This window comes from Polaromonas sp., from assembly GCF_013817205.1.
Taxonomy (GTDB): domain Bacteria; phylum Pseudomonadota; class Gammaproteobacteria; order Burkholderiales; family Burkholderiaceae_C; genus Polaromonas.
Window position 1 is genome coordinate 1 of record NZ_JACDDD010000002.1, and the last position, 98,743, is coordinate 98,743.

A 98,743-nucleotide genomic window follows, 5' to 3' on the forward strand; every position below is an offset into this window, starting at 1 on the left:
GGCGCTGGTGTGGCGGCCGCTGCGGGCGCGCCAGCAGCAGCTTCCAGCACCAGCAGCACATCACCCACATTGATCTTGTCGGCCAACTTGACCTTGAGCTCCTTGACAACACCGGCCTGGCTGCACGGGATTTCCATCGAGGCCTTGTCAGACTCCACAGTCACCAGCGACTGCTCGGCCTTGACGGCGTCGCCGACTTTCACCAGCACCTCGATCACAACGACGTCCTTGAAGTCGCCGATGTCGGGCACGCGGATGTCGATGGAGCCGCCAGCAGCGGCTGGTTCTGCTATCGTTTTTGTAGCTACCTGCGCAGTAACGACGGGGGATGCAGCCTGTTTTTGTTCTGAATCCGTGGCTGGAGCCGCAGCAGGCGCCGCAGCAGGCGCCGCAGCAGCCTCGCCCGCCTCCAACACCAGCACGACCGTGCCTTGTTTGACCTTGTCGCCGAGCTTGACCTTGATCTCTTTCACAACGCCGGCCTGACTGGACGGGATCTCCATCGAGGCCTTGTCGGACTCGACGGTGAGCAGGCTCTGGTCGGCCTGGATGGTGTCGCCGGGTTTGACCAGCACTTCAATGACGGTGACCTCGTCGAAGTCGCCGATGTCTGGAATGGTGATGTCTGCCAATGCCATGTTCTTGTCTCCGTTCGCCGTGCTCAGGCGTAAAGCGGGTTGATCTTGTCGGTGTTGATGCCGTACTTTTTGAGAGCCTCGGAAACCTTGGCAGCCGGCACCGCGCCGTCGTCGGCGAGCGCCTTCAACGCAGCAACCACGATGTAGTGGCGGTTGATCTCGAAGTGCTCGCGCAGCTTGCTGCGGAAGTCGCTGCGACCGAAACCGTCGGTGCCCAGCACCCGGTAGGTCCGGCCCTTCGGAATGAAGGGGCGGATCTGCTCGGCGTAGGCCTTCATGTAGTCGGTGGAGGCGACCACGGGGCCGGCGCTGCCATCGAGCTGCTGCGCGACGAAAGGCACACGCGGGGTGTCTTCCGGATGCAGCAGATTCCAGCGGTCGGCGTCCTGGCCGTCGCGGGTCAGTTCGTTAAAGCTCGGGCAGCTCCAGACACCTGCAGCAATGCCCCAGTCCTTCTCAAGCAGCGCCTGGGCAGCAATGCTCTCGCGCAGGATGGTGCCGCTGCCCAGCAACTGGACGGTCGGCGCCTTGGCGTCCAGAGCCGGTGCCTGTTTGCACAGGTACATTCCCTTGATGATCTGCTCTTCTGTGCCGGGCTGCAGGCCAGGCATGGCGTAGTTCTCGTTGAGCAACGTGATGTAGAAATACACATTGTCCTGGCGCTCGACCATGCGTTTGAGGCCATGGTGCAGGATGACGCCGACTTCATGCGCAAAAGTCGGGTCGTAGGAAATGCAGTTCGGAATGGTGCTTGCCAGGATGTGGCTGTGGCCGTCCTCATGCTGCAGACCTTCGCCGTTGAGCGTGGTTCGGCCCGAGGTGCCGCCGAGCAAGAAGCCGCGCGCCTGCATGTCGCCGGCGGCCCAGGCCAGATCACCCACGCGCTGGAAGCCGAACATCGAGTAGTACACATAGAACGGGATCATGATCCGGTTGTTGGTGCTGTACGAGGTGGCCGCCGCAATCCAGCTGCTCATGCCGCCAGCCTCGTTGATGCCTTCCTGCAGGATCTGGCCCTTCTTGTCTTCCTTGTAATACATCACCTGGTCCTTATCGACCGGGGTGTATTGCTGACCATCGGGGTTGTAGATGCCGATCTGGCGGAACAGCCCTTCCATGCCGAAGGTCCGCGCCTCGTCCACCAGGATAGGCACGACGCGTGGGCCGAGCGCCTGGTCGCGCAGCAGCTGGGTGAGAAAACGCACATAGGCTTGGGTGGTCGAAATTTCGCGGCCCTCAGCGGTCGGCTCGATCACCGACTTGAAGGTCTCCAGCGACGGAACGGTGAAACTTTCATCGGCCTTGACGCGGCGGTGTGGCAAATAGCCGCCCAGGGCCTTGCGGCGCTCGTGCAGGTACTGCATCTCGGGCGTGTCGTCGGCCGGTTTATAAAACGGGATGTCGGCCAGCTGGCTGTCCGGAATCGGGATGTTGAACCGGTCGCGGAAGGCCTTGATGTCTTCGTCGGACAGCTTTTTGGTCTGGTGCACGTTGTTCTTGCCCTCGCCAATCTTGCCCATGCCAAAACCCTTGACGGTCTTGATCAGCAGCACGGTGGGCTGGCCCACGTGATTGACTGCCGCGTGAAAGGCCGCGTACACCTTCTGGGAATCGTGGCCGCCACGGCGCAGCTCGAAGATGTCCTCATCGCTCATCTTGGCGACCATCTCCAGCGTTTTCGGGTCCTTGCCGAAGAAATTCTTGCGCACATAAGCGCCGTCGTTGGCCTTCATGGCCTGGTAGTCACCATCGACCGTGTCCATCATGACCTTGCGCAGGGCGCCGTCCTTGTCGCGCGCCAGCAGAGGGTCCCAATTGCTGCCCCAAATCAGTTTTATGACGTTCCAGCCGGCGCCGCGGAAGTCGCCTTCGAGCTCCTGGATGATCTTGCCGTTGCCACGCACCGGCCCGTCCAGGCGCTGCAGGTTGCAGTTGATGACAAACACCAGGTTGTCCAGCCTTTCACGCGCGGCCAGGCCAATCGCGCCCATGGATTCGACCTCGTCCATCTCGCCGTCTCCGCAGAACACCCAGACCTTGCGGTTTTCGGTGTTGGCAATGCCGCGGGCGTGCAGGTATTTGAGGAAACGCGCCTGGTAGATCGCCATCAACGGGCCCAGGCCCATGGAAACGGTGGGGAACTGCCAGAACTCGGGCATCAGCTTGGGATGCGGGTAGCTCGACAGGCCCTTGCCGTCGACTTCCTGGCGGAAGTTGAGCAACTGCTCTTCGGTCAGGCGACCTTCGAGGTAGGCACGTGCATAAACGCCGGGCGATACATGGCCCTGGATGTACAGGCAGTCGCCGCCGTGGTTTTCGCTCTCGGCATGCCAAAAATGATTGAAGCCGGCGCCAAACAGACTGGCCAGCGAGGCGAAGGATCCGATGTGGCCACCCAGATCGCCGCCGTCAGCAGGGTGCAGGCGGTTGGCCTTGACGACCATCGCCATGGCATTCCAGCGCATGTAGGCGCGCAGCCGGCGTTCGATCTCGAGGTTGCCGGGAGAACGTTCTTCCTGGTCCACCTCGATGGTGTTGACATAACCGGTGTTGGCCGAAAACGGCATGTCGATGCTGCCCTGACGGGCGTGCTCGAGCAGTTGCTCCAGCAGGAAGTGGGCGCGCTCCGGGCCTTCACTTTCGATGACGGCGGTCAGGGCTTCGAGCCACTCCCGCGTTTCCTGGGAATCCTTGTCCAGCGCGTCATTCGCGGCTGCGTTCAAAGTGTCCACACGTGCCTGTTCCGGATTTGCAGCCATGGTTTTGTCTCCTGCTGTTGGCTGGGGTTGTCAGCCTGTGTTGAGTAGCATCTTCATCACGTTGTAACGCAATTTGGATTCAAGCCTCCAGTTTCCCACAATTAATCCAAAATTTCAAATAGCGCCTGCTGATTTCATATTGTGATATATCGATCCTCCGGGACCATTCGCTTCGGTATCGCTTCGATATCAACAGCATCGGGCCGACAACGCGTCATGACGGGCGGTACGGCAACGGAAACACGGTCGGCAGGGCGTAAACTTGATCGCCCACCATGACCCTGCCCACACCCGCCCCCCCAGTTCGCCCGTCTGGCACCGCGCCGCTGGCGCAATGGCGCCGCTGGTGGCGCAAACAATCGCCGACCCGACAGGACCGCTTCGTCACCCTCGGACCACTGCTGGCCGTGATGCTGTTTCTGGCGGCGGTGATCGCCGCCTTCGCCTACCTGCGCATTGAGGAAATTGATCGCGAGCAGCAAGCTGTGAAACGCGATGTGGAGTATGCCCAGCAGAGGCTGCGCCTGCGGCTGCTGGAGCGCCAGGAGCAACTGATGCGCCTGGGCCGCGACGTCTCCAACAAGGACGTGGACAGGGAGGAATTCACTGCCCAGGCCGAGTCGCTGGTCAACCAGTACCCCGAGCTGCTGGCCGTGACCTGGGTGGATGCACGCCGCAAGGTCCGGGCCGCCTATGTCTCCCCCAGTGCGAATCTGGCGCAGGCGCGAGTTTCCGGAGACCAGCTCAAATACGGTGAAACCGAAGGCACCTTCGGCCTGGCCCGCGATTTGCGCCAGCCAGTGTATTCACGCCCATTGAGCAACAAGGACGACGCCAGCTACAACGGGCCCACGCTGCAGTTGCATGTGCCGCTTGATGACCAGGGCAAGTTCGGCGGCGTGATCCTCGGGGAATACGCGGTGGACGGCCTGCTTCGCTTCGGTGTGCCGACCGAGGTGACCGCCAAATATGCCGTGGCCCTGCTTGACGACCAGGGCAAACTGCTGGCCGGCAATTTGCCACCACCGCGCAACACCGCCGCCAAGCTGCTGCCCTGGTCCGACGCGGCGCAGGAGTATGAAATCCCCGTGTCGCCGGTTGGCAACGGCTTGTTGCTCAAGGCCCAAGGTTATCGCGCCTCGCTCGGCGTCGTGGGAAGCGGCTTTTTCTGGCTGGTCAGCGCACTCAGTGGCCTGACCGTTTGGATGCTGCTGGGCACCTGGCGCCATACGCGGCGGCGCGTGCAGGCCCAGGAAGCGCTGATCTCCGAGACCAACTTCCGACGAGCCATGGAAAACTCCATGCTCACCGGCATGCGTGCCCTGGACCTGCAGGGCCGCATCACCTACGTGAACCCGGCCTTTTGCCAGATGACCGGCTGGAGCGAGGGCGAACTGGTTGGTCGCACCGCGCCTTTCCCCTATTGGCCGGAGCAAGACATGGAAACGCTTGCAGCCCGTCTCGATGACGAGTTGCACGGCCGCTCCACGCCGGGCGGTTTTGAGGTGCGCATCAAACGCAAAAGCGGCGCGATTTTTGATGCACGTATGTACGTCTCACCGCTGATAGACCCGCGCGGCCAGCAGACCGGCTGGATGACCTCAGTCACCGATATCACCGAGCCCAAGCGCGTGCGCGAGGAACTCTCCAACTCCTACGAACGCTTCACCACCGTGCTGGAAGGGCTGGACGCTGCGGTGTCTGTCGCGCCGCTGGGCAGCGAGGAGCTGCTGTTTGCCAACAAGCTGTACCGCGCCTGGTTCGGCGGCGATGTCGCAGGCCACATGAATTTGATCGCACAGGCCGGGGTGCCAGCGGTGCACCCTACCGACGACACGCTGGACGCCGTGGATGGCCTGGCGGGCTTTCCGACCGACACCCTGACTACGGCGCAGTCCGAAAATGCCGAGATTTTTGTACCCGAGCTCGGCAAGTGGCTGGAAGTGCGCTCGCGTTACCTCACCTGGGTCGACGGCCGGCTGGCCCAGATGGTGATTGCCAGCGACATCACGCCGCGCCGCCATGCCGAGGAGCAGGCCGCCCTGCAGGCCGAACGCGCCCAGTCCGCCAGCCGCCTGATCACCATGGGCGAGATGGCGTCCAGCGTGGCCCACGAACTGAACCAGCCGCTGACCGCCATCAACAACTATTGCAACGGCATGGTCTCGCGCATCAAGGGCCAGCAGATCAGCAATGAAGACCTGCTGGTCGCGCTGGAAAAAACCGCCAAGCAGGCGCACCGCGCCGGCCAGATCATCCAGCGCATCCGTTCCTTTGTGAAACGCAGCGAGCCGAACCGCAGCTCGGCCGACGTGGCCACCATGGTCAGCAATGCGATGGAACTTGCCGACATTGAGCTGCGCCGGCATAACGTGCGTCTGAGTCACTACATTGCGGCACGCCTGCCGCCGGTGATGGTGGACCCCATTTTGATCGAGCAGGTGCTGATCAACCTGATGAAAAACGGTGCAGAGTCGATCGCGCAGGCGAAGCGGCCGACAGCGCGCCGCAGCGTCGAGTTGCGCGTGGTTCCCAAAACCATTGACGAACAAAACGTGATCGAGTTTTCGGTGCTGGATTCGGGCAAGGGCATGTCACCCGAAGTCATCAGCCGGCTCTATGAAGCCTTCTACTCGACCAAGGCCGAAGGCATGGGCATTGGCCTCAAGCTATGCCGCAGTATCGTTGAGTCGCACCAGGGCAGGATGCAGGCGGAGAACCTCTACAATGGCGACGAAGTGGTGGGGTGCCGGTTCACCTTCTGGGTCCCCGTGACTCCCCTGCTTTCACCAGCCCTGGCTGCCACAGAAACGCCGTCCCCGCCGGCCGGCGTTCACTGACAAGCTGTTTGATACCGTCTACGCAAAAGGTTTGGCATGAGCTTGATTCCGAAAAAAGGCACCGTGTATGTCGTCGACGATGACGAAGGCGTTCGCGACTCGCTGCAGTGGCTGCTGGAGGGCAAGGACTACCGCGTACGTTGTTATGACTCCGCCGAAACCTTTCTGAGCCGCTACGACGCCCGTGAAGTCGCCTGCCTGATCGTGGATATCCGCATGGGCGGCATGACCGGCCTGGAACTGCAGGACCGCCTGGTCGAACGCAAGTCGCCACTGCCCATCGTGTTCATCACCGGTCACGGGGATGTGCCCATGGCAGTGGACACCATGAAAAAAGGCGCGATGGACTTCATTCAGAAGCCTTTCCAGGAAGAAGCCCTGGTCAGCCTGGTCGAACGCATGCTGGGCCAGGCCAAAGAGGCCTTCAGCGAACACCAGCAGTCGGCCAGCCGCGACGCCCTGCTGGCCAAGCTGACATCGCGCGAAGCCCAGGTGCTGGAACGCATCGTCGCCGGCCGGCTGAACAAGCAGATCGCCGACGACTTGGGCATCAGCATCAAGACGGTCGAAGCGCACCGCGCCAACATCATGGAAAAACTCAATGCCAACACGGTGGCCGACCTGCTGAAAATCGCCTTGGGCTCGAACGCGCCCAAAGCCTGAGCCCGCCCTCCTGCTGCTATCGTTTTTATAGCTGCTTGCGCCCGTAGGTCAAAGACCGGCGGGCGTTTTTACTTGAAAATCAACCACATGACCGCACAACTGATCGACGGCAATGCCTTGTCCAAACAACTGCGCGGCGATATCGCCAGACGGGCCGCCGCCCTGAGCGCGCGCGGCGCCACGCCGGGCCTCGCGGTGGTACTGGTTGGCGAAAACCCGGCCAGCCAGGTCTATGTGCGCAACAAGGTCAAGGCCTGCCAGGACAGCGGCCTGCACTCGGTGCTGGAGCAATACCCCGCCACCTTGAGCGAAGCCGACCTGCTGGCGCGGGTGGATGCCCTGAACCGCGACCCGGCCATCCACGGCATCCTGGTGCAGTTGCCGCTGCCTGCGCACATCGACGCGCAAAAGGTGATCGAAGCCATTTCGCCGGCGAAAGACGTGGATGGCTTCCACGTCGCCAGCGCCGGCGCGCTGATGGTTGGCCAGCCCGGCTTCTGGCCGTGTACGCCCTATGGCTGCATGAAGATGCTTGAAAGCATTGGCTACGAGCTCAAGGGCAAACACGCAGTGGTCATCGGCCGCAGCAACATCGTCGGCAAACCCATGGCCCTGATGCTGCTGCAGAAAAATGCGACGGTCACCATTTGCCACAGCGGCACGCAGAACCTCAAGGCCCTGACGCTTCAGGCCGATGTCGTGGTGGCTGCCGTCGGCAAGCGCAATGTACTGACCGCCGACATGGTCAAGCCCGGCGCGGTGGTCATCGACGTGGGCATGAACCGCAATGACGAAGGAAAGCTCTGCGGAGACGTGGATTTTGGGGGGGTGAAGGACGTCGCGGGATGGATCACGCCGGTGCCGGGCGGCGTCGGCCCCATGACGATCACCATGCTGCTGGTCAACACCCTGGAAGCTGCTGAAATGGCCCCCACGGTCGCTCGCTCCGCGTAGCTCCCGTGGCCTTGCAGGCCGTGGCTAGCGAGACGCTTCGCCTCTGTCGCCTGTCCAAGTCTGCTCAAGCAGACTCGGAGCCGCAGGCTCCAGCCCCTCGGGGGCCGCTGCGCCTGCGGGCTGGCTAAGCCAGACCCGCGGCCCCTGCTTGCAAAGAGTGCTGCGGTTCCTGGTTGCTCATTGTTTTCTCTGAACGAAGAGATTGCGTTTGGCGTCTCCGGGATACGCGAACGTCACAGCGCCATTTTTGACCTGTCCCATCACCAGCATATTGGCCGAGAGGGCATCCTTGTCCAGCTTGCTGAAGGGCTGGTCGTAGGTTGCAACAACCCCGTAGTAGGTACGGTTTTTGTTCTCCAGCGATGCCTTGATCGCTGGCCCGCTCAGGTTGCCGTCGCGAATACCCAGCAGGGCATAGACCAGGATATACGTGGCGTCATAGCCCTGCGCTGCGGCCATTGGCACCGGAATTTTCTTCACATTGAATTTTCGGGCGTAAGCTGTCAAAAACGAGGCCCGGCGTTCGTTGCTGGGTTCAGCAATAAACGTCTGCGCCATGAGTGCACCATCGGCTGCCTCCTTGCCACCTTCAACGAACGACGGGAACGACAAAGGCCACGCACCCACCTGCGGCACCTTCCAGCCCAACGCCTGACGCCCGCGCGCAATGACCGCGTTTTCAGGACCCACGGTGTAGCTGAACACAACATTAGCGCCTGCGGTTCGTGCAGCTTTCAATTCCACGGTCAGGTCCGTCACGCCCAGTTTGAAACGCGTGACATAAACGGGCAGCAATTTTTTGGCAGTCAGGGCGCTTTCGACATCCTTCAGGCCCGCTTCGCCGTAGCCCGTGGTGTCTGCGAAAATGGCAACTTTATCCCAGCCACGCTTGAGAATGTCATCGACCACAAACGGCGCTTGAATCGCATCCTTGGCCGATGTTCGGAAAATATAACTCTCAGCCGGTGGAAACTTGGCCGTCAGTGGGGAGCCGGTTGCGCAGGGAATGATCAGCGGCACCCGATTGCTTTGAAACACATCAAGCGATTTCGCCGCCACGCCCGTATTGCAAAAGCCGATGGTTGCCGAAACCTTCTCCGCTATGAGCTCTTGCGACATCTTCAGCCCGGTGTCGGGATCGGCCTTATCGTCCTTTTTTACCAGTTCGATCTTGCGACCCAGATACCCGCCTACGGCATTGATTTCATCGACTGCCTGCTGGACGCCGTTGAACATCGGAACACCGAAATCAGCCGACGCCCCAGTCAAGGGGCCGATGACCCCAATCTTCAAGGGATTGCCACCGGGCGCTGCGGCGCCTTGCGCCCAGACTGCCCCTGCAGTTGTAAGGACTGCAGCGGCTAAAAGAAATTTGAGGGGAACGGTCCCAGCGCGGGAAAGCCGCCCGAAATTTGCGCGAATCAACATCATGTGCTCCTAAATACCGCTAGCCTGAGGGCACAGACGATAAGAGAGGAGCGAGTTTTCCCGCAGCGGCCATGTAGCTGTCAGCAAGTCGTCAGACCGCTATTGGCACCTCACATACGGGGATCAGGAGGCGCGCGTATTACCTGACAGTCGCAACAAGACCATTCCGGCACACACCCACTGGAGCAGGTACATCGCGCTGCCAAGCCCGTGCCAGAAACGAAGGTCACCGCCGCTGGCGCGCGCAGTGACGATCTTCGACGCCACGCCGAACTCCACCAGCACCGCCAGCAGCAAGCCAGCCACTACATATTTCATAGCAGCTTGCGCAGACGGGGAAAGGGCTGGAGCCTCTTTTTTATTCAAGAGCAGCAGCAGGAGCATGGCGCAGGCCACGCTGAGCCAGGTCTGGGCGGTGAACAGTTTCGCTGCCATGGCACCGGCCGCAGCCGGACCGGGCAGGTGAATGAACAACATCGGCACCACGATGAAACCCAGACCGGTCAGGCTGCCCCACCAGAGGGCAGCCAGCAGGATGCTGATGTGTGACCGGGTGTTCAAGATCGGGGCCGGGGGTGCCCCGCCTCAGAATGAACGGCAGCGAGCTGCGCGTGAGCACTCATTGTTCAAGCAGAGGCGCATCAGATGTACATCACCGCGATGATTTCATAGCGGCGGATGCCGCCAGGCGCCTGCACCTCGGCGGTGTCACCCTCGTCCTTGCCGATCAGCGCGCGCGCAATCGGCGAGCTGATGTTGACCAGACCCAGCTTGATGTCGGCCTCGTCCTCGCCGACGATCTGGTAGGTCACCTTGTCGCCGGTGTCTTCGTCTTCGAGCTCGATGGTCGAGCCGAAGACCACCTTGCCGCCGGCGTCCACCTCGGTCGGGTCAATGATCTGCGCCGCCGACAGCTTGCCTTCGATCTCCTGGATCCGGCCTTCGACAAATCCCTGTTTGTCCTTGGCGGCGTCGTATTCCGCGTTCTCGCTGAGGTCGCCCTGGGCGCGCGCCTCCGAGATCAGGTTGATCACATGAGGGCGCTCTACCGTCTTGAGCTGGTGCAGTTCGGCCTTGAGCTTTTCTGCGCCTTTTTTGGTAATGGGAATGGTTGCCATGTTCAAGTCCTGCAAAAGCGAAACCGCCGGGCATCTGCCCGGCGGTATGTGGTCCCCGGATTATGCCCCGAAAGACCGGCCCCAGGCCATGGCAGCGCGCCTCAGTCTCTTCCCGCTTCAACGATCTTTTGAGCCAGCAAGGCAGGGTTGGTGAAACATATCTCGTGGCTGCCGGCACAGGCCACCAAGCGGAACAAGCCCAGCCGCTCGGACAGGCGTGGGTGCCAGGGCATGCTGTGCGGCATGGCCGCGTCCTGCTCCACATTGATGTAGCTTTTGCCGATTTCCATCGCAGCCAGTTCGCGAGTCAGGGAAATGGCTTCGGTGAATGTCCGGTACGGCTGGAGGTTCAGCCGGTCAAAACTGCTCTGCGCCAGCGCGGCGTCAGCGTCGTTGATGAAGGCCTCACGCCAGATCGGAAAGGGAAGCATGACCGCGTTGTCGCTTGCCGCAGCAATCTGATCGAAAAGCGATTTGTAATGCGGCGGCACCATGTCGTTGAGGCATTGGCCGTTCAGTGGCACAAAGGCATTCTGGTAGACCAGCCGGCGCAGGCGCCCGGGCACCACGTCAGCCGCCTTGGAGATCACCATGCCGCCGTAGCTGTGACCTACCAGACGGACATCGCTCAAGTCGTTTTGCTCGAGGTAGTCGATGAGCGATTGAGCCGCTTCCGTGAGACCCACAGTCGCGCGGTTGTCGACCGCCCGGTTGCCCGTCAACGTCGGGCACCAGACGCTGTGGCCCATCGCACGGATGTGCTCGGCCACCGGTTCGAACAACTCGCCGGTGTGCCAGGCACCATGAACCAGGACGTAGGTATCAGCCATGAAGGTCTCCTTGAATGTTGATCAGCGGCCCTGCAAAACTGCAGTGCACGAGACCAAGCTTAAGGGCCAGAAAGCGCTGGAATGGCCGGATCGCGCCAGCGCAATGGCTGCTGCGCGCCAGCTCAGGCTGGCGTGCGCCGGCGGCGCCATTGCGCTGGTGTACTTCCTGACAGGCGGCGGAACTCCCTGACGAAATGCGAGGCGTCCGAGTAGCCGCAACGGCGCCCGATCTCGGCAATCGTGAGGCCAGCCAGCCGTGGCTGCTCCATCAGGCGGCAGGCCTGCGTCATCCGTTGCCGGCGCAGGGTGCCGGCAAAGGTGAGGCCCTGGGCCGAAAAGCCACGGTGCAAAGTCCGCACCGACAGGCCCAGCTCCAAGGCCACCTCGATCGCGACCAGCCCTGGCTGGTCCAGTCTGCTGCGCAGTATGTGTACCGCCCGTCGAACAGTGTCTGCCGCGCCGCCGGATGCGTCAACTGGCACTGGCTCAAGCGCCGCAGCCAGCGTCGCGCCGAGCTGGTCCGCCAGAAGCGTTTGTGGATAGCCGAGCGCGAGTGCGGGGTCCTCGCCAAGCTGCAGGCACAGCGCTGACAGCGACTTGCCCCAGCCCCGGTCGCGTGCCACCGTTCTCGGAAGTTTGCTGCCGGGGTTGGCCAACCAGCGCCCAACCCAAGCGCGTGGCAGCTGCACCGACAGGCAAGCCACGGCTTCGGGGAAATGCAGCTCATAAGCATGCGACGAATCTACAAGCACGGCATCGCCCGGTCGCAAGTGGGCCACATGCCCGCCCTGCCGCACGTGCCAGGGACTGTGCAGCTGGGCAATCAGATAGAAGGGATGGCACTGCCCACGCGCAATGCCTGCGGGGGTGCGGAAGACATCCTGCGTACTGGCCTTGACCTGGTTCAGCGAGAGCTCGTCCAGGGCGACACTGCTCAGGGTTCCATCGAAAGCAAAATCCTCGCGTGAACTGCAGTCCATCTCGAGAAAGGCCTCGCAGATGGCGCCAACCCAATAGTCGAGCCGACGTCCCTGGTCCACCACATCGGTTGACCAGGTCCGAACGGTCGCAGCGGTGGGAGCGGCGGCGGAATACATCCGCGAAATTTACCGCGCCGCCCCATGCGTGACAAGCGAGCTTTCCTCAGCTTGGGCTCAGGCGACCAGCTGGGCGTGTAGTTCCTGGATCGAATGCACGGTCAGGTTGTCCAGGTACTTCATTCCCTCGACCGCCGCTTCGGCACCGGCAATCGTGGTGAAGGTGGTGACCCGGGCCAGCAGCGCCGAGGTGCGGATCTGCCGCGAATCGGCAATCGCATTGCGGCGCTCCTCGACCGTATTGATGACCAGCGCAATCTCGTTGTTCTTGATCATGTCCACCACATGCGGCCTGCCTTCGGTGACCTTGTTGACCACACCACACGTGATGCCGGCCGCCGTGATGGCTGCCGCCGTGCCCTTGGTGGCCACCAGATCAAACTTCATGGCGGCCAAGGCACGTGCCACGTCCACGGCGCGTTCCTTGTCGTTGTTCTTGACGGTCAGGAAGACCTTGCCCGAGGTCGGCAGCTTGGTGCCAGCGCCGAGCTGCGACTTCACAAAGGCCTCGCCAAAGGTCTTGCCAACCCCCATCACCTCGCCAGTGGACTTCATCTCGGGGCCAAGAATGGTGTCCACCCCGGGAAACTTGACGAAAGGAAAGACGGCTTCCTTGACGCTGAAGTACGGTGGCGTGACTTCCTTGCCTATGCCTTGCGCGGCCAGGGTCTGGCCGACCATGCAACGCGCCGCCACCTTGGCGAGCTGGATGCCGGTGGCCTTGCTCACGAAAGGGACGGTGCGCGATGCGCGCGGATTCACTTCCAGCACATAAATCACGTCCTTGCCATCCACACGCTGGATCGCAAATTGCACGTTCATCAGACCAACGACATTGAGGGCCTGGGCCATGGCGGCGGTCTGGCGCTTGATCTCGGTGATGGTTTCCGGAGCCAGCGAGTACGGCGGCAGCGAACAGGCTGAGTCGCCGCTGTGCACGCCGGCCTGTTCGATGTGTTCCATGACGCCGCCGATGAAGGTCACACCGTCCGGGTCGCGGATGCAGTCCACGTCACACTCGATGGCGTCGTTCAGGAAGCGGTCCAGCAGCACCGGCGAGTCATGGCTGACCTTGACGGCCTCGCGCATGTAACGCTCGAGGTCGCGTTGCTCATGGACGATTTCCATCGCGCGGCCACCCAAAACGTAGCTGGGGCGCACCACCAGCGGGTAGCCGAGGGCAGCGGCTTTTTCGAGTGCTTCGGGCTCGGTGCGGGCCGTAGCATTGGGCGGTTGGCGCAATTTCAGTTCATGCAACAGCTTCTGGAAACGCTCGCGGTCCTCCGCTGCGTCAATCATGTCAGGCGAGGTACCGATGATGGGCACGCCGTTTTTCTCCAGGTCCAGCGCCAGCTTCAAGGGGGTCTGACCGCCGTACTGCACGATTACACCCAGCGGCTTTTCCTTGTCGACGATTTCGAGCACATCTTCCAGCGTGAGTGGCTCGAAATACAGGCGATCAGAGGTGTCGTAGTCGGTGGACACGGTCTCGGGGTTGCAGTTGACCATGATGGTTTCGTAACCGTCCTCGCGCATGGCGAGTGCAGCATGTACGCAGCAGTAGTCAAACTCGATGCCCTGGCCAATGCGGTTCGGACCGCCACCCAGCACCATGATTTTTTTATTACCGGTCGGCGCGGCTTCACACTCACTGCCTTCGGCCTCGTAAGTCGAATACATGTAGGCGGTGTTGGTGGCGAACTCGGCCGCGCAGGTGTCCACACGCTTGTAAACCGGACGCACACCCAGCGCACGGCGCTTTTCGCGGATAGCGGTGTCGGTGGTCTTGAGCTGTTTGGCCAGGCGCCGGTCGGAAAATCCCTTTTGTTTGAGTGCGCGCAGCGTGGCGGCGTCCAGCTTGTCCAGTGACGTGGTTTCCAGCTCCAGCTCGATCTTGACGATCTGCTCGATCTGCACCAGGAACCATGGGTCGATTTTTGTGAGAGCAAACACCTCGTCCACGCTCATGCCTAGCGCGAAGGCATCGCCGACGTACCAGATGCGATCAGGGCCGGGCGCGCCGAGTTCCTTCTCCAGCACCTCGCGATCCTGGGTTTTTTCGTTCATGCCGTCCACGCCGACTTCCAGGCCGCGCAGGGCTTTCTGGAAGGACTCCTGGAAGGTGCGACCCATGGCCATGACTTCGCCGACAGACTTCATCTGGGTGGTCAGGCGCGAATCGGCTGCGGGGAATTTTTCAAACGCGAAACGCGGAATCTTGGTCACCACGTAGTCAATGCTGGGCTCGAAACTCGCAGGCGTCGCGCCGCCGGTGATCTCGTTGCGCAGTTCATCCAGCGTGTAGCCGACCGCCAGCTTGGCCGCGACCTTGGCAATCGGGAACCCCGTAGCCTTGGACGCCAGCGCCGAGGAGCGCGACACGCGTGGATTCATCTCGATCACGACCATACGGCCGTCAACCGGGTTGATCGAAAACTGCACATTGGAGCCGCCGGTATCGACGCCAATTTCGCGCAGCACAGCCAGCGAAGCATTGCGCAGAATCTGGTATTCCTTGTCGGTCAGGGTCTGGGCTGGTGCCACGGTGATCGAGTCGCCGGTGTGCACACCCATGGGGTCCAGGTTTTCAATCGAGCAGACGATGATGCAGTTGTCGGCCTTGTCACGGACCACTTCCATCTCGTACTCTTTCCAGCCCAGCAGCGACTCCTCGATCAGCAACTCGTTGGTTGGCGAAGCTTCAAGGCCGCGCTTGCAGATGACTTCAAACTCTTCCGAGTTGTAGGCAATGCCGCCACCGGTGCCACCCAGGGTGAAGCTGGGGCGGATGACGGTCGGGAAACCCAGCGTCTTCTGCACCGTCCAGGCTTCTTCCATGCTGTGGGCAATGCCCGAACGCGCCGAGCCCAGCCCGATCTTGGTCATTGCGTCCTTGAACTTCAGCCGGTCTTCGGCTTTGTCGATGGCTTCGGGCGTGGCGCCTATCAACTCGACCTTGTATTTGTCAAGCACACCGTGGTGCCACAGGTCCAGCGCGCAGTTCAGCGCGGTCTGCCCGCCCATGGTCGGCAGGATCGCGTCGGGCCGCTCCTTGGCGATGATCTTCTCAACCGTCTGCCAGGTGATAGGCTCGATGTAGGTGACGTCGGCCGTGGCCGGGTCGGTCATGATCGTCGCCGGATTGCTGTTGATCAGGATGACCTTGTAGCCTTCTTCGCGCAAGGCCTTGCAGGCCTGCACACCCGAATAGTCGAACTCGCAGGCCTGGCCGATGATGATGGGGCCAGCGCCAATGATGAGGACCGACTTGATGTCTGTGCGTTTTGGCATTATTTTTTTCCTCCATGCTGTTCCATGAGGGCGGTGAAACGGTCAAACAAATACGAGATGTCGTGCGGGCCGGGCGAGGCTTCCGGGTGGCCCTGGAAGCAGAAGGCCGGCTTGTCGGTACGGGCGAGACCCTGCAGCGTGCCGTCGAACAGGCTGATGTGGGTCGGACGCAGATTGGCTGGCAGGGTTTTTTCATCGACCGCGAAACCGTGGTTCTGGCTGGTGATGCTGACCCGCCCGTTGTCGAGGTCCTTCACTGGATGATTGGCGCCGTGGTGGCCGAACTTCATCTTGAAGGTCTTCGCGCCACTGGCTAGCGCCATGATCTGGTGGCCCAGACAGATGCCGAAGGTCGGGATGCCGGTCTCGATCAGTTCGCGCACGGCGGCAATGGCGTAGTCGCAGGGCTGTGGATCGCCTGGCCCGTTGGCAAGAAAGATGCCGTCAGGCTTGAGCTTGAGAATGTCGGCCGCCGGCGTCTGCGCCGGTACCACCGTGATGCGCGCGCCGCGTTCGGCCATCATGCGCAGTATGTTTTTCTTGACGCCGAAGTCAAAAGCCACCACGTGGAATTTCGGCGTGATCTGCACGCCGTAACCGGCGCCCAGTTTCCACTCGGTCTGCGTCCACTCGTAGGTCTGTTTGACCGACACCACTTTGGCCAGGTCCAGGCCGGCCATGCTGGGGGCCGCCTTGGCGGCAGCAATGGCCTTGTCTTTGTTGGCCTGGGAGACATCTTCACCGGCAGGCAGCGCCAGGATGCAGCCGTTTTGGGCGCCATGGCTGCGCAGGTGACGTGTCAGCTGGCGGGTGTCGATCCCGGCGATGGCAACGGTGTTTTCCTTGACCAGATACTCGGTCAGGGTCATGTCCATGCGGAAGTTGGAGGCCAGCAGCGGCAAGTCCTTGATGATCAGGCCAGCGGCGTGGACTTTTTCGGCTTCGACGTCTTCGGCATTGACACCGTAGTTGCCGATGTGGGGGTACGTCAGCGTGACGATCTGCTGGCAATAACTCGGGTCAGTCAGGATTTCCTGGTAGCCGGTCATCGCGGTGTTGAACACCACCTCACCGACAGTGGAGCCCGGGGCCCCGATGGAATTGCCGAGGAAGACCGTGCCGTCTGCGAGCGCCAGAATGGCGTGCGGGGTTCTTCCTGATTTTCCCTGTAGAGACAAAAGCACTGGGTTCTCCGGATGGGTTACGGTTCGCCCAAGCGTGCACAAGAAACGTCTCGGTAAGACTCTTGCGGGCTGCTTTTGTGAGGGGGTTGGCTTGGTATGCGCTGGGCGAAGCTGTGTTTTGAAAAGCCACTGATTATATAACGCCCCCACGTTCGTTCGCTTCGCGTAACTCTCTGCCCCCCAAGGGGGCCGCTGCGCCTGTGGGCCGGCGGAGCCGGACCCGCGGCCCCAACTGGTAAAGAAAATATCCCGAGCTAATCGAGCCTAGCGAGCAGCAATCGAGCTGGCGTAGAGGCAGATTGCAGCGGCAGCTGCCACATTGAGGGACTCCTCGCCGCCGGGCTGGGCGATGCGGACCTTGAGGGCAGCTCGCGCCATCAGGGCGTCGCCCACGCCCTGCCCTTCGTGACCCATGGCCCAGGCACAGGGCATGGGCAGGGCTTGCTGATTCAAAAAACTCCCGTGGTGGGAACTCGTGACCAGAACCGGTACCGTCAGCGCATCGAGTTCTTCGGGGGCCAGGCCTTCAATCAGCTGCAGCGCGAAATGCGCACCCATGCCGGCGCGCAGCACCTTGGGCGACCACAGCGCGGCCGTGCCCTTGAGCGCCAGCACCTGGCTGAAACCGAAGGCCGCTGCGCTGCGCAGCATGGAACCGACATTGCCAGCATCCTGCACCCGGTCCAGGATCAGCGAGGCGGCGCCCGGTGCCAGGGCGGCAGGCGCCGGCAGGTCCAGAATAAACCCCATGCGCGCGGGCGACTCAAGTCCGCTGATGTCGGCCATCAGCAGATCCGGGATCACTATGGTTTTGATAGCTGCCTGCGCCCATTCGGCGGGGGCTAGAGGCCAAAAAGACTCAGAAAAAACGGCCACTGCAGGCCTCAAGCCGCGATCCAGCGCCGCACGGCACAGGTGGTCACCTTCAAGCCAGATGCGTTGCTGCTTGCGGTAGGCCGTGTTGTCCTGCGACAGCCTGCGCAGGTCCTTGAGCAAGGTATTGTCGCGGGACGTGACAAGGACCGGCGCACCGGCGCTCAACGCAGCACCTCTGCCACCGGGCTGAAGGAGCGGCGGTGCTGCGGGCAGGCACCGTGCTCGCGCAGGGCTGCCAGATGTTCCGCCGTACCGTAACCCTTGTGGCCGGCAAAACCGTATTGCGGGTACTCCAGATGGAACTGCTCGCACCAGCGGTCGCGGTGCACCTTGGCAAGAATGGAGGCCGCGGAAATCGCCGGAATGCGCGCATCCCCTTTGACAATGGCTTCAGCAAGGATACTCAGCGTCGGCAGGCGGTTGCCGTCCACCAGCACCTTCACAGGCTTCAGGCGCAGGCCCTCGACGGCGCGCCGCATCGCCAGCAGGGTGGCCTGCAGGATGTTGAGACTGTCGATTTCTTCGACCGTGGCCATGGCAATTGAGCAGCACAGCGCCTTGGCGCGGATCTCGTCATAGAGCCTTTCTCGGCGCAATGCGGTCAGAACCTTGGAGTCGGCCAGGCCCTTGATCGGCTGCAGATCGTCCAGGATCACGGCGGCAGCCACCACCGGGCCGGCCAGCGGGCCCCGGCCGGCCTCGTCCACGCCAGCCCACAGGCCTGGCGTGTCCCAGGAAAGCATGGCCTGTTCAGCCTGCAAGAATGTTCTGGATCGCATCGGTGGCTATTTTCGCGGTATCGCGCTGCAATTCCTCGTGCAGCTTTGTGAATCGTTGTTCAAGTACGCGGACTTTTTCGGGCGCGAAGATTTTCGCATCCACCCAGTGCAAAACGGCATCTGCCAAGGCTTGCGGCGTGGCAGCGTCCTGCAGCAGTTCAGGCACCACAAAATCGCGGCACAGAATGTTGGGCAGGCCGACCCAGGGCTGGAGCTTCTTGCGCCGCATGATCTGCCAGGACAGCCAGTTCATGTTGTAGGCAATCACCATGGGTCGCTTGTACAGCGCCGCTTCCAGCGTGGCGGTGCCGCTGGCAATCAGCGTGACATCACAGGCGGCCAGCGCAGCGTGCGACTGACCGGAAACGATCTGCACATGCGCCAGCATGCCAGCGGCCTGTGCCGCCTGTTCAATCTGTGTGCGCAGTGCGGGAATCGCGGGCACTATGATTTTGATAGCTGGGTGCGCACGCCGGACAAGGGCTGCAGCCCTGAAAAAGCGCTCAGCCAGGTAAGCAATTTCGGAGTGGCGACTGCCCGGCAACAGTGCCAGCACCAGATCGTCCGCCTGCAGCCCAAGCTGCTGCCGCGCTGCGGCCTGGTCAGCTTGCATGGGTATCACGCCGGCCAGCGGATGCCCCACATACGTGGCAGCGATGCCGTGCTGGGCCAGCAGCGCCGGCTCGAAAGGGAATATGCAGAGCACGTGGTCCACGCTGCGGCGGATCTTGTCGACCCGATCAGCCCGCCAGGCCCACACGGCAGGACTGACAAAATGCACCGTTGGAATGCCCGCCGCCTTCAGGTCGGCCTCCAGATCGAGGTTGAAATCCGGTGCATCCACGCCGATGAACACGTCGGGCCGGTCAGCCAGCAGCTTCTGCCGGAGTTGAGTACGGATACCGACAATCTCCCGGTAATGCCGCAGGACTTCGACATAACCACGCACCGCCAGCTTTTCGCTGGGCCACCAGGCCCCGAATCCGCGCCGCGTCATCTGCGCGCCACCAATGCCGCCAGCACGCAGGTCCGGCCAGCGGGCCTGAAAACCATCGAGCAGCAGCCCGGCCAGGAGGTCGCCGGAAGTTTCGCCGGCTACCAGGGCCAAGAATGGGGTGGTGGTGGGTCCAACCACTCCACGGACCGGCAGAGAGCTGGGCGCTTGCGGCATGAGGGCCTAGCGCACGATGCCGCGTTGCGGCGAAGTGCCTTCCAGAAAGCCCAGCATCATCTGCACATCGGCCTCAGCTTCGGGATGCTGGGCCGTCAGCGAGGCGATGCGTGCCCTCGCCTGCTCCAGCGTCAAGTCTTCACGGTACAGTGCCTTGTGCATGCCCTTGACAGCCGCGATGCGGTCCGGGGAAAAACCACGGCGGCGCAGGCCTTCGAAGTTCATGGAACGGGCTGCGGCGGGCTGGCCCTGGCTCATCACAAAAGGCGGCAAGTCGGCAAACAGCAGCGAACACATGGCGGTCATGCTGTGCGCCCCGAGGCGCACAAACTGGTGCACCACGGTAAAGCCGCCCAGGATCACCCAGTCACCCACATGCACGTGGCCAGCCAGTTGGGCGTTGTTGGCGAAGACGGTATGGTTGCCCACATGGCAGTCATGCGCAAGGTGCACATAGGCCATGATCCAGTTGTCGTTGCCCACCCGTGTCACACCGCTGTCGCCGGGCGAGCCGATGTTGAAGGTGCAGAACTCGCGCACGGTGTTGCGGTCACCGATGACCAGCTCGCAAGGCTCACCCGCGTATTTTTTATCCTGGGGAATGGCGCCCAGCGAGTTGAACTGGAAGATGTGGTTATCCCGACCGATGGTGGTGTGCCCCTCGATCACACAATGCGCGCCGATGGTGGTGCCGGCGCCGACGCGGACATGCGGACCGATCACCGTATAGGGGCCGACGCTGACGCTGCTGTCGATCTGGGCCGCCGGATCAACCAGCGCGGTGGAATGAATAACCGTCATGAAAAAAAGAAATGTGTAACACCAGTAGCCGTGCGAGAAAGCGTCCCTTCAAGCCGGGGCCGCGGGACTGGCTCCGCCAGACCGCAGGCGCAGCGGCCCCCTCGGGGAGCAGCGCACTACGCGGAGCGAAAAGCGTGGGGGTCATGTGATCGTGCGCATGGTGCACATCAGTTCAGCCTCACAGGCCATGTTGTCGCCCACGCGGGCCACGCCCTTGAACTTGAACACCCCGGCCTTGAGCCGCTCCAGTGTCACCTCCATGACCAACTGGTCGCCCGGCTCCACCGGCCGTTTGAAACGTGCGCCGTCAATGCCGGCAAAATAATACACAGTCTTGTCGTCGGGGGTGATGCCCTGCATGTCAAACGCCAGCAAGGCTGCGGCCTGCGCCATGGCCTCAAGCATCAGCACGCCCGGCATCACTGGCCGGTGCGGAAAATGCCCGGTGAAAAACGGCTCGTTCATGGTGACGTTTTTCAGGGCCTTGATGCGCTTGCCTTTCTCGAGTTCGAGCACCCGATCCACCAGCAGAAAGGGGTAGCGGTGTGGCAACTGCTTGAGGATTTGGTGGATGTCCATCATGATTTTTCTTCTTTCCTTCGCGAGGCGGTGGCTGTGGTTTGCTCCAGCACCTTGAGGCGTTCACGCAAGCCATGAAGCTGTTTGAGCGTGGCAGCATTTTTTTCCCAACTCGCATTGTCGTCGATGGGAAACAGCCCCGTGTAATGCCCCGGCTTGCGGATGGAACGTGTGACCACCGACGCTGCCGAGACATGCACGTGATCGGCCAGGCTCAGATGCCCCAGCACGACCGCACCGCCGCCTATGGTGCAGTGGGCGCCTATGGTGGCACTGCCTGCCACGCCGACGCAGCCAGCCAGTGCGCTGTGCCGCCCAATATGCACGTTGTGGCCAATCTGGATCAGGTTGTCGAGCTTGACGCCGTCCTCGATCACGGTGTCTTGCAGCGCGCCGCGGTCTATGCAGGTGTTGGCGCCGATTTCGACGTCGTTGCCAATACGCACCGCACCGAGTTGCTCGATTTTGACCCAAGTGCCTTCATGCGGTGCAAAACCAAAACCGTCGGCGCCTATCACCGCGCCCGGATGCACAATGCAGCGCTTGCCGATCACGCAGCCGTCGGCCACGGTAACACGCGCGGCCAGCCGGGTTTGCGTCCCGACAATAACCTCACGACCGATCACGCCATGCTCGCCGACACGCACGCCCACCTCGAGGACAGCATGCGGCCCGATACAGGCAAACGCTCCCACCGAAACGCCTTTCGCCAGCCGCGCCAACGGATCAATGAATGCAGTGGGATGAATCCCGCCCATATCGGCGATTTGGTGAAACTTTTTCCAGAGATGCGTGATGCGGGCGAAGTAAAGGTAGGGATCGCCAACCACGATGCAGGCGCCGCGCAAAATCGCCGCCTGTTCGGCCTGGGGCCCCACGACCACACACGCGGCAAGCGACTGGCTCAGTTGTCCCTGGTATTTGATGTGACTGAGAAAGCTGAGTTCGGTGGGACCGGCTGTGTCGAGGGGCGCGAGCCGCTGGATCAGGACATCCGGGTCACCTACTAACCTGGCGTCAAACTCACCGGCCAGTGACGCGACGATGTCCCCGAGTCTGAGCGTCACGCCTGGCCTGTGATGAACACTTATTTGGCGGCGTTAAGCGCCCTGATGACCTTGTCGGTGATGTCATGCTTGGGATTGGCGTACACCGCCTCCTGCAGCACCAGGTCGAACTTTTCAGTCTCGGCAACCGTTTTGACCACCTTGTTGGCACGCTCGATGACCTGTTGCAGCTCTTCGTTCTTGCGTGCATTGAGGTCTTCCTGGAATTCCCGACGCTTGCGCTGGAAGTCCCTGTCCTGCTCGACCAGCTGCTTCTGGCGTGTGGCACGCTGGCTCTCGGAAAGCGTGGGCGCTTCGCGTTCAAACTTGTCGGCCACTGCCTTTAGCTGGGTGCCGAGGTCGCCGAGCTCTTTTTCACGCCGGCCGAACTCCTGCTCAAGCTTGGCCTGGGCCGCCTTGGCGCTGTTGGCCTCCCGGAAGATGCGGTCAATGTTGACAACGCCGATTTTGAACTCTTGCGCACCTGCAGCAAAAGCGGCAAATGCCAAGGCGGTGGCCAGAAGAAACTTGTATGTGGAATGTTTCATTAGAACGATGTACCAATCTGGAATTGCAATCTCTGGAGTTTATCCCCGGGCTTCTTCTTCACTGGATGGGCGAACGCCAAGCGCAAGGGCCCCAGTGGAGAAATCCAGCTGACGCCTATACCCGTCGAGGCCCGAAGTTCGCGAAGATTGTATTTTTCCTTTTCACCAAACACATTGCCTACGTCCACAAAACCGAACAAACGCAGCGTCCGGTCGTTGCCAGCACCGGGAAAGGGAGCCAGCAATTCAGCATTGAGCGTGATCTTTTTCGGACCACCAATAGAGTTGCCATCTGCATCGCGTGGGCCCAGGGATCCAGGTTCAAAGCCACGTACCGAACCCAGGCCGCCGGAGTAGGAGTTCTTGAACACCGGGAAAGGCTGTCCATTGAGTCCCTTGCCCCAACCCAACTCGGTGTTCATAGCAACCGTGAACTGCTTGTTCAGCGGAACGTACTGCTGGAACTGATAATTGCCGCGCAGGAACCTGGCGTCACCCAAAACGCCCCAGTCACCATAAACGCGCTGGAAACGTCCTGTTGTTGGAACCAGCGCACTGTCTCGTTCGTCGCGAGACCAGCCCAGAGTCAGCGGGAAGGTATTGCTTTTTGCACCAAAATCTTTGACGTATTGCCGGTAGACCCCCGGGAGATTGGTTCCGGAAATATTGATCTGCTCTACGCCGACACCGAAGTAAACCGTGTCGACCTCGCTGAATGGCACGCCGAAACGGATGCTTGCACCGGTTGTCTTGAGTGCATAGTTGGATCCGAAAATCCCGTTCTGACTGTCATAAGGCCGGGATGTACGCGTATACAAATCGATGGTGCGCGAAATGCCATCCGCGGTGAAGTAGGGGTCCACGGTGCTCACGACGAGCTGGCGATTGTATTTTCCGGTGTTGACTTCCAGACCGAGGTAATTGCCGGTACCAAAGGCATTTTCCTGCTTGAAGCCGAAGGAAAGCGAAACCTTGTCCGCACTGGAATAACCGGCGCCGAGCTGAAGGTTGCCTGTTGGTTTTTCAACCACCGCCAGATTCAAATCCACCTGATCAGGCGTGCCCGGCACTTCCTGGGAGTCGATGTTAACCTCGGTGAAGTAGCCGAGGCGGTCCACGCGATCACGTGACAAGCGAATTTTGTCGCCGTCATACCAGGACGCCTCGAACTGGCGAAACTCCCGGCGAACCACTTCATCGCGGGTGCGGTTGTTTCCACTGATGTTGATGCGCCGCACATAGGCACGGCGCGATGGGTCACCCTGCAGTACAAAAGCGACGCGGCTGTTGGCCCTGTCGATCTCCGGCTTGGCCTCGACCTTGGCAAAGGCAAATCCAAAGCTGCCGTAATACTCGGTGAAAGCCTTGACGGTTTGGGCCACCTGGTCGGCGTTGTAGGCAGCGCCGGGCTTGATGACAACCAGCGACTTGAACTCTTCCTCACGCTCAAGGAAATTGCCTTCCAGCTTCACACCAGACACGGTGAAGCGCTCGCCTTCGGTGATATTGAGCGTCACCGAAATATCCTGCTTGTTCGGCGAAATGGCCACCTGGGTGGAGTCAACCTTGAACTCGAGGTAACCCCGGGTCAGGTAATAAGAACGCAGGGTTTCGATGTCGGCATTGAGCTTGGCCCGTGAGTACTGGTCGGACTTGGTGTACCAGCTGAGCCAGCCACCGGTATTCAGGTCAAACAGGCCGCGCAGGGTGGATTCGCTAAAGGCCTTGTTGCCGACGATGCGGATTTCCTTGATCTTGGCGATATCGCCCTCGATAACGCTGAAGGTGACATTGACCCGGTTTCGCTCGATCGGGGTCACTGTGGTCAGCACTTCCGCGCCGTAGAGGCTGCGGTTGATGTACTGACGCTTGAGCTCCTGCTCGGCCCGGTCGGCCAGCGCCTTGTCGAAAGGCCGACCGTCGGCCAGCCCGATGTCGCGCAGCGCCTTTTTCAGAGCTTCCTTGTCAAATTCCTTGGCACCGACGAAGTCCACATCGGCCACGGTCGGCCGTTCTTCCACTATCACCACCAGTACGTCGCCGCTGACTTCCAGACGGACGTCCTTGAACAAGCCCAAGCCGAACAAGGTGCGAATTGCGCTGGAGCCCTTGTCGTCGCTATACGTATCACCAACGCGGAAAGGCAGCGACGCAAAAATGGTTCCAGGCTCCACCCGCTGCAGGCCTTCAACGCGAATGTCACGCACCGTGAAGGGGTCCACAGCCCAGGCGGCTTGCGCGATCAAAAAGCTGGCCACCATCGCCGAAACACTGCGAAGCTTGAATCGTTTGATTTGTTTTTGCATGAAAAGTACGGAATTAACCCAAAGCCCTAACCCAAAAGCCGGGTGATATCATTAAACAGGGCAACAGTCATCATGCCCAGCAGGATGGCAACGCCACCGCGCTGCAACCGGTCCATCCAGGCGTCAGACACGCTCTTGCCGGTTATAGCCTCCCAAAGATAATACATCAGGTGTCCACCGTCCAGAACCGGCAACGGCAGTAAATTGAGCACGCCAAGGCTGACGCTGATCAGGGCCAAAAACAACAGGTAAGCGCTCAGGCCGATGCTCGCCGACTTGCCGGCGTAGTCCGCAATCGTCAGCGGTCCACTGAGGTTTTTCAGGGACGCCTCGCCGATCAGCATCTTGCCCATCATCTTGAGCGTCAGCACCGATACCTCCCAAGTGCGCACTGCACCTTTCCACAATCCGTCCAGCGGCCCGTAACGCACCGTCAACATCGCAGGCGGGGTGCCCACATAGGCGTTGATGCGGCCGATGGACTGCCCGCCCTCCTCCCGGATCTCCGGCGTTACCTGCATTTGCAGGGTCTGCCCGCCCCGCAGGATCTGCCAGCTCTGCACGCCTTTGGCGCTGCGTATGGTTTCGCGCAGTTGCTGGCCGTCGACGATGCCCCGCTCGCCGATGCGCTGCACCACATCATCGGCGCGCAAGCCGGCTTTCTCCGCAGCACCGCCCGGCATGACCTCGCCGATCACTGCCCGCGTCCAGGGGCCCAGGATGCCGATTTTCCTGAACAACTGGGCATCGGCATCGGCGGCATTGAGCTGCCCCAGTGGCAACAGCACGCTGCGCGTCACCGAGACGCTGCCGCCGGCGGACTCGCCCACACCGTCGGTCACTTCCAGGCGTACGTCGCGCCCGCCCAGGGCCGCGCGGGTCAGGCGCCAGCGCAGGTCTTCAAAGGAACGCACTTCCTCCAGCGTTTCACCTTCGACGCCGGCCTGCTGGACACGTTCACCGCCGCGCAGGCCAGCACGTTCGGCAATCGAGCCGGCCACCGGACTGGCCAGCACCGGCTGAGGTTCCTGCATGCCGCTCCAGTTGACGATCGCATACAGCACGATGGCCAACAGCAGGTTAGCGGCCGGGCCGGCCGCCACAATCGCGGCGCGTGCACCCAGGGGCCGGTTGTTGAAAGCCAGATGGCGCTCAGCCGGATCGACCGGGCCTTCGCGCTCGTCCAGCATCTTGACGTATCCGCCCAGCGGCAGCATGCCAATGGAAAACTCGGTGGGCCGAGTCTTCAGCCGCCAGGTGTAGATCGGCTTGCCAAACCCCACCGAAAACTTCAGAACCTTGACACCGCAAGCTACCGCCACGCGGTAATGGCCGTACTCGTGGATGGCAATCAGGATGCCCAGCGCAACAATAAAGGCGACCAAGGTCAGCATGGCAATACTCCGCTCAGGTGGTCAGTTTGGCAGCTAGACCAGTCGCGACTGCGCGCGACTGCTCGTCCAGTGCCAACAGATCGCCGATGCCGCCAATGGCGGGCGCAGAAACTGCGTCCAGCGTTGCGCGGTTCACGGCGTGAATCTGGTCAAAGCGTATCCGTTTTTCAAGAAATGCGGCGACCGCCACTTCATTGGCTGCGTTGAGCACTGCCGTGGTGCCTGCAGGCGCCCCCAACACTTCCCAGGCCAGCGGCAGGCCCGGAAACAGGGTGTCGTCCGGCACCGAGAAAGTCATGGTGGCCAGCGCCCGGAAGTCGAGCGCCTGGGCGCCCGAGCTGATGCGGCCGGGCCAGGCCAGGCCATAGGCAATCGGCACCCGCATGTCGGGCGTGCCGAGCTGGGCCACGACCGAGGTGTCGCGGTACTGGACCATCGAATGAATGATGCTCTGCGGGTGGATCACCACCTCGATCTGCGTTGGCGCCAGCCCGAACAGATAACGCGCCTCGATCACTTCGAGCGCCTTGTTCATCATGGTGGCGGAATCCACCGAGATTTTGCGCCCCATGACCCAGTTCGGGTGCGCGCAGGCCTCTTCTGGCGTGACATCGCGCAGGCTGGCCGGCGCACGAGTGCGGAACGGGCCGCCCGAAGCGGTCAGGATGATCTTGTCAATGCACTCGGACCAAGCTGCCGGGTCTTCGGGCAGAGACTGGAAAATCGCGGAATGCTCACTGTCGATGGGCAGCAACTGGGCGCCGCCCTCGCGCACAGCCTGCATGAAGACCTCGCCACCAACCACCAAGGCCTCCTTGTTGGCCAGCAGCAGGCGTTTTCCGGCCCGGGCTGCCGCCATGCAGGCACCCAGACCCGCAGCGCCCACGATGGCCGCCATCACGCTGTCGACACGTTCGTCAGATGCTATGATTTCGAGCGCATCTTCCCCAAGCAAGACGCGGGTTGACAGCCCATTTGCCTTCAACTTTTCAGCCAGCTCATGGGCGTGCGGTGCGCTTGCCATCACGGCGTAACTGGGCCGGAAACGCTGACATTGCGCCAGCATCAATTCGATCTGGGTAGACGCACTGAGTGCGAATACCTCGAAACGGTCCGGGTGGCCAGCAATCACGTCCAGCGTATTGACGCCGACCGAGCCGGTCGAGCCCAGAACGGTAACGCGTTGTTTTTTCATACCGGATTGAGCGACGCCGGGCCGCCCCAAGGCGCGAAGGCCCCCTTGGGGGGCAGCGTGTTACACGAAGTGAAAAGCGTGGGGGTCATGCCGTCACAAGCATCAGGGCCAGCGGCAACACCGGCACCAAGGCATCAACGCGATCCAGAACACCACCATGGCCGGGCAACAGCCCGCTGGAATCCTTGGCGCCGGCACTGCGCTTGACCAACGATTCGACCAGGTCGCCGACCACGCTGAACGCAGCCAGGAAAATCATGGCCAGCAGGGTCAGCGGCAAGCCGTATTGAGCAGCGAGGCGCGCATAAAAACTGTTCCCGGTGCTGTCCAGCGACACCCAGGCAATACACAGCACCAGCACGCCGACCATGCCGCCCCAAACGCCCTCCCAGCTCTTGCCCGGGCTGATCGCCGGTGCCAGCTTGCCCTTGCTGAAACGCCCACCCAGCCCCTTGCCCGCAAAGTAGGCGCCGATATCGGCGACCCAGACCAGCAACAGCAGCGACAGCAGGAATTCAATGCCGATGAAACGTGCCTGCGCAACCGCCAGCCAGGCCAGCCAGAGTGCCAGAACGCCCACCACCAGGCGCACAACGCGCGGAATGCGCGGCCAGCCAGCCACGCCACCGCGCAGCAGCCAAGCGCCTGCCAGTACCCAAGCCGCCCCTGCCAGACGCCACAGCAGCGGCAAAAGCTGCTCCAGCATGCCGAGGTACCAGGACATCACACACAAGACCACACAGGCCAAGCCGGTCCCCAACGAGGCGACAGTCCCGTAACCGTTCAGGCGCGCCCACTCCCACGCGGCAGCGGAAATCAGCACCACGGCGAGCACTGCGAACGGAATCGCCGTGGTGTAAAAAAGTGCCGGCAGCAAGATGGCCAGCAGCACCAAGGCGGTAATCACGCGTTGTTTGAGCATCAGGCAGCTTTCACGGTAGAGGCTTGAGTGCCCGGCAGCAGCTGACCGGATGTCTTGCCGAAGCGGCGTTCCCGGTTCGCATAAAAGGCGATGGCTTCATCCAGCGCTGCCTCGTCGAAATCGGGCCAGAGCTTGTCGGAAAAATACAGTTCGGAATACGCCGCCTGCCAGAGCAGGAAATTGCTGATGCGCAGTTCGCCACCGGTACGTATCACCAGGTCCGGGTCCGGCACATGGGCCAGCGCCAGCGCCCGGTCCAGCGCCATCTCGGTGATCTCCTGGCCGCTGGCAGCGAGCTTGCGGGCTGCTTGGGCAATGTCCCAGCGTCCGCCGTAGTTAAAACACACGTTGAGAATCAGCTGCTTGTTCTCTGCCGTCGCCGCCTCGGCCTGCATCAGCCCTGCCCTGACCTTGTCGGAGAGCCGCTGGCGCTCGCCCACAAAATGCAGTTGCACACCATTGGCCTTGAGCGAAGGCACTTCGCGCGCCAGCGACAACCCCAGCAGTTCCATCAAGCCCGAAACCTCGTCGGCAGGTCGATTCCAGTTTTCGGATGAAAAGGCAAACACGGTCAGCACGGCAATGCCGCGCGCCATGCAGGCCTTGACGCAACGACTCAGTGCACCCACGCCCTGCTGGTGGCCGGCCACACGCGGCAGGAAACGTTTGGTCGCCCAACGGCCGTTGCCGTCCATGACGATGGCGACATGGTGGGGAATCGCGACGTTAACGCTTGTTTGGGCCATATCGGCAGTCAAAAATAGCGCGAAGTACGCGTGCTTGGGACGGGCTGGCTTGTCAAGCAGGGGCCGCGGGTCCGGCTTCGCCGGCCCGCAGGCGCAGCCGCCCCCCAGGGGGGCAGAGAGCTACGCGAAGCGAGCGAACGTGGGGGCAAAGTCAGACCGCCATGATGTCTTGTTCCTTGGCGGCGACCAGCTTGTCGACATCCGCAATGAAACGGTCGGTGGACTTTTGCACGTCGTCATGCGCGCGGCGCTCATCGTCTTCCGACGCCAGCTTTTCCTTGACCAGTTTCTTCACGCCGTCATTGGCATCACGGCGCAGGTTGCGGATTGCGACCTTGGCGTGTTCGCCCTCGCCGCGCACCACCTTGGTCAGTTCCTTGCGGCGCTCTTCGGTCATGGCCGGCATGGGCACGCGGATCAGGTCGCCCTGGGTAGCGGGATTCAGGCCGAGGTCGGAATCGCGAATGGCTTTTTCGATTTTGGCACCCATGCCTTTTTCCCATGGCGACACGCTGATGGTGCGTGCATCGAGCAACGAGACATTGGCCACCTGGCTGATTGGCACCATGGAACCGTAGTAGTCCACCTGCACGGTATCGAGCAGGCCGGGGTTGGCGCGGCCGGTGCGGATTTTGGTCAGCGCCTGCTTGAAGGACTCCAGCGACTGCTGCATTTTCTGTTCGGTGCTGCTCTTGATATCAACAATGCTCATGATGGAATCTCCGGATCGATCTTGTTTTTGCAAAAGTTGCGCGAGGCGCGCGGCGACCGCGACCGCTCAGACGTGAACCAGGGTGCCTTCATCTTCACCCAGCACCACACGCTTGAGCGCGCCGTGTTTGAAGATGCTGAAAATCTTGATCGGCAGCTTCTGGTCGCGGCACAGTGCAAAGGCCGTGGCATCCATCACTTCAAGGTTCTTGCCGATGGCTTCATCGAAAGTGATGTTGGTGTAACGCGTCGCTGACGGGTCCTTCTTCGGGTCGGCGGTGTAGACGCCGTCAACCTTGGTGGCCTTGAGCACGATCTCGGCGCCGATCTCCGCGCCGCGCAGGGCGGCGGCGGTGTCGGTCGTGAAAAACGGGTTGCCGGTGCCGGCCGCAAAAATCACCACCTTGCCCTCTTCGAGGTACTGCAGGGCCTTAGGACGCACATAGGGCTCGACCACGCGCTCGATACCAATGGCCGACATCACGCGCGGCGTGAGGCCGGCCTTATCCATGGTGTCGCCAAGCGCCAGCGCATTCATCACGGTGGCCAGCATGCCCATGTAGTCGGCGGTGGCGCGGTCCATGCCGACCGAGCCCCCCGCCACGCCGCGGAAAATATTGCCGCCGCCGATCACGACCGCGACCTCCACGCCCAGGCGTGTGACCTCGGCAATCTCTTCAACCATGCGCACAATCGTCGCGCGGTTGATGCCGAAGGCATCGTCCCCCATCAAGGCTTCACCTGAAAGTTTCAACAAGATTCGCTTGTAGGCTGGCATGAGGGAAGTTCCTGTCGTTTTTATGGGCGTAAGTTTAGCGGCCTTCAGGGTCAGTTCGGGCTGGTCAGCCCTTGGCGGCAGCCACCTGGGCGGCCACTTCAGCGGCGAAATCGTCCACTTTCTTCTCGATGCCTTCGCCGACCACGTACAAGGTGAAGGACTTCACGGTGGTGGCCTTTTCCTTGAGCATCTGCTCGACGGTCTGCTTGTCGTTCTTCACGAAGGTCTGGTTGTGCAGGCTGACTTCCTTCAGGTATTTCTGCACGCCGCCTTCGATACGCTTGGCAACAATTTCGGGCGACTGCACCGGCTTGCCGGCGGCCGTGGCCACGGCAGCGTCTTCGGCGGCCTTGGCGGCAGCCACGGAACGCTCACGCGCTACCAGTTCGGCCGGCACCTGGTCGCTGGACAGCGACACCGGCTTCATCGCAGCCACATGCATGGCCACATCCTTGGCGGCGGTTTCGTCGCCGTCAAACTCGACCACCACGCCAATGCGTGTGCCGTGCAGGTAAGACGCGAGCTTGCCACTTTCGAAACGCTGGAAACGGCGCACCGACATGTTCTCGCCGATCTTGCCGATCAGGCCCTTGCGCACGTCTTCAACCGTCGGGCCGAAACCGTCCAGGCTCAAAGGCATGGCGCCGATGGCGGCAACATCGGCGGGGTTGTTCTTGACGATGCCCTTGGCCACCGCGTCGGTGAAGGCCAGGAAGCTGTCGTTCTTGGTGACAAAGTCGGTTTCGCAGTTGATCTCGACCAGCGCGCCAATGCCGCCTTCGCTGTGGTAGGCGATCACGCCTTCAGCGGTGATGCGGGACGCGGCCTTGCCAGCCTTGTTGCCGAGCTTGACGCGCAGGATTTCTTCAGCTTTTTCGAAGTTGCCTTCGGCCTCGGTCAGTGCCTTCTTGCACTCCATCATCGGGGCGTCGGTTTTTGCGCGCAGTTCTGCGACCATGCTTGCTGTGATTGCCATCTTGGGTTCTCCGTGTGTCGTGTTGACTTCAAATAAATACGTGCCTTTGGACAAAGGCTGTGAAAAAGGGGCTACGCGAGCCCCTTTTTCGCGTCAGGCGCAGGGCCGCGGCTATCAGGCAGCGGCGTTTTCCACTTCGACGAATTCGTCGGTGCTTTCGGCGGACACCATCTTGACGACTTCATTGCCGGCGCTGGCGCGGCCTTCGATGATGGCGTCGGCAATGCCGCGTGCGTACAGGGCCACGGCCTTGGACGAGTCGTCGTTGCCGGGGATCACGTAATCGATGCCGATGGGTGAGTGGTTGGAGTCAACCACGCCGATCAGCGGGATGCCCAGCTTCTTGGCTTCGAGGATGGCGATCTTGTGGAAGCCCACGTCGATCACGAAAATCGCGTCAGGCAGGGCATTCATGTCCTGGATGCCGCCGATGTCTTTTTCCAGCTTTTCCATTTCGCGCTTGAAGGTCAGCTGCTCTTTTTTGCTCAGGGAATCGAGGCCGACTTCCTGCTGGGCCTTCATTTCCTTGAGACGCTTGATCGAGGTCTTGACCGTCTTGAAGTTGGTCAGCATGCCGCCCAGCCAGCGCTGGTCGACAAAAGGCACGCCGGCGCGTTTGGCTTCGGCGGAGACCAGCTCGCGGGCCTGGCGCTTGGTGCCGACCATCAGGATGGTGCCGCGGTTGGCGGACAGCTGCTTGGCGAACTTCATCGCTTCCTCGAACATCGGCAGCGATTTTTCGAGGTTGATGATGTGAATACGGTTGCGATGGCCGAAGATATACGGGGCCATCTTCGGGTTCCAGAAGCGGGTTTGGTGACCGAAATGGACGCCGGCTTCCAGCATTTCACGCATGCTTGTTGACATAGAGATACTCCAAAGGTTGTGTCTAAAATCAGCGCTTATCACCCGGAGAGCTCTTGTAATAGAGTCGTGCGGGCAACACCTTGAATGGCTGATTTGCGATTTGCTGCGCGACGGCGGGATTGCCTTTTGCACAGCCTGCTGAGTATAACATCCCTGCCATCTGTGCCCGGCGGCGTCAATCATCCACCGCTCTGCGCCACTGATCATTGCATCGCGTATCCTTCCCAAACACACTGTAAAAATGATAGCTGCCTGCATCCGTCCAGCAAGGGCCGGATGCCAATTTGACCCATAAACACATGCGTTTTCCCAAAATTGTCCTGATTCACCCCGGTTCATACCGGGCCAAGCCATGAAGGTCGCCGTCATAGGCGCCGGCATCATCGGCATCACCACCGCCTGGGAACTGGCCCGTGACGGCCACGAGGTCACGGTTTTCGAGCGCCGCGGCGCAGCCGCCGAAGAAGGCAGTTTTGCCAACGCTGGCGTGGTCGCACCCGGCTACGTGACGCCCTGGGCCAGCCCGGGCATGCCGCGCAAGGTGCTGGGGCATCTGTTCAGCCGCCATGCGCCTGTCACCCTGGGCCTGCCGCTGTCCGGCAGCGAGCTGGCCTGGATGTGGAAATGGTGGCGCGCCTGCCGGCTTGAAACCTACCTGTCCAACCGCGCCCGGCTGCAGCGCCTGGCGTTCTACAGCCGGGAACGGCTGCACCAGATCACGGCCGACCGGCAGCTCGAATACGACCGCAGTCCGGGCTATCTGGTGCTGCTGCGCGCCGAGGGCGATGCCCGCATGGTGGAGCTCGGCCTGCAGGTGTTGCGCGACGCCGGGGTGGCTTTCCGCCAGGTCGGTAGCGACGAAGCCCGCAAGATCGAGCCGGCGCTGAATCCGGACACGGCTTTTCTGGGCGCGATTCATCTGCCGGATGACGAGGTCGCCAACTGCCGGCAGTTCGCTCTGCTGCTCAAAACCGAAGCCCAGCGCCTCGGCGTGAATTTTGAGTTCAACAAGGCCGTAGCCCATATGGAACGGTCGCATCCAGCTACTTTTTTGATAGCAGGCGAAAGTGCGCCGCGCAGCTTCGACGCGGTGGTGCTGTGTGCCGGCCTGGCGTCGGCGAGGCTGCTCGGGCCGCTTGGCCTGAAGATTCCGCTGGCGGCGGTCTATGGCTATTCGATCAGCGCCTCAATTCGCGAGCCCCTCAACGCACCACGCAGCGCACTGATGGACGAACGCTACAAAGTCGCCATTTCGCGATTGGGCAACCGCGTGCGCGTGGCCGGCAGCGCCGAGCTTGGCGGCAACCCGGACAAAAAGCGGGCGGCCTCGGTGCAAACGCTGTACAAGGTGCTGCAGGACTGGTTTCCGGGCGCTGCACAAACCTCCAACACGGGCGCCAGCGTGCAAGAGTGGAAAGGCGCCCGTCCCATGCTGCCGGACGGCCCGCCCATCATCGGCGCCAGCGGCCTGCCCGGCCTGTGGCTCAACCTGGGCCACGGCTCCAGCGGCTGGGCCCTGAGTTGTGGCAGCGCGCGAGCTGTGGCCGACCTGGTAGCCGGCCACGCGCCAGCCATTGACATGGACGGGCTTGATGTGGGTCGGCTGACGCGCTGACAGCCGCACAATCAGGCCATGCACAAGCTCTCACACGCCCAGACGCTTCCCCTGCATGGTGTGGCGGCCACGCGCCGGCTGGAGCAGCAAGCGGCGGCGGCCCTGCCACCGCACACGCTGATGCAGCGCGCCGGGTTGGCGACGGCGCGCCTGGCGCGGGCACTGGCGCCGCATGCCCAGCAGATCTGGATCGCCTGCGGGCCGGGCAACAACGGCGGCGACGGCCTCGAAGCCGCCTGCCATCTGCACCAGTGGGGCAAAACAGTCACGGTGACCTGGCTGGGTGAAGCGGGCGAACGCGAGGGCAAGCTTCCCGCCGACGCGATGGCCGCGCTGCAGCGGGCCCGCTCCGCCGGTGTCCGCTTTGCCGACGCCCCGCCGCCCGGCGTCGACTTCGCCATCGACGCGCTGCTGGGCATAGGCGCCAGACCAGGAAGTGACGCCTCAGACGCCGGCGCCGCCCTGATCGCGCAATGGCTGCAATGGTTGCGCAACACCAGTCAGCCGGTGCTGGCACTGGACATTCCGAGCGGACTTGATGCCGATACGGGAACTGATTTTGCTCCTGAATCGATAGCTACTTGCGCCCGTCCAGCAAGGGCTGGAGCCCGTTTTTGTTTGAGTTTTTTGACCCTGAAGCCGGGTCTGTTCACCGCATCCGGAAGAGACCTCGCCGGGCAAGTCTGGTGGGACGACCTGGGCGTCACGGTTCCCGCAGAGAACACACCCGACGCCTGGCTGGCAGGGCAGGACTGCTGCAGTGCCGGCGGGCGCGCCGAGGTCCGCCACAGCAGCCACAAGGGCACGTTCGGCGACGTGGCCGTCATTGGCGGCGAGTCGAAGGGCAGCACCCACATGGCCGGCGCCGCGCTGCTGGCCGGCCGTGCGGCCCTGCATGCCGGTGCCGGGCGGGTGTTTGTTGCCTTGCTGGGCAGCCCGAGCCTGACCCTGGACCCGCGGCAGCCCGAACTGATGTTTCGCAACCCCGGGGCTCTGGACTTGGCCCACCAGACAATCGTTTGCGGTTGTGGCGGCGGCAATGCCGTCGCCGCAGTACTGCCAAAAATTTTGTCGAAGGCGCCAGCCCTGGTGCTCGACGCCGATGGGCTCAACGCCGTGGCCGGTGACACGTCCCTGCAAGCCCTGCTGCGCGCCCGGGCTGCGAGAGGCTGGCGCACCATTCTGAGTCCGCATCCGCTGGAGGCCGCGCGCCTGCTCGGCAGCTGCACGACCGACGTGCAGTCGAACCGCCCGGAAGCGGCAAAGCGGCTCGCCACGCAATTTCAGTGTGTGGTGGTACTCAAGGGTTCCGGCACGGTGATTGCCGCGCCAGCCGCCATTCCGGTGATCAACCCTACCGGCAATGCGCGCTTGGCCACGGCCGGCACCGGCGATGTGTTGGCAGGCATGTTGGGCGCGGCACTGGCCGCCGGGCTGCCGGCTTTTGAAGCTGCCTGCGGCGCGGTATTCCAGCATGGCCAGTTCGCGGACAACTGGCCGCCGGGGCAGGCACTGACCGCCTCGGAGTTAGCCCAGAACCATCAGGCCGATCTGCAGCAAGAGCAGCAGCACCAGCGCTGACAGGTCGACCCCGCCGATTTGCGGGATCACCCGGCGCAGCGGCGCCAGCAGGGGCTCGGTCAGGCGTCCCAGCAGGCCATATATCGGCGAGCCGGGCTGCACCCAGGAAGTGATCGCAAACGCCAGCACGGCGATAAAAGCCACCTGCAGGGCCACGCGCAGCAGCATCTTCAGCGCGCCCAGCAGCAAGGCCGGCAGCAACATGGGGCTGACAACCTGCATGGCGCCGGACAACATGCCGATCAGCAGCACACTGAGCAAAACATACAGCAGCGCCAGCACAAAGGCTGCCAGCACGCTGGCCCAGTCCACACGTGATTGCGCCACTGCGGTGGGCAGCACGCGGCGCAGGGGCTTGACGATCCAGTCGCTGACCGCCATCACGAAGATCCCCGGCTGAGCGCGCATGTTGATGCGCAGGTAGTTCATCCAGGCGCGCAGCAGGGCCGCACCGATCAGCACAAAAAACAGTGTTTCAAGCAGAAACGCCAGGATCCGGATCAGCATGCTGCTCAGCGCCTGGGTTTCTTGCTGCCGGATTTGCGGCTGGCGCTGCCGGCAGACTTCTTGACCGCCGCTTTCAGCGACTGGATCGGGGAGGCCGCCGTGCGGCTGCCTCCGGCGCTGCTGCCACGTCCACTGGCGCCTTGCCCGCTTCGCTTGTCGCCGCGTTTTTCCGCACGTTTGTCGCCACGCTCACCGGCGCCACGGGCCGATCCGCGCTCCTGCTCGGGCAGGTCGCCGGCGCGCCCGCCAGTCTTGTCCTTCATGGCCCGCGTCAGCAACTCCTCGCCCTCGCGAACCAGGCGGAAGTCGATCTTGCGGCCGTCCAGGTCCACGCGGCTGACCTGCACCCGCACCCGTGTGCCGATGGCATAACGGATGCCGGTGCGTTCGCCACGCAACTCCTGGCGCGCCTCGTCGAACTTGAAGTACTCGCCACCCAGTTCAGTGATGTGCACCAGGCCTTCGACATACATGGCGTCCAGTGTCACGAAGATGCCAAAGCCGGCAGCCGAGGTGACCACACCGCCGAACTCCTCGCCCAGGTGTTCGCGCATGTATTTGCACTTGAGCCAGGCTTCGACGTCGCGGCTGGCCTCGTCGGCGCGCCGCTCATTCGCGCTGCAATGCAGGCCGGCGGCCAGCCACGCCAGCTGGTCCACACTGAATTTTTTCGGCTTTTGCGTTGGGTCGCTGACACGCGATGCCAGCCGCTTGGACAACTTGGCCTCGGCCTCCCCCGGCGTCGGCAGGGTCGGCAACTGGTAAGTCGTCTGGTTCAGGATGGCCTTGATGACGCGGTGCACCAGCAGGTCGGGGTAGCGCCGGATCGGGCTGGTGAAGTGGGTGTAGGCCTCGTAGGCTAGGCCGAAGTGGCCGTTGTTCATCGGCGTGTAAATCGCCTGCTGCATGGAGCGCAGCAGCATGGAATGGATTTGCTGCGCATCGGCACGGTCCTTGGTCGCCACGGCAATTTGCTGGAATTCGCCGGGGCTCGGGTCGTCGCTGATGGTCATGCCCAGGCCGATGGCCTTGAGGTAGTTGCGCAGCATGTCTTTTTTCTCGGGTGTCGGCCCTTCGTGCACCCGGAACAGGCCCACATGTTTGCTCTGCGAGATGTAGTCGGCTGAACACACATTGGCCGCCAGCATGGATTCCTCGATCAGCCGGTGCGCAACGTTGCGTGTGCGCGGCACGATTTTTTCAATCCGGCCGGCGTCGTCGCAGACGATCTGGGTTTCGGTGGTTTCAAAATCCACCGCACCACGAACGCTGCGCTCCTTGAGCAATGCCTGGTAGACGTCGTGCAGGTCCAGTAGGTGCGGCACCAGGACCTTGCGCTGCGTCGCCTCGGGCCCGCGCGTGTTGCCGAGGATGGCAGCGACTTCGGTGTAGGTGAAACGCGCGTGGCTGAACATAACGGCCGGGTAAAACTGGTAGGCGTGAACCTCACCCTTGGCGTTGACCAGCATGTCGCAGACCATGCACAGGCGCTCGACATTCGGGTTGAGCGAACACAGGCCGTTGGACAGTTTTTCCGGCAGCATGGGAATCACGCGGCGAGGGAAATAAACACTGGTCGCACGGTCGTAGGCATCGACGTCGATCGCGCTGCCCGTCTCGACATAGTGACTGACATCAGCAATCGCGACCAGCAGGCGCCATCCTTTGCCGCGCCCCACCTTGGTCGGCTCGCAATAAACTGCGTCGTCGAAATCCCGGGCGTCTTCGCCGTCGATGGTCACCAGCGGAACGTCGGTCAGGTCCACGCGGCCTTTTTTATCCGCCGCCCGCACCCCATCGGGCAGGGCGCGCGCGAGGGCCAACGCTGCATCACTGAACTCATGCGGCACACCATATTTGCGCACGGCGATTTCAATCTCCATGCCGGGATCGTCGATCTCGCCGAGCACTTCCTTGACGCGCCCCACCGGCTGGCCGAACAGCGCTGGCGGCTCGGTCAGTTGCACCACCACAATCTGGCCGGTTTTGGCAGTACCCGTGGCCCCCTTGGGGATCAGCACATCCTGACCATAACGCTTGTCTTCCGGCGCCACCAGCCAGACACCGCTTTCCTGCAGCAGACGGCCAATGATGGGGTTGGATGAACGCTCGATGATTTCGGTGACCCGTCCTTCGGGACGGTTCTTGCGGTCGTGCCGCACGATGCGCGCCTTGACACGGTCCTTGTGCAACACGGCACGCATTTCATTGGGCGGCAGGTAGATATCGGCCTCGCCGTCGTCGCGTTGCACGAAGCCGTGGCCATCACGGTGGCCCGAAACAGTGCCTTCAAATTCGGCAAGCAGCCCGGCGCCCTGGCCGGTACTTTGGGTAGTTGTTTTGATAACTGATCTCTCTTCTTGAGATGGTTGATTGTCGAAATTCAGCAAAAAACGCGCCGGTGACCGGTCCGCATCTGCTTGTTGTGGGAGCAGCCAAAACAGCTGCAATGTGGACGAAAATTTTTGAAGTCCGCCCCGGAAAAACCATTCTGTAATGGTACACTGCTGGCTGTGCCCGGGTGGCGGAATTGGTAGACGCGCACGGTTCAGGTCCGTGTATCGCAAGATGTGGAGATTCGAGTTCTCTCCCGGGCACCAGATACAACAAAACCAGCAAAAACTGGAGCTAACAAGGCCGCTGCCAACCCAGCGGCCTTTTTGCTTTCAGGCGCCTTGCAAGCCACCGTTGCAGGCTTTCTCAGACCGGTAGAGCCACCAGGTCGTGGCCCTGGGTTCCAACAATCCGGGCCTTGGTGAATTCCCCGACTTTCAGCGTCTTGCTTATTTTTTCCGGTGGCAACAGCTTCACCACGCCATCGATCTCGGGCGCATCGGCATAACTGCGGCCCACGCCGCCTTTTTTGCCCATGCCAGGGGCCGAATCCACCAGTACCTGCATGGTGGCACCCACGCGCTGCTGCAGCTTCTGGCTGGAGACCGCCTCGGCCACCGCCATGAAGCGCGCCCTGCGCTCTTCACGCAGTTCCGTCGGCAGCATGCCGGGCAACTGGTTGGCGGTAGCGCCGTCCACCGGGCTGTAGGCAAAGCAGCCGGCACGGTCAATCTTCGCTTCGCGCATGAAGTCAAGCAGGTGCTCGAACTCGGCCTCGGTCTCGCCAGGAAAGCCGGCAATGAAAGTGCTGCGAATCACGATCTCTGGGCACATCTCGCGCCAACGCGCGATACGCTCCAAGTTTTTCTCGCCGCTGGCCGGACGCTTCATGCGTTTGAGCACGTCGGGATGGCTGTGCTGCAGCGGAACGTCGAGGTAAGGCAGCACCTTGCCGCTGGCCATCAGGGGAATGATCTCGTCAACGCTGGGGTACGGGTACACATAGTGCAAACGCACCCAGGCGCCGTAGGGCTCGGCGATCTCGCCTAGCGCCTGCACCAGTTCCAGCATGCGGGTCTTGACGGGCTTGCCGTCCCAGAAACCGGTGCGGTACTTGACGTCTACGCCGTAGGCCGAAGTGTCCTGGCTGATCACCAGCAATTCCCTGACGCCGCCTTCAAACAGTGCGCGCGCCTCACCCAGCACATCACCAATCGGGCGCGACACCAGGTCGCCGCGCATCGAAGGGATGATGCAGAAGGTGCAGCGGTGGTTGCAGCCTTCGCTGATCTTCAGGTAGGCATAGTGGCGAGGTGTCAGTTTGATGCCTGCAATGCCGAAGGAGTTAGGCACCAGGTCCACAAACGGGTCGTGCGGCTTGGGCAGATTCAAGTGCACAGCATCCATCACCTCCTGGGTGGCGTGTGGGCCGGTGACGGCGAGCACACTGGGGTGCATTTGTCGCACCAGATTGCCACCGCCATCGCCAGATTTGGCGCCCAGGCAACCGGTCACGATGACGCGGCCGTTTTCAGCCAACGCTTCGCCGATGGTGTCCAGGCTTTCCTTCACGGCATCGTCGATAAATCCGCAGGTGTTGACGATGACGAGGTCCGCACCCTCAAAGGTTTTGGAGGTCTGGTAACCCTCGGCGCTCAGTTGCGTGAGGATCAGTTCAGAATCGGTCAAGGCCTTGGGGCAACCGAGGCTGACAAAGCCGACGCGCGGGACCTTGTTCGGGGATGTGATGGGTGCGGGGGAAGGGACAGAACTCATGCTTGTATTGTCTCAGAGCGGGCTGTCAGGCGCCGGTCCCTCAGCAAAGCACCTTCAGGACGGTGTCAGCGCTTGAGCCCGAGCGCAGCCAGCATCTGCTCGCTCTGCTTTTGCATCTGCTCCTGCATTTGGGTGAACACGGTTTTGGACTGCTCGACGTAGCTGCCCATCATGCCCTGCATCATCGGCGACTGAGCGTTCATGAACTGCGCCCACAATTCAGGCGTGAGGCCTTTAGACTGCTCGCTCATCTTGACCTGCAAGTCCATGAAGGACTGGACGTTTTTTTCGAGATAGCTGCCCATGAAGCTCTGCATCGCATTGCCGTAAAAACGGATGATGTTGCCCAGCACCGCCTCGGTGAACATGGGGGCGCCACCGGTCTCTTCTTCGAGGATGATCTGCAGCATGATGCTGCGCGTCAGGTCTTCGCCAGTCTTGGCATCACGCACAACAAAGTCGGCGGTGGCCATCACGAGTTGCTTGACGTCGGCCAGCGTGATGTAGGTTGAGGTGTCGGTGTCGTAGAGCCGGCGATTCGGGTACTTCTTGATGATGCGCGTTTTGGCGGTCTTGCCCTTGCCTGCAGCGGCTTTGCCGGACAACGGGCCCGGGTTGGCGGCGTGGTTGTTTGGCGAACTGACGGGCTTGCTTTTTGGCACTGGGCGAACTCCTGCGATGGCTGCCTGTGCCGATGCGCAGGACGGACTTTCATTCTAGGAAGTATGTATACCAACAATCCCCTTGGTTTACCCTGTGTGCACTGCGGAGACCGCAGCGATCAGGAAACTCCGGGAATTTGGTAGGCGCGATTGGACTCGAACCAACGACCCCCACCATGTCAAGGTGGTGCTCTAACCAGCTGAGCTACGCGCCTAAGGACTGTTCGACCTCGCCATTGTAGCAGGAGAATATGGCCCCCACGCTCGTGCACTGCGTGTAACTCGCTGCCCCCCGAGGGGGCGCGTTTTCCTTGGGGCGGCCCTGCGGAAAACTTCTCGCATTCTTCTCACTGCAGCTGGTGACCACACCCGCATCAGCGCCTCCGTGCGGAACGCACACCGCCGACCTCCGCAACAATGGCCAGCACCTGATTGAGCCGCCCCGAGTCTGCCACCTCGACCGTGAAAGTCATCCAGGCGGTACCGCCGCGGTTGTCCTTGACCGAGGTGGTTTGTACGCCGATGACGTTCATTTTTTCCTTCGCGAACACTTCTGAAATGTCGCGCAGCAAGCCCTGGCGATCGGCCGCCTCAATGGCAACATCCACCGGGTAGACCGAACTGCCGCTGGTTTTGGGCTGACTCCATTCGACCTCAATCACGCGGTCAGGGCTGCCGCCAGCCATGTTGCGGAAGTTGCTACAGTCGCTACGGTGAATGCTCACGCCCTTGCCCTTGGTGACAAAGCCAAGAATGGCATCAGGCGGTGCCGGCTTGCAGCACTTGGCAAGCTGGGTGAGCAACGAGTCTATGCCCACCACCAGCACCCCGCCCTTGCCGCCGCCGGACTTGCTGGGTCTGGGTTTTTTCGCCAGCACGTAGTCATCCTGCGTGGGCGGTGGCTCGGGCGGCTTGAGCATGTTTTCAATGGTGCGCAACGACAACTCGTCCTTGCCCACCACTTCGAACAAATCCTCGGCGCTCTTGAAACCCAGCTGGGTCGCCACGTCCTCCAGCTTCATCGCGGTTTTGCCTTCGCGCTGCAGCAGCTTTTCCACCGCCTCGCGTCCACGAGCCACAGTTTGCGTCAAGGCCTGCGCGTTGAACCAGGCGCGCACCTTGGACCTGGCCCGGTGGCTCGCCAGAAAACCGAGCTCAGGGTTGAGCCAGTCGCGCGAGGGCCCACCCTCTTTGGTAGTGACAACCTCGACAGTCTGACCGTTCTGCAGCGGGGTATTCAAGGGCACCATGGCGCCGTCCAGCCTGGCGCCGCGGCACCGGTGACCGAGGCTGGTATGCACGCTGTACGCGAAGTCCAGCGCCGTCGCACCTTGCGGCAGCTCAATCACGGCCGCATCGGGCGTCAGCACATAAATGCGGTCCTCGAACAGGCCTTGCGTGGACTCACGCGCTTTCGCGGACGCCGGCCCGGACAGATCGCGCTCCCAGGCCAGCAGCTGGCGCAACACCGCGATTTTTGCGTCGTACTCGCTGCTGGCCGACACCCCGCTGTAGCCTTTGGCGCCGGCTTCCTTGTAGGCCCAGTGAGCGGCCACCCCATGCTCGGCATGGTCATGCATGGCCTGTGTGCGGATCTGAATCTCGACTGCCCGTTGCTGAGCGTCGCGCACCACCGTGTGCAGCGACTGGTAGCCGTTGGACTTGGGCTTGGCGATGTAGTCGTCGAATTCTCCCTCCACCGGCGTGAAGTTGGCATGCACAAAGCCGAGCGCCGCATAACAGCCCTTGACGTCCGCAGCGATCACACGCAACGCGCGGATGTCAAAGACCTGCGCGAAGTCCAGCGACTTGCCGCGCATTTTCTTGACGATGCTGTAAATGTGTTTGGGCCGGCCCTGCACGAGCGCAGCGATGCCGGCGCTGTTCAGCGCACGTTCGAGTTGCGCGCGCAGCGCCTCCATGAAACCCTCGCGCTCGGCGCGTTTTTCGTCGAGCAGGCGTGCGATCTGTTTGTAGGTGTCAGGTTCAAGAAAGCGGAAGGCCAGGTCCTCCATCTCCCACTTGATCTGCCAGATGCCAAGACGGTTGGCCAGTGGCGCAAACACATGCAGGGACTCGCGCGCCACGGCCAGCGGCGCCTGCTGCCGGATCGACGCAAAGTGACGCAAGGTCTGCAGGCGAGATGCCAGCCGCAGCATGACAACGCGCAAATCGCGCGAGAACGCCAACAACATCTTTCGCACATTTTCTGTCTGCGCCGCCGGGTCTTCCGTCAGCTGCGCCTTGGCATCGGCGACACGGGCCTGCCTTTGCACATTGACCAGCTTGGTGGTCTCAATGGCCAGCGTGGCGAAGTTGGCGCCGAAGGCCTTGGCAATGACCTCCTGCGGCTTGTTCAGGTGCGCACAGGCATGCACCAGGTAGGTGGCGGCCTGCATGGCTTCCGAGCCGCCTATGGCCTTGAGGATGGCCGCAACGCCATCGGCATGCGCGAGGATGTTTTCACCCGTATCCAGCAGTTCGCTCGCAATGAGGGGCTCGGCGAATGCGCGCGCCCGAACCAGGGCATGCGGCTGGTCCGACAGGCTGTCCGCCGTGGCCGTCACGATGGACGCATTGGCTGTTGCTTGAATGCGCACTGCAGGCGAGGCACCCTGCCCGCCCCCGGTATGTTTCATGACAAGACTTCAGACAAAAAGAAAATCACTGATGGTGCTGACCTGGTCTTCAGAGACCAGCGTCGGCGCGTGCCCCACGCCGTCGAATGCCACCACCCGCGCCCGAGGTCCCCGCTGGGTCATGGCCAGTGCCGTTTCCTCACTCAGCAGATCCGATTCGGCGCCGCGCAGGATCAGCACCTGTGCCCGGATCTGATCGTACAGCGCCCACAACTGGGCTTCGCCCTGGCGCGCCGATTCCTCGGTCGCAGCACGCACGGCAGCGGCAATCGCCGGGTCGTAATGCAGCATCACGCTACCGTCTTGCGCGCCAGGCACCGGCTTGACCATAGGGCGCGACAAGGCCAGCCACTGCTCGGGCGTGTGCGGGCCGAAACTTCTGGAAACTGCCCACATCGCATCGGCTGCCTGCTGCAGCGATGCAAAATGGCCCGCCTTGCCGAGGTAGGCCGCAATGCGCTGGATGGCGGCCCATTCGATGGCCGGACCCACGTCGTTGAGCACCAGCTTGCGGACAGGCGCAGGCAGAGGCAGGCCGGGTTGGCCCGCAATCGCCATGCCGATCAAGCCGCCCATGCTGGTGCCTACCCAGTCCAGCGTCGCGATCGGTGATTGCTGGTTCAGCTGTGCCAGCAAGGAGAGCATGTCGGCGGCGTACTGCGGGACCTGGTAGGCCATCGGGTCCTTGAGCCAGTCGCTCTGCCCGCGACCCGCCACGTCCGGACACACCACCCGCGCCTGATCCGCGATGTAGTCAGCCAGCACATCAAAATCCCTGCCTTGCCGCGACAGGCCATGCACGCATACCACCACATGCGGATTTGCTGTATCACCCCACTGCCAGTACGCCATGCGATGACCACCTGCAGCATCGACACAGGGTAGGTAGTTCAGCGTAGGTTCGGTCATTGCGAAGGAATCCGGGTTTGAGGCTTGATAATTGCTGAAGCCGCTTTTTCAGCGCTTCGATTGCATCGTAAATCATCCGGAGAAAACTTCATGCTCAAAGGTAAAACTGCCCTCGTGACCGGCTCGACCAGTGGCATCGGCCTGGGAATCGCCAAAGCGCTGGCGCAACAGGGTGCAAATATCGTGCTCAACGGTTTCGGCGACGCCGACGGACCGCAGGCAGAAATAGCCGCGCTGGGTGCGCGCGTGGCCTATCACAACGCCGACATGAGCAAACCGGCGGAAATCGAAGCCATGATGGCTTTTGCGGCGGAGCAGTTCGGTCAGGTGGACATCCTCGTCAACAACGCTGGCATCCAGCACGTGGCGAAGATAGAGAACTTTCCGGTCGAGCGCTGGGACGCGGTGATCGCGATCAACCTCAGCAGCGCCTTCCACGCCACACGCCTGGCCCTGCCCGCCATGCAGGCCGCCGACAGTGGCAGGGGCTGGGGCCGCATCATCAACGTCGCATCCGTCCACGGCCTGGTCGGCTCGGCTGAAAAATCCGCGTATGTCGCGGCGAAACACGGCATCGTCGGTCTGACCAAGGTCACCGCGCTCGAAAACGCCACCACGGGCGTGACCTGCAATGCCATTTGCCCGGGCTGGGTGCTGACCCCGCTGGTTCAGAAGCAGGTCGATGCCAGAGCGGCTGCCGGCAAGATTTCCAATGAGGACGCCACCCGCCAGTTGCTCGGCGAAAAGGAACCATCGATGCAATTCACAACACCCGAGGAGTTGGGCGCCCTGGCTGTGTTCTTTTGCTCCCCCGCCGGCAACAACATCCGTGGGGTGGCATGGAATATGGACGGCGGCTGGACCGCCCAGTAGCAAAACGGGAAGCGGAAAAGGAAAAACCCCAAGCCGATGCGGCTTGGGGTTTATTTTTTTTTGGTGGGCGGTGCAAGTTTCGAACTTGCGACCCCTGCAGTGTGAATGCAGTGCTCTACCCCTGAGCTAACCGCCCTGTTGGTCAGCCTCAGATTATAGCGGTTTTATCACGTGGTCTCGAGCACTCGCCAGACTGTTTTTCCCTTGCTGGCCTTGTCGATATCCGTGAGCAAGGCTTCGTGAGCGGACTTCTCCTGCTCATTGGCCAGCAGCAAGGGCAAATCGAATCCGCTGAGGTCAATTGCAGGGATGGCGTTGCCATCAGCAGCCGTGCTGCCAACGTCCATCACCAGTGCGTTCTGCCCGCGCGTGAGGTTGATGTACACATCGGCCAGCAGTTCGGCGTCGAGCAAGGCCCCATGCAGGGTCCGTCCGGAATTGTCGACCTCCAGACGGTCGCATAACGCATCAAGCGAGTTGCGCTTTCCTGGAAACAGCTCCTTGGCCATCATCAGGCTGTCAGTCACCTTGGCGATGCACTGCGTGACAGGTGGCCGCCCCATCAGTTCAAGCTCCTTGTTCAGGAAACCGATATCGAACGGCGCGTTGTGGATGATGACTTCTGCGCCCTCGAGGTAAGCCAGCAACTCGTCGGCGAGCGCCGCAAACTTCGGTTTGTCGCGCAGAAACTCATTGCTGATGCCATGGACCTTCAGTGCGTCTTCATGGCTGTCGCGCTCCGGGTTCAGGTAGAAATGCTTGTTGTTACCGGTGAGCTTGCGGCCGATCAACTCGACACAACCTATTTCAATGATGCGGTCGCCGTTTTCAGCGGACAGTCCGGTGGTTTCAGTGTCAAGAACGATTTGGCGCATGCGCGGATTATCGCCCCGTGCGACATGGTGCGCACTCCCGGACTACGGCGGGCATTTGCGGCCCGCCTCTTGCATTACATTAAAGACTAATTATTGATACCTAAACAATCTGGGCCTTGCCGTGGCCCACGACGTTTTCCAAAGCCTTTTCTTTGCAACCCATCGGGACATCATGACCTCTGCCCTTCGCATCCTCGCTTCCGTGCTGGCCCTGTGCGCCAGCCTGCCGGCCCAGGCCGACTCCAAACCGATCCTGATCGGCCAGACCTATGTACAAAGCGGTCCACTGGCATCGCTGGGCACTGAACCGCTGGTCGGCATACGGGCGATGCTCAAGGCCGTCAACGCGACCGGTGGCATCAACGGCCGCCCGGTGGAGCTCAAACAACTGGACGACGCCTACGACGCCGCGCGGGCAGCCGACAATGTCAAAAAACTGGAAGCCGAAGGTGCAGTGGCCATTCTGATGCCGATAGGCACAACCTCGTCGATGGGCGCCCTCAAGGCCGCCAACGAACTGAAGATCCCGCTGATCGCCCCCTACACGGGCGCAGGACCGGTCGTCAAATTCTCGGAATACGGCTTCCCGGTGCGCATCAGCTTCGACGAGGAGTATGGGCGCATCGTCAATCATCTCTTCACGGTGGGCATAACACGCATCGCCTTTGCGCACAACGACAATCCGGGCGCGCGCTCGGCCATGGAAAGCACGCGCAAATTCGTCGAGGAGCGCGGCAGCAAGATGGTGGGCAGCGCCGCCATCCAGAACGACGGCTCCGACGCGGAGGCCAAGGCGGTCGAGCTGGCCAAACTCAAACCAACCGCCGTCGTCCTGTCAGCAACCAACGCGGTCGCCGCGAAATTCATCAAGGCCTATCGGGCTTCGGGTGCGGAAGCGCGCTTCTACTCCTTCTCCTTCCTGAACGGGCAGCAGTTGCAGAAGGACATTGGCGCGGATGCCGTGGGCGTGGTGGTGTCGCAGGTGGTGCCCTATCCCTGGAACCCGGCCATGCCCATCCTGACGGAGTACCAGGCGGCCATGAAGAAGATGGGCGCCACCGAACTCAGTTATGGCAGTCTGGAAGGTTATGTCAGCACCAAGGTCCTGATCGAAGGCCTCAAGCGTGCCGGTGCCAACCCGACACCTGAATCCCTGAAGAAAGCGCTGGAGACTTTCAAGTCACTGGATCTGGGCGGGATTTTCGTACGCTACGGTCCGACCGACCACCAGGGCATGACTTTTTCCGAGCTGTCCATGCTGCGCAAGGACGGTGGCTACGTGCGCTGAGCGCCGACCACAGACCGGCACTGGCCAGGCTCAGTGCCTCAGTGCACTTCCTTGGCGTGATTGATCGAGTACTTGGGGATCTCGACAGTCACATCGCTCTGCGCCAGCAAGGCCTGACAACTCAGGCGCGAATTGGGTTCCAGCCCCCAGGCGCGATCCAGCAGGTCTTCTTCGGTTTCATCGAGCTCGTTGAGCGATGCAAAACCCTGGCGCACGATCACGTGACAGGTGGTGCAGGCCGCGCTCATGTCGCAGGCATGCTCGATGTTGATCTTGTTGTCGAGCAGCGCTTCACAGATCGAGGTGCCGGCAGGCGCCGAGACCTCGGCGCCGTTCGGGCAGTACTCGGGATGGGGCAGTATCTTGATGATGGGCATGGTTGTGCGGCTCTTCAGACCGTGGCGATGTTTTTGCCGGTCAGCGCCTGGCGGATGCCGCGGTTCATACGCTGCGCGGCGAAGTTTTCGGTGCCCGCAGCAAGCGCCTTGACTGCGGCTTCGATCTGCGCTGCGTCACCCTGCTGCCGCGTTTGGGCCAACTCGGTCATCAGGAGGGAGATGTCAGCTTTCTCCGCAGCTTCCAGCAAGTCTGCATCGGCAGCCAGCGCGCTTTGCGTCGCCAGCAACATACGGTCGGCGTCGACCTGCGCCTCAGCCAGCGCCCGAGCCTGCATGTCCTGCTGGGCCGTGGAAAAACTCTCCTGCAACATGCGGGCGATGTCGTCGTCGGACAGGCCATAAGATGGCTTCACATCGATACGGGCTTCCACGCCGCTGCCCTGCTCTTTCGCGTTGACACTGAGCAGGCCGTCGGCATCGACCGTGAAGGTCACGCGGATGCGCGCCGCGCCTGCCGCCATGGGCGGAATGCCGCGCAGCTCAAACCGCGCCAGGCTGCGGCAATCTGCCACCAGGTCGCGCTCGCCCTGTACCACATGCAATGCCAATGCGGTCTGGCCGTCCTGATAGGTGGTGAAGTCCTGCGCCATCGCCGTCGGAATGGTCTGGTTGCGCGGCACGATGCGTTCGACCAGGCCACCCATGGTTTCAATGCCCAGCGACAGCGGGATCACATCAAGCAGCAACAGTTCGGTGCCCGCGGCGTTGCCCGCAAGCTGGTTGGCGGAAACCGCAGCGCCCATCGCCACCACTTCATCGGGGTTCAGGTTGGTCAGCGGCTCACGGCCGAAAAAGCTGCCCACCGCGCGGCGTACCTGCGGCATGCGGGTCGAGCCACCCACCAACACCACGCCCTGGATATCGTCCTTGCCCAGTTGCGCGTCGCGCAAAGCCTTGCGCACCGCCGCCAGCGTACGTTGTGTCAAGGACGCGGTAGCCGCTTCGAAATCCGCCGCTTTGAGGTCAAACTGCACGTTAGCCCTTGTCAGACGTGCGGAGAATGCTACGGAATCTGTAGCAGAGAGGGCCTCCTTGCTGGCCCGCGCGGTCTGCAGCAAGGCCGCCTTGTCGCCTGGCGTCAGCGTGTCTGCTGCCACACCGGCCTTATCCAGCACCCACTGGACCAGCGCGCGGTCGTAGTCGTCGCCGCCCAAGGCCGAATCACCGCCGGTGGAGACAACTTCAAACACACCCTGGCTCAGGCGCAGGATGGAGATGTCGAAAGTGCCGCCGCCCAGATCGTAGATCGCGTAAATGCCTTCGCTGGCGTTGTCCAGCCCGTAGGCAATGGCTGCCGCTGTCGGTTCGTTGATCAGGCGCAGCACATGGATACCGGCCAGCTGCGCGGCATCCTTGGTCGCCTGGCGCTGCGCATCGTCAAAGTATGCCGGCACAGTGATCACCGCACCGAAGATGTCGTCGTCGAAGGTGTCCTCGGCCCGGTAGCGCAAGGTCGCCAGAATCTCGGCACTGACCTCGACCGGGCTTTTTTCTCCGGCCACGGTCAACACGGCGACCATGCCCGGCTTCTCAATCAGCTCGTAGGGAAGCTGCGCGCGGCTGGCGATGTCCGCCGTACCGCGCCCCATCAGCCGTTTGACCGAGCTGATGGTGTTTTTTGGATCCTCCACCTGCGCCGCCAGGGCCTGGTAACCGATCTGGCGAGTGGCAGCGCCAGAATCGTCCAGCCCGTAACGCACCACGCTGGGCAGGATCACACGGCCCTGTTCATCAGGCAGGCATTCGGCCACGCCGTTGCGCACGCTGGCCACCAGCGAATGGGTGGTGCCGAGGTCAATACCGATGGCGATGCGTCGCTGGTGCGGATCCGGCGTCTGACCGGGCTCGGAGATTTGCAGTAAGGCCATGAGTCTGGGGTCGCGTTTTATTTGTTATGAAGTCAATTGTCCCAGCGCGTCGATGCGCGCATCGACTTCACCGGTAAAACGCTCAATAAACATAAGGCCTCTCACCTGCCGGGCGGCCGCTGGAAAGTCTTTGGCGACGTCCAGCAGATGCTCTAATTTTGATAGCTGCTCGCGCTTGCTGGCCGTGGCCTCGGCAGCAATTTCATCGATATCGTCGATCCCTCCGGCGTCATCCAGCGCTTCGCGCCACTGCATCTGCTGCATCAGGAAGTCGGCCGGCATGGCGGTGTTGCTCTCCGCCTCGATGGGTGCGCCCTGCATTTCGCACAGGTACATGGCCCGCTTGAGCGGGCTTTTCAGGCGCTGATAGGCCTCATTGATGCGCACCGACCACTGCATGGCCAGCCGCTGCGCAGCAGCGCCCTGCGCCGCAAACTTGTCGGGATGCGCCTCGCGTTGCAGCTCTTTCCAGCGGGCATCAAGCACAGCACTGTCCTGCGCGAACTGCGCGGGCAGATCGAAAAGTTCGAAATCGTTGGATTGGAGGCTTGGCACGAGAAGCGGCTTTCGGGATGGGAAGCGTAGCGAGCGGGCGTCAGGCTAGGCGCACGGAGCGCAGCAACCGGAACGTACTTCATGTACGTGAGGATTGCGAGCACCGCGCAACGACGCATGGCGGCCACGCAGTAGCTTTACACACAAAAATCACACACGGAAGGACTCGCCGCACCCACAGCGATCGCGCTCATTCGGATTGATGAACTTGAAGCCCTCGTTCAGGCCCTCGCGCACAAAGTCGAGCTGGGTACCGTCGATATAAGCCATGCTTTTGGGATCGACCAACACCTTGACGCCGTTGTCCTCAAAGACCACGTCTTCAGGCGCGATTTCGTCCGCATATTCGATCTTGTAGGCCAGGCCGGAGCAGCCGGTGGTTCGCACGCCCAGGCGCACGCCCACGCCCTTGCCGCGTTTTGTCATGTAACGGGTGACGTGACGTGCTGCGGCGTCGGTGAGGGTAACGGACATGATTGCGGGTTATCGAAAGATCAGTGGGCGTGTTTGAGCTTGTAGTCGCTGACCGCAGCCTTGATCGCGTCTTCGGCCAGGATGGAGCAGTGAATTTTCACGGGCGGCAGGGCCAGTTCCTCGGCAATCGCGCTGTTCTTGATGCTCGCCGCTTCGTCGAGCGTCTTCCCCTTGACCCATTCTGTCACCAGCGAACTCGACGCAATCGCCGAACCGCAGCCATAGGTCTTGAAGCGCGCATCTTCAATCACACCCGTCAGCGGGTTGACCTTAATCTGCAGCTTCATCACGTCGCCGCAGGCCGGTGCGCCGACCATGCCGGTGCCTACCGTGTCGTCGCCCTTTTCGAACGAGCCGACGTTGCGGGGGTTTTCATAGTGGTCCACCACTTTTTCGCTGTATGCCATTTTGTTTACCTCTGAATCTGATGTGCGCCACTGCTGGCGCTTAGTGTGCGGCCCATTGGATGGTGGACAAGTCGATGCCGTCCTTGAACATTTCCCAAAGCGGCGACAGGTCCCGCAGCTTGGCCACGTTTTCCTTGATGGTCGCCACCGCGTAATCGATTTCTTCCTCGGTGCTCCAGCGGCCTATCGTCATGCGCAGGCTGCTGTGGGCCAATTCGTCACTACGGCCCAAGGCGCGCAACACATAACTGGGCTCCAGGCTGGCCGAGGTGCAGGCCGAACCGCTGGACACAGCCAGGCCCTTGATGCCCATGATCAGCGATTCACCCTCGACAAAATTGAAACTCATGTTGAGGTTGTGGGGCACACGCTTGTCGGCGTGGCCATTGAGGAACACCTCTTCCACATCCTTGAGCCCTGCAAGCATGCGTTCATGCAGGGCCAGGATGCGCTTATTTTCCTCATGCATTTCCGCTTTGGCAATACGGTAGGCCTCGCCCATGCCCACGATCTGGTGCGTGGGCAAGGTGCCCGACCGCATGCCGCGCTCATGACCGCCGCCGTGCATCTGGGCTTCCAGCCGCACACGCGGCTTGCGTCGCACATACAGCGCGCCTATGCCCTTGGGGCCGTAGGTCTTGTGCGAAGTCAGGCTCATTAAATCCACGGGCAAGGTGGCCAGGTCGATGTCAACCCGCCCGGTTGCCTGCGCGGCGTCCACGTGGAAAATCACGCGTTTTTCGCGGCACAAGGCGCCGATGGCCGCGATGGCCTGAATCACGCCGATTTCATTGTTGACGTACATCACGCTCACGAGAATCGTGTCGGGGCGAATCGCCGCCCTGAGCACCTCAAGGTCCAACAGGCCATCGGCCTGCACATCGAGATAAGTGACTTCAAACCCCTGGCGCTCCAGCTCGCGGCAGGTGTCGAGCACGGCCTTGTGTTCGGTCTTGACGGTGATGAGGTGTTTGCCCCGCGTCTTGTAAAACTGCGCGGCGCCCTTGATGGCCAGGTTGTTGGACTCGGTCGCGCCACTGGTCCAGACAATCTCGCGCGGATCGGCGCCTATCAGTTCGGCCACCTGTTCACGGGCTTTTTCGACAGCGGCTTCCGCCTCCCATCCCCAGGCGTGGCTGCGTGATGCCGGGTTGCCGAAATGCTCGCGCAACCAGGGAATCATGGCGTCCACAACCCGCGGATCGCAGGGATTCGTGGCGCTGTAATCCATGTAAATGGGGAAGTGAGGCGTTTCCATGTGGCTAGCTTGTTAACTCACGGCTGGCGTGCAGCATCAAAAAAAAAAGGTAGTCTGCCGCCGGTTTTTTCAACCGGCAACGACCGGCCGGATCAGGACTTGGAAAAAGCGTTGCCGAGCGCAAACACCGAATTCGGTGCATTCACGCGCATCGGCTTGGCCACCGGCGCAGTGAAAATGGCCTTTTTCACCATCGGGGTGTTTTCCACCACCACGCCTTTGGCCAGCTGGTCGTCCACCAGTTTCTGCAAACTGACCGAGTCGAGAAACTCCACCATGCGGCTGTTCAGCGAGGCCCATAGCTCGTGCGTCATGCAGCGACCGCCATCACCGAGGCAATTTTCTTTGCCGCCGCACTGGGTGGAATCAATCGGCTCGTCCACCGACACGATGATGTCTGCCACGGTAATTTCAGCGGCCTTGCGGCCCAGCGTGTAACCGCCGCCAGGGCCACGGGTGGATTCCACCAGTTCATGGCGGCGCAGCTTGCCGAACAACTGTTCCAGGTAAGACAGCGAAATCTGCTGACGCTGGCTGATCGCAGCCAGGGTAACGGGGCCGTTGTTCTGGCGCAGGGCGAGGTCAATCATTGCTGTGACCGCGAAGCGGCCTTTGGTCGTGAGGCGCATTTTCAAGCTCCTTTAAAAGTTGGCTTGACTGTCGTTTGGCTCTCCTTGCAAAGCTTGTGGCCCGCAAGGAACTCTTCTCCACCCACCCTCGCTGAACGGCCATTCCAGCGCAGGGCTTCTTGTTGTTGACTGTTTTAATCAAGTATACCACAGGCGACCGTCCTTCACAGTGCGCCCGGGCGCCTGTAACAGACCCGGAAGAGTGTGCGGAAACGTCCCCTGCCCCGCTTTTTTGGAGTCAAATCCCGCGCCGCAGTTCCCGAGAATCGTGAAAGGTTATTCAGGACCCGATCCGGTGGCCGGGAACGGCAGGATGTTGTCGGCGCCCGGTGCGCCGAAGGCCTGCGCCTTGAGCGCGTGCAACTGGTCGCGGACCCTGGCGGCTTTTTCGAACTCCAGGTTTTTGGCGTGTTCGACCATCTGTTTTTCCAGGCGCTTGATTTCGCGCGCGATGTCTTTTTCGCTCATGTCCTCGACCAGCGCCTTCTGCAGCTCCAGCTTTTCGGCGTCCTTGCCTGACTTCTCGCTGTAAACACCGTCGATCAGGTCCTTGATGCGCTTGACGATGCTCTTGGGCGTGATGCCATGCTCGAGGTTGAAGGCAATCTGCTTGTTGCGGCGCCGCTCGGTCTCGTCCATGGCTTTTTTCATGGAGTCGGTGATGCGGTCGGCGTACAGGATGGCCCGGCCGTTCAGGTTGCGGGCAGCCCGGCCTATGGTCTGGATCAGGCTGCGTTCGGCGCGCAAAAAACCCTCCTTGTCTGCATCGAGGATGGCTACCAGGCTGACCTCGGGAATGTCCAGGCCCTCGCGCAGCAGATTGATGCCGACCAGCACGTCAAAAGCCCCCAGGCGCAGATCGCGCAGGATTTCGACACGCTCGACTGTGTCCACATCGCTGTGCAGGTAACGCACCTTGACGCCGTTGTCGGTCAGGTAGTCGGTCAGCTGCTCGGCCATGCGTTTGGTCAGCGTGGTGATCAGCACACGTTCGTTCTTGTCGACACGGATGCGGATTTCCTGCAGCACGTCGTCGACCTGATGGGTGGCCGGCCGCACCTCAACCTCGGGATCGACCAGGCCGGTGGGCCGCACCACCTGCTCGACCACCTTGCCGGCATGCTGCTGTTCGTAGGCAGCAGGCGTGGCCGAGACAAAAATCGCCTGGCGCATCTTGGACTCGAACTCCTCGAACTTCAGCGGCCGGTTATCCAGCGCGCTCGGCAAGCGAAAGCCGTACTCGACCAGCGTAGTCTTGCGCGCGCGGTCGCCGTTGTACATGGCGTTGAGCTGGCCGATCATGACGTGGCTCTCGTCGAGAAACATCACCGCATCCTTGGGCAGGTAGTCGCACAAGGTCGATGGCGGCGAGCCCGGCGGCGCGCCGCTCAGGTGGCGCGTGTAGTTCTCGATGCCCTTGCAGTGGCCAATTTCGCTGAGCATTTCCAGGTCGAACCGTGTGCGCTGCTCGATGCGCTGGGCTTCCACCAGCTTGCCGTCTCCGACAAACTGTTTGACACGTTCGGCCAGCTCCAGCTTGATGGTCTCGACCGCGGCCATGACCTTGTCGCGCGGCGTCACGTAATGGCTTTTGGGGTAGACCACAAAACGCGGCACCTTCTGGCGGATGCGTCCGGTCAGCGGATCAAACAGCGAGAGCGTCTCGATCTCGTCGTCGAACAGCTCGATGCGGATCGCCAGTTCGGAGTGCTCGGCCGGAAACACGTCGATCACGTCGCCGCGCACACGGAAAGTGCCGCGCGCGAAGTCCTGGTCGTTGCGCGCGTACTGCATGCGGATCAGGCGCGAAATCACGTCACGCTGGTTCATCTTGTCGCCGCTGCGCGCGATGAAACGCATCTGGGTGTAGTCCTCCGGGGCGCCAATGCCGTAGATTGCGCTGACGGTTGCGACGATGATCGTGTCACGCCGCTCCAACACGCTTTTGGTCGCCGACAGCCGCATCTGCTCGATGTGTTCGTTGATCGCCGAGTCTTTTTCAATGAACAGGTCGCGCTGGGGCACATAGGCCTCGGGCTGGTAGTAGTCGTAATAACTGACGAAATACTCGACGGCGTTTTTCGGAAAAAACTCGCGGAACTCGCTATAGAGCTGGGCCGCCAGCGTCTTGTTGGGCGCAAACACAATCGCCGGCCGGCCCAGCCGGGCAATCACGTTCGCCATGGTGAAGGTCTTGCCGGAACCGGTCACGCCCAGCAGGGTCTGAAACACCTCGCCATCATGGATGCCCTCGACCAGTTGCTCAATCGCTACCGGCTGGTCGCCGGCCGGCGGGTACGGCATGAACAACTCGAACGGCGAGTCCGGAAAGCGTACAAATTCGCCCGTGACAGGGGCTTCGCCGGCTGCAGGCATGACTTCAATCAGTTCTGGCATAGGTATCTCAATCCTGGCCCGCTAAAATCCGGGGCAACCAAACAGAATACGACATTTGGAACATGGGCGCAGCCAAAAGGCCGCCGATGTCCCGACTGTCTGCGTAACACACGGTAAACCAGATGGCGTGCCGGACCGTTTGAAACACAAACCACCCTTCCAGAGGATTTTCATGTCGCTTTTCACCGCCGTCGAAATGGCCCCCCGTGACCCCATATTGGGCCTGAACGAGCAATTCAATGCCGATACCAACCCGAACAAGGTCAACCTCGGCGTGGGCGTGTATTACGACGACAAGGGCAAGCTGCCACTGCTGCAGTGTGTGCAGATCGCCGAAAAAGCCATGATGGAAGCGCCCAAGCCGCGCGGTTACCTGCCCATGGATGGCGTGGCCGCTTATGACGCCGCCGTCAAGGCGCTGGTCTTTGGCGCCGACAGCGAGCCGGTCAAAAGCGGCCGCGTCGCGACCGCCCAGGGCATTGGCGGCACCGGCGGCCTCAAAATTGGCGCGGATTTCCTGAAGAAACTCACACCCAATGCCAAGGTACTGATCAGCGACCCGAGCTGGGAGAACCACCGCGCCCTGTTCGCGCAGGCCGGCTTTACGGTTGAAAGTTACCCGTACTACGACGCTGCCAAACGCGGGGTGAACTTCGACGGCATGCTGGCCGCGCTGAACGCTGCAGCCGAAGGCACCATCGTTGTGTTGCACGCCTGCTGCCACAACCCGACCGGTTATGACATCACGGCCGTCCAGTGGGACCAGGTGATCGCTGCGGTCAAGACACGCAAGCTCACCGCCTTCCTCGACATGGCCTACCAGGGCTTCGGCCACGGCATCGCCGAAGACGGCGCCGTCATCGGCAAGTTTGTCGCCGCCGGCCTCAACTTTTTTGTCTCGACCTCGTTTTCCAAAAGCTTCAGCCTCTACGGCGAACGCGTCGGCGCCCTGTCGGTCGTCTGCGAGAGCAAGGAAGAAGCCGAACGCGTGCTGTCCCAGATGAAGGTCGTGATCCGTACCAACTACAGCAACCCGCAGATTCACGGCGCCACCGTGGTCGCCAACGTGCTCAACAACCCAGAACTGCGCGCTCTGTGGGAGAAGGAACTTGCGGAAATGCGCGTGCGCATCAAGGCCATGCGGCAAAAGCTGGTGGACGGTCTGAAAGCCGCCGGTGTGAAAGAAGACATGAGCTTCATCACGACGCAGATCGGCATGTTCAGCTACTCGGGCCTGACCAAAGACCAGATGGTGCGACTGCGCAATGAGTTTGGCGTGTACGGCACCGACACGGGACGCATGTGTGTCGCCGCGCTGAACAGCCAGAACATCGCCCACGTCTGCGCGTCCATCGCCAAAGTACTGTAAATCCATTCCTGATGGACGCTCTGGCGCAGCGATTTGTGCAGGACACCCTGCGCAACCACTGCAATGCCGTCCTGCTGGAGCGCCTGCCGGAACTTGGCTTACCCGATGCGTGGCTGGTCGGGGGCTGCCTGTTCCAGACAGTGTGGAACCTGCTGGAAGGCCAGCCGCCCGGCGCCCGCATCCGCGACTACGACATCTTTTACTTCGACGGCACAGACCTGTCGGAAGCCACCGAAACTGCGGTCAATCTGCGCGCACGGCAGGTCTTTGGCGGTCTTGGGGTGCAGCTCGAACTGAAGAACCAGGCCCGTGTGCACACCTGGTACCCGGCGTATTTCGGCCGGCCTTGCCCGCCTCTGGGCAACGCCTGCGAGGGCGTCAACCGCTTCCTGGTGGGCAGCACCAGCGTCGGTTTGCGCCAGTCCGGTGGCACTGTGCAAGTGCATGCGCCGCACGGACTGGAGGACCTGTACCGCGGCCTCCTGCGCGCCAACCCGCGGGTCGATCACGGCCCGCTTTACGGCAGCAAAGCGCGTGACTACCAGGCGCGCTGGCCCTGGCTTCAGCTTGCGGATTGAGTTCAAAAAAGCCTCCAGCCCTTCACTGGCGAGCGCAAGCAGCTCCTGAATTGATAGCGAACGCTGCTAAAATTTACGCCGCAAGCGCCGCCACCGCATCGTAGAAAAAGCGTTCTTCCACGATGTTCTCGCCTGCGCAGCGTTGGTGCGCTGGCTCGTCGATACACATGGTCTTGCCCGAATGGCGGGTGAACTCGAACACCCAGTGGATCACAACATATTTCGTGAACGCGCCGGGATTGTGTCACCGCCAAGTGCCTCGAAGGCGACACCGAGGCCCAAGCACTCCGTGCAAGATGGAACCCGCTTTGTACTGCACCCGGAGCCCCATGCCTATAGATTTCCCGCTTCCGTCGCCCGTCGTTTCTGCCTTTGGAGCGCGCAGCACCGCGTTGGACGTGGTGGCCGGATGCCCCTTGCACAAGCGCCATGCCATTGTGACCGGCGGCGCGTCAGGGCTGGGGCTGGAAACATCGAAAGCGCTTGCGTTTGCCGGGGCCCACGTCACGCTGGCAGTTCGCAACCTGACCCAGGGAGACACCGTGGCCAGGGGCTTGCGGGCAGCCTTTCCGCACGCGGCCATCAGCGTGGCACAGCTGGATCTCGCGGACATTGCCAGTGTGCGCAGCTTCGCTACCGGGTGGCTGGCAACAGGCGCCACACTGGACATCCTCATCAACAACGCCGCGATTATGGCTTGCCCGCTGACACGCACGGTGCAGGGCTGGGAGGCGCAATTTGCCACCAATCATTTGGGCCACTTTGCCCTGACAACCGCCCTGCTCCCGGCGCTGTTCCGGGCGGGAGCCGCCACCGGGGACGCGCGCGTGGTCTGCCTGAGTTCCGCCGGCCACAAGATCGCGGATGTCGATTTCGATGACATTCATTACGAGCGCCGCGACTACAACAAATGGAACGCGTATGGCCAGGCCAAAAGCGCCAATGCATTGATGGCATTGGGTTTGCACTTGAAATATGCTGCACGCCATGTCACCGCCAACGCCGTACACCCCGGCGGGATCATGACCGGCCTGCAGAAATACCTGCCCATGGAGGAAATGCGTGCAGCTGGCTGGCTCAAGGCGGACGGTACGCCACTGGACATCTTCAAAACACCGGCGCAAGGCGCCTCAACCAGTGTGTGGGCGGCAAGTGCGCCAGAACTCCGGGGCCGGGGCGGCCTCTACCTGGAAGACTGCCGACAAGGTTTACCGGCCGAGTCCAACAATCGGATTTCGGGGTACTTACCCCATATCGCCGACCCGGCCGCCGCGCTGCGCCTCTGGGAAGTGTCCGAAAGAATGCTCTCAGCCCCAGACAACTGAACGCATCGAGATAGAGCCCAGCTGGAAGTTGGTATTGAAAAAACGCGGCTGCTCGCCCGCATCCACCGCACCGGCCGCATACAGCAGCGGCAGATAGTGTTCGTGCGTGGGGTGGGCCATTTTGGCAAGCTGACCGAGCTTGAGGAAATTCTGCAAGGCATCCAGATTACCCTGCTGGATTTGCCCGCCGGTGGTCTGGTCAAACTCCAGCGCCCAGTCATACGCCTGGTTGCCGGCCGCGCCACGCTGGGCCTGACGCAGGTTGTGCACGATGTTGCCGCTGCCGACGATCAGCACACCACGTTCGCGCAGGGCCTTGAGCTGCCGGGCCAGTGCGTAGTGTTCTTCGGGCGCCCGGCTGTAGTCCATGCTGAGTTGCATGACCGGAATGCTGGCGTCCGGAAACATCGGTTTGAGCACCGACCAGGTGCCGTGGTCCAGCCCCCACTCGGTCTCGTCCAGTCCCAGCGGCGCCGAACCGCGCTGCCTGACCTGCTGGCTGATGGCGCGCGCGACTGCGGCATCGCCGGGCGCTGGGTACTGCTGGTCAAACAACTCCTGCGGAAAGCCGCCAAAGTCGTGAATCGTCTTGGGCTGGTCCATGGCTGTCAGCCACCAGCCTTCTGTCAGCCAGTGTGCAGAAATGCACAAAATCAGCTGTGGCGGCGGGTAATCGGCGCCGAAGCGCGCGCCCAGGGCCTGCCAGCTGCGCCGGTATTCGTTGTCAGTGATGGCGTTCATCGGGCTGCCATGGCCCACAAACATCACCGGCATGCGGTCGGATTTTTTCAGCGTGGCAAAGGAATCAGGCGCAACAGCGTGGTGGGTATCGGTCATAGGCAGTACGGTTGGGTTGCATTATTGGTTGTTTTACATCTGCCTGCCTGAAATCAGGGAAACAGGGTGGCAGCTCAGCAGCACGTGTCTTTTCTGGTCCCCGGCAAAAGGACCCCGCCCGCACGGTTCGAATTCGGCCGCTTTATTGGTATTTCCCCTCCAGCAAGTCATAAGCACACCTGTTATATTTGTTGCACTGCAGCATATCGTTGTACAAAGGTTCGTCCCATGCTTTATCAAGTCTATGAAACCCAGCGCTCCCTGATGGAGCCCTTTGTCGACTTCGCCCAGGCCGCCGCCAAGATTTACAGCAGCCCCAGCTCACCCTTCGGCCAGAACCCGATGGCCCAGCGCATTTCCGCCGGCTACAGCCTGATTTACCGGCTCGGCAAGGACTACGAAAAACCGCAATTCGGCATCACCACGGTCGATGTTGATGGCACCAACATCGCCATTCATGAGCGGGTCGAGCTCGACAAGCCTTTTTGCGAGTTGCGCCGCTTCAAGCGTTTCACCGACGATCCGGCCACCCTGACCCGACTCAAGGGCCAGCCCGCCGTGCTGATCGTGGCGCCGCTGTCCGGCCACTACGCCACCTTGTTGCGCGACACGGTCAAGACCATGCTGAAGGAACACAAGGTCTACATCACCGACTGGAAAAACGCGCGCACCGTGCCCCTGTCGGATGGCTCTTTCTCTCTCGACGACTATGTCAACTATGTGCAGGAGTTCATCGGCCACCTGCAGAGCGTTTACGGGAACTGCCACGTCATCAGCGTCTGCCAGCCGACAGTTCCGGTGCTGGCGGCGATCTCGCTGATGGCCAGCCGCGGTGAAACCACCCCGCTGTCCATGACCATGATGGGCGGCCCCATCGACGCGCGCAAGTCGCCGACGGCCGTCAACAACCTGGCCATGAACAAGAGTTATGAGTGGTTCGAGAACAATGTCATCTACAAGGTGCCAGGCAACTTCCCGGGCGCCGGGCGCCGCGTCTACCCCGGCTTTTTACAGCACACCGGTTTTGTCGCCATGAACCCCAGCAACCATGCGAAAAGTCATTTCGACTACTTCAAGGATCTGCTCAAGGGCGACGGTGCCAGCACCGAAGCCCACGTCAAGTTTTATGACGAGTACAACGCCGTACTCGACATGGACGCGGAGTATTACCTGGACACCATCAAGACCGTGTTCCAAGAGTTCAAGCTGGTCAACGGCACCTGGGACGTCAAGTCCGTCACTGGCAAGCTCGAACGCGTACGGCCTGAAGACATCACGACCACGGCTCACTTCACGGTTGAAGGCGAGCTCGACGACATCTCGGGCTCCGGCCAGACGGAAGCCGCCCACGGCCTGTGCCACAACGTGCCCAAGGCACGCCAGAAGCACTTCGAAGTCAAAGGTGCGGGCCACTATGGCATCTTCAGCGGCCGCCGCTGGCGCGACATCGTCTATCCGCAGGTCAAGGCCTTCATTCTTGAGAACAATGAGCCACTAGCCCTTGCCGGACGTGCAACACCAGCTCCTAAAAAGATAGCAAAACCGGCCACCCGCCGCAGCCCGGCGGCGACCCCACGCCCCGCCGCGAAAAAAACTGCCGTCAAGAAATAAGCGTCATGCGCTGAGCCTCGCGCCGTGGACTCGCTCGCCGATCGCATCAACGCCGCGCTGCCACAAACCCAGTGCACGCGCTGCGGCTACCCTGACTGCGCCGCCTACGCGCAGGCCCTCGCCGAAGGCGAGGCCGGGATCAACCAGTGCCCGCCGGGCGGCGCCGAAGGCATCCAGCGCCTGGCCGCCATCACCGGCCGGCCGGCGCTGCCACTGAATACCGACAATGGCACCGAAGGTCCGCGCCAGCTTGCCGTGATTGACGAAAACTGGTGCATCGGCTGCACCCTGTGCCTGGACGCCTGCCCGACCGACGCCATCATGGGCAGCAACAAACTCATGCACACCGTGGTCGAGCCTTATTGCACGGGCTGCGAGCTGTGCATTCCGGTCTGTCCCGTGGATTGCATCAGCCTCGAGAACGTGACTATCGTGCGTACCGGCTGGGCCGCCTGGTCAGAAGCAGACGCTACCCTGGCCCGCACGCGCTATGAATTTCATAGCTTAAGGCGCACGCGGGACAAGGGCGAACACCAGAAAATGCTTGAAGAAAAAGCCGAAGCTGCACTGGCCGACCTGCCTGGGCACTCACGGCACACCGACCCGGCCGTTTTGGACCAGAAACGCGCGGTCATTGAAGCAGCACTGGCGCGCTCACGCGCCCGACGCGGCGCCAGCTCCTGAGCCCTCAGCCGAGCACGTCGTTCACCGAGTCGCGGAACTCGGCCAGGCTGACGGCGTTGTCAATTTCGCGCGGCAAGGCGTCGCGAATCGAAAAAACCCCCAATATCTGCCCGGCCGAAGAAACAATCGGCAGATGCCGGAACCCGCGCTCCAGCAAAATCAGCACGGCATCCGACACCGCCGTCTCTGGCACCACGCAAAGCGGGTTGTGGGTCATCACATCGGAGACCGGCGTTTTTTGGGCATCCAGCGCCTTGGCCAGCACGCGAGTCATCAGGTCGCGCTCGGTCAGAATGCCCAGCATGACGCCTGCAGTGTCAATGATCAGCACGCTGCCGCAGTTCGCCTTGGTCATCACGCAAGCGGCCTGCCAGACGCTGGCTTGCGGCGGACAACTCACCACATGCCGGTGCGGCATGGATTGAAACACGGTACGTTCAGCCATGATGGCCTCCTAGCGCAGTGACGAATTGAGTTTATTCAGCACTTCGGCCCCCGGGCTCAGTTGATTGACTCCCAACTTGTTCAGCGGCGTGTCGCTGGTGTTGAGCGCCACATGCAGGTCTGTGGCCAGCGGATCAACGTAGAGCAGGCCCGTCACCACTTCGCCACGCGCCTGGTGGGCGTTCATGTAGCTCAGTGCAGCAAAGCGGTCCGTCGGGTCGTAGTCTTCCTGCAACTTCCGAAAACGCAGGCTGGAACCGTCGTGTTGCACCACCTCGATGACCTCCCCGGGGGCATAACTTGCCGTGATTTCGTCACGTGCGCTGATGAAATCAATACGGCTGACCGCCTCATTGTGCTCGCGCACATAGTCATAACTTTTGGTGCTGCCCGCATGGTTGTTGAAAGCCACGCAAGGGCTGACGACGTCGAGAAAGGCCGCACCGCCATGGCCAATGGCGCCTTTGATCAATGGCACCAGTTGCGCCTTGTCCCCCGAAAATCCGCGCGCCACGTAGGTGGCACCCAGTTGCAGCGCCAGCGCCACCAGGTCCACCGGGCTGTCGCTGTTAACCACGCCCTTCTTGCTTTTGGAGCCCTGGTCTGCGGTGGCCGAAAACTGGCCCTTGGTCAGGCCATACACACCATTGTTTTCAACGATGTAGACCATGTTGATGCCGCGCCGCATCGCATGGGCAAACTGACCCAGGCCGATGGACGCCGAATCCCCGTCGCCGGAAACCCCCAGGTACAGCAGATCGCGGTTGGCCAGGTTGGCGCCCGTCAACACCGAAGGCATGCGCCCGTGCACGGTGTTGAAGCCGTGCGACGCACCCAAAAAGTAGTCGGGCGTCTTGGAGCTGCAGCCGATGCCCGACAGCTTGGCAACCCGGTGCGGCTCAATATCCAGCTCCCAGCAGGCCTGGATGATGGCCGCAGAGATGGAGTCATGCCCGCAGCCAGCACACAGCGTGGAGATTTTTCCCTCGTAGTCGCGCCGCGTGTAGCCGACCTTGTTAACGGTAAGCGACGGATGGTGCAAGCGGGGTTTGGCCAGGTAAGTCATGCCACACGCTCCTTGCCTTGCTGGTCTTGTTGTTGGGGACTGCCCATCTGCGTTTTCACGTGCTCGGTAATGGCCTTGGTGATAAATCGCGCGGTGATGGGCGTGCCGTCGTAGTGCAGCACCCGCACCAGGCGCGCCGGATCAATGTCCAACTCATTGACCAGCAGGCAATGCATCTGCGCGTCGCGGTTCTGTTCCACCACAAACACCTTGTCATGCGCGGCAATGAACTGCGCGACCGAATCCGGGAACGGAAAGGCGCGCAGCCGCATGGCGTCCAGATCAATGCCGGCCTCGCCCAGCACATCCAGCGCCTCGTTCATCGCCGGGCTTGTAGAACCAAAGTAAATGACGCCCAACGGGGTCTTGCGCTTTGCATTGCGCAGCACCGGCTGCGGCACCAGCGTTGCCGCGGTTTCAAACTTTTTCAGCAGCCGCTGGACGTTGTAGATGTAGTCCGGCCCGCGCTCGGAGTACTGCGCATAGGCGTTGCGTGTGGTTCCGCGCGTGAAATAACTGCCTTTGCTTGCATGGGTGCCCGGCAGGGTCCGCCACGGAATGCCGTCGCCGTCCACGTCCTTGTAGCGACCAAAATCCTTGCCGGCTTCCAGTTCTTCGGCGCTCATCACCTTGCCCCGGTCGTAGCTGCGGCTGTCGTCCCAAGCAAAGGGCTCACACAGGCGCTGGTTCATCCCGATGTCCAGGTCGGTCATCAGGAACACCGGCGTCTGCAGCCGCTCCGCCAGGTCCAGCGCCGCGGCCGCATGTTCAAAACATTCGTGCGGGTCTTCGGGCAGCAGCATCACGTGTTTGGTATCACCGTGCGATGCATAGGCGCAGGAGATCAGGTCGGCCTGCTGGGTGCGCGTGGGCATGCCGGTGGACGGACCGCCACGTTGCACATTGATGATGGTGACCGGTATCTCGGCAAAGTAGGCCAGGCCCAGAAACTCTGTCATCAGCGACACGCCCGGGCCCGAGGTGGCGGTAAAGGCGCGCGCGCCGTTCCAGCCTGCGCCCACCACCATGCCGATGGAGGCGATCTCGTCTTCGGCCTGCACGATGGCGTAGTTGTTGCGGCCTGTTGCGCGATCCACCCGGAATTTGGCGCAGTAGGACTGGAAGGCCTCGGCCACCGACGAAGACGGCGTGATGGGGTACCAGGCCGCCACAGTGGCACCGCCGTAAACGCAGCCTAGCGCAGCAGCACTATTGCCGTCTACAAAAATCCTGTCACCCACCTGGTTGCTGCGCTTGACCCGGATGCCCAGCGGGCCCTGTAGATGCTCGCTGGCAAAGTCACGCCCCAAGTGCAGGGCCTGCACATTCGACGCCAGCAGTTTTTCCTTGCCCTTGTACTGCTCACCGAAGAGTTTTTCCAGCACCTCGGGTTCAATTTCCAGCAGCACCGACAGCGCGCCGACATACACAATGTTCTTGAAAAGCTGGCGCTGGCGCGGATCGCTATAGACGGCGTTGCAGATTTCCGTCAGAGGCATGCCGATGACATGAATGTCTTCGCGAAATTTTTCCGGGGGCATGGGCCGCGTGCTGTCGTAAAACAGGTAGCCGCCCGGCTCCAGTTCGGCGACATCGGCATCCCAGGTCTGCGGATTCATGGCCACCATCATGTCAATGCCACCACGCCGGCCCTGGTAGCCCTTGTCACTCACCCGCGCTTCGTACCAGGTTGGCAGGCCCTGGATGTTGCTGGGGAAAATATTCCGTGGACTGACAGGCACCCCCATGCGCAAAATGGCCTTGGCAAACAGTTCGTTGGCCGAAGCCGAGCCGGAACCATTGACGTTGGCAAACTTGATGACAAAGTCGTTGACGGCTTCGATTCTTTTCATGATGCCCGTGCCTCCACGCTGTTGGCGCTCCTGTCCCTGCACGACGGCCCGGCCTGCGTGGTGTTCAGCAAGAACTTCTGCATGTCCCAGGCGCCGGTCGGGCAACGCTCCGCACACAGCCCGCAATGCAGGCAAACGTCTTCGTCCTTGACCATGACACGGCCGGTCTTGAGCTCGCCCGACACATACAGGTCCTGCGTCAGGTTGAGAGCCGGCGCCTTCAGCCGCGTCCGCAAATCTTCCTCGTCGCCGTTGGGCACAAAGCTGATGCAGTCCATCGGGCAGATGTCCACGCAGGCGTCGCATTCGATGCAGGCCGGCGTCGCAAACACCGTCTGCACATCGCAATTCAGGCAGCGCCCTGCCTCCTTGAAGGCTGTTGCAGCGTCAAACCCCAGCTCCACCTCGACGCGAATGCTGGCCAGCGCAATCTCCGCCTTGGCCCAGGGCACCTTGAAGCGGGGATCGTTGGACGTATCGTTGTCGTAGCTCCACTCGTGTATGCCCATCTTGGTGGACATCAGGTTGGTCATCGGGTCAGGCCGGCGTGCGATATCTTCGCCGTTGAGCAGGCGGTCAATCGACACCGCCGCCTCGTGCCCGTGTGCCACCGCGGTGATGATGTTTTTTGGGCCAAAGGCAGAGTCGCCACCAAAAAAAACATTGGGCAAACTCGACTGGAAGGTTTCCTTCTCCAGCACCGGCAAACCCCACTCGTCAAAGGCAATGCCGCAGTCACGCTCTATCCAGGGAAAGGCGTTTTCCTGGCCCACCGCAATCAGCACGGCATCACATTCGACCAGCACATCGGGCTCGCCCGTCGGCACCAGGCTGCGCTTGCCCTGGCTGTCATACACCGCTTTGACCACCTCAAAAGTCATGCCGGTCAGCTTGCCCTGCTTGTGCTCAAACGACTTGGGCACATGGAAGTTGATGATGGGAATGCCCTCATGCTGGGCGTCTTCTTTTTCCCAGGGTGAGGCCTTCATCTCGTCGAAGCCGCTGCGCACGATCACCTTGACGTCGGTGCCCCCCAGGCGCCGCGCGGACCGGCAGCAGTCCATGGCCGTATTGCCTCCACCCAGCACAATCACGCGTTGGCCTATGCTGGTGATGTGACCGAAAGACACGGACGCCAGCCAGTCGATGCCGATGTGGATGTTTTCCTTGATGTCGCTGCGGCCCGGCAGCTTCAGGTCGCGCCCGCGCGGCGCACCGCAGCCGACAAACACCGCGTCATACCCCTGGGTCAACAGGCCCCTCATTGATTCAATCCGCTGGCCGCTGTTGAAAATAACACCCATATCGAGGATGTAGCCGGTTTCTTCGTCAATCACTGATTCGGGCAGGCGAAAGCGCGGGATCTGCGTGCGGATAAAACCGCCCGCCTTGGCCTCACCTTCGAACACCGTGACTTCGTAGCCCAGCGGCGCCAGGTCGCGCGCCACCGTCAACGACGCCGGGCCGGCACCGATACAGGCAATCCGTTTGCCGTTTTTGGGCGCGAGTTTGGGCATGCGCTGGCGGACGTCGTTCTTCATGTCGGCCGCCACGCGCTTCAATCGGCAGATGGCGACCGGTTCCGGCTGCTCGCCGTTGTTTTCCTCGACCCGGCTGCGGCGGCATGCCGGCTCGCAGGGGCGGTCGCAGGTGCGGCCCAGAATGCCCGGAAACACGTTCGACACCCAGTTGACCATGTAGGCGTCGCTGTAGCGGCCCTGGCCTATCAGGCGTATGTATTCGGGGACGGGGGTATGGGCGGGACAAGCCCATTGGCAATCGACGACCTTGTGAAAATAGGACGGATTGGCTACGTTGGTTGGCTGCAAAACGCTGGCTCCTTCGCCCCGCTGCAACACCACCGGGTCAGGAGGCCTGACCAGTTTACGCCCCGCCTGCCACGAAGCGCTCTCGGGTGAATCCCTCAGTCTGGGGCTCGCGGGTCCCTCAGTCCGTCAGGCAGGCGCACCCTGCAGCCTGGCAAAGGCCGTCACCACCTCGGGCGGCGCCTGCACCAGCTCAATCAGCACGCCTTCCCCGGCAATGGGAAACTCTTCGCTGGCTTTGGGGTGCAAAAAGCAGATGTCAAAACCTGCCGCCCCCTGACGGATTCCGCCGGGCGCAAAGCGCACGCCCTGTGCCGTCAACCACTCCACGGCTTTCGGCAAATCATCGATCCACAAGCCAACGTGGTTCAGCGGGGTGTTGTGCACGGCCGGTTTTTTGTCCGGGTCCAGCGGCTGCATCAGATCCACCTCGACCTTGAACGGGCCGCTGCCGATGGCGCAGATGTCTTCATCGACGTTTTCTCGCTCGCTGCGGAAGGTGCCGGTGACCTCCAGGCCCAGCATCTCCACCCACAGCTTTTGCAGGCGTGTCTTGTCAGGCCCGCCAATGGCGATTTGCTGGATACCCAGCACTTTAAAGGGACGCATCATTCTGTTTTTCCTCACGAACACACAGGCGTTCTTTTCAAGCCGGGGCCGCGGAACCGGCTTTGCCGGGCCGCAGGCGCAGCGGCCCTCGGGGGGCAGCGCAGTACACGCAGTGACAAGCGTGGGGGCCATATTTCTAGACAAACTCCACAATCGGCTGATCGACGCTGAGCGACTCACCCTTGCCGGCCAACACCTTGCCCACCACACCATCGGCGGTGGCGAACAGCACGTTTTCCATCTTCATGGCCTCGATCACTGCCACGCGTTCACCCGCCTGCACCTTCTGGCCCGGCTGGACTGCGACTTCGACCAGCAGGCCGGGCATGGGCGACAGCACAAAACGGCTCATGTCGGGCGGCGCCTTGTAGGGCATCAGCGCATGCAGTTGCGCTGCGCGCGGCGACAGCACCAGCGCATCCAGCCGCGTGCCATCGTGCGCAATGCGGATCGCCAGCGGGTTGCGGCCCACGCCGCGCTCGACCTGTGCGGCGAAAGGCTGCCCATTGACGGTGCCGCGGATCCGGGCGCCTCCCAAGTGCCAGTTGCTACATATTTCATAGCTGCTCGCGCCCGTGTCTATTCGGCTGGAGCCCGATTTGGCTTCAAAGTCGCGCACCACGACCGGATGCCGGACGTCGGCGCCGGCTGCGCCGAGGCCGATCACCACGAATTTTTCGCCAACAGTCACACCATGTCCGGGCAACTGGCCGCTGATGCCCGCCGCGCGCCCCAGCAGGCGCCGGTTCACATAAGCCGCGAGCGCCACCAGGAAGTCCGGGTCGGCGTGTGGAACGTCTTCGGCATGAAAGCCCTGCCTGTAGTTCTCGGCGATGAAGCCGGTGTTGAAGTCACCCGCCACAAATTTGGGGTGTGCCAACAAAGCAGCTTGGAAAGGGATGTTGCTGCTGATGCCACGAATCACAAAGGCGTTGAGCGCCTCGCGCATTTTTGCAATCGCCTCGGCGCGGTCCTTGCCGTGCACGATGAGCTTGGCAATCATCGAGTCGTAAAACATCGGAATCTCGCCGCCGTCCTGCACGCCGGTATCGACACGCACGCCGTACAACTGCGAGGAATCTGCGGCAAACATGGTTTCTTTCGGCGGCTGGAAGCGCACCAGCCGACCGGTGGACGGCAGAAAGCTGCGGAAAGGGTCTTCCGCATTGATGCGGCACTCAATGGCCCAGCCATTGCGCTGCACCTCCTTCTGCGCCAGCGGCAGCTTCTCGCCGGCCGCCACACGGATCATCAGCTCCACCAGGTCCAGGCCGGTGATGCATTCCGTCACCGGGTGCTCGACCTGCAGGCGCGTGTTCATCTCGAGGAAGTAAAAACTCTGGTCCTTGCCCACCACAAACTCCACGGTGCCGGCGCTTTCGTATTTGACAGCCTTGGCCAGCGCCACCGCCTGCTCGCCCATGGCCTGGCGCGTCGCATCGCTGATGAACGGTGACGGCGCCTCTTCAATCACCTTCTGGTGACGGCGCTGGATGGAGCACTCGCGCTCGTTGAGGTAAATCACATTGCCATGGCTGTCGCCAATCAGCTGGATCTCGATGTGGCGCGGCTCCTCGACAAACTTCTCGATAAAAACGCGGTCGTCACCAAAGCTGTTGCGCGCCTCGTTGCGGCAACTGGTGAAGCCCTCGAAAGCTTCCTTGTCGTTAAAAGCCACGCGCAAGCCCTTGCCACCACCGCCAGCGCTGGCCTTGATCATCACCGGGTAACCAATACCTTTGGCAATCTCCACTGCCTTCTCGGCCGTTTCAATCGCGTCGTTGACGCCAGGGATGCAGTTCACGCCCGTCGAACCCGCCAGCTTCTTGGATTCGATCTTGTCACCCATGGCAGCAATCGAATGATGCTTGGGGCCGATGAACACAATGCCCTCTTCCTCGACACGTTTGGCAAAGCCGGCGTTTTCGCTGAGGAAGCCATAACCCGGATGCACCGCCTGCGCGCCGGTTTGTTTGCAGGCGGCGATGATCTTGTCGGCCTGCAGATAACTTTCGCGGCTGGGCGCCGGGCCGATGTTGATGGCTTCGTCCGCCAGTTCGACATGGCGCGCGTCCTTGTCAGCGTCGGAATAAACCGCGACGGTTTTGATGCCCATCTTGCGGGCGGTGAGGATGACGCGGCAGGCGATTTCGCCGCGGTTGGCGATCAATATTTTTTTGAACATGAGATTCCCATCTGGTACGGTTCGTTGGACCTAGCCTTTGAGGCCCTGGGCAGCGCGTTGTTGAATTTGTTCGGTGCTCCGGTCGAGCAAACACATCGACCCCACGAGCAGGGCCGACTGCAGGATGAAATGCCGGTCTGGATCGGTAGCTTCGGCTGTCAGCACATGTGCCTGCACACCGATCATCCGCAACCTGTCGGCCAGTGCGGTCTGCACGGTCCAGGGAACGTTCCTGTCAGCTGGATCACCGAGTACAAACACGCGCAGCGCTGGATGCATGGCCTCTTTGCGCAGGTTGTCCATGGGTTCGTAAGAATCGCTGTAGCCGGTCGCATCGATGGTCCAGCCACGCAATTGCATCCGCATTTTCGGGGACGACACGGACGACGTCGGCACGGCGCAGACGATGTCTGAACGGTAACCCAGCAGCGAAGCCACCACATGTCCGCCTCCGCTCAAGCCGGCAAGCACGAGTTCGCCAAGGCCATGCCGCTTCTTGATTTCGTCGAGTGCCGCCGACATGAGCAGCGCCTCGGCCCTGCGCCGACGTTGCTTGTGTTCCCCCGAAGAGCCGTAGGTCCCCGGTCGGGCTACGAACACATACGGCACGCCCAGGCGTGCCGGGACAGCGTCAATCGTGGCCTGGATGCGTGCGGGCGTCTGGCCTTCGTATCCGCTGAACACCGTGTTGCCAACCAGCATGTCACCCGAGAAGAAGAACAGAGCCCGGTTGTTGGTCATGTTGTTCAACCCGGCATGCCAGTAGCGGATGCACTCTCCAGATTCGCCTTCGGGCTGCGCCCAGACAGCATTGGCCGTCCCGGCGCATTGGGCCCGTGTTGCAAGCGTACCGTGGACCACAGCCGCATTGGTGAACGGTGCGTCTGCAGCGGGAAAATCGATACGCCCGGACTGTGCTTGGGCGCCCCAACCCAGTGCCATTGTCAGGGCGAGCGCGTACACCAAACTTGCGCGCGTGATCACAGCGGTATATTCCCGTGCTTGCGCCACGGGTTCTCAAGCTTTTTGTCCTTGAGCATCACCAGCGAGCGGCAAATCCGCTTGCGGGTTTCGTGCGGCAGGATCACGTCGTCGATGAAACCGCGCGCGCCGGCGACAAAGGGGTTGGCAAAACGCGCCTTGTATTCGGCTTCTTTCGCAGCCAGTTTGGCCGGATCACCCTTGTCTTCGCGGAAGATAATCTCGACCGCGCCCTTGGCGCCCATGACGGCGATCTCGGCGTTGGGCCAGGCAAAGTTGACATCGCCGCGCAAATGTTTGGAGCTCATCACGTCGTATGCGCCGCCGTAAGCCTTGCGCGTGATGACGGTGATCTTGGGCACGGTGCATTCGGCGTAGGCATACAACAGCTTGGCGCCGTGTTTGATGATGCCGCCGTACTCCTGGCTGGTGCCGGGCATGAAACCGGGCACATCGACAAAGGTGATGACCGGGATGTTGAAGGCATCGCAAAAACGCACAAAACGTGCCGCCTTGATGCTGCTCTTGATGTCCAGGCAGCCGGCCAGCACCAGCGGCTGGTTCGCGACGATGCCCACGCTCTGGCCTTCCATGCGCGCAAAACCGATGATGATGTTTTTGGCGTACTCGGGCTGCAGTTCAAAAAAGTCGCCGTCATCCACCGTTTTGGTGATCAGCTCCTTCATGTCATAGGGCTTGTTCGGGTTTTCCGGCACAAGGGTGTCCAGGCTCAGGTCCATACGGCCGGCCGGGTCGGCGTTGGGGCCTGACATGCGGACGGGCGCTTTCTCGCGGTTGTTCAGCGGCAGGTAGTTGTAGAGGCGGCGCAACATCAAGAGCGCTTCGACATCGTTTTCGAAGGCCAGGTCGGCGACACCGCTTTTTGTTGTGTGGGTGGTGGCGCCGCCCAGCTCTTCAGCAGTGACTTCCTCGTGTGTCACGGTTTTCACCACCTCGGGGCCTGTCACGAACATGTACGAACTGTCCTTGACCATGAAGATGAAGTCGGTCATCGCCGGCGAATACACGGCGCCACCAGCACAGGGCCCCATCACCATGCTGATCTGCGGAACCACGCCGCTGGCCATCACATTGCGCTGGAACACGTCGGCATAACCGCCGAGCGAGGCCACACCCTCCTGGATGCGGGCACCGCCTGAATCATTGAGGCCGATGACGGGCGCGCCGACCTTCATGGCCTGGTCCATCACCTTGCAGATTTTTTCGGCATGCGCCTCGCTCAGGGCACCGCCGAAAACCGTAAAGTCCTGGCTGAACACAAACACCAGCCGGCCGTTGATCATGCCGTAGCCTGTGACCACGCCGTCACCGGGCGGCCGGTTATCCTGCATGCCAAAGTCGGTACAACGGTGTTCGACAAACATGTCCCATTCTTCGAAGGTGCCTTCGTCGAGCAGCAGCTCCAGCCGCTCGCGTGCCGTCAGTTTGCCCTTGCCGTGCTGCGCATCTATGCGTTTTTGTCCGCCACCCAAGCGTGCGGCAGCACGTTTCTTTTCCAGTTGTTCAAGAATGTCTTGCATAAAAGCTCCGGGATGGTCAGGAGGGTTGCCGGGGGTTCGTCGACCGGGCCCAGTCGTGAAGAAAAGCGGCAGCAGCTTGCGCGCTGATGATGTCGCGGCCCCAGGGCTTGCGGCGAGATGACAGATGCCGCATCCAGCTCAGGCGGCCCACGGCGGCCCGCAGCGCAGCGGTAACGGCCGGGGTTTCTTCGGCGATGGTGTCCTTCCACGCCGCCTGCGCAAATGCTCGCGCATCGGCAGGCAGCAGCCACACGGTGGACTGCAAATAAAGCAGCCAATCTCGTGCCTGCGCCTGCAGCAAGGGCATCGCCTGCGCGGGGTCGTCTTCAAAGTCAATAGCGGCCACGCCCTGCGGCGACAAAATGAAGTTGCGCGCGAAGGCCTGGCTCAGGTACTGCTTTTGGGCGTGCAGCACCAGTACCGCCTGCAGGCCCTGCTGCCAAAGCAACAAGGCCTTGGCGGGCTCATCCTCCATGGCCTGCGCCATGTTGGGCCCTGCCAGGAACTCCATGACAAAAAATTCCGGGTCCACATGCAGCACCTGCGGTGCCAGCAGGCCGGCAGCGCGCAACGCGGCAAGGCGCCCTACTTCGATCGCTTGGCCGTCAGCGCCACCGGGTGCCGGTGCCGGCTTCACAAGTGACAGGCCCGTCAGAGACGCCAGCAGACGCAATGCGCCAGCGCCGCCGGGCGCCCGTGCAGGCCGCTGCCCTTTCACCACCACAGTGCCACCGGCAAGCCGGATGACTTCGGTGCGGTGCTGGCGCCAGCCGGTCGATGTCCGTATGCGCTGCAAATCGTCGCCGTTCATGGCTTACCTGGGAAAAGAAGGCTGAGCATCTTGCGCGCGGCAGCAGATGGCACGGCACGGCCCGCGAGAACACTGTCAACAGCTTCAGGCAGATGGGCGCGCACGGCCGGGTGCCCGTGAAAGGCCTGCTTCAACCCCGCCTCGACGCGCTCCCACATCCATGCCAGGGCTTGCTGTCGGCGACGCGAATCGAGTTTGCCATTGGCGGCTTGCAGCTTGCGGAAATCGGTGATCGCGCTCCAGAAAGTGTCTATACCTTTGCTATGCAGTGCGCTGAGCTGGATGACCCGCGGGTGCCACAGGGTCTGATCATGTTTTGCATGCGTGGAATGCCCGTGGTGGCCGAACAAGTGCATGGCGCTGGAGATCTGCGCCTCTGCGCGGGTGGCGGCGTCGGCATCCAGATCGGCCTTGTTGATGACCACCAGGTCCGCGAGTTCCATCACGCCCTTCTTGATGGCCTGCAGGTCGTCGCCGGCGTTCGGCAACTGCATCAGCACAAACATGTCGGTCATGTTGGCCACTGCGGTTTCGCTCTGTCCTACACCCACGGTCTCGACAATGACGATGTCGTAACCTGCAGCTTCACAGACCAGCATGGCTTCCCGCGTTTTTTCGGCCACACCGCCCAAGGTGCCGCTGGCTGGGCTGGGGCGTATGTAGGCTTTTTCATGCACCGACAGCTTTTCCATACGTGTCTTGTCGCCGAGGATGGACCCCCCCGAAACACTGGAAGATGGGTCAATGGTCAGCACCGCCACCCGGTGGCCTTGCTCAATCAGGTGCAGACCCAGCACTTCAATAAAGGTTGATTTGCCGACGCCGGGCACGCCACTGATGCCAAGGCGGAAGGCCTTGCCGGTATGCGGCAACAAAGCGGTCAGCAACTCGTCGCCTTGCGCGCGGTGATCGGCGCGGGTCGATTCGAGCAGCGTGATGGCTTTGGCGATGGCGCGGCGCTGCCTCGCTGCATCGCCGTGAAGAATCACATCCGCCAGTTCATCCGGAATCACTTCAACGCAGCCTTGATCTGCTCCAGCACGTCCTTGGCGCTGGCCGGGATCGGTGTGCCCGGGCCGTAAATGCCTTTGACGCCTGCTTCGTAAAGCATCTCGTAGTCCTGCCGCGGAATCACGCCGCCGACAAACACGATGATGTCGTCTGCACCCTGCTTTTTAAGCTCGGCAATGATCGCGGGCACAAGGGTTTTGTGGCCGGCAGCCAGGGTGCTGACGCCCACCGCGTGCACGTCGCTTTCAATCGCCTGGCGCGCGCATTCTTCGGGGGTCTGGAACAGCGGGCCCATGTCCACGTCAAAACCCAGATCGGCAAACGCCGTGGCCACCACCTTGGCGCCGCGGTCGTGGCCGTCCTGGCCGAGTTTGGAAATCATCACGCGCGGGCGCCGCCCCTGGGCTTCAGCAAAGGCATTAATCTCGGTCTTGAGATTTTCCCAGCCTTCGGCCGAGTCATAAGCAGCAGCATACACACCAGTCACCTTTTGGGTATCGGCGCGGTGGCGCCCGTAAACTTTTTCCAGTGCATCACTCACCTCACCGACTGTAGCGCGCAGGCGAACGGCCTGGATGCTGAGGTCCAGCAGGTTGCCGTCGCCCTTTTCGGCGGCAGTCGTCAGCGCGTCCAGCGCCGCCTGTACCGCCGCGCTGTCACGGCTGGCACGGATAGCCTTGAGCCGCGTGATCTGGCCCTCTCGCACTGCCACGTTGTCGATGTCGCGGGTTTCAATCGCGTCTTCAGTCTTGAGTTTGTACTTGTTGACGCCGACAATCACGTCTTTGCCGCTGTCGATGCGCGCCTGCTTTTCAGCGGCCGCCGCCTCGATCCTGAGCTTGGCCCAGCCGCTATCCACGGCCTTGGTCATGCCGCCCATGGCGTCTACCTCAGCAATGATGGCCCAGGCCGCATCGGCCATGTCTTGCGTGAGCTTTTCCATCATGTAGCTGCCGGCCCAGGGGTCGATCACATGCGGGATATGCGTTTCTTCCTGGATGATGAGCTGGGTGTTGCGGGCAATGCGCGAGGAGAACTCGGTGGGCAGCGCAATCGCCTCGTCAAAGCTGTTTGTGTGTAGGCTTTGCGTTCCGCCAAAGACTGCCGCCATGGCCTCGATGGTGGTGCGCACGATGTTGTTGTAGGGGTCCTGCTCGGTCAGGCTCCAGCCGCTGGTCTGGCAGTGGGTGCGCAGCATCAGGCTCTTGGGGTTTTTCGCGTTGAATTCCTTCATGATGCGGCACCAGAGCAGGCGCGCGGCGCGCATCTTGGCCACTTCCAGATAAAAATTCATGCCGATGGCCCAGAAGAAGCTCAGGCGCCCGGCAAAGCCGTCCACGTCCAAGCCCTTGGCAACGGCCGTCTTCACATACTCCTTGCCGTCCGCCAGGGTAAAAGCCAGCTCCAGCGCCTGGTTCGCACCGGCTTCCTGCATGTGATAACCACTAATGGAAATCGAGTTGAACTTCGGCATGTGTTTTGCCGTGTACTCGATGATGTCGCCGATGATGCGTATGCTGGGCGCCGGGGGAAAGATGTAGGTGTTGCGCACCATGAACTCTTTGAGGATGTCGTTCTGGATCGTCCCGTTGAGTTGATCCTGCGCGACACCCTGCTCTTCAGCCGCCACCACATACCCGGCCAGCACCGGCAGCACCGCGCCGTTCATGGTCATCGAAACCGACACCTTGTCGAGTGGGATCTGGTCGAACAGGATTTTCATGTCCTCCACACTGTCGATGGCCACGCCGGCCTTGCCGACGTCGCCGGTCACGCGCGGGTGGTCGCTGTCGTAACCACGGTGCGTGGCGAGGTCAAAAGCCACCGAGACGCCCTGTCCGCCTGCGGCCAAAGCCTTGCGGTAAAACGCGTTCGACTCTTCTGCGGTTGAAAACCCAGCGTACTGTCGGATGGTCCAAGGGCGCACGGCGTACATCGTGGCCTGCGGGCCGCGAATGAAGGGCTCGAAACCCGGCAGGGTGTTGGCATGCGGCAGGTCCTTGACGTCGTCGGCCGTGTACAGCGGCTTGACCGTAATGCCGTCCGGTGTCTCCCAGTTGAGGGCGCCGAGGTCACCTCCCGGTGCGGACTTCGCCGCGGCCTTGCCCCAAGCCTCGATGTTGGCGGGGGCAAATTCAGGAGAGGACGGTGGTAAGGGGGTGCTCATGCGGGTACGGGATACCGTTTGGACAGGTTTTACAGGAGGGTAAGTTTACATTATTTATAATTATTGATACAAAATTTGGTTTCAGATAAAATCCGATCATCAAGCCATCCGGCTGCAATTGATACCTACACCAGACCATGGCTGCCGTTTCACTGACTCCCCGCGCCCTTTATGAAGAGGTGGCGGAGCTGCTTCGCCAACGCATATTCAGCCGAGAGCTGGAACCAGGCAGCTGGATTGATGAGCTCAAGCTCGCCGAAGAATACGGCATCAGCCGCACACCGCTGCGCGAAGCACTCAAGGTATTGGCTACCGAGGGACTGGTGACCATGAAGGTACGGCGCGGCGCCTATGTAACCGAAGTCAATGAAAAAGACCTCACGGATGTCTACCATTTGCTGAGCCTGCTGGAAAGCGACGCCGCCGCCATGGTGGCCACCCATGCAAGCGCGGCGCAGATCAAGCTGCTGCAGGACCTGCATCACCAGCTTGAAAAAGCCACGGCCAACCGGGAGCGATTTTTCAGGATCAATGAAGAGTTTCACATGCACTTGCTCGAAATTGCGGACAACCGCTGGGCTGTTCAAATGGTGGCGGATTTGCGCAAGGTCATGAAGCTCAATCGCCACAATTCCCTGCTTAAGATTGGCCGGCTGGAGGAGTCGCTGGCCGAGCACCGCGCGCTCATGGAGGCGCTGGCCTCACGCGATGCAGCACTTGCCCTGCAGCGCATGCGTGAACATTTTGTGAATGGGCTGGGGGCGGCGGCCTGATTCAGGCACCGAGGGGGCAAGCCACGCACCGCGCGTCGACTCACGCCAATCAGTGTTTCAATTGCCCAAAGCTGCGCGCACAGGACACGAGCATCGACGCCAGCGCGCCGGCCATTGGCGTCAGTGGTACTTCAATGCGATGCACAAGGGCGATGTCTTGGGGGCGCGCCCTTTCGCGCACCGGAATTTCCACCAGATGTTGACCGAGCAAACCGCGCTCCAGAGCGAGACGAGGCATCAAAGCCAGATCATCGGACCCATACATCAGCGCGCTCACCTGTGTAAAAGAGTCGCACACCACGGAGATGTTGGGCGGGTTCAGTCCGGTTTCGCTAAAAAACCGCACAACCGTACCGCCCGGCGCTCCTGGCGGACCCATCAAAATCCAGGACTGATTCTCCAGTTCCTTGATATGCCGGGTACCGGCGAGCGGGTGCCCGCGTCGTCCCACCACCGCCATGGCGGTTTTCATCAACACCTGTGATCTGACATCGCCTCCTGTGCCCACTTCCGGTAAGGAAAGAACGGCAAAATCCAGCTGACCCTGGCGCACTGCTGGCATCAAACGCTCAAACAGGCCATCGACCAAGCGCAGCTCAGCACGCGGGAAGCGCGCCAGAAAATCCGGTACCACCTGCGGCAAGAGCAGCGCGGACGGCGTTGGCGAAAAACCGACCCGGATGGGACCCTGCTGATCGTCGGCCAGCGCCCGCAGCTCGGCGCTGGCGCGATGGGCCTCGGCGGTGATCAAAAGCGCCCTCGCCCGCAGCAGTTCCCCGGCTCGAGTCAGTTGAACGCCACGCCCGCTGCGCAGCAGCAATGCATTGCCCAGCGAGGCTTCAAGACTCTTCAGACTATTGGTCAGTCCCGCCTGTGAAACATTTTGATGGCGCGCTGCAGCACGAAAGCTGCCGTGTTCAATCACCACCAAAAAATCGCGCAGTTGCTGGAGTGTCAAGCTTTAACTCTTGTTGGATTTGATATCGATATGTTATCAAGATAGAAATTAGGGCGCTATTGCTGTTCACTGTTAACACTTAAGCTTGTCGCAACTGACTCTTCAAAAGCTTGACCCATGCGCTTTTTTTCGTATCGCGACCGGCCGGTTCACCTTGGTCCCTACCCTCTGGAACGGCTCAAACGCGCCCGGCAGTCGGCTGATTTGTCCGCCATTCCTTCGCCGTCGTCGTTGTCTTTCGACGATCCCGACCGTCCCGAATCGCTGACGCATGCCATGGGACGCTTCATCGGCATGTTCGACGTCATTCGCGATGGCCCTGTTGCCAAGCTGCCAGGCGAAATACCGACAGATTTGGTCGCTCGCGCCAATCATTTCAAGGCAGCTGGTTACTATTTCGATGCCTCCATGGTGGGGGTTTGCGCCGTTCCGAAAGAGGCACTGCTGGACGATGCGGTACGCAATCCCATGGTCGGCAAACTGGCCGACGAGTTGGAGCGAAGCCAGCCCAAAAGCTTTGCGGCCGGCATCGACATGATCTTGGCCGACGTGCTGGATTCTGCCCGCAGCATCCACAAGCAAATCACCCATCACTCACACGCTATCGTGTTGCTGGTGGAGTACCCGCGCGATCCGCGCCAGGACGAGGCCGGTGCCGAGTGGATCACAGGCACACAAGCGCAGCGTGCCGCTACGCTTGCGGCACAGACTGCTGTTCTGCTCAGCACTTACCTTCGGCTCTTGGGCCATGAGGCCCGGTCACATACAGCCACATGCACTGACGTGCACCTCGGGAAAATGGCGGTGGCCGCTGGTTTGGCCGAAGTCATCACGCGCGATGGGTTGGTTGAACTGACCAATCCCTATGTCGGTACCCGCTATGGGCTGGCAGTCGTTACCACCACGCTGGCTCTGGCCTGCGACGACCCGCTGGCGCCGGGAGGTATGGCTGACAGGATGCGCTCGCACGGGCCCGCATGGTGGGTGGGCAAAGGGACGTTGAAAAGCGCGCTTAACAAGGACCCTTACCAGTCGCGTGATTTTCGAATGGGCCCCCAGCCATTTGAAAAACTGAAGCGTCGGGATACACCCACCACTTTCATTGACCATGAGCGGGTACCAAGATTTCCCAAGCGGGCCGATTTCTTCGCCCGCGTCCTTTTCGGGGACATGGGGAAAAATGTGCAGGACGCAGGCAAAAACGCTGCTTATGTCATGAAAAGCCCGATTGGCGCATGCGCACGGCGTGCGCTTGGCGCCCTGCTGCTGCTGCAGTTTGGAGAATCACGAGGCCCAGTCTCGGCCACAGTGAGCGATCCCCAGCGCAATGCAGACAATCTCAAGGCGGCTGCTTATTACCTCGGTTGCGACGCAGCGGGGCTGTGTGCAGTGCCAGAATGGGCTTGGTACTCCCACGACGCGGGTGGCGCGCCGCTGCCCGCCTACCATGCCAACGCGATCAACTTGCTGCTGGATCAGGGCCACGAAACCATGGACGGCTGCAGCGGCGACGACTGGATTTCAGTGGCCCAAAGCATGCGCGCTTACCTGCGCTTTTCCATGATTGGCGGCATTATTGCGGAGCAGGTAAGGCGACTCGGCTACTCTGCACGGGTTCACTCAGTTATCGACGGCGACGTGCTGCAGCCTCCCTTGCTGCTGCTTTCAGGCTTGGGGGAAGTCAGCCGTATCGGCGAAGTCATTCTCAACCCCTATCTTGGCCCGCGTCTGAAGTCCGGCACGGTAACGACTGACATGCCAATGTCCTACGACAAGCCGATTGACTTTGGCCTGCAGACTTTCTGCGAAAACTGCAACAAGTGCGCGCGCGAGTGTCCCTCAGGCGCGATCACAGCAGGGCCAAAGGTCATGTACAACGGCTACGAGATATGGAAGTCGGACGCCGAAAAATGTGCGCGTTACCGCATTACCAACCAGGGAGGTGGCATGTGTGGGCGCTGCATGAAAACCTGCCCATGGAATCTTGAAGGCCTGTTTGCGGACAGCAGTTTCCGCTGGCTGGCGATGAATGTGCCGCAAAGCGCCCGCATGCTTGCCGAGCTTGATGACCGACTTGATCATGGCACGATGAACCCGGTCAAAAAGTGGTGGTGGGACATTGAGCTCAACCAGAAAACCGGGCAGTACGTTCGCGCCGCGCTGACGAATGCACGCGGCTTGAATAAAAATCTCCGGCTTAAGCATGAAGACCAGACCCTTGCGGTGTACCCGGCTGACAAAATGCCGCCGCCGTACCCTGTCGTATTCCCCATCAACCGTGAAGAAGGCATTGCACGCTACAAATCCCTGCTCACGCCAGCACAGTATCGCGCCCGAATCAAGGCAGGCGATACCGAGAACCTTGTTCCGCAATTTCGCATGCCGGCCGGACCACCGCCGGTCTTCCCGGTCGTGCTAAAGCGACGCGAGGAAATGACGGCTGATATTGCCAGATACGACTTTGTTGCCGCCGACGGCTCGGCGCTGCCGCCTTTCGAGGCCGGGGCGCACATCGACGTGGTGATTGCGCCAGAGTACCTCAGGCAATACAGCCTTGCGGGCGACCCCGCTGATCGAAACAAATATGTGCTGGCGGTTCTGCGCGAGCCCGAAGGCCGCGGTGGTTCGATGCTGATGCACCGCGCCTTTCGCGAAGGTAAGCGGGTTTTTGTTTCGCCGCCCCGCAATCATTTTCCTCTGGTGCCGGGAGCGGGGCACAGTTTGTTGCTGGCCGGCGGAATCGGTGTCACGGCAATGATCACCATGGCCCATACGCTGGCACGAAACGGCCAATCGTTCGACTTTCATTACAGCGCAGCGAGCAGAAAAACTGCCGGGTTCATCCATGAAATCGAAGCGGCCGCTTGGGCAGACAGGGTTCATTTTCATTTTAAGGACGAAGGTCGCCGGGTGGACTTGCGCCACGTCATACCTGAGTTCAAGTCGGAAATGCATTTGTACACCTGCGGGTCTGCGCGTTACATGGACGGCGCATTTGAAGCGGCGCGGTTCAGGAATTGGCCCGAGGAGGCGCTGCACCGGGAGTTTTTCAGCGTTCCGGAGAAGCCCGAATACGTCAACCTTCCGTTTGCCATCAAACTGGCGAAAAGCGGCATCGTGCTCCACGTCCCTGCCGACCGACGCGCAACCGACGTCCTGGCGGACAATGGCATATTCATCGACACCAAATGCTCTGACGGGATATGCGGCGTCTGTGCGACGCCGTACGAAGCCGGCGATGTGGAGCATCGCGATTTTGTATTGAGCGCCAGGGAGCGAGAGAAACGCATTGTCATTTGCTGTTCAAGGGCTCGCAGCGCAGGCGGTGTCATTACGCTTGCGCTTTGACAATCCGAAATTACCCAGAAGGAGTCACCACCATGATTAACGCCAATCGCCGCCTGCTCTCAGCATTGCTGGGATCGCTTTCCCTGGCCGGCTTGCCAGTGCTGGCACAACCCACTTGGCCGGGCAAGCCGATTCGTCTGGTTATCCCGTTTCCGGGCGGCTTTACCGACAATCTGGGACGGCTGGTTGGCCAGAAAATGGGTGAGTCTCTTGGCCAACCCCTGGTGATCGAACAGCGTCCCGGCGGCAGCGGGCAGATCGCGGCCTCCGAGGTCTTGCGGTCCCCCGCCGACGGCTACACGCTGTTCATGATTCACATCGGCACGCATGCCATCAACCAGCACCTGCTGCCCAAGCTCAGCTATGACGCCACCAAGGACTTCATTCCTGTGACCGAGCTGGCGCGAGTTCCCAACCTGCTCGTCGCCACCCCGACTTTGCCGGTGCGCAGCGTGCAGGATCTGGTGGCTCTGGCCAAGGCAAAGCCGGGCAGCCTGTTCTACGCGTCACCGGGCAATGGCAGTTCCGGGCACTTGGCGGGAGAACTGTTTAAATCACTGGCAGGCGTGGACATCGTTCACGTACCGTACAAAGGCGCCAGCGAATCGCTTCAGGACCTTCTGACTGGGCGGGTTCACATCATGTTCGACTCGCTGGCGCAGGGTGGACCGCAGGCACGGGCCGCGAAGGTCCAGGGCCTGGCGGTGACAAGTACGCAACGGCATTCGTCATTTCCCGAGTTTCCCACCATGGCTGAATCCGGTTTCCCCGGCTGGAATACCGGACCATGGTTCGGCCTTGCAGTGAAGTCCGGCACACCGGACGAGATCGTACGGCGCCTCCAAATCGAAGCCGCCAGGGCCTTGGCAACACCGTCGGTTCGCGAACGCCTGGCCGCCCTTGGAGCAACGCCAGGTGGAAGCACGCCGGAAGAATTTGCTGGATTCATAAAAAATGAGTCCGAGCGCTGGGGCAAACTGGTTCGGGAGGTCCCCATCAAGCCGGAGTAAATGTGTCTGTTGGGCGCAGCGCGAGTTTTTCAACGACATGCCGGCCGCCGCCTGAATGCATTAACGCACTTCCATCGTTCCGGTTTCTCAGGGGGCTAACACAATACCGCGCGCCCTTTTAGATTGGTGAGTCAACTCGAACAGGGGGTTATGCCGGAGTCGCTGTCGTCCAGGTGGCAAGCAAAATCAACACCTTTGCCATCAAAGGATGACGGATGAGCGCTGCGAAGTCGATCTACGACGACAAACCCTGGCAAGCTGCCTACGGCCAGCACATTCAAGTCGAACTGCCCAGCGCCCGCTACCGGAATCTGGCTCACCTGGCCAGCGAGGCCTGCCGCCGTTTCGAGAAGCGCACCGCTTTCACCTGCGTGGTGGGAAATGGCATGAACGGCAGCCTCAGCTACGCCGAGGTCGACGAACTCTCTGACGCCTTCGCAGGCTACCTTCGCGGTGTCTGCGGTCTTGCGGCCGGCGACCGTGTGGCCGTGCAGTTGCCCAATTCCTTGTCGTATCCGGTGGTGGCCTTCGGGGTATTCAAGGCCGGTTGTGTCCTCGTCAACACCAACCCGCTGTACACGCCCAGCGAGATGATTCATCAGTTCAATGACGCCGGAGCCAGCGTGCTGGTGGTCGTTGACATGTTCTCGGACAAGCTGGCAGAAGTGGTGCCCAAAACCGGCATCAAACGTGTCGTTCTGGCCGGCGTGTCCGAGATGTTTCCCGCCATCCCCAACATGGTTGTGCGTGGTGTACAGAAGGTGTGGAGCAAGACCCTGCCGCCCGTACCCCGGCTGGCAGTTCCCGTTGAACGCCTGGCCGACACCCTGCAGGCGGGCCGCAAGACCCTGCCCGCAGACGGCGTGAGAGTCTGGTGGGAGCACATTCCCGCAGCCAGTGTGGCTGCTTTGCAGTACACCGGCGGCACGACCGGCGTGAGCAAAGGCGCCATGCTCAGCCACGCCAACCTGCTCGCCAATGTGGACCAGGTGCTGGCCATGGGTCGTTCGCACATGAGCGCCGGGGACGGCAGCCAGGAATGTGTGCTGACCGCCCTCCCGCTGTACCATATCTTCGCATTCACCGCGAACCTGCTGACGTTCTTTGACATCGGTGCTCGCAACATCCTGGTGCCCACCCCCCGGCCGGTGCAAAACCTGCAGCGAGCCATCGAAAACTACCCCATCACCTGGATCACCGGGGTAAACACCCTGTTCAATGGCCTCATGAACGAGGAATGGTTCAGCGCGTTTCCGCCGAAACACCTGAAGGCCGCCATTGCCGGCGGTACGGCCCTGCACGGTGCGGTGGCCGCACGGTGGCAGGGCATGACCGGCACAAGGGTGGCCGAGGGCTACGGCTTGACCGAGACATCCCCTGTCATCACCTTCAACCCCATGACCGGCACCGCACGGCCTGACAGCATCGGCATTCCCGTGCCGGGGTGCGAAGTCCGTCTGGTTGCGGACGACGGCAGCCCGGCACCAGTGGGCCAGCCGGGAGAGCTGGCGGTGCGCGGTCCGCAAACCATGCTCGGCTACTGGCAACGGCCGGAAGACACCGCACTGGTCATTAAAGATGGCTGGCTGTACACCGGCGACGTTGCCGTGATGGATGAAAGCGGATTCTTCCGCGTCGTGGACCGCAAAAAGGATCTGGTGCTGGTATCGGGCTTCAATGTGTACCCCAACGAGGTGGAAGAGGCTCTGTCGAAGCTGGATGCGATCTTTGAGGCCGCAGTGGTCGGCATACCCGACTCGCGCTCGGGGGAGGCCGTGCGCGCCTACGTCGTGAAGAACCCGGAGTTCGAGGGCGAGCTCACGCAGGAAATGGTCATCACCCATTGCAGAAGCCTGCTGACGGATTACAAGATTCCGAAGTCCATTGTTTTCAGGAACGAACTTCCCAAGTCACCGATCGGAAAAATCCTGCGCAAGGATTTGAAGGCAGAAGTCAAGGCAGAGCACGCCCAGCCATCAGCCACTGCCCGCTAAAAAAATAGAAACTCTGGAATATTGAAAAATGCTTACTCCACTGGAAACCAAACTGCTCGGCATGATGATGATGGTCATCATGCTGGGCATGGGCGCGAGCCTGACCTTTCGCGACTTCCTGATCGCCTTTCGCAAGCCAAAGGGTGTGATGGTTGGCGTCCTTTGCCAGTACGGCATCATGCCCTTCCTCTCCTACCTCCTGGCGGTGCTGCTCGGCCTGCCGCCGGCGCTGGCGGTCGGCCTGATCCTGATGGGTTGCATGCCGGGCGGAACCACTTCCAACATCTTCACATACTTCAGCAAAGGAGCCCTTGCGCTGTCCATCATGATGACCAGCGTATCAACCCTGATCGCCGTAGCCGCCGTACCCGCACTCATCGCCTTTTACAGCAAGCTGGCTGGCGTGACCGGTGAATTCGCCATCCCTGCGGCCAATGTGGCGCAAGTGCTCGTGGTGCTTCTGGTGCCCACGCTGCTGGGCATGGTGCTACGCAAGTGGAATCCCAACATCGGCGCCACCATAGAGCTGATCGGCTCCATGCTGGGCATCCTGGTGATTCTTTTTCTGGTGGTGTCGTGGGTTCCACGCAATTACCAGTTGCTGCTTTCAACCCCATGGCAGGTTTTCTTCGTCGCCATCGGACTGGGACTGTTCGGCATGCTGTTGGGGTACTGGCTGGCACGCGCGCTCAGACAGGACAGCAACCGCTCCCGCACCATCAGCCTGGAAACCGGCATTCAGAACGGCCCGCTTGCCGTACTCATCGTGTCGCTGACCTTCACTGGGGAGATGCAGCAACAGGTGTTGTTGATACCGGTGCTGTACAGCCTGTTTATCGTGTTGAGCAGTTCGGTCATCACCGTCTGGTACCGCACCAATGCCACCCGCGAAGCGCTGGCACGCGATGCAGCCAAGGTGCGGCTCGTGACGGCATAGGTACGCAGGGCGACGGGGGCTATCGCACCGCCGGAGATTCAGGCAGGCGACTGCGGCGTTGCAGCCGGTCTGGCGGGTCGGGTGACCAGAAACACCCCGGGCAAGATCAATAGCGCACCGACCGCGTGGTGCCAGCCCGGTGGCTCGCCCAGCAGGCCCCAAGCCGCAGCGGCTGCGTAAAGCGGGCCGAGGTAAAGCGCCACCGCCACGCGGCTGGCCCCGAGGATTTTTTGCGCCCAGCTGTATATCCAGTAGGCGCCAATACCGGGAATCAAGCCCGCCACGACCACCAGCAGCAAAGCCTGGCTGCCCAGCACATCGGCGCCAGCCCGCGTGGCCTCCCACAGCGCTGGGGGCAGCAGCACCAAGGCACCGCCGACACAGATGGCCGCGAGCCGTGCCGTTGCACTCAGAGGACTGGGCCAGCGTTTTTGCAGTAGCGCGTAAGCCGCCCACGACACGGTGGCCGCCACAATCCAGACATCACCCGCGACAAACTGCACCTGCCCCAAAGCCGTCCACTGCCCCCGGACCACGACATGTAGCACCCCGGTCAGCGCCAGCACGACGCCCGCCTTCTGCCGCGCCCCAAATGCCTCGCCCAACCACCACATCGCCCCAAGGCTGATCAGCACCGGCGAGGCCGAGTAAATCAAAGCAATATTCATCGCCCCGGTTGAACGGGCGCCCTCGTACACCCAGGCGCCGCAGATCAGCATGCCCAGGGTGCCCAACACCAGGTACTGCCGCCAGGCCCGGACAATCGTCGCCCGGTGTTGCCACAGCTCGGCGCGCGTGATGACCACCAGGATCAGCGCCGCCAGACCCCAACGGCCCAGTGCCAGCATGTAAGGCCCGATGACACCGGGCGCCTTGCGCGCCACAATGTAATTGACAGCCCACAGCGCCGGAACCAGCCAAAGCAGCAACAGGGCCTTGCGCGTCTCGCGCTGCGCCGCGTCAGGCATGCGCCGCCATGTCGGGCTGCAATGAAGACTCGCCGCCTTGGCTGGGCAGGGGAGCATGCGCCAGTGTCATCACCTCGCGCGGGTGCAGGGACTTGAGCTTGTGGTCGCTCCAGACCTGACGCCAGCGCCTTGAGCCAGGCAGGCCGTGGCGCAAGCCCAGCATGTGGCGGGCGATTGTCGGCCAAGGCGTACCGTGTTGGGCGGCCTGCGCGGCCATGTAATCCACCATCATCGATTCGACCGACTCCCGTGTCTGCTCCCCCGGACCGGTGCCAAAAAAGGCCTCATCCCAGGACGCCAACCACCAGGGGTGATGGTAGGCCTCGCGCCCCACCATCACGCCGTCGAGTTCGCGCAGTTGCGCCGCGACCTGCTCGCCAGTGGTGATGCCCCCGTTGATGACGATGGTGAGATCCGGAAACTCGCGCTTGAGCCGACGAACCAGCTCGTAGCGCAGCGGTGGCACTTCGCGGTTTTCCTTAGGAGAAAGGCCCTTGAGCCAGGCATTGCGCGCGTGCACAATGAAAGTCTTGCAGCCTGCTTCGCTGACCGTGCCAACAAAGTCGCGCACAAAGTCATAACTTTCGCCCTTGTCAATGCCAATACGATGCTTGACCGTTACGGGCACGGCCACCACATCAACCATGGCTTTCACGCAATCGGCGACCAGTTGCGGCTCGGCCATCAGGCAGGCGCCGAAAGCGCCGCGCTGCACCCGCTCGCTGGGGCAGCCGCAGTTGAGGTTGATCTCGTCATAACCCCATTGCTCGCCCAATTTCGCGCAATGCGCCAGGTCAGCGGGCTCACTGCCGCCGAGTTGCAAGGCCACCGGATGCTCCTGCGCATTGAAACGCAGGTGGCGCGCCACATCGCCGTGCACCAACGCGCCGGTGGTCACCATCTCGGTGTAAAGCAGGGCGTGGCGGGACAGCAGACGGTGGAAATAACGGCAATGCCTGTCAGTCCAGTCCATCATCGGTGCCACGCTCAGGCGATGCGCCGGAAATGGCGTGGAAGAGGAACCGGCATTCATTGGTAACGAGGGCTCGAAAAGCATGGAAGCCCATAGTTTCTCACGCTGGCCTTCCGGGCATGCCCGGACAAGGAAATTTGCCACAGCTGGTAACAGAGAAGGGGTAACCATCGGTCCGCCCCGCGTCAGAGCCTGGATAATAGGAATCAGGACCGGGTCGCCCCGGCAGTCCTCCAGAACCCTATTGAAGCCATGACCCAAACAGCCCTGCCCCTGCCCTGCACCTCCCGCTCCGGCCTGTTTCGCCCTGCCCTGCCCCTGCTGCTGAGTCTGGCCTTGGCCGCCTGCACCTCGGTGCCGCTGCCGCCCTGGCCGGCGCCGGGCGGCGCAGCCAAGGCGCCGCTTCCGGCCGCACCGGCGCCGGCGACTATCCCGGTGACAGTGGCACCACCGGTCGTGGTCATCCAGCCAGTCCCGGCGCGCCCGTCCGGGGTGGTGACCCCGGCGGAGGCCCCCTACAGCGCCGCAGTGGCCGCCCGTTTCCCTGCACCCTCGCTGATTTACAGCACGCCGGGCCTGCAGGAAGGGCGCAGCAGCTTCACCTCAAATGCAGAAATCCAGAACTGGCTGCGCGACCTGGTCGCCGCTGCTGCGGCGACACCCGCCTTGAAAGCCGCCCTGCTGCCCATCGGTCGGTCACAGAGCGGCGAAACGCTGGACGCACTGGTGCTGACGCGCGCTGCCGGCACCGAGGCAGCCGCCATCGCGGCATCAGGCCGGCCCACAGTGCTGCTGATCGGCCAACAGCATGGCGACGAGCCGGCCGGCAGCGAAGCGCTGCTGGTGATAGCGCGTGAACTCACACAAGGCCTCTTGCGGCCAATGCTCGACCGTATCAATGTCATCATCGTGCCGCGCGCCAACCCCGATGGCTCGGCCGACAACAGGCGCGTGACCACCGGCGGCCTGGACATGAACCGCGATCACCTGCTGCTCAACACGCCGGAAGCGCAGGCTCTGGCCCGGCTGACCCGCGACTACCGCCCTACCGTCGTGGTGGACGCCCATGAATACACCGTCGTGGGCCGCTTCCTGCAGAAGTTCGGCGCCGTGCAGAAATACGATGCCCTGCTGCAATACGCAACCACCGCCAACATCCCGGAGTTTCTGACCAAGGCCTCGGAAGAGTGGTACCGCCGCCCGCTGGTGGCGGCGCTGAAGTCCCAGGGACTGAGCAACGAGTGGTACTACACCACCTCAACCGACCTGACGGACAAAAAAATCTCCATGGGCGGCACCCAGCCCGACACCGGCCGCAACGTCAATGGCCTGAAAAACACCGTGAGCCTGCTGATCGAAACGCGCGGCGTCGGCATAGGGCGGCTGCACATCCAGCGCCGGGTCCACACCCACGTCACCGCCATCAGCAGCGTGCTGGCAAGCACCGCTCAGCGCGCCAGCGAACTCCGCCAGCTCCAGCCTTATATTGAAAAGGAAATCGCCGGCCAGGCCTGCAAGGACGAAGCCGTGGTGGAAGCCGGCCCGACCCCGACGCAGCAGGAACTGCTGATGCTGGACCCCATCACCGGAGCCGACAAGGCGCTGCGGGTGGAGTGGAATTCGGCGCTGGCGCTGCGCAAGATCAAGACGCGCGTGCGCCCTTGCGGCTACTGGCTTTCAGCCTCTTCAAAAACGGCGGTAGAGCGGCTGCGACTGCACGGCGTGCAGGTGCTGCGCGTCACCGAACCCGGCTCCATGCTTGGTGACCTGTACCGCGAAACAGCACGCTCTGCGGGCGAACGGCAGGACGTGCGTGGCACCATCAGCGACGCCGGGCAGATCGTCAAAGCAGAAGTGGCGCTGGTGCGGGGGGTGATCGACGCGCCCACCGGCAGCTACTACGTACCGCTGAACCAGCCGCTGGCCAACCTGGCGATCGCCGCGCTGGAGCCTGACACGCAAAACAGCTACTTTGCCAACCGGCTCATCGACAACCTGACCGGCAGCGCACGCGTGATGGCCGAACCGTCGCTGAAAACCGAAGAACTGCCCTGAACATTCGGTACGGCGCGAGCTGGCTATCCGGGAGTCCTACAAAAAGCGGCTATCGCGGCTGACAGCCTGACCGCGCCCGGCGGAGCGTAATCAGGCCATGAAGACATTTGAACTTATCCCGAAGATGGTCACCATGGGTGGCGTGTTTTACCCCACCGGCTACGCCGTCATGTTGTTCGCCGACAGCGCCCAGGCGCAGCAAGCCGCCGATGCGCTGGAAGCCAATGGATTTGCAGGCGACACAGTCATGCTGTTGCCCCCCGAAACCATCCTGCACGACATCGGCAAGGTGGACGGTGACTCCGGTGGTATGCCCTCAGTCGGCACCGAAGGCCATACTGTCAACAAATACGTCGCGCTGGCCCGCCAAGGCCACCACGGCGTGATGGTCCACGCGCCCGACGATGAAGACACCCAGCGCGTGTTGTCGGCAGTGCGAGGCCAGCGCTTCGTCTACGGCCAGAAGTACCACATGCTGGCGATGGAAGACCTCGAGCCGGTTGCGAGCTGAGCCCTGCCGTTGGTGATCTGCTGTGCGGCCCACTTCCGGGACAATCTCGTCCGCTATGGAATTCATAGCTGCCCGCGCTTGCTGGATATGGGCTGAAGGCCTTTTTGCCACTTTTTTCAGCAGTTCAGCAGTTCTACAGGTTATCAGTTCTCTTTCCCCCCAATTGCAAGCTGTTTGAGCCTCCAGCCCATGCCTAGCGGGTGTAGTCAGCTATTGATTTCATAGCATGTCAAAGCACTGATGGCGGGCCTCTCTCCACCTTGGCTGACCCGTGCCCGTCCATAATGACGAACAAAAGGGTGCACAGCGTTGAAGACACTGGTCTTGGGAGGGTACGGAAATTTCGGTGCGCGCATCTGCCGGGCACTGGCTGGCGATGCCCGGATACAACTTCTGATCGGCGGACGAGACTTGGCGCGCGCGCAATCCCTTGCCGATGCCCTGCCTTCGGGCGCCCAGGCCGTGGCCCTGGATCACAGCGCAGCCGGCTTCGGCCCGTGCCTGAAAAAACTGGGCATCGAGTTGCTGATCCACACCGCCGGCCCCTTCCAGCAACAGGACTACGCGGTGGCTCACGCCGCCGCCGCGGCAGGGGCTCACTACATCGATCTGGCCGACGGCCGCCGCTTTGTCTGCGACTTTTGTGCCGCTATGAACGGCGTTTTCAGCGCGGCGGGACGCACGGCAATCTGTGGCGCCAGCACAGTGCCAGCGCTGTCTTCTGCCGTCGTCGACCATCTCTGCAGCGGCTGGCAAGGCCTGACCAGCATAGACACCTGCATTGCGCCGGCCCAGACCGCGCCGCGCGGCCTGGCCACGCTGGCCGCCGTGCTCAGTTACTGCGGCGCGCCACTGCAAGTCTGGAATGACGGGCAGTGGCAAGCGCAGCTGGGCTGGGCCAGCCCCCGTGAAGTGCAGTTCGCGCGCCTGCACCCACGCCTGGGGGCACTCTGCGACATTCCTGATCTGGAACTCTTCCCGGCGTACTACCGGGTTAGCGACCGCGTCATGTTCAAGGCCGCGCTCGAGGTCGGCATGGCTCAGCGCGGCTTGGCCGGGCTGGCGAGATTGCGCGCATGGGGCTTGATCAAGCATCCGACAGGGCTTGCTGGCCTGCTGAACACCAGCGCCCGTGCCCTGGATGGTCTGGGGTCCTCACTGGGCGGCATGGTGGTCCATGTGGAAGGCCTTGATTCAGCGGGCCAACGAGCCAGGCGCGCATGGCACATTGCGGCAGACCATGACCATGGCCCCGAAATCCCCTGCATGGCCGCCATTTTGCTGGCCCGCAAGCTGGCGCACGGACAAGCTTTACCTACCGGTGCCCACGCATGCATGGGCATGCTCAAGCTCGCAGAGTTTGAGCCCGAGTTTGCACGCTGGGGCATGGCCATCGACATCGTGGACGAGAACTCGACACATGCCGCATAAGAAGATGGAGTTCCCCATGCCGGCAGGCGAAACCGTGGTCTTCGACGCGTTTCACTACCACTTGTGGCGCGCGCGTTGGGACTCGCTGGTCAGTGCCACCCACGTGCTGGGCGGTGCGCCCTGCCCCTTCGTCGGAGCGGTGACCGAAAACACCGGCGCGGGCGCACTGGGCGGCCTGTCGATGCGCACGCAGTTTGTCTCGTACGACCGTCCCCGCGTCGCAGCAGCAGCCATGATCGGCCAATCGTTTCCATTCACCAGGTGGGCCGCATCGATGCGACACCGAGCCACCGGGCCGCGGCAGTCGGTTCTCATTTACACCTACAGCTTCCAGAGCGGGCCTGCGGGGCTGCGCTGGTTATGGGCGCCGGTTGTTGACTGGATCTTCACCTGGCAAACCCGCAGGCGCTTTGCCAGACTGCGGGACTTCCTGGCGCAGCACGCCGCCGAGGTCGAGCGCTGGCAGCAGGATAACGCCGATACCAGCGCCTCCGTGGCGACGCAAGCATGACGCTGAGCGGTAAAGACCAGCAATGGCTGCGGCTGAGCATCGTCTCTGTGTGGCTGACCACGGCCTTCGCCAGCGTATGGGAGCTGGATGGCCAAAGCGCGCAGCTACTGCAGGCCGCCGGCGTGCAGGACGCTTCCCTGGCGCGCTGGCTGATCCTGGGCGGGGCGGGTGTTGACGCCGCCCTCGGGCTGGCCATGCTTTTGTGGCCCGTGCGGTGGGCTTACCTCGCGGCGCTGGCCGTCATGGCGCTGATGACGCTGGTGGCAAGCATTCTTGATCCATCGCTGTGGCTGCACCCGCTGGGCCCCCTGACCAAGAACCTGCCCATTGCCGTTCTTCTCCTTGTTCTTGCCAAGGCCAAACCATGAGTATTTACCTGACCTTGAAGTGGACACACATCCTGTCGAGCGTGCTGCTGGTGGGCACCGGCTTTGGCTCGGCGTATTACATGTTTTTTGCCAATCGCACGCGCAACGTCAACGCGCAGGCGGTGGTATCAAGGTTGGTGGTGCGCGCCGACTGGTGGTTCACCACACCCACCGCAATCATTCAACCTGCCACGGGGCTTGCCATGGCGTATCTGACAGGTCTGCCTTTGAGCACACCGTGGCTGGCAAGCTCGATCGCCCTGTTTGTTGTCGCCGGCACCTGCTGGCTGCCGGTGGTGTGGCTGCAAATCCGCATGGCAGCAATGGCGCAGGACGCCGCTCAGGCGGGCACGGAACTGCCCGATGTCTACTGGCGTTATGCGCGCTGGTGGGAGTGGCTGGGGTATCCCGCGTTTGCGGCGATGCTGGGGGTTTTTTATTTGATGGTGGTCAAACCCGCGTTGTAAACGGTGTTCCCGGCGCCGCTTGGAGATTTCAAGCATTCGCTATTGAATCGATAGCTGATCGCGCTTTCTGGACAAGGGCTGGAGCCCAATTTGTCTTAAAAATCCCCGCTGCCCCCATGCGCCAGACTCTCGAACTTGGTGATGCGGTTGATGAAGGCCAGCTTGACCGTGCCTGTCGGTCCATTCCGCTGCTTGCTGATGATGACCTCGGCCACGCCGGGTTCCTTGCAGGCGTCCTTGGTGTAGTACTCGTCGCGGTAGATAAACATGATGATGTCGGCGTCCTGCTCGATCGCACCGGATTCGCGCAGATCGCTCATCATGGGGCGTTTGTCGGTGCGCGACTCGACGCCGCGGCTCAGCTGCGACAGCGCAATCACCGGGCATTGCAACTCTTTGGCCAGCATCTTCAGGCCGCGTGAAATTTCGCCGACGGCCGTCGCGCGGTTCTCCTCACTCATGCTGGACGAGACACTCATCAGTTGCAGGTAGTCGACGACGATCAGGCCAAGCTTGCCGCACTGGCGTGCCAGGCGCCTAGCGTTGGCGCGCAATTCGCTGACGGTCAGACCCGGGGTCTCGTCGATGTGCAGCGAGATGTTGCGCAGCTTCTCGATGGCTTCAGTCAGGCGCGGCCACTCTTCATCAGTCAACGCGCCGGTGCGCAAATGGGTCTGGTCGATGCGGCCAATGGAGCCGACGATACGCACCGCTAGTTGCGAGGCGCCCATCTCCATAGAGAACACCGCCACCGGCAGGCCTTCGTTGAGCGCCACGTGTTCGGCGATGTTGATGGCCAGCGCGGTCTTGCCCATGGACGGTCGCGCCGCGAGGATCACCAGGTCGCCGGCTTGAAAGCCCGAGGTCATTTTGTCGAGGTCATAAAACCCGGTCGGCACGCCAGTCACATCATTCGGGTTTTCCGACATCTCGGTGACGCGGTCCAGCAGGCTCACCACCAGAGTGTCCATGCTCTGGAAACCCTGCTTCATGCGCGAGCCCTGCTCGCCGATCTTGAAGATCTTCTGCTCGGCCTCGTCGAGGATGGTCGCCACCGCTTTGCCCTGCGGGTTGAAAGCGTTGGTGGCGATTTCGTCGCTGGCGGCCACCAGTTTGCGCAGGATGGAGCGCTCGCGCACAATTTCGGCGTAGCGGCGGATGTTGCTGGCGCTTGGCACGTACTGCGCCAGCGAATTGAGGTAGCCCAGACCACCGACCTCGTCGGCCTTGCCCTGGTTCTGCAGGTGTTCGTAGACCGTGATCACGTCGGCCGGCTTGGTGGCGTTGATCAGCGCGCCCACGGCCGCGTAAATCAGCTTGTGTTCGTAGCGGTAAAAGTCCTCGTCCACCAGCAGGTCACCGACCCGGTCCCAGGCGCCGTTGTCGAGCAACAGGCCGCCCAACACACTGGACTCTCCCTCGATCGAGTGCGGGGGAATGCGCAGCTGCGCAATTTGCCGGTCGGCGCTGTAACGGGGGTCGGGAGCGGTGGAAAGTACGGCAGACATGTGTTTCCTGAAGAGCCTTCCATGCTAGCGCCAAGCGCGGCTGGCGTCACGGGACAAAGCTGTTGATAAGTTCTTGATAACAGGGGAACAAGCCTGTACAGGCTGTGTACGGCCCGCCATGAAAAAAAGCCGCTCGGTGAGCGGCTTTTTCGGGACCGGCAGAACCGGCACGACGCGGTTAGGCGGATTCGCCGTACACCGTCACCGTGATGTCCACAGCCACATCGGTGTGCAGGGCAACAGTCACTGGATGGTCGCCAACAGTCTTCAAAGGACCGTTGGGCATGCGGACCTGCGACTTGGCCACAGGGAAACCCTGCTTGGTCAGTTCGGCAGAGATGTCGTGGTTGGTCACAGAGCCAAACAGACGGCCATCCACACCGGCTTTTTGCGTGAGCTTGACGGTAGTACCGCCGAGCTTTTCGCCTTGGGCCTGCATCGCGGCCAGTTTTGCAGCGGCTGCCTTTTCGAGTTCGGCGCGTTTGACTTCGAATTCCTTGATCGCTGCGGCGGTGGCGCGGCGCGCGCGGCCAGAGGGGATCAGGAAGTTGCGTGCGTAGCCGTCTTTGACCTTGACGACTTCACCCAGGTTGCCCAGGTTCACGACTTTGTCGAGCAGAATGATTTGCATGGTCGGCTCCTTACAGGCTGCGGTGCTGGTCGCTGTAAGGCAGCATCGCGAGGAAGCGAGCGCGCTTGACGGCGGTATTGATCTGGCGCTGGAAAATCGCGCGCGTGCCGGTCAGGCGGGCGGGGATGATTTTCCCGTTTTCGGCCACGAAATCGCGCAGGGTGTCGATGTCCTTGTAGTCGATTTCTTCAACGCCGGCAGCGGTGAAGCGGCAAAACCGCTTGCGCTTGAACAGCAGGGATTGTGTGTTGCGCTTGGGGCGCTTGTCTTTGTTGAAACGTTTTGGTCCGGGCATGGTGGACTCCTTAAAGGGGGTTCAGAACTTGATCAGAAACTGGTTGAAAAGCTTGGATGTGAAACACGACACTTTTGCTGCCTCGCGCATTGACCAGAAAACCGGTGAACCTGAAGGCTTGTCCCAAGGACAGCCGGCCGGTTTGTTCGGCCAGTGTCCCAAAGGCAACCGCTTTCATCGTGAGCTTGACCTGCCGGGTGGAACCTGCTTCCGTCATGTCGGACTCGTGATCGAGGACGAAGTTGACGGCGGGGATTCCAGCGGGCGTGTAGCGCAGGGGACTGGCCTCGGCGATACAGGCGGTCAATTCAACGTGGTTCACTGCAGGATCAGTCGCGCAGCAGCGCGTCGTGGAGCAGCATGTTGGCGTCTTACGACGCTGCATACTCCTGCTGCTGGGCCTTGCGGGCTTCTTCACGCTCGACATTACGCATCATGAGGGACGGGCCGGTTTCAGCCTTTTTCTTCATGACAGTCAAGTGGCGCAGCACGGCATCGTTGAACTTGAACGCGTGTTCAATTTCTTCCATCACGGCCTGGCTGGCTTCGATGTTGATGCACAGGTAGTGGGCTTTGGCGAGTTTCTGGATCAGGTACACCAGCTGGCGACGGCCCCAATCTTCGACCCGGTGCACTTTTCCGCCGCCAGCGGTAATCATGCTTTTGTAACGTTCCAGCATGGCTGGAACTTGCTCGCTTTGATCCGGATGGATCAGCAAGACGATCTCATAGTGACGCATAAACTCTCCTTGTGGTTGATAAGAGCTGCCCCAGCGTCGTTACGGGTGCAGCAAGGCGAAGCCCATGATTATATACCAGCCCCACGTTCGTTCGCTTCGCGTAACTCTGTGCCCCCCCGAGGGGGCGCTGCGCCTGCGGACTGGCAAAGCCAGATCCGCGGCCCTTGCTTGACTTGAAGAGCCCTCGCGCAAGTCCCAATTCACGCCGTCCGTCCGGGCTTGTAAAAGTCGAAGGACCTGCGAAAACACCCGCCCATAAAAAAAGCCCGGCTACTTGCGTTGCCGGGCTTTTGAACCTGAACTCAGTTCAGGTCATGCAGGCTGCATCAGGCGGCGCGCAGCGTTGGGTAACGCACATGCTCGACCAGTTCCTGGATCTTGCGGCTTGGCGCAGGTGTCACTAGGCTGACCAGGAGGATCACGGCGAAGCCGATAGGCACACCGAACAGACCGGCCGAGATTGGCTGGATATCCCACCAGAGCTGGACGGGTGAAGTGATGCCAAACAGACCGCGCATCCAGGGCTGGGTGGTCACCATGTAGTAGAAGGTCACGCCCAGGCCGGCGATCATGCCCAGAGAGGCAGCGATTCCAGTGGCACGCTTCCAGAATATCCCCAGAGTCAGCGCCGGGAAGAACGCAGCCGCTGCGAACGAAAACGCCGCAGACACCAGGAACAGGATGTCGGCCGGTTTCTGGGCAGCCACGTAAGCGGCGGCCAGCGCAACCACCAGCAGCAAGACCTTGGAGATAGTCACGCGGCGTGCGGTAGAAGCGTTCGGGTCTATCATCTTGTAGTACAGGTCATGGCTCAAGGCATTGGCAATCGTCAGCAGCAGGCCGTCAGCAGTAGACAGCGCCGCAGCCAGGCCACCAGCCGCCACCAGGCCGGACACCACGTATGGCAGACCGCCAATCGCAGGTGCCGCCAACACAATGATGTCGCCCCCAATGGACATCTCATTGAGCTGCAGGAGACCATCCTTGTTAATGTCCACTACCGACAGCAGTGACGGATCAACCCTGTTCCAGTCTGCAATCCAGCTCGGCAACGCGTTGAATGGCGTGCCGACCAGTACGGTGAATACCTCGTATTTCACCAGCACAGCCAAAGCCGGCGCGGTGAAGTACAGCAGGAAAATGAAGAACAGCGACCATGTGACCGACTCCCGCGCTTCTTTCACGCTGGGGACCGTGTAATAACGCATCAGGATGTGCGGCAACGCAGCGGTGCCCACCATCAGGCAGAAGATCAGCGCCAGGAAGTTGCGACGTGAGACGTCGTAAGCCTTCTGGGCGGCCGCGTCGCCGTTCGGATCACCGGCATACTGCTGGGCGTGCGGTGGCATGCCGTTGAGCGGCCGAGACTTGGCATCCGCGCCAGCCTTGGCTGCCGTCCAGGCTTTGGTGGCCGCAGCGGCGTCTTTAGGCACCGCAGCAAGGGCTTTTTCCGCTGCAGCAATCTCGGACAGTGCGCCATTGGCGGCTTTCAGGTCCGCCACGGTCTTCTCGGCGACGGCCTTGTCAGCTGCCAGAGCGGTTGCCGGGTCTTTCAGCTTTGCCGTCAGGGCTGCAGAGCGCTGCTTGTAGATTTCGCGGACTTCAACTTCTTTCGCATTGGCAGTCAGCTCTTTTTCCTTGGCTGTCACTTTTTGCAGCTGGAAGCCGTAAATGGCTTGCGGAATCGGCACATTGGTCTGCTTGACCGACAGCCACACCACCGGAATCATGTAGGCGACGATCAGGATGATGTACTGGGCCACCTGCGTCCAGGTCACGGCACGCATGCCGCCGAGGAAAGAGCAGACCAGAATACCGCCCAGACCCAGGAAAATCCCGAGCTCGAACGCTACGCCAGTCAAGCGTGCAGTGATCAGGCCGACGCCGTAAATTTGTGCCACCACATAGGTGAAGGAGCACAGAATCGCCGCAATGATTCCCAGGAAACGCGGCAGGTTGCCGCCGTAGCGTTCACCCAGAAAGTCGGGAATGGTGAACTGGCCGAACTTGCGCAGATAGGGCGCCAGAAACAGCGCGACCAGGCAGTAACCGCCGGTCCAGCCCATGATGAAGGCCAGGCCGCTGTAACCCGTCAGGTAGAGCGTTCCGGCCATACCGATAAAGGAAGCAGCGGACATCCAGTCGGCGCCGGTGGCCATGCCGTTGTAGACCGCCGGAACCTCGCGCCCGGCGACGTAGTAGGCGTCGACCTGCATGGTGCGCGACAGCCAGCCGATCGCGGCGTAGATCACCAGTGTGAACAAAAGGAACAGCACGCCGATCGGCCGCGCCCCGAGGCCGAGCTGCTCGAGCACCGCCATCAGCGCGAAGAACGCCAGGAAGCCGAGCGTATAGAGCGCGTAGGCTCTGCCGAGATTGTTGATGAAGGATTTGTCGCGCGCGACTTCCTGCTGGAGTTCGTCCCGAGATGCCATTGCCGGTTCCCTCCCTAGAGCTCGCCGCTGCCGAATTCGTCGTCGATCCGGTCCTGGATCAAGTTCTGGACAACGATGAGCACCACGAAGATGATCAGAGATCCCTGCACCACGAAATACATGCCCAGCCGGAAGCCGAGGAAGCTGAAGCTGTTCAGCTCGGCTGCGAACCACGGCACCACGAGCGAGAAGACGAACCAGATTAACAGGACCACGAACGTGAGGCTTCGGGTCTTGCTCCAGTGTATCCTGCGCCGCTCCGATCGATCTTGTATTGACAACGTCCCGTTCCTCCCTGCGCTGTGCCTTGGGGCACATTCTTTCGAGGGAAAGAGTTAGACCCTCGCTGGAGAAAGTCTACTGAAAATGAGGCCCTTGGGGGAAGCTGTA

The 98,743-nt window shown here is 61.6% G+C and carries 87 protein-coding genes and 3 tRNA genes; 24 read left to right on the plus strand and 66 right to left on the minus strand.

The genetic code is table 11. From position 1 onward, the window contains the following. Both H0W47_RS00595 and aceE read right to left on the minus strand, forming a co-directional pair. Window positions 1–638, minus strand: a 638-nt coding sequence (locus H0W47_RS00595; protein ID WP_296919389.1) for a biotin/lipoyl-containing protein, incomplete at its 3' end; no start/stop codon positions are given. A 23-nt stretch (window positions 639–661) separates the two neighbouring features. Next, on the minus strand, window positions 662–3,397 hold the full coding sequence (gene aceE / locus H0W47_RS00600) for a pyruvate dehydrogenase (acetyl-transferring), homodimeric type (protein ID WP_296919391.1): 2,736 nt from the start codon (window positions 3,395–3,397) through the stop codon (window positions 662–664). Between the two features lie 275 nt (window positions 3,398–3,672). Here aceE and H0W47_RS00605 point away from each other — a divergent pair, with 275 nt between their 5' ends. The 3 genes from H0W47_RS00605 (at window position 3,673) to folD (ending at window position 7,854) form a co-directional block, all read left to right on the plus strand. Further along, window positions 3,673–6,237 (plus strand): PAS domain S-box protein, encoded by a 2,565-nt coding sequence (locus H0W47_RS00605; protein WP_296919393.1) that lies wholly within the window; start codon window positions 3,673–3,675, stop codon window positions 6,235–6,237. Between the two features lie 36 nt (window positions 6,238–6,273). Next, window positions 6,274–6,900 (plus strand): response regulator transcription factor, encoded by a 627-nt coding sequence (locus H0W47_RS00610; RefSeq protein WP_296919395.1) that lies wholly within the window; start codon window positions 6,274–6,276, stop codon window positions 6,898–6,900. A gap of 87 nt (window positions 6,901–6,987) precedes the next feature. Beyond that, window positions 6,988–7,854: a bifunctional methylenetetrahydrofolate dehydrogenase/methenyltetrahydrofolate cyclohydrolase FolD gene (folD, locus tag H0W47_RS00615; protein WP_296919397.1), complete on the plus strand. Its 867-nt coding sequence runs from the start codon at window positions 6,988–6,990 to the stop codon at window positions 7,852–7,854. Window positions 7,855–8,031: 177 nt separating this feature from the next. Here the strand turns inward: folD and H0W47_RS00620 are convergent, their stop codons facing one another. The 23 genes from H0W47_RS00620 to rpsB form a co-directional block, all read right to left on the minus strand. Beyond that, a complete protein-coding gene (locus tag H0W47_RS00620) occupies window positions 8,032–9,282 on the minus strand; it encodes an ABC transporter substrate-binding protein (protein WP_296919398.1) in 1,251 nt (416 codons plus the stop codon). Window positions 9,283–9,405: 123 nt separating this feature from the next. After that, entirely contained in the window at window positions 9,406–9,843 is a 438-nt protein-coding gene (locus H0W47_RS00625) for a DUF4149 domain-containing protein (protein WP_296919400.1), read from the minus strand. Between the two features lie 80 nt (window positions 9,844–9,923). Beyond that, window positions 9,924–10,400 (minus strand): transcription elongation factor GreA, encoded by a 477-nt coding sequence (gene greA / locus H0W47_RS00630; protein WP_296919402.1) that lies wholly within the window; start codon window positions 10,398–10,400, stop codon window positions 9,924–9,926. Window positions 10,401–10,501: 101 nt separating this feature from the next. Continuing rightward, window positions 10,502–11,230, minus strand: a complete 729-nt coding sequence (locus H0W47_RS00635; protein ID WP_296919404.1) for an alpha/beta hydrolase — start codon at window positions 11,228–11,230, stop codon at window positions 10,502–10,504. Window positions 11,231–11,352: 122 nt separating this feature from the next. Next, window positions 11,353–12,327 carry a helix-turn-helix domain-containing protein gene (locus tag H0W47_RS00640; RefSeq protein ID WP_296919405.1) on the minus strand — a complete coding sequence of 325 codons (975 nt, stop codon included), beginning with the start codon at window positions 12,325–12,327 and terminating at the stop codon, window positions 11,353–11,355. A 57-nt stretch (window positions 12,328–12,384) separates the two neighbouring features. Beyond that, a complete protein-coding gene (gene carB, locus H0W47_RS00645; RefSeq protein ID WP_296919407.1) occupies window positions 12,385–15,618 on the minus strand; it encodes a carbamoyl-phosphate synthase large subunit in 3,234 nt (1,077 codons plus the stop codon). Continuing rightward, the gene (gene carA / locus H0W47_RS00650; RefSeq protein WP_296919409.1) at window positions 15,618–16,802 is read right to left on the minus strand and encodes a glutamine-hydrolyzing carbamoyl-phosphate synthase small subunit; all 1,185 of its coding nucleotides are present in this window, start codon (window positions 16,800–16,802) and stop codon (window positions 15,618–15,620) included. The genes carB and carA overlap by 1 nt, the downstream gene beginning before the upstream one ends. 264 nt (window positions 16,803–17,066) lie before the next feature. Further along, window positions 17,067–17,843, minus strand: coding sequence for an RNA methyltransferase (locus H0W47_RS00655; RefSeq protein ID WP_296919411.1), 777 nt, complete (start codon window positions 17,841–17,843; stop codon window positions 17,067–17,069). Then, on the minus strand, window positions 17,840–18,457 hold the full coding sequence (gene rnhB / locus H0W47_RS00660) for a ribonuclease HII (protein ID WP_296919413.1): 618 nt from the start codon (window positions 18,455–18,457) through the stop codon (window positions 17,840–17,842). The genes H0W47_RS00655 and rnhB overlap by 4 nt, the downstream gene beginning before the upstream one ends. Beyond that, window positions 18,429–19,559: a lipid-A-disaccharide synthase gene (gene lpxB / locus H0W47_RS00665; RefSeq protein ID WP_296919532.1), complete on the minus strand. Its 1,131-nt coding sequence runs from the start codon at window positions 19,557–19,559 to the stop codon at window positions 18,429–18,431. The genes rnhB and lpxB overlap by 29 nt, the downstream gene beginning before the upstream one ends. 75 nt (window positions 19,560–19,634) lie before the next feature. Continuing rightward, window positions 19,635–20,429: an acyl-ACP--UDP-N-acetylglucosamine O-acyltransferase gene (gene lpxA / locus H0W47_RS00670; RefSeq protein WP_296919414.1), complete on the minus strand. Its 795-nt coding sequence runs from the start codon at window positions 20,427–20,429 to the stop codon at window positions 19,635–19,637. 141 nt (window positions 20,430–20,570) lie between these two features. Continuing rightward, on the minus strand, window positions 20,571–21,011 hold the full coding sequence (gene fabZ / locus H0W47_RS00675) for a 3-hydroxyacyl-ACP dehydratase FabZ (protein WP_296919416.1): 441 nt from the start codon (window positions 21,009–21,011) through the stop codon (window positions 20,571–20,573). Beyond that, on the minus strand, window positions 21,008–22,075 hold the full coding sequence (gene lpxD / locus H0W47_RS00680; protein WP_296919417.1) for a UDP-3-O-(3-hydroxymyristoyl)glucosamine N-acyltransferase: 1,068 nt from the start codon (window positions 22,073–22,075) through the stop codon (window positions 21,008–21,010). The genes fabZ and lpxD overlap by 4 nt, the downstream gene beginning before the upstream one ends. Window positions 22,076–22,095: 20 nt before the next feature. Further along, window positions 22,096–22,602, minus strand: coding sequence for an OmpH family outer membrane protein (locus H0W47_RS00685; RefSeq protein WP_296919419.1), 507 nt, complete (start codon window positions 22,600–22,602; stop codon window positions 22,096–22,098). Further along, complete coding sequence (gene bamA / locus H0W47_RS00690; protein ID WP_296919421.1) at window positions 22,602–24,908, minus strand: outer membrane protein assembly factor BamA; 2,307 nt, start codon at window positions 24,906–24,908, stop codon at window positions 22,602–22,604. The genes H0W47_RS00685 and bamA overlap by 1 nt, the downstream gene beginning before the upstream one ends. A gap of 26 nt (window positions 24,909–24,934) precedes the next feature. After that, window positions 24,935–26,302, minus strand: coding sequence for an RIP metalloprotease RseP (gene rseP / locus H0W47_RS00695; RefSeq protein ID WP_296919423.1), 1,368 nt, complete (start codon window positions 26,300–26,302; stop codon window positions 24,935–24,937). A 13-nt stretch (window positions 26,303–26,315) separates the two neighbouring features. After that, entirely contained in the window at window positions 26,316–27,497 is a 1,182-nt protein-coding gene (ispC, locus tag H0W47_RS00700; RefSeq protein ID WP_296919424.1) for a 1-deoxy-D-xylulose-5-phosphate reductoisomerase, read from the minus strand. A gap of 85 nt (window positions 27,498–27,582) precedes the next feature. After that, complete coding sequence (locus H0W47_RS00705) at window positions 27,583–28,419, minus strand: phosphatidate cytidylyltransferase (RefSeq protein ID WP_296919425.1); 837 nt, start codon at window positions 28,417–28,419, stop codon at window positions 27,583–27,585. Next, window positions 28,419–29,165, minus strand: coding sequence for a polyprenyl diphosphate synthase (uppS, locus tag H0W47_RS00710; RefSeq protein WP_296919427.1), 747 nt, complete (start codon window positions 29,163–29,165; stop codon window positions 28,419–28,421). Before uppS ends, H0W47_RS00705 begins: the two co-directional genes overlap by 1 nt. Before the next feature lie 151 nt (window positions 29,166–29,316). Next, the gene (frr, locus tag H0W47_RS00715) at window positions 29,317–29,877 is read right to left on the minus strand and encodes a ribosome recycling factor (protein ID WP_296919429.1); all 561 of its coding nucleotides are present in this window, start codon (window positions 29,875–29,877) and stop codon (window positions 29,317–29,319) included. Window positions 29,878–29,943: 66 nt separating this feature from the next. Continuing rightward, a complete protein-coding gene (gene pyrH / locus H0W47_RS00720) occupies window positions 29,944–30,654 on the minus strand; it encodes a UMP kinase (RefSeq protein ID WP_296919431.1) in 711 nt (236 codons plus the stop codon). A gap of 64 nt (window positions 30,655–30,718) precedes the next feature. Further along, window positions 30,719–31,630, minus strand: a complete 912-nt coding sequence (gene tsf / locus H0W47_RS00725; RefSeq protein ID WP_296919433.1) for a translation elongation factor Ts — start codon at window positions 31,628–31,630, stop codon at window positions 30,719–30,721. A gap of 114 nt (window positions 31,631–31,744) precedes the next feature. Continuing rightward, the gene (gene rpsB / locus H0W47_RS00730) at window positions 31,745–32,497 is read right to left on the minus strand and encodes a 30S ribosomal protein S2 (protein WP_296919435.1); all 753 of its coding nucleotides are present in this window, start codon (window positions 32,495–32,497) and stop codon (window positions 31,745–31,747) included. A gap of 352 nt (window positions 32,498–32,849) precedes the next feature. On the opposite strand from rpsB, the gene H0W47_RS00735 reads away from it, so the two are divergent. Both H0W47_RS00735 and H0W47_RS00740 read left to right on the plus strand, forming a co-directional pair. Further along, window positions 32,850–34,112, plus strand: a complete 1,263-nt coding sequence (locus tag H0W47_RS00735; protein ID WP_296919436.1) for a D-amino acid dehydrogenase — start codon at window positions 32,850–32,852, stop codon at window positions 34,110–34,112. 18 nt (window positions 34,113–34,130) lie between these two features. Beyond that, entirely contained in the window at window positions 34,131–35,693 is a 1,563-nt protein-coding gene (locus H0W47_RS00740) for an NAD(P)H-hydrate dehydratase (RefSeq protein ID WP_296919438.1), read from the plus strand. Here H0W47_RS00740 and H0W47_RS00745 read toward each other — a convergent pair. Further along, entirely contained in the window at window positions 35,640–36,200 is a 561-nt protein-coding gene (locus H0W47_RS00745) for a YggT family protein (protein WP_296919440.1), read from the minus strand. The genes H0W47_RS00740 and H0W47_RS00745 overlap by 54 nt on opposite strands. Before the next feature lie 5 nt (window positions 36,201–36,205). Next, window positions 36,206–38,545 (minus strand): ribonuclease R, encoded by a 2,340-nt coding sequence (rnr, locus tag H0W47_RS00750; RefSeq protein WP_296919534.1) that lies wholly within the window; start codon window positions 38,543–38,545, stop codon window positions 36,206–36,208. Window positions 38,546–38,715: 170 nt separating this feature from the next. On the opposite strand from rnr, the gene H0W47_RS00755 reads away from it, so the two are divergent. Beyond that, window positions 38,716–38,800: transfer RNA gene (locus tag H0W47_RS00755), tRNA-Leu, on the plus strand. 100 nt (window positions 38,801–38,900) lie between these two features. On the opposite strand, the gene rimO is transcribed toward H0W47_RS00755, so the two are convergent. The 5 genes from rimO to H0W47_RS00780 form a co-directional block, all read right to left on the minus strand. Continuing rightward, a complete protein-coding gene (gene rimO / locus H0W47_RS00760) occupies window positions 38,901–40,310 on the minus strand; it encodes a 30S ribosomal protein S12 methylthiotransferase RimO (RefSeq protein WP_296919442.1) in 1,410 nt (469 codons plus the stop codon). A 65-nt stretch (window positions 40,311–40,375) separates the two neighbouring features. Continuing rightward, on the minus strand, window positions 40,376–40,915 hold the full coding sequence (gene phaR / locus H0W47_RS00765) for a polyhydroxyalkanoate synthesis repressor PhaR (protein WP_296919536.1): 540 nt from the start codon (window positions 40,913–40,915) through the stop codon (window positions 40,376–40,378). Window positions 40,916–41,110: 195 nt separating this feature from the next. Then, window positions 41,111–41,187: transfer RNA gene (locus H0W47_RS00770), tRNA-Val, on the minus strand. 159 nt (window positions 41,188–41,346) lie between these two features. Further along, window positions 41,347–43,611 (minus strand): bifunctional (p)ppGpp synthetase/guanosine-3',5'-bis(diphosphate) 3'-pyrophosphohydrolase, encoded by a 2,265-nt coding sequence (locus H0W47_RS00775; protein WP_296919443.1) that lies wholly within the window; start codon window positions 43,609–43,611, stop codon window positions 41,347–41,349. A gap of 9 nt (window positions 43,612–43,620) precedes the next feature. Further along, window positions 43,621–44,520 (minus strand): alpha/beta hydrolase, encoded by a 900-nt coding sequence (locus H0W47_RS00780; protein WP_296919445.1) that lies wholly within the window; start codon window positions 44,518–44,520, stop codon window positions 43,621–43,623. 90 nt (window positions 44,521–44,610) lie between these two features. On the opposite strand from H0W47_RS00780, the gene H0W47_RS00785 reads away from it, so the two are divergent. Further along, window positions 44,611–45,393, plus strand: coding sequence for a 3-hydroxybutyrate dehydrogenase (locus tag H0W47_RS00785; protein ID WP_296919447.1), 783 nt, complete (start codon window positions 44,611–44,613; stop codon window positions 45,391–45,393). Between the two features lie 61 nt (window positions 45,394–45,454). Here the strand turns inward: H0W47_RS00785 and H0W47_RS00790 are convergent. After that, a tRNA-Val gene (locus H0W47_RS00790) sits at window positions 45,455–45,529 on the minus strand. Window positions 45,530–45,560: 31 nt separating this feature from the next. Next, window positions 45,561–46,268: a DNA polymerase III subunit epsilon gene (dnaQ, locus tag H0W47_RS00795; RefSeq protein WP_296919449.1), complete on the minus strand. Its 708-nt coding sequence runs from the start codon at window positions 46,266–46,268 to the stop codon at window positions 45,561–45,563. A 172-nt stretch (window positions 46,269–46,440) separates the two neighbouring features. On the opposite strand from dnaQ, the gene H0W47_RS00800 reads away from it, so the two are divergent. Then, window positions 46,441–47,556: an ABC transporter substrate-binding protein gene (locus H0W47_RS00800; protein WP_296919451.1), complete on the plus strand. Its 1,116-nt coding sequence runs from the start codon at window positions 46,441–46,443 to the stop codon at window positions 47,554–47,556. 38 nt (window positions 47,557–47,594) lie between these two features. Here the strand turns inward: H0W47_RS00800 and fdx are convergent, their stop codons facing one another. The 8 genes from fdx to uvrB form a co-directional block, all read right to left on the minus strand. Continuing rightward, window positions 47,595–47,933 (minus strand): ISC system 2Fe-2S type ferredoxin, encoded by a 339-nt coding sequence (fdx, locus tag H0W47_RS00805; RefSeq protein WP_296919453.1) that lies wholly within the window; start codon window positions 47,931–47,933, stop codon window positions 47,595–47,597. Window positions 47,934–47,947: 14 nt separating this feature from the next. Next, window positions 47,948–49,822, minus strand: a complete 1,875-nt coding sequence (gene hscA / locus H0W47_RS00810) for a Fe-S protein assembly chaperone HscA (protein ID WP_296919454.1) — start codon at window positions 49,820–49,822, stop codon at window positions 47,948–47,950. Window positions 49,823–49,846: 24 nt separating this feature from the next. After that, entirely contained in the window at window positions 49,847–50,377 is a 531-nt protein-coding gene (hscB, locus tag H0W47_RS00815) for a Fe-S protein assembly co-chaperone HscB (protein WP_296919455.1), read from the minus strand. A 150-nt stretch (window positions 50,378–50,527) separates the two neighbouring features. Further along, window positions 50,528–50,851 (minus strand): iron-sulfur cluster assembly protein IscA, encoded by a 324-nt coding sequence (gene iscA, locus H0W47_RS00820; RefSeq protein WP_188708407.1) that lies wholly within the window; start codon window positions 50,849–50,851, stop codon window positions 50,528–50,530. 20 nt (window positions 50,852–50,871) lie between these two features. Then, window positions 50,872–51,258: a Fe-S cluster assembly scaffold IscU gene (iscU, locus tag H0W47_RS00825; RefSeq protein ID WP_293592264.1), complete on the minus strand. Its 387-nt coding sequence runs from the start codon at window positions 51,256–51,258 to the stop codon at window positions 50,872–50,874. Between the two features lie 40 nt (window positions 51,259–51,298). Further along, window positions 51,299–52,516, minus strand: coding sequence for an IscS subfamily cysteine desulfurase (locus H0W47_RS00830; protein WP_296919460.1), 1,218 nt, complete (start codon window positions 52,514–52,516; stop codon window positions 51,299–51,301). A 92-nt stretch (window positions 52,517–52,608) separates the two neighbouring features. Further along, window positions 52,609–53,145, minus strand: a complete 537-nt coding sequence (iscR, locus tag H0W47_RS00835) for a Fe-S cluster assembly transcriptional regulator IscR (protein ID WP_296919462.1) — start codon at window positions 53,143–53,145, stop codon at window positions 52,609–52,611. A gap of 276 nt (window positions 53,146–53,421) precedes the next feature. Then, window positions 53,422–55,542: an excinuclease ABC subunit UvrB gene (uvrB, locus tag H0W47_RS00840; RefSeq protein ID WP_296919464.1), complete on the minus strand. Its 2,121-nt coding sequence runs from the start codon at window positions 55,540–55,542 to the stop codon at window positions 53,422–53,424. A gap of 172 nt (window positions 55,543–55,714) precedes the next feature. Here uvrB and H0W47_RS00845 point away from each other — a divergent pair, with 172 nt between their 5' ends. Together H0W47_RS00845 and H0W47_RS00850 are read left to right on the plus strand one after the other, a co-directional pair. Further along, window positions 55,715–56,911, plus strand: coding sequence for an amino acid aminotransferase (locus H0W47_RS00845; RefSeq protein ID WP_296919466.1), 1,197 nt, complete (start codon window positions 55,715–55,717; stop codon window positions 56,909–56,911). Between the two features lie 11 nt (window positions 56,912–56,922). Further along, window positions 56,923–57,489, plus strand: coding sequence for a nucleotidyltransferase family protein (locus tag H0W47_RS00850; RefSeq protein ID WP_296919468.1), 567 nt, complete (start codon window positions 56,923–56,925; stop codon window positions 57,487–57,489). 73 nt (window positions 57,490–57,562) lie between these two features. Here H0W47_RS00850 and H0W47_RS00855 read toward each other — a convergent pair whose 3' ends face one another. Then, complete coding sequence (locus H0W47_RS00855; protein WP_296919469.1) at window positions 57,563–57,703, minus strand: hypothetical protein; 141 nt, start codon at window positions 57,701–57,703, stop codon at window positions 57,563–57,565. Between the two features lie 115 nt (window positions 57,704–57,818). On the opposite strand from H0W47_RS00855, the gene H0W47_RS00860 reads away from it, so the two are divergent. Continuing rightward, the gene (locus H0W47_RS00860; RefSeq protein WP_296919470.1) at window positions 57,819–58,814 is read left to right on the plus strand and encodes an SDR family NAD(P)-dependent oxidoreductase; all 996 of its coding nucleotides are present in this window, start codon (window positions 57,819–57,821) and stop codon (window positions 58,812–58,814) included. Here the strand turns inward: H0W47_RS00860 and ygiD are convergent. Continuing rightward, window positions 58,797–59,651: a 4,5-DOPA dioxygenase extradiol gene (ygiD, locus tag H0W47_RS00865; protein ID WP_296919471.1), complete on the minus strand. Its 855-nt coding sequence runs from the start codon at window positions 59,649–59,651 to the stop codon at window positions 58,797–58,799. The genes H0W47_RS00860 and ygiD overlap by 18 nt on opposite strands. Window positions 59,652–59,879: 228 nt before the next feature. Here ygiD and H0W47_RS00870 point away from each other — a divergent pair, with 228 nt between their 5' ends. Beyond that, on the plus strand, window positions 59,880–61,262 hold the full coding sequence (locus H0W47_RS00870) for a polyhydroxyalkanoate depolymerase (protein ID WP_296919473.1): 1,383 nt from the start codon (window positions 59,880–59,882) through the stop codon (window positions 61,260–61,262). A gap of 24 nt (window positions 61,263–61,286) precedes the next feature. Beyond that, the gene (gene rsxB / locus H0W47_RS00875) at window positions 61,287–61,946 is read left to right on the plus strand and encodes an electron transport complex subunit RsxB (protein ID WP_296919475.1); all 660 of its coding nucleotides are present in this window, start codon (window positions 61,287–61,289) and stop codon (window positions 61,944–61,946) included. A 4-nt stretch (window positions 61,947–61,950) separates the two neighbouring features. Here rsxB and H0W47_RS00880 read toward each other — a convergent pair whose 3' ends face one another. The 11 genes from H0W47_RS00880 to scpA form a co-directional block, all read right to left on the minus strand. Continuing rightward, complete coding sequence (locus H0W47_RS00880) at window positions 61,951–62,391, minus strand: cyclic nucleotide-binding/CBS domain-containing protein (RefSeq protein WP_296919477.1); 441 nt, start codon at window positions 62,389–62,391, stop codon at window positions 61,951–61,953. Between the two features lie 9 nt (window positions 62,392–62,400). Further along, entirely contained in the window at window positions 62,401–63,456 is a 1,056-nt protein-coding gene (locus tag H0W47_RS00885) for a 2-oxoacid:ferredoxin oxidoreductase subunit beta (protein ID WP_296919478.1), read from the minus strand. Further along, window positions 63,453–65,309, minus strand: coding sequence for a 2-oxoacid:acceptor oxidoreductase subunit alpha (locus H0W47_RS00890; protein ID WP_296919480.1), 1,857 nt, complete (start codon window positions 65,307–65,309; stop codon window positions 63,453–63,455). Before H0W47_RS00890 ends, H0W47_RS00885 begins: the two co-directional genes overlap by 4 nt. Further along, complete coding sequence (locus H0W47_RS00895) at window positions 65,306–67,138, minus strand: FAD-dependent oxidoreductase (protein ID WP_296919483.1); 1,833 nt, start codon at window positions 67,136–67,138, stop codon at window positions 65,306–65,308. Before H0W47_RS00895 ends, H0W47_RS00890 begins: the two co-directional genes overlap by 4 nt. Before the next feature lie 126 nt (window positions 67,139–67,264). After that, entirely contained in the window at window positions 67,265–67,747 is a 483-nt protein-coding gene (locus H0W47_RS00900) for a VOC family protein (RefSeq protein ID WP_296919485.1), read from the minus strand. 133 nt (window positions 67,748–67,880) lie between these two features. Next, entirely contained in the window at window positions 67,881–69,929 is a 2,049-nt protein-coding gene (locus tag H0W47_RS00905) for an acetyl/propionyl/methylcrotonyl-CoA carboxylase subunit alpha (protein WP_296919486.1), read from the minus strand. Window positions 69,930–69,959: 30 nt separating this feature from the next. After that, window positions 69,960–70,871 (minus strand): hypothetical protein, encoded by a 912-nt coding sequence (locus H0W47_RS00910; RefSeq protein ID WP_296919487.1) that lies wholly within the window; start codon window positions 70,869–70,871, stop codon window positions 69,960–69,962. A gap of 38 nt (window positions 70,872–70,909) precedes the next feature. Further along, window positions 70,910–72,451 (minus strand): acyl-CoA carboxylase subunit beta, encoded by a 1,542-nt coding sequence (locus H0W47_RS00915; protein ID WP_296919488.1) that lies wholly within the window; start codon window positions 72,449–72,451, stop codon window positions 70,910–70,912. Between the two features lie 16 nt (window positions 72,452–72,467). After that, window positions 72,468–73,262 (minus strand): hypothetical protein, encoded by a 795-nt coding sequence (locus tag H0W47_RS00920; protein ID WP_296919489.1) that lies wholly within the window; start codon window positions 73,260–73,262, stop codon window positions 72,468–72,470. Continuing rightward, on the minus strand, window positions 73,259–74,275 hold the full coding sequence (gene meaB / locus H0W47_RS00925; protein WP_296919490.1) for a methylmalonyl Co-A mutase-associated GTPase MeaB: 1,017 nt from the start codon (window positions 74,273–74,275) through the stop codon (window positions 73,259–73,261). The genes H0W47_RS00920 and meaB overlap by 4 nt, the downstream gene beginning before the upstream one ends. Continuing rightward, window positions 74,272–76,440, minus strand: coding sequence for a methylmalonyl-CoA mutase (gene scpA / locus H0W47_RS00930; protein WP_296919491.1), 2,169 nt, complete (start codon window positions 76,438–76,440; stop codon window positions 74,272–74,274). Before scpA ends, meaB begins: the two co-directional genes overlap by 4 nt. A gap of 137 nt (window positions 76,441–76,577) precedes the next feature. On the opposite strand from scpA, the gene H0W47_RS00935 reads away from it, so the two are divergent. Next, on the plus strand, window positions 76,578–77,213 hold the full coding sequence (locus H0W47_RS00935; protein WP_296919493.1) for a GntR family transcriptional regulator: 636 nt from the start codon (window positions 76,578–76,580) through the stop codon (window positions 77,211–77,213). Between the two features lie 49 nt (window positions 77,214–77,262). On the opposite strand, the gene H0W47_RS00940 is transcribed toward H0W47_RS00935, so the two are convergent. Together H0W47_RS00940 and H0W47_RS00945 are read right to left on the minus strand one after the other, a co-directional pair. Further along, on the minus strand, window positions 77,263–78,171 hold the full coding sequence (locus tag H0W47_RS00940; protein WP_296919495.1) for a LysR substrate-binding domain-containing protein: 909 nt from the start codon (window positions 78,169–78,171) through the stop codon (window positions 77,263–77,265). Between the two features lie 102 nt (window positions 78,172–78,273). Then, complete coding sequence (locus H0W47_RS00945; protein WP_296919497.1) at window positions 78,274–78,762, minus strand: hypothetical protein; 489 nt, start codon at window positions 78,760–78,762, stop codon at window positions 78,274–78,276. A gap of 225 nt (window positions 78,763–78,987) precedes the next feature. Here H0W47_RS00945 and H0W47_RS00950 point away from each other — a divergent pair, with 225 nt between their 5' ends. From H0W47_RS00950 to H0W47_RS00965, 4 genes are all read left to right on the plus strand, one after another. Next, window positions 78,988–81,519 (plus strand): 4Fe-4S dicluster domain-containing protein, encoded by a 2,532-nt coding sequence (locus H0W47_RS00950; RefSeq protein ID WP_296919499.1) that lies wholly within the window; start codon window positions 78,988–78,990, stop codon window positions 81,517–81,519. Window positions 81,520–81,551: 32 nt separating this feature from the next. Continuing rightward, entirely contained in the window at window positions 81,552–82,529 is a 978-nt protein-coding gene (locus tag H0W47_RS00955) for a tripartite tricarboxylate transporter substrate binding protein (protein ID WP_296919501.1), read from the plus strand. A 215-nt stretch (window positions 82,530–82,744) separates the two neighbouring features. Continuing rightward, window positions 82,745–84,523: an AMP-binding protein gene (locus H0W47_RS00960; RefSeq protein WP_296919502.1), complete on the plus strand. Its 1,779-nt coding sequence runs from the start codon at window positions 82,745–82,747 to the stop codon at window positions 84,521–84,523. A gap of 28 nt (window positions 84,524–84,551) precedes the next feature. Further along, window positions 84,552–85,460 (plus strand): bile acid:sodium symporter, encoded by a 909-nt coding sequence (locus H0W47_RS00965; protein WP_296919503.1) that lies wholly within the window; start codon window positions 84,552–84,554, stop codon window positions 85,458–85,460. 38 nt (window positions 85,461–85,498) lie between these two features. Here the strand turns inward: H0W47_RS00965 and H0W47_RS00970 are convergent, their stop codons facing one another. Together H0W47_RS00970 and dusA are read right to left on the minus strand one after the other, a co-directional pair. Continuing rightward, complete coding sequence (locus tag H0W47_RS00970) at window positions 85,499–86,428, minus strand: DMT family transporter (protein ID WP_296919504.1); 930 nt, start codon at window positions 86,426–86,428, stop codon at window positions 85,499–85,501. Next, window positions 86,421–87,461 carry a tRNA dihydrouridine(20/20a) synthase DusA gene (gene dusA / locus H0W47_RS00975; RefSeq protein ID WP_296919506.1) on the minus strand — a complete coding sequence of 347 codons (1,041 nt, stop codon included), beginning with the start codon at window positions 87,459–87,461 and terminating at the stop codon, window positions 86,421–86,423. Before dusA ends, H0W47_RS00970 begins: the two co-directional genes overlap by 8 nt. 192 nt (window positions 87,462–87,653) lie before the next feature. Between dusA and H0W47_RS00980 the strand changes: the two genes are divergently transcribed. The 6 genes from H0W47_RS00980 to H0W47_RS01005 all read left to right on the plus strand — a co-directional run bounded on the left by H0W47_RS00980 (window position 87,654) and on the right by H0W47_RS01005 (window position 92,744). Continuing rightward, window positions 87,654–89,456: a M14 family metallocarboxypeptidase gene (locus H0W47_RS00980; RefSeq protein ID WP_296919508.1), complete on the plus strand. Its 1,803-nt coding sequence runs from the start codon at window positions 87,654–87,656 to the stop codon at window positions 89,454–89,456. Between the two features lie 97 nt (window positions 89,457–89,553). Continuing rightward, the gene (locus tag H0W47_RS00985) at window positions 89,554–89,967 is read left to right on the plus strand and encodes an RNA-binding protein (protein ID WP_296919510.1); all 414 of its coding nucleotides are present in this window, start codon (window positions 89,554–89,556) and stop codon (window positions 89,965–89,967) included. A 309-nt stretch (window positions 89,968–90,276) separates the two neighbouring features. After that, window positions 90,277–91,398 (plus strand): saccharopine dehydrogenase family protein, encoded by a 1,122-nt coding sequence (locus tag H0W47_RS00990; protein WP_296919512.1) that lies wholly within the window; start codon window positions 90,277–90,279, stop codon window positions 91,396–91,398. Next, entirely contained in the window at window positions 91,388–91,909 is a 522-nt protein-coding gene (locus H0W47_RS00995) for a hypothetical protein (protein WP_296919514.1), read from the plus strand. The genes H0W47_RS00990 and H0W47_RS00995 overlap by 11 nt, the downstream gene beginning before the upstream one ends. Further along, complete coding sequence (locus tag H0W47_RS01000; protein WP_296919515.1) at window positions 91,906–92,277, plus strand: DoxX-like family protein; 372 nt, start codon at window positions 91,906–91,908, stop codon at window positions 92,275–92,277. The genes H0W47_RS00995 and H0W47_RS01000 overlap by 4 nt, the downstream gene beginning before the upstream one ends. Continuing rightward, window positions 92,274–92,744: a DUF2269 domain-containing protein gene (locus tag H0W47_RS01005; protein ID WP_296919517.1), complete on the plus strand. Its 471-nt coding sequence runs from the start codon at window positions 92,274–92,276 to the stop codon at window positions 92,742–92,744. Before H0W47_RS01000 ends, H0W47_RS01005 begins: the two co-directional genes overlap by 4 nt. 95 nt (window positions 92,745–92,839) lie before the next feature. Here the strand turns inward: H0W47_RS01005 and dnaB are convergent, their stop codons facing one another. The 7 genes from dnaB to H0W47_RS01040 form a co-directional block, all read right to left on the minus strand. Further along, window positions 92,840–94,252 carry a replicative DNA helicase gene (dnaB, locus tag H0W47_RS01010; RefSeq protein WP_296919519.1) on the minus strand — a complete coding sequence of 471 codons (1,413 nt, stop codon included), beginning with the start codon at window positions 94,250–94,252 and terminating at the stop codon, window positions 92,840–92,842. A gap of 178 nt (window positions 94,253–94,430) precedes the next feature. Then, window positions 94,431–94,883, minus strand: coding sequence for a 50S ribosomal protein L9 (gene rplI, locus H0W47_RS01015; RefSeq protein WP_296919521.1), 453 nt, complete (start codon window positions 94,881–94,883; stop codon window positions 94,431–94,433). Between the two features lie 10 nt (window positions 94,884–94,893). Continuing rightward, window positions 94,894–95,178 carry a 30S ribosomal protein S18 gene (gene rpsR, locus H0W47_RS01020; protein ID WP_077592883.1) on the minus strand — a complete coding sequence of 95 codons (285 nt, stop codon included), beginning with the start codon at window positions 95,176–95,178 and terminating at the stop codon, window positions 94,894–94,896. Window positions 95,179–95,188: 10 nt separating this feature from the next. Beyond that, window positions 95,189–95,500: a primosomal replication protein N gene (priB, locus tag H0W47_RS01025; protein WP_296919523.1), complete on the minus strand. Its 312-nt coding sequence runs from the start codon at window positions 95,498–95,500 to the stop codon at window positions 95,189–95,191. Window positions 95,501–95,549: 49 nt separating this feature from the next. After that, a complete protein-coding gene (rpsF, locus tag H0W47_RS01030) occupies window positions 95,550–95,918 on the minus strand; it encodes a 30S ribosomal protein S6 (RefSeq protein WP_296919525.1) in 369 nt (122 codons plus the stop codon). Window positions 95,919–96,244: 326 nt separating this feature from the next. After that, the gene (locus H0W47_RS01035) at window positions 96,245–98,353 is read right to left on the minus strand and encodes a sodium:solute symporter family protein (protein WP_296919528.1); all 2,109 of its coding nucleotides are present in this window, start codon (window positions 98,351–98,353) and stop codon (window positions 96,245–96,247) included. Between the two features lie 14 nt (window positions 98,354–98,367). Further along, complete coding sequence (locus tag H0W47_RS01040) at window positions 98,368–98,634, minus strand: DUF4212 domain-containing protein (RefSeq protein WP_296919530.1); 267 nt, start codon at window positions 98,632–98,634, stop codon at window positions 98,368–98,370. Window positions 98,635–98,743: the final 109 nt, after the last annotated feature.

Coding starts and splice junctions, on each gene's coding strand:
- aceE (WP_296919391.1), bottom strand. CDS start 3,397: ATGGCTGCAAATCCGGAACAGGCACGTGTGGACACTTTGAACGCAGCC.
- H0W47_RS00605 (WP_296919393.1), top strand. CDS start 3,673: ATGACCCTGCCCACACCCGCCCCCCCAGTTCGCCCGTCTGGCACCGCG.
- H0W47_RS00610 (WP_296919395.1), top strand. CDS start 6,274: ATGAGCTTGATTCCGAAAAAAGGCACCGTGTATGTCGTCGACGATGAC.
- folD (WP_296919397.1), top strand. CDS start 6,988: ATGACCGCACAACTGATCGACGGCAATGCCTTGTCCAAACAACTGCGC.
- H0W47_RS00620 (WP_296919398.1), bottom strand. CDS start 9,282: ATGTTGATTCGCGCAAATTTCGGGCGGCTTTCCCGCGCTGGGACCGTT.
- greA (WP_296919402.1), bottom strand. CDS start 10,400: ATGGCAACCATTCCCATTACCAAAAAAGGCGCAGAAAAGCTCAAGGCC.
- H0W47_RS00635 (WP_296919404.1), bottom strand. CDS start 11,230: ATGGCTGATACCTACGTCCTGGTTCATGGTGCCTGGCACACCGGCGAG.
- H0W47_RS00640 (WP_296919405.1), bottom strand. CDS start 12,327: ATGTATTCCGCCGCCGCTCCCACCGCTGCGACCGTTCGGACCTGGTCA.
- carB (WP_296919407.1), bottom strand. CDS start 15,618: ATGCCAAAACGCACAGACATCAAGTCGGTCCTCATCATTGGCGCTGGC.
- rnhB (WP_296919413.1), bottom strand. CDS start 18,457: ATGCGATCCAGAACATTCTTGCAGGCTGAACAGGCCATGCTTTCCTGG.
- lpxA (WP_296919414.1), bottom strand. CDS start 20,429: ATGACGGTTATTCATTCCACCGCGCTGGTTGATCCGGCGGCCCAGATC.
- fabZ (WP_296919416.1), bottom strand. CDS start 21,011: ATGATGGACATCCACCAAATCCTCAAGCAGTTGCCACACCGCTACCCC.
- H0W47_RS00685 (WP_296919419.1), bottom strand. CDS start 22,602: ATGAAACATTCCACATACAAGTTTCTTCTGGCCACCGCCTTGGCATTT.
- bamA (WP_296919421.1), bottom strand. CDS start 24,908: ATGCAAAAACAAATCAAACGATTCAAGCTTCGCAGTGTTTCGGCGATG.
- rseP (WP_296919423.1), bottom strand. CDS start 26,302: ATGCTGACCTTGGTCGCCTTTATTGTTGCGCTGGGCATCCTGATTGCC.
- ispC (WP_296919424.1), bottom strand. CDS start 27,497: ATGAAAAAACAACGCGTTACCGTTCTGGGCTCGACCGGCTCGGTCGGC.
- H0W47_RS00705 (WP_296919425.1), bottom strand. CDS start 28,419: ATGCTCAAACAACGCGTGATTACCGCCTTGGTGCTGCTGGCCATCTTG.
- uppS (WP_296919427.1), bottom strand. CDS start 29,165: ATGGCCCAAACAAGCGTTAACGTCGCGATTCCCCACCATGTCGCCATC.
- frr (WP_296919429.1), bottom strand. CDS start 29,877: ATGAGCATTGTTGATATCAAGAGCAGCACCGAACAGAAAATGCAGCAG.
- pyrH (WP_296919431.1), bottom strand. CDS start 30,654: ATGCCAGCCTACAAGCGAATCTTGTTGAAACTTTCAGGTGAAGCCTTG.
- tsf (WP_296919433.1), bottom strand. CDS start 31,630: ATGGCAATCACAGCAAGCATGGTCGCAGAACTGCGCGCAAAAACCGAC.
- rpsB (WP_296919435.1), bottom strand. CDS start 32,497: ATGTCAACAAGCATGCGTGAAATGCTGGAAGCCGGCGTCCATTTCGGT.
- H0W47_RS00735 (WP_296919436.1), top strand. CDS start 32,850: ATGAAGGTCGCCGTCATAGGCGCCGGCATCATCGGCATCACCACCGCC.
- H0W47_RS00740 (WP_296919438.1), top strand. CDS start 34,131: ATGCACAAGCTCTCACACGCCCAGACGCTTCCCCTGCATGGTGTGGCG.
- H0W47_RS00745 (WP_296919440.1), bottom strand. CDS start 36,200: ATGCTGATCCGGATCCTGGCGTTTCTGCTTGAAACACTGTTTTTTGTG.
- rimO (WP_296919442.1), bottom strand. CDS start 40,310: ATGAGTTCTGTCCCTTCCCCCGCACCCATCACATCCCCGAACAAGGTC.
- H0W47_RS00775 (WP_296919443.1), bottom strand. CDS start 43,611: ATGAAACATACCGGGGGCGGGCAGGGTGCCTCGCCTGCAGTGCGCATT.
- H0W47_RS00780 (WP_296919445.1), bottom strand. CDS start 44,520: ATGACCGAACCTACGCTGAACTACCTACCCTGTGTCGATGCTGCAGGT.
- H0W47_RS00785 (WP_296919447.1), top strand. CDS start 44,611: ATGCTCAAAGGTAAAACTGCCCTCGTGACCGGCTCGACCAGTGGCATC.
- dnaQ (WP_296919449.1), bottom strand. CDS start 46,268: ATGCGCCAAATCGTTCTTGACACTGAAACCACCGGACTGTCCGCTGAA.
- H0W47_RS00800 (WP_296919451.1), top strand. CDS start 46,441: ATGACCTCTGCCCTTCGCATCCTCGCTTCCGTGCTGGCCCTGTGCGCC.
- fdx (WP_296919453.1), bottom strand. CDS start 47,933: ATGCCCATCATCAAGATACTGCCCCATCCCGAGTACTGCCCGAACGGC.
- hscA (WP_296919454.1), bottom strand. CDS start 49,822: ATGGCCTTACTGCAAATCTCCGAGCCCGGTCAGACGCCGGATCCGCAC.
- iscA (WP_188708407.1), bottom strand. CDS start 50,851: ATGTCCGTTACCCTCACCGACGCCGCAGCACGTCACGTCACCCGTTAC.
- iscU (WP_293592264.1), bottom strand. CDS start 51,258: ATGGCATACAGCGAAAAAGTGGTGGACCACTATGAAAACCCCCGCAAC.
- H0W47_RS00830 (WP_296919460.1), bottom strand. CDS start 52,516: ATGGAAACGCCTCACTTCCCCATTTACATGGATTACAGCGCCACGAAT.
- iscR (WP_296919462.1), bottom strand. CDS start 53,145: ATGCGCCTCACGACCAAAGGCCGCTTCGCGGTCACAGCAATGATTGAC.
- uvrB (WP_296919464.1), bottom strand. CDS start 55,542: ATGCCAGAACTGATTGAAGTCATGCCTGCAGCCGGCGAAGCCCCTGTC.
- H0W47_RS00845 (WP_296919466.1), top strand. CDS start 55,715: ATGTCGCTTTTCACCGCCGTCGAAATGGCCCCCCGTGACCCCATATTG.
- H0W47_RS00850 (WP_296919468.1), top strand. CDS start 56,923: ATGGACGCTCTGGCGCAGCGATTTGTGCAGGACACCCTGCGCAACCAC.
- H0W47_RS00860 (WP_296919470.1), top strand. CDS start 57,819: ATGCCTATAGATTTCCCGCTTCCGTCGCCCGTCGTTTCTGCCTTTGGA.
- ygiD (WP_296919471.1), bottom strand. CDS start 59,651: ATGACCGATACCCACCACGCTGTTGCGCCTGATTCCTTTGCCACGCTG.
- H0W47_RS00870 (WP_296919473.1), top strand. CDS start 59,880: ATGCTTTATCAAGTCTATGAAACCCAGCGCTCCCTGATGGAGCCCTTT.
- H0W47_RS00880 (WP_296919477.1), bottom strand. CDS start 62,391: ATGGCTGAACGTACCGTGTTTCAATCCATGCCGCACCGGCATGTGGTG.
- H0W47_RS00885 (WP_296919478.1), bottom strand. CDS start 63,456: ATGACTTACCTGGCCAAACCCCGCTTGCACCATCCGTCGCTTACCGTT.
- H0W47_RS00890 (WP_296919480.1), bottom strand. CDS start 65,309: ATGAAAAGAATCGAAGCCGTCAACGACTTTGTCATCAAGTTTGCCAAC.
- H0W47_RS00900 (WP_296919485.1), bottom strand. CDS start 67,747: ATGATGCGTCCCTTTAAAGTGCTGGGTATCCAGCAAATCGCCATTGGC.
- H0W47_RS00905 (WP_296919486.1), bottom strand. CDS start 69,929: ATGTTCAAAAAAATATTGATCGCCAACCGCGGCGAAATCGCCTGCCGC.
- H0W47_RS00910 (WP_296919487.1), bottom strand. CDS start 70,871: ATGGCACTGGGTTGGGGCGCCCAAGCACAGTCCGGGCGTATCGATTTT.
- H0W47_RS00915 (WP_296919488.1), bottom strand. CDS start 72,451: ATGCAAGACATTCTTGAACAACTGGAAAAGAAACGTGCTGCCGCACGC.
- H0W47_RS00920 (WP_296919489.1), bottom strand. CDS start 73,262: ATGAACGGCGACGATTTGCAGCGCATACGGACATCGACCGGCTGGCGC.
- scpA (WP_296919491.1), bottom strand. CDS start 76,440: ATGAGCACCCCCTTACCACCGTCCTCTCCTGAATTTGCCCCCGCCAAC.
- H0W47_RS00935 (WP_296919493.1), top strand. CDS start 76,578: ATGGCTGCCGTTTCACTGACTCCCCGCGCCCTTTATGAAGAGGTGGCG.
- H0W47_RS00945 (WP_296919497.1), bottom strand. CDS start 78,762: ATGGGTGATTTGCTTGTGGATGCTGCGGGCAGAATCCAGCACGTCGGC.
- H0W47_RS00955 (WP_296919501.1), top strand. CDS start 81,552: ATGATTAACGCCAATCGCCGCCTGCTCTCAGCATTGCTGGGATCGCTT.
- H0W47_RS00960 (WP_296919502.1), top strand. CDS start 82,745: ATGAGCGCTGCGAAGTCGATCTACGACGACAAACCCTGGCAAGCTGCC.
- H0W47_RS00965 (WP_296919503.1), top strand. CDS start 84,552: ATGCTTACTCCACTGGAAACCAAACTGCTCGGCATGATGATGATGGTC.
- H0W47_RS00970 (WP_296919504.1), bottom strand. CDS start 86,428: ATGCCTGACGCGGCGCAGCGCGAGACGCGCAAGGCCCTGTTGCTGCTT.
- dusA (WP_296919506.1), bottom strand. CDS start 87,461: ATGAATGCCGGTTCCTCTTCCACGCCATTTCCGGCGCATCGCCTGAGC.
- H0W47_RS00980 (WP_296919508.1), top strand. CDS start 87,654: ATGACCCAAACAGCCCTGCCCCTGCCCTGCACCTCCCGCTCCGGCCTG.
- H0W47_RS00985 (WP_296919510.1), top strand. CDS start 89,554: ATGAAGACATTTGAACTTATCCCGAAGATGGTCACCATGGGTGGCGTG.
- H0W47_RS00995 (WP_296919514.1), top strand. CDS start 91,388: ATGCCGCATAAGAAGATGGAGTTCCCCATGCCGGCAGGCGAAACCGTG.
- H0W47_RS01000 (WP_296919515.1), top strand. CDS start 91,906: ATGACGCTGAGCGGTAAAGACCAGCAATGGCTGCGGCTGAGCATCGTC.
- H0W47_RS01005 (WP_296919517.1), top strand. CDS start 92,274: ATGAGTATTTACCTGACCTTGAAGTGGACACACATCCTGTCGAGCGTG.
- dnaB (WP_296919519.1), bottom strand. CDS start 94,252: ATGTCTGCCGTACTTTCCACCGCTCCCGACCCCCGTTACAGCGCCGAC.
- rplI (WP_296919521.1), bottom strand. CDS start 94,883: ATGCAAATCATTCTGCTCGACAAAGTCGTGAACCTGGGCAACCTGGGT.
- rpsR (WP_077592883.1), bottom strand. CDS start 95,178: ATGCCCGGACCAAAACGTTTCAACAAAGACAAGCGCCCCAAGCGCAAC.
- rpsF (WP_296919525.1), bottom strand. CDS start 95,918: ATGCGTCACTATGAGATCGTCTTGCTGATCCATCCGGATCAAAGCGAG.
- H0W47_RS01035 (WP_296919528.1), bottom strand. CDS start 98,353: ATGGCATCTCGGGACGAACTCCAGCAGGAAGTCGCGCGCGACAAATCC.